Here is a 115,343-nt window from a genome sequence, read left to right as displayed (position 1 = left end):
TCGTGACTTGGCGACGCAATCGGCGGCGGGGGCTAACCAGACCAGCGCGGCGAGTCATGAGCTGTCGCGTTTGGCGGTGGACTTGAGCGGGATGGTGTCGAGATTTGTGATTTAACCCTTGTAGGAGCGGGCTTGCCCGCGATGGCGCAGTGACTGACTGACTCACCGCGCCAAGCCGATCGCGGGCAAGCCCGCTCCTACAGTGTGTGTTACCTGGCAGCCCACGCCTTGGGATTCACCAGATTCACCGGCCGCTCACCGGCCAACGCGCTGATCAGGTTCTCCACCGCACAGCGTGCCATGGCTTCGCGGGTTTCATGGGTCGCCGAGCCGATATGCGGCGTTGCCACGACGTTGCTCAGTTGCAACAGCGGCGAGTCATGATTCAACGGCTCGCGCTCGAACACATCCAGCCCCGCGCCGCGAATCTGTCCCTGTTGCAGCGCGCTGATCAATGCCGCCTCATCCACCACCTTGCCCCGCGAGATGTTGATCAAGATGCTCTGCGGGCGCATCAGCGCAAACTCACGGGCGCCGATCAAACCCTCGGTGTCGGCAGTCAGCGGCAACGTCAGGCAGATGAAATCGGCTTCCTGCAACAGCGCTTCGAGGCTGCGATAACCGGCATTGAAACGCGCTTCGACCGCCGGCTTGGGTGAGTGGCTGTGGTAAATCACCGGCATGCCGAAACCGAAATGCCCGCGCTGGGCCAATGCCTCGCCAATCCGTCCCATGCCGATAATGCCCAACGTCTTGCCATGGACGTCGCTGCCAAAATGCAGTGGACCGATGTTGCGTTTCCACTGGCCGGCGCGCACCAGATTCGCCAGTTCCACCACCCGCCGTGCCGTGGCAAGGATCAGCGCAAAGCCGGTATCGGCGGTGGTTTCGGTCAACACGTCCGGGGTATTACTGAGCAGGATCCCGCGCCGGTCCAGATAGTCCAGATCGTAGTTATCGATGCCCACCGAAACACTGGAAACAGCCTCCAGTTTTGGCGCCAAGTCCAGCAGCGCGGCATCGAGCTTGATGCTGGCTCCGAGCAGGCCATGGGCGTCGGGCAGCGCTGCACGCAGGCGGGCCAGGTCATCGCGCTTCGGTTCGTCGATCAAGGTGACGTCGGCATGCGCCTGCAAGCGGCTCATCAGCGTAGGCGACAGCTTTTTATACAGCACGACCTGTTTCTTCATTTTCTTCATTCCAAATCAAGGGTGCACGGCGGCGCGGCGCAGCGTGCGGCTGGAGGGCGCCGGCTTTGAGTCGTTGTGGGGATTGAGCAGCAGGGTCAGCACCACCGAAACCAGCAGCGCACCGCTCATCAACAGGTAAGACGCGCCGGGGTTTCCAGTGACCCCGTTCAGATAACCGACCAGGTACGAACCGGCGAACGAACCGAGGGCGCCCATGCTGTTGATCAAGGCCATGGCGCCACCCGCGACATTGGACGGCAGGATTTCCGGAACGATGGCAAAAAACGGTCCGTAAGGCGCGTACATACTGGCGCCGGCCAGCACCAGCAGCGAATACGACCACCAGAAATGCTCGCTGCCAAGCAGGTAGGAGCCGTAAAAAGCGAAGGCGGCGATCAGTAGCGGCGGCCAGACGAAGCGCTTGCGTCGCTGAATTCGGTCCGAAGCCCAGGACACCGCGAGCATGGCGATGATCGCGGCCAGGTACGGCAATGCCGACAGCCAGCCGGCCTGGATCATGTCCAGATGCGCGCCTTGCTTGAGAATCGACGGTAGCCACAGTACGAAACCGTAGACGCCGATGCTCCAGCAGAAAAACTGCAGCGCGAGAAGGATCACCTTCGGCGAGCGAAACGCTTCGGCGTAGTTTTTCACCGGTTTGATCCCGGCTTGCTCGGCGTCCAGTTTGCTTTGCAACTCTGCTTTTTCCGCCTCGCCCAACCAGGTGGCTTGAGCCGGTTTTTCATCGGCCAGACGCCACCAGATAAACGCCCAGATGATCGCTGGCAGGCCTTCAATGATGAACATCCAGCGCCAGCTGAAATGCGCCACCAGGTAGCCCGATACCACCGACATCCAAAGCATGGTCACCGGATTGCCGAGGATCAGCACGGTGTTGGCCCGCGAACGTTCGGCCTTGGTGAACCAATGGCACAGGTACACCAGCATCGCCGGCATCACCGCCGCCTCGACCACGCCGAGCATGAAACGAATGCCGACCAGCATATAAGCGTTGGACACGATGCCCGTCAGGGTCGCCAGACCGCCCCAGAGGATCAGGCTGACGAAGATCAGCTTCTTCACGCTGTTCTTTTGCGCGTAAATCGCGCCCGGCACCTGGAAGAAAAAGTAACCGAGGAAAAACAGCGCGCCGAGCAACGACGATAGGCCGGGGGTGATGTGCAGGTCTTCGGCCATGCCCGAGGCGGTGGCGAAGCCGTAGTTGGCGCGGTCGAGGTAGGCCAGACTGTAGGTGATGAACACAATGGGCATGATGTACAGCCAACGCCGGTTGATGCGCCGCTTGGCCATGTCGAGTATCTGTTGCATGTCGAGGCTCCTGAGCTTGTTGTTTTTGTTGCAGCAGGTCATTGAAGTAAAAACGCGGTCTGTGTAGGAGCAAGCTTGCTCGCGATCGGCTGCGCAGCAGTCGTAAATTCGGCTTGTCAGTTGTGCCTGACACTCCACATTGACTGGTTCTACTGCCGCTTTGCGGCAGATCGCGAGCAAGCTCACTCCTACAGGTATTAGGTCAAACCTGTAATTCTGTGCGCAACGGCAAGCCCTCCATGTCGCCGCGACTTTGTACCGCGCGGCTGCCGATCCAGTTGCCCCGCGCGACAGCGGCAGGAAAACCCTGATTCTCCAGCAAGGCGCTGATCACCCCGACGGCAAAGCCATCGCCGGCACCCACGGTGTCGATGACCTTGGCCACCGGCACGCCGGCGATAAAGCCTTGGTCTTGATGGGTGCGGAAATACGCGCCCTTGGCCCCCAGCTTGATCACCACGGCTTCGACGCCTCGATCCAGATAGAACCCGGCAATGTCATCCGGGTCTTCATGGCCGGTGAGCAAGGCACCTTCTGCCAGCCCTGGCATCACCCAGTGGGCAAGCACCGCCAGGCGATTGACCTCGGTGATCATCTGCGCTTGGCTGGACCACAGCGCCGGGCGCAAATTCGGGTCGAACGACACACTGCGACCGGCGTCATGCATGGTGCTCATCAGGTATCCGGACAACTCGCGGGCACTGGCCGACAGCGCGGCGGGAATCCCGGTGGCGTGCAGGTGACGGGCATTCAGCAGGTCGGCGCTGACGTCTGCCACCGACAGGCGACTGGCCGCCGAACCGCGGCGGAAATATTCGACCTTGGGATCATTGCCAGTCAGCTCGCGGGACTTGAGCTGAAATCCGGTCGGGTGCTCGGCATCGACGCTGACATGGCGGCAATCGACGCCTTCGCGTTGCAAGCTGTCGACCACGAAACGCCCCAGCGAATCAGCGCCGACCCGGCTCAGCCAGGACACCTTGAAACCCAGGCGCGACAAACCGATGGCGACATTGCTGTCAGCCCCGGCAATACGTTTTTCGAAATGCTCGACCCGGGCCAGATCGCCCGGTTGTTCGGCGACGAACATGGCCATGGTTTCGCCAAACGAAAGGATATCGATCTCAGGCATGACGCGCACACTCCTGTTCCAGTCCGAGGTGGGCGAGGGTGTTGATGTGCTGGCGGCTGAGCTCCAGCAGATCATCGCCTTGCAACGGGTACTCAATGGCGCGCGGCACACCGTAGGTAAACTGCTGCAACAGTTGCTCCCAAACCTGCAGATCGCTGGCCTGGGGCGGGATCGCAATCAATTTGCCCTGGGCATTGCGGGTCACCGCCTTGCAGTGCACGTACTCGACATAACGCCCCAATTGCTTGGCGGCGCTGGTCGCCGACTGCTCCTGCCATTGCCAGTTACCGATATCGAACGTCAGGCCCAGCGGCAGGTTCAATTCTTCGACGGCGGTCATGAAACGGCAAAAGGGTTCGATGCGCCCGCCCTGGACCGTTTGATCGTTCTCCACCAGCAGCCGTATGGTGTGGCGCGCGAGGCAGTCGGCCAGCGCGGTGAGATCGCTGCTGTCGCTGAAATGGCCGAGGGATACTTTCAGCCAGCGTGCGCCACAGGCTTTGGCGCGCAGCAAGGTGGCATCCAGTTCCGGGTTTGGCAGGTTGTGGCCTGTTAGCCATAGCTCCAGTGGCGACGAGTACAGGCACTCCAGACGGTGCGCGGCAATCGCCGGTGCCAATGCGGCGTGGTTGGCTTCGGTGAACAGTTCTTCGCGCAATTCGATACGCGTGGCGTCGGCCTCGGCCAACAGCGAAATAAAACTGGCCTGGCCAAGCTCACGGACGCAATCGGCGCCGTAGCTGGAAAGACTGATGGAGACGGGGTGCAGGCTCATTGTTGTGGTCCTTTGAAACCGGTTTCAATTCGGAGCAAAAATAACGGCCGTGAAGGCCGTGGTAAAGCCGAGGGGCAGCGGGTCAGGGTCGCTTTCGGGTGGAGCCGCGCACGATCAACTGTGCCGGGAAATCGTACAGCCGAGGTGGTTGTTGTTCGCCACGCAGGCGATCGAGCAGGCACTCGAAGGCGGTCACGCCGATCTGTTCAGTGGGCTGGGCCAGAGAGGTGATGCCGGTGCCGACCAGTGGATACCAATCCAGCTCGTCGAGGGCGATCAGGCCGAGGTCGTCGAACAACGGGCAACCCAATTCGCGCAACAGCCGAGTGCAGGTCAGGGTGGCGACGCCGTTGCCAGTGAACAGGGCTTTCGGACCCGGGCCGGGGGCATTGAGGAAGGCTTGCAGCTGCGCGGCCAACTGATCGCTGGTTTCCAGTACTTGCCCGCGCAGGTTGCCGCGCTCGGCGATCAGTTGGTTGAACGCCGCGACGCGCTCCAATCGGGAGCTGGTGCCGTCCTGCTGCTCGCTGACCAGCAGGATGTCGCGATAGCCTTGTTGTTCCAGGTGGTCGATGGCCTGGCGCACGGCGTCGGCGTTATTCAAGCCGACCAGATCGCTGGGCAATTGCTCGACCTTGCGATCGATCAGCACCATGGGCAGTTCTTCGTGCACCTGGCGCAGCTCATCGACGTGATGCCCGAGGGTGTTCACGATCAGGCCCTCGACGTTGTAGGAGCGCCAGCGCCGCCAGATGCAGGCGTTCCTGCTCATCATCGCGAGCGGTGTTACACACCACCAAGCTGTAGCCATGCCGCCGGCACGCGGTTTCAACACCGTGCATCACGGCTACGGAATAGGGATTGCGAATATCGGCGACCAGCATGCCGATCAGGCGGGTACGGCCGCGTTTGAGGCCACGGGCCATTTGGTTGGGGCGATAACCGAGGGTGTCGATGGCCTGTTCGATGCGCAACGCGATGGCGTCAGAGAGCAATTGCCGGTCTTCGCCGATAAAGCGCGAGACGCTGGCTTTGGACACGCCAGCCAGTTCGGCGACGTCATTCATCGTCACGCGCGGACGGCCGGGAGCAGAGAGACTATTCACACATCGGACCCTGATTGTATTTATTGGGCTCTGAAAACGGTTTCAGGAAACACCAAAGTGAGAAGGGCGTCAACTCCCTTTGGTGTGAGTGGTACATATTTTTACTGCTGTAACGGACTTGTAGGCGCTGCCGAAGGCTGCGATAAGGCCAGTACGGCCTGAGATCGTTATTTTTAATGGGTTATTAACCTGATGGGGGCTGCCGAAATGCATAAACCTGATTTTGTCGGTGCTAGATGATATGCGCCTGATGCAACTCGGTCAGCGCCTCGATCTTCAAGCGTGCCAACTGCGGATCACGCCGGTCTCGTGGGTGGTCGAGTTCAACCTGCAAGGTCTGGCGAATGCTGCTCGGGCGGTTGTCCATCACCAGCACCCGATCACTGAGGTACAGCGCTTCGTCCACGTCGTGGGTCACCAACAACAGTGCAATCGCGTGATGCTCGGCCAGTTGCAGCAGTAAGTCCTGCAGCTTCATACGGGTGAACGCATCGACGGCACTGAAGGGTTCGTCCAGCAGCAGGGTTTGTGGCCGCGAATACAGTCCCCGGGCGATGGCCACCCGTTGCGCCATGCCACCGGACAGGGCTTTAGGCAAGGCCTGGGCAAAACCGCTGAGGCCGACTTCGTCGATCAACTGCGCCACCCAGGCTTTGTCGTAATGGCGGTCATCGCTGAAGCCGATGTTTTGTTCGACCGTCAGCCACGGCATCAAGCGCGGCTCCTGAAACACGAAGGCGACATCCCCGGCCGCTCGGTGCAGGGTGCCTTCGAAATCTTTTTCAAGACCAGCGACGATGCGCAACAGCGTGCTTTTACCGCAGCCGCTGGGGCCGAGCAGGCTGACCACTTCGCGTGGGTGCAACTGCAAATGGACGTTTTGCAGCACCGTGGTGTCGCCGAAGGTTTTGCGCTCGAGGTGAATCTCCAGCAGCGGTTCAGCCATGTGTCATTGCTCCCGGCCTTGGCCGTTGAAGGTGTCGCGCCAGGCGAGGAAGCGTTTCTCCAGCGCCGCCAGCACGCCGTCGCTGAGTTTGCCCAAGGTGGCCAGCACGATAATCGCGGCGAACACAATGTCCGGGCGCGAGGTTTCCCGGCCGTCGCTGAGCAGATACCCGAGGCCTTTGGTGGCGGCGATCAACTCGGCGGCCACCAAAAACATCCAGGCCAGGCTCATGCCGCTGCGCAAGCCGGTGAACAACCCCGGCAGGGCCGCGGGCAACAAAATGCGCAGCACCAGACGCCGCCGGCTAAAGCCGTACATCTGTCCGACTTCCACCAGCTTGCGGTCGATATCACGGATCGCCGCGACGCCGTTGAGGTACACCGGAAAGAACGCGCCAATCGCGATCAGGACGATTTTCGAGGTTTCGTCGATGCCCAGCCACAGCAGCAACAGCGGCACCCAGGCCAGGCTAGGAATCGAGCGCAAGGCGGCGAAGGTCGGTTCCAGATAGGCCTCGGCTTCACGGCTCAGCCCGACCCAGGCAGCAAACAGCAACGCCAGACTGCTGCCGATAGCAAAGCCCAGCAGCACCCGCAGCAGGCTGGCGCTGATGTGTTTCCACAACGCGCCCTCGGCCAGATCCCGCAGGGTCAGGACAATCTCGCTCGGTGCCGGCATTTGATAGGCCGGCACCCATCCCAGACGCACCACGATCTCCAGTACAGCGATGATCAGTAGCGGTAAGGCGAAACCCTTGAGCGACTGACGGCTCACTGCTTGGCGATCACGACGTGACTGAAGCTCGGGTCGATCAGTTGATCTACCACCGCATTCACGTCCACGCCCTTACGCACCAGGTCTTCGGAGACCAGGATCGGCGCGGCGGCTTTCAACGCTGCGATGTGTTCAGCGCCCGGCTGTGAGTTGCTGAAGTCGGTGCGGGACAGTTGCAGCTTGGCGACTTCCAGCGGCAGGCCGGATTCGGTGGACAGCAGTTGTGCCAGTTCCTCGGGGTTATGGCGGGCCCAGTCGCGGGCTTTTTCATAGGCGCCGAGTACCGTCTCGATCGCCTGCGGGTGCTGTTTGGCGTACTGCTCGGTAACGTTGATCACCCCGTAACTGTTGAACTCGACATTGCGGTAGAGCAGGCGCGAACCGGCCTGGATCTGACTGGCCGCGAGATGCGGATCAAGCCCGGCCCAGGCGTCGACATCACCTTTTTCCAGGGCGATGCGACCATCCGCGTGCTGCAAATGCACCAACTCCACATCGTCCTTGGTCAAGCCGGCCTGTTGCAGGCTGCGCAGGGTAAACAGGTACGGGTCGGTGCCTTTGGTGGCGGCGATTTTCTTGCCCTTGAGGTCGGCCACGGTCTTGATCGGTGAATCCTTGCGCACCGCCAGTGCGGTCCATTCCGGGCGGCTGGCGATGTACACGGTCTTGATCGGACTGCCATTGGCCCGACTTAACACCGCCGCCAAACCGGCGGTGGAGGCGAAATCAATACTGCCGGCGTTGAGGTATTCCAGCGAACGGTTGCTGCCTTGGCTTTGCACCCAGGTGACTTTGGTCTGCGGCAAGGCTTTTTCCAGCCAGCCGAAGTGGCGCAGCACCAGGCTGGTCGGTGAGTAGTAGGCGTAGTCCAGATGCAGCTCGGTCGGCGGGGTTTCAGCGGCCTGAGCCGAGGGTTGCACGCTGAAGGCGAGGGCGCAGGCGCTGGCAAACAGCGTGAAGGCGCGGTGCAGTGAGGTTTTCATCGGCAGCTTTCCAAGAGGGATTTGGAAAGGCAGGATTGCAGGCTTTGTGCCAGCGGCTTGACGCGGTCCCTGTAGGAGCTGCCGAAGGTTTGGGCTGCACTCGGACGATCCAGTGCGCAGCGCTGGTAAATGGTGGAAATTCAACATTCATGAAGGCCGTACCGGCCTTATCGCAGCCTGCGGCAGCGCCTACGAGAATTGTGTGGCAGCCCACACATTGCTGATTCACTGTTGCGCCACCAACAGCCGCCACAATGATTTTTCGGGAAAAAGTTGTCAGCAGATGTGTCTGCCCTGCATGCTGCACCGCCTTTTTATGTATTGGGATTTTGCCAGTCATGTCTGCCGACGCGTCACGCACTGCCGATGTATCCTCCCGCCGCGCCGCGATTGTGTTGGCGCTGTGTTTGCCTTGCGACGCGCTGTTGTATTTGTTGCTGCCCATGCAGGCACAGGCGTTCGGTGTCACCCTGGCCCAGGCCGGCATCCTGCTGGCCGCCAACCGAATCGTGCGAATCTTCGGCTATAGCTACGTGATGCGCTTCTACGCGCGCCACGGTGACCGGCCAACGCTGATGCTGGCGGCTGGCACGGCGGCGGTGTGTGGCGTGGGCAACGCGCTGGTGTCCGGGTTTTGGTGGCTGCTGATTCTGCGCTTCGGCTGGGGCCTGTGTTACGGCGCGATGAACCTGTCGACGCAAGTGCTGGCCACCTCGGAAGCTGGCGGTGCTGCACATCGAGCCGGGCGCTCGCGCGCTTATATTGCCGCCGGGCCGATGATCGCGCTGCCACTGGGCGCCTTGGCAAGCCTGTATTTCGGACCACGGCTGATCTTCCTGCTGACCGTCGTCAGCGCACTGGTCGGGCTGTGGGTCGCTCGCGGTCTGCCGAGCGCCGCGCATGCGTTGTCGGCACCGACCGGTCGGCGTTTCAAATTGCCGGACGGCGTCGCGATCTGGTCATTCGTCGAGGGCGTTGCCCTGGATGGCTTGTTCATTTTTGGCCTGTCGTTGCAGGCCCAGGCCATGCTCGGCGGTAATGCGGTGATCATTGCCGGGGTGTTGCTGGCGCTGCGTTACGTCTCGGAAATGCTGCTGGCGCCGCTGGGTGGTCGGGCTGCAGCCAACTTCGGCGCGTTGCGCATGTTGGTGGTGTTCTCGACCCTGAGCGCCCTGGCGCTCAGTGCATTTGGCAGCCACTGGCTGATCGCCGGCGCTGCTGCCGTGTTGATCTTGCGTGCGCTGCAGCTACCCTTGGTGGTCACCATTATTGCGCAACGCAACCCCAATGAAGGCCGGGTCCAGGCCATCGCCGCCAACGCTGTGTGGCGTGACATCGGTGCCGGTGTCGGTCCGTTGCTGGCCGGGGTGTTGTTGCCGGTGGCGTCGGCGCCCTGGGTGTATTCGTTGGCCGGGTTGGCCATCGTCCTCAGCGCTGTCGGCTGTGCCTGGAAAAAATAATCGTAACAGACAGCTAGCTGACAAGTTTTCTTACAAACAAGCGGTCGAAAGTTCAACGGTGATTCTGCACCCTGCGCAACCTTTCGCAGTCGTTTGAGCCAGAAGGCTCCCCAACGCGTGTTAAACGCCAAGAGACACATGAATACATTTATTCGTTATGCCGGCTTGAAGCGTTTTCGCCCGTTGCTGCTGTCCGCGCTAGTGGTCAGCGCCGTGGTGCTGGGGTTTTCCCTGAGCACGCAGGCTGAAACGGCAGACGGAACGCAAACCCTGGTGTTCATGCGTCACGCGGAAAAACCCGAGGACGGTCTGGGGCAGCTCAATTGTCAGGGCCTTAATCGATCCATTGCCTTGTCTGGCTTGCTCCCCAAGCTGTTTGGCGACGCCAACTACATCTTCGCCGCCAATCCGACACGCCATGTCGAGGAGGGGCCCAACGACGCTTCGTTCGCCTATCTGCGGCCGTTGCTGACCATTTCTCCCAGCGCGATCAAGCTCGGGCTGCCGGTCAACATCGATTTCTCAGCCAACGACGTCAGTGACCTGGCCAGTGAGCTGTTGCGCGACAAATACCACAGCGCCATCGTCTATACCGCCTGGTCCAACGGCTACCTACCGAAGTTGATCAACGAAGTGGTCAGCGATGCGACGGGGAAGAAGCACAAAATCGTCGATGACTGGGCCTCGGATGACTTCGACTCGCTGGTGGTGGTGTCCCTGGTCTGGCACGACGGCAAGGCCACGGTCACCCACAAAGTGGTCCCGCAGCAGTTGAACGGTGGTTCGCTGGTGTGCCCAGGCATGATGCCGACACCGCTCTAAGCGTATTCCCAAGCGGTACGCGGATCATGTGCAACTGATCGACCACGCACAGCTACGACGCCACTGCCCGTGCTCGCAATGCCAGGCGTTTCGACTGCAAAGCTTGAACCCGGTGGTGTCGCCGACCATTCGGTTGCTGGAGATCAATCCGCAGGGATATGGCCTGCAACTGATGCTCAGCGACGGCCATGAGCGAGGGATTTACCCGCGGACGTATTTGGCGGGGATCAGTGTCGACTGTAGGAGCTGCCGAAGGCTGCGATAAATTGACATCGCGAAGGTCGTTCCGACCTTATCGCAGCCTTCGGCAGCTCCTACAGATTGAGACCAACCTCAAGTTTGTATCCGGCCACAAATCCCTGTAGGAGCCAACTAGTTGGCGAATGGCTTGACGCGGTGTTTCAGGAGATCACGCGAGCGGGTTTACTTGAAAGCTTTGTCGAACGATGTATCGATCACGGTGCTGGTATCAAACGCCTTCGGCAACGCCCCGGTCTGCACCAGGAAGTCTGCGGTGCCCTGGTAATCCTTCGCCGCACCCGTGTCCACAGGGCCAACGGTCATGTCAGCCTGGCCAATCCAGTGACGCGACACGGTTTGATCGAGGCCGGATTTCTTGGCCCAGATATCGGCGTAGGCATCCTTGTTCGCTTGCACCCAGGCCCGGGCTTTTTGCAGGCGGCCGAGGAAGTCGGCGATAGCGGCGCGTTTGGGTTCGATGGCGTTGGCATTGGCGGCGATGCTCGACAGGCCGGGCATCAAATCGCGGGCAGTCAGGATCGCACGGGCGCCGGAAAACACTTCCTGCTGCGAGATGTAGGGTTCCCACACCGGAAAGGCGTCGATGCTGCCTTGGGGCAGGGCGGCCGCAGCATCAAGCGGCATCAGTTTGACGAACTCGACGTAATCTTTCGGCAGGCCGGCTTTCTCCAGCGCACGCAAGGTCAATTGCTGGCTCCAGGCGCCCGGCCAGTAGGCGACCTTTTTGCCTTTAAGATCCTGGATAGTTTTGGCGGGCGAGTCTTTCGGCACCAGCAATGCGATGGTGTCGGGGTTCTGCCGCGAGACACCAATCAACTTCACTGACGCGCCTTTTGCGGCGAGAAAGATAAACCCGGAATCGCCAAGAAAGCCCAGGTCCAGTGCCCCGGCTTCCAGACCTTCTGCCACCGGCGCCGCAGACTGGAAGTGCTTCCAGTCGACGGTGTACGGCGCGCCTTGCAACACGCCAGAAGCTTCGACCGAGGCCTGCACGTTGTAGTAATTCTGATCGCCGACCACCAGGGTCAGTGGCTCGGCGGCCTGGGTCAGCGGTGTCGCCAGTACCAGGGTGGCAAGGCTGTTGCGAATGAAGCGGGAGAGGGTCATTGCGGTTTCTCGAAAGGAGGTTCGAGAAGCGAAATTGCACGGCGCATGCCAACTGGAAATTAACCCAATGCTGCTACTTCTCGCGGGTTTTTGTGCTGGTTGGTGTGGCCTGTCGGGCAAAGTGTTCAGGCAGTGTTGCTCAGTCAACACATATCCGTAGCAGCCCGGCTTGCCGGCGACGGCGATTTTGGGTAGGCCGATGCCGGCAAGCCGGACTGTTACGGGCCATATCCAGTTGAAACAAAAAAGCCCCGCCACCTCTATATAAGGTGGCGGGGCTCAGTCAACGCTTAGCGACTCAGGCCTGTGGCTGCCAGCCACCACCCAAGGCTTTGTAGATCGCCACGATCCCGCGGTACATGTCGATCTCGGCCTGGGCCTGGGAGTCCTCTGCCGCCAGACGCTCACGTTCGGCATCAAGCAACACCAGGAAGTCGACGGTGCCTTCGCGGTACTGGATCGAGGCCAGGTCGGCGGCCTTGCGGCTCGCTTCACTTTGACGAATCAGCGAGACCAGGCGTTCCTGACGCTTGCTGTAGTCACTGAAAGCGTTTTCCGACTCTTCCAGCGCCAGCAACACGTGCTGTTCGTAGTTGGCGAGTGCGCCTTCTGCGTCGGCGTTGGCGCCACGAATCCGCGCTCTTACGCTGGCCAGGTCAAAGGCGGCCCAAGTAATGCTTGGGCCCAGGGACCAGGCTTTTGCCGCTTGCGAACCGATCTGCGAACCACGACCCGCGGTGAAACCCAGGAAGCCGCTGAGGCTGACCCGTGGGAACAGGTCGGCGGTTTCTACGCCGATGTCGGCGGTGGCCGAGGCCAGTTGGCGTTCGGCAGCGCGTACATCGGGACGGTGTTCCAGCAGCTCGGTCGGATCACCGATTGGCAAGGCCTTGGCGATCGCCGGCAGCTTCGCCGGACTCAAGTCCACGCTCAGGTTTTCCGGACGCTCACCCAGCAAGGTCGCAATGCGGTTGCGCTGACGCACTTGCTCGGCTTGCAGTTGAGGCACGGTGGCCTCGACGGCTGCCAAACGGGCATCGGCACGCACCACGTCCAGTTCGTTACCGACACCGGCTTCACGCAGGTTGACGGTGACGGTCCGCGAGTCCTGCTGGTTTTTCAGGTTGTCCCGAGCAATGCCTTCACGCAGTTGCGCGCCGCGCAGTTGACCGTAAGCATCCACCAGCTCGGCGGTCATGGTGACCTGGAGCTGGAACAGGTTGGCTTCGGCAACGTCCTGATCGGCGGTGCTGGCTTCCACTTGGCGCTGGATGCGACCAAACAGGTCGACTTCCCAGGCCATGTCCAGGCCCACATCGTAGCGCTCGGTGTTGACGCGCTTGGTGGTCTGGCCAGGGATTTGACCCTTGCCCAGATCGGCCGTGGCGCTGCTGGTGATAACCGGCATCTGTGCGATGGACACTTCATCACGCACGGCACGGGCGGCTTTCAGACGGGCGAAGGACACGCGCAAATCGCGGTTGTCCTGCAAAGCCTTGGTCACCAGTTGATTAAGGATCGGGTCGTCGAACTGCCCCCACCAGACGGTTTCAACGTGGCTGCGGTCATAGTTGCCTTGAACCGACGACTGGACCTTGGCCGGAGCCTGCACCGGCTTCTTGTAGTCAGGGCCGACGGTGCAAGCCGCCAGCGCGATGACCAACAGGCTCGGCAGGAAAAATTTCACACTCATTGTTGCGTCTCCAGCTTCAGGGCTTTGTCGGCTTTGCGAGCTTGCTTGCGTCCCACATAGTTACGGATCAGCACATAGAACACGGGGGTCAGCAACAGACCGAAGAAGGTCACACCCAACATCCCGGAGAACACGGCAACACCCATGGCGTGACGCATTTCAGCACCGGCACCGCTGGACAGAACCAGAGGAACAACACCCATGATGAAGGCGAACGAGGTCATCAGAATCGGACGCAGACGCAGACGGCAGGCTTCCAGAACCGCTTCCAGCGGCGTCTTGCCTTTCTCTTGTTCGTCTTTGGCGAACTCGACGATGAGGATCGCGTTCTTACACGCCAGGCCCACCAGTACGATCAAACCGATCTGGGTGAAGATGTTGTTGTCACTGTGGGCAATGATCACACCGGCGATGGCCGACAGCAGGGTCATCGGTACGATCAGGATCACTGCCAGTGGCAGGCTCCAGCTTTCATACAAGGCAGCCAGTACCAGGAATGCCAGCAGTACGCAGAGCGGGAACACCAACAGGGCGGTGTTGCCGGACAGGATTTGCTGATACGTCAGGTCGGTCCACTCGTAGGTCATGCCGTTTGGCAGTTCATCTTTGAGCAGTTTTTCAATGGCAACCTGAGCTTGACCCGAGCTGTAGCCCGGAGCGGCTGCGCCGTTGATTTCAGCAGTGATGAAGCCGTTGTAGTGCGAAACGCGATCCGGCCCCGAGGTGTCGCTGACCTTGATGAAGGTCGCCAGCGGGATCATCTCGCCCAGGTTATTGCGCACTTTCAACTGGCCGATCTGCTCGGACTCCAGACGGAACTGTTGTTCAGCCTGCACGTTGACCTGATAGGTCCGGCCAAAGCGGTTGAAATCGTTGGCATACAGCGAACCCAGGTAAATCTGCAGGGTGTCGAAAATGTCCGAAATCGCCACGCCGTGAGTCTTGGCTTTTTCCCGGTCGATAGCGGCATCGACCTGCGGCACATTCACGGTGTAGCTGGTGAACAAACCGGCCAGACCTGGGGTGGTACGGCTCTTGGTGATGATGTTCTGGGTTTCTTTATACAGCGCGTCGTAGCCCAGGTTGCCACGGTCTTCGATTTGCAGGCGGAAACCACCGATCGTGCCCAGGCCCTGTACCGGCGGCGGTGGGAAGATCGCCATGTAGGCTTCCTGGATTGCACCAAACTTGCCGTTCAACGCACCGGCAATCGCACCGGCGGACTCGCTTGGGTCTTTGCGCTCTTCGAAAGGCTTCAGCGTTACGAACACAATGCCAGCGTTAGGACTGTTGGTGAACCCGTTGATCGACAGACCCGGGAAGGCCACCGAGCTTTCCACGCCGGGCTGTTTCAGCGCGATCTCGGACATGCGCTTGATCACGTCTTCGGTACGGTCCAGGCTCGCCGCGTCAGGCAATTGGGCGAAGGCCACCAGGTATTGTTTGTCCTGGGTCGGTACGAAACCGGTCGGCGTGGTGGTAAAGCCCATCCAGGTCAACACGATCAAACCGGCGTATAGGAACAGCGCTATACCACTGCTGCGAATCACCCGGCCAACCGTTCCGACATAGCCATGGCTGGCCTTTTCGAAGAAGCGGTTGAACGGACGGAACAGCCAGCCACCCAACAGTTTGTCGAGGAACTTGGAGAAACCGTCTTTCGGGGCATCGTGACCTTTAAGCAGTACCGCCGACAGGGCCGGTGACAAGGTCAGCGAGTTGAACGCCGAGATCACCGTGGAGATCGCAATGGTCAAGGCAAACTGTTTGTAGAACTGACCCGTCAGGCCGGAGATGAAGGCCGCCGGTACGAACACCGCACACAGCACCAACGCCGTCGCGATAATCGGGCCGGTCACCTCTTTCATGGCCTTTTTGGTGGCTTCGATCGGGGTCAATCCAAGCTCGATGTTCCGCTCGACGTTCTCCACCACCACGATGGCGTCGTCCACCACGATACCGATCGCCAACACCAGGCCGAACAACGACAGGGCGTTAAGCGAGAAGCCAAACAGGTGCATAACGGCGAAGGTACCGATCAACGACACCGGTACAGCGACCAGCGGGATGATCGAGGCACGCCAGGTTTGCAGGAACAGGATAACTACCAATACCACCAGAATCAGTGCTTCGAACAGCGTATGGATCACCGCTTCGATGGAACCACGCACGAAAATGGTCGGGTCGTAAACGATCGAGTAGTCCATGCCTTGCGGGAAGTTCTGCTTCAGCTCGGCCATTTTGGCGCGAACTTCGTTAGAAATTTCGATGGCGTTGGAACCAGGGCGCTGGAAGATCGGGATCGCCACCGCAGGTTGGTTGTTCAGCAACGAGCGCAAAGCGTACTGACTGGAGCCGAGTTCAATCCGAGCGATGTCTTTGAGGCGAGTGATTTCACCATTGGCGCCGGAGCGGACGATGATGTTTTCGAACTCTTCCTCACTGACCAGACGGCCTTGGGTGTTGATCGACATCTGGAAACTGGTGGCATTGGGTGCCGGCGGTGAACCCAACTGGCCGGCGGCCACTTGACGGTTTTGCTCGCGAATGGCGTTGACCACGTCAGTGGCGGTCAGGTTGCGCTCTGCGACTTTATTTGGATCGAGCCACACACGCAGCGAGTAGTCACCCATGCCGAACAGTTGCACGTCACCCACGCCACCGAGTCGAGCCAGCTCATCCTTGATGTTGAGGATGGCGTAGTTCGACAGGTAGAGCATGTCGTAGCGTTTGTCCGGCGAGGTCAAGTGCACCACCATGGTCAGGTCCGGAGAGGCCTTGTCCACGGTGATGCCGATGCGCGTCACTTCTTCTGGAAGTTTCGGCTCGGTCCGGGTCACGCGGTTCTGCACCTGCACCTGGGCGTTGTCCAGGTCAGTGCCCAGCGCGAAGGTGATGGTCAGTGTCAGCTTGCCGTCCGCGGTAGATTGCGAGGACATATACAGCATGTTCTCGACACCGGTGATGGCTTGTTCCAATGGCGCGGCGACGGTTTCACCGATGACTTTGGGGTTGGCGCCCGGGAAGTTGGCACGCACCACCACGGTGGGTGGCACGACTTCCGGGTATTCACTGATCGGTAGCTGGAACAGTGAGATCGCGCCGGCGATCAGGATCATCAGCGATAGCACCGCTGCGAAGATCGGCCGCGAAATAAAGAATTGAGAAAAATTCATTCGGAGTTATTCCTTAACCGCGTGGTGTAGCGTTGCTTGCCAGTTTAGGTGCTGCCGTTTGTTGCACGTTGCTGGCCTCCAGCGCCTCGCGTTGCTTAGCCAGGGCGGCGATGGTTTCCGGGCTGGCCATCTGGGTGACTTCCGGATCGACAGGCGAACCCGGACGAACCCGTTGCAGACCCTTGACCACGATGGTGTCGTCTTTGGTCAGACCGCTACGCACGATGCGCAGGCCTTCCAGTTTCGGACCCAGCTCGACGCTGCGATATTCAGGCTTGTTGTCTTTGCCCATGACCAGCACGAATTTCTTGCCCAGATCGGTACCGACCGCTTCGTCGTTGATCAACACGGCGGAGTAGGTGCCGCTGCCGACCAGCTTCAGTCGTGCATAAAGGCCTGGGGTGAATTCGCCTTTGCTGTTGTCGAACACGGCGCGACCACGGATGGTGCCGGTTTTCGGGTTGACCTGGTTGTCGACGAAGTTCATCTGACCCTGGTGCGGGTTGTCACTTTCATTGGACAGCCCAAGGAACACAGGGGTGGTCTGACCACGTTTGCCTTTGCGCGCCAGGTCGCCGTACTTAAGGAATACGCGTTCATCCGCATCGAAGTAGGCGTAGACCTTGTCGGTGGAGACAACGCTGGTCAGCGGGGTGACGTCGGCGGTGACGATGTTGCCGGCGGTGATTTCCGCACGGCTGACGCGGCCACTGATAGGCGAAGTAACGTGGGTGAAGCTCAGGTTCAGTCGGGCCAGGTCCAGTTGCGCCTGAATCGCGTCAACGCCGGCTTTGGCCTCTTCGGCGGAGGTGGTGCGGTTGTCGGCCAGTTCTGCGGAGATCGCGTTGCTGCTCAACAGGCGCTGACCACGGCCGGCTTCGTTACTGCTGCGTACCGCAGTGGCCTTGGATTGTTGCAGTTGAGCTTCGAGGCGGTGGACTTCAGCCTGGTAAGGGCGTGGGTCGATCTGGAACAGCAGGTCGCCTTTCTTGACCAGCGCGCCTTCGGTGAACGCTACCTGATCGATCTGGCCGGAAACCCGTGGGCGGATTTCAACGGTTTCCGGAGCTTCCAGGCGGCCGGTAACTTCGTCCCATTCGTTGACCGGTTGCTCCAGCACCTTGGCAACCGTGACTTTTGCGGCGGCTGGCGCGGCCGTCGCTGCGGGCCCGCTCTGGCCACAAGCGCTGATGACGATCAGGGCCAGTGCCGTAAGGGGGTAGCGCAAATGATTGAATGACTGTGCCATGAAAAATCCGCCAAATATTATTGAGTTAACGGATTCTGGTCTCGCGAGGTTGTATTGCACGAATCGAATAAACCGAAGATGAATATCATTCGGAATGATAGGTGGCCTTCGGGAAGGCTCTAGAGTGCGGTTCCCGAAGTTTGTTCGATTTTTGACCAGCGCTTAGTTCAGGCTATCAGGATCGCCGAAGAACATTTGAATGCGGGAGCGCAACCAGCGTTCGCCCGGATCGTTGTCCTGCGACCCGCGCCAGGCCATGTGCAGCTCGAAGGTGCGGGTTTCAATCGGCACTTCTTCCGAGCGTACGCCGCCTGCGGCCGTCAGCACTGCCGCCGCGTAATCAGGCACCGAAGCAATGATGTCGGTACCGGCCAGTAGCGTCGCCAAGCCATTGAATTGCGGCACCGCCAATACGACATGGCGTTTACGGCCGATCTGCTCCAGGTATTCGTCGACAAAGCCGCTCAAGTCACCGGCGAACGAGACCAGTGCGTGGGGCCGCGAACAGAAGTCGTCGATGCTGAGCTTGCCGGGCATGGTGTCGGCGCGCAACAACACGGCCTTACTGCGGCGCAATACCTTGCGCTTGGCGTTGGCGGGCAAGTCGGTGGTGTAGCTGACGCCGATGGAGATTTCGCCGGAGGCCAGCAACGCCGGCATCAGGATGTAATTCACCCGCCGCACCACCAGCACGATGCCGGGGGCTTCGGAGCGCAGGCGCTTGAGCAACGACGGCAGCAAGGCGAATTCGACGTCGTCGGACAGGCCGATGCGGAACACGGCGGTGCTGGTGGCCGGGTCGAACTCCGAAGCGCGGCTGACCGCCGTGGAGATCGAGTCCAGGGCCGGCGACAGCAGGGCGAAGATTTCCACGGCGCGCGCGGTCGGCTCCATGCTGCGGCCGGTGCGCACAAACAACGGGTCGTCGAACAGGCCGCGCAGGCGTGAAAGCGCCGCACTGATGGCGGGTTGACCGAGAAAAAGCTTCTCGGCGGCGCGCGTCACGCTACGCTCATGCATCAGGGTTTCGAAGACGATTAGCAGGTTGAGGTCGACGCGACGAAGGTCGTTACGATTCATAGACGGATGATCTCGGGCCGTTTGTCGATGCGATGGTCCATGCCAGCACGGGGCGTGCGATCAATCGACTCAGGCACACATCGCCTCGAATGAGAAATCGCCGTGGTGATAGTACGAGGAATCAGGGGTAGTGCGCATCGATAAATTCAACGTTGGACGTCGAATTATCACCGTTGATGATGATTGCAGAAAAAAAACAGCACCGCCCGCGCGCGCCAATGGAACGACGGCCGCCGGGCATGACCCAACCAGAAAGGGATCCAGACGAGCGACTTGCTTCGATGGGTTGCAATATCGCGGCGACATGCTATTCAATGGCGGCCCTGAATAGCCAAAAATCCGGCGGTTTTCTCCGACAGGGTTTGGTCCAATAAAAACCGCAGAATCAATGACAGGCATGTCGACTATTAATAGCCACTGATAGTGTTCGAGCAAAAGCCCGGATAGAGTTCATGGTATTAAGGTTCAATAGGCGAGGTTCGAAATGTCCCGCACGATCCGTTTTCATCAGTTTGGTCCAGCCGAGGTCCTCAAGGTCGAGGAATTTACAGCTGCGCAACCGGCCCCCGGTGAGGTGCAGGTGCGCGTCGAAGCGATCGGCATCAGCTGGTATGACGTTCTCTGGCGGCAGAATCTTGCGTCGTCGCAGGCTCGCTTGCCGGCCGGCCTCGGTTCCGAAATAGCCGGCGTGGTGTCTGCCGTCGGTGAAGGCGTGCACGACCTGGCTGTCGGCGACAAAGTCGCCAGCTTCCCGGCGGCCTCGCCAAACGAGCACCCGGCCTACGGCGAAGTGGTGGTGTTGCCACGCATCGCGTTGACCCGTTATCCGGACATCCTGACCCCAATCGAAGCCGCGGTGCATTACACGCCGTTATTGATCGCGTATTTCGCCTATGTCGACCTGGCGCGCATCAAGCCTGGCCAGACCGCATTGGTCACCGACGCCAGCCATTGTGCCGGCCCGGCGTTCCTGCAATTGGGTAAAGCCTTGGGCGTGAAAGTGATAGCCGCGACCAAGAGCCCCGAAGAGCGTGAAAAATTGTTGGCCCTGGGTGCCGACAAGGTGATCGTTACCGAAGAGCAAGACCTGCTGATGTCAGTCAACAAATACACCGATAATCGCGGCGTCGACGTGGTTTTCGATGGTTTGGGTGGCCCGCAGATGTCGATTCTCGGTGATGTACTGGCGCCACGCGGCAGCCTGGTGCTCTACGGTCTGCAAGGCGGGAACCAGACGCCGTTCCCGGCCTGTGCAGCGTTCCAGAAAAACATTCAATTCTACGTGCACTGCATCGGTAACTTCACCGGCAAGCCAGAACTGGGCATTACCCCGGACGAAGTGGCGCTGCAACGTGCGCTGCGCGACATTAATCAGCTGACGGCTGATCGAGTGCTGGCGCCGCAAAACACCAAAGTTTTCGCCTTTGACGATGTGGTTCAGGCTCACCGCTATATGGACGGTTGCCCTACGGGTGGTCGTGCCGTGCTGGAAGTCACCCCGGCATAAGTTTTAATCTTTTCTTCGGCGCCATCGTCACGGCGCCCGCGCAATACCTTCCTCTCTCGCTAAAGTCTTCCGGTTGTTCAGGAGGGCTTTTTGCTGCACGTCTGTTTTTCGATTCTGCAAACAGCGCATTCAACATCAGCGGTGTATTCCCTGTTTGATACGGCGATATGTTTAGTTGCTGAATGATCATTGTTTAAATGTTAATAGTGAAACGCGCCCTTATGTGTTTGTATCACCCCGCGCCATGAAGGCTTTGCCTTGCTGTCAACGGTGTCGCGACCCTTCAAGTGCGCGGCTTTCAGGCTGACGTTCGCAATAAACATTTATGAATCATTCCATAACGTGTTGTTTATTGTCTGATGTCTGTCGTGCTGCTGAACTGCTTTTTGCAGACTATCTGTATCTTGTAATTAATTCTCTGGCACTAATAATGCCCCCGATAATTATTGCTCAAGGAACGAGTCATGATCCAGCAACCGTATGTCATTCCTGTTTTATCCTTTCCGCCGCTCACTGTGTCAGGCCCCATAGGTGCTGTCCTATGAGTTCTATCCATGAGCAGGCGATGAATTATGTGTACCAACAAGTACTGCAACGGTTGTTGAGTTATTTCAGCCGTGCTGAACGAACCGCGTTGCAATTGCTGATCCAGCGCCTGATCGTCGCCGCCGGCGGCATCGAGCGCATTGGCAGCTACAAGGTGATGGTGGCGTTCAGTGGTGGCAAGGACAGTGCCTACACCGTGGCCTTCTTGCGTGCAGCGCAGTTGAGCATCGCCGGCCGCTCACCGGCCACGTTCAACCTGCGGATTGCCAACCTGCGTCACGCCGGCATGACGTCGGCGGTGATGGGTAATATCCACCGCACCTATTCGGCGTTGTTCCTATACGACGACCCTCGGGTCGAAGTATTGATGCTCGATCAGCAACAGGTCAGGCCGTTTCGGGTCGACTTGCCGTTCTCGGTGGCAGGGCGCGAGCGCAATCGTTCGGACATGCTGTTGGCCGGGCACCTGACGGCGGGTGATGGCCGCGCGACGTTCTGCAACAGTTGTTACCTGGGGCTGGCCGATTTCTTTGGTCGTGCCGCCTGCTGGGGCACCGGGATCGATGCGGTAGTCAGTGGTGATTCGCGCAAGGAACAGAAGCAATACGCCGCGTGGATGATGCGTCTGGCGCAGGATCAGGACGTGCCGGAGTCCGTGTGGCGCAATCAGAGTTTCAATGGCGTGCTCAAGACCCTGAGCGGAGTGGGGCGCAGCTATTACCGTGAACTGTACGAGGAGGGTATTGAACCCACGTTTCGGTCATCGGCGTATCCGAACAAAGCCATCGTGCCGGCGTTTATCACCGTTTTCGATCTGGTGAGTTGCAAGGCCGATGATCACTGGACGTTGCTGACTGAGTTTCTCGGCTTTGAGTTCAGCGATTTGTCGTTCAATTTCAGCGAATCCGACTGCGCCAACCCGTTGTTGATGGCGCATATGCGTGGCCTGCAGGCGCAATTCGTGCGCGGGCGCAGTTACGAGGAAGGCATTGCCGAATACCTGGAACTGGCCCAGGCGCTGATGCGTAACAAACAGATGCCGGAGCGTCTGGTTGACCAGGCCATGGCCGCCTATGACAACCCGCTGAAAATCGAAGAGCGTCGCGCGTTGGCCAGCGCTTATGCCCACGAGGCCTTTAGTTTGACCGACGCGCAATTGGTCTGCTTGTTGTTTAGCCCGTTCGTGGATGCGGGGCAAGGTCTTGAAGACTTCTTACGTCGCTGTCACCCCGGCATGCTGGTGGCACTCCCGGATTTGCACAAGGCGCTGATGGGGTTGCAGGTGCCGGAGCAGATTATTCAATGGCTGATCGATACCAGCGGCTTGAGCAAGGTCGGGCTGCAGAATCTGTATGGCAAAAACAAGGTCGACTTCAACGACCAGACTTCGCTGATCGCCAGGGTTCGTGCCGGCGATCCGGACAAACGTCGGGTCATGAGCGTCGACCCGGTCACCGGCGACGCCAAGGCAGAAATGGTGTCCGGGCGCTAAGTCCGGTTCGAACGCCAGGGTGACTGAAGGCCAGGGACGGCAAGGGCCCTGAGGTGCAGGTGTTTTCTTGGTCTGGCGGAACAGTAAATGAAAGACAACACGCATTTCGCGTATCAGGCGGTGTACAGCTATCTCAGCCGTTTGATCGATGAAGTACAGACCGGTGCCGACACCCGACTGCCCTCGCTGCGTCACTTGTCCCGGCGCCTGAAAGTGTCGATCTCCACCGTGCAGTACGCGTATTGCTTGCTGGAGAAAGAAGGGCGGATTTGCTCGATACCCAAATCCGGCTATTTTGCCCTGCCCACGGTGCACGGGCAGGTGACCTGCGACAGCGCGGACCTGCTGCAAACGCTGTTCGTCAATGCGCGTCGTCCCGGGATGTTCGTGCTCAGCCATGATGACCCGACGCTACTCCTGTCGCTGGAAAATCCGCTGTTGATGCTGGAGCGGGAGCTGCTACGCCACTATCCGCGGCAGCCTAATTCGCCTTTTCAACCTTTTGGTGACATGGAACTGCGCAAGGTGCTGGCCGCTCGTTACACCCGCAGTGCCGAACAGCATTGGCATCCTGGCAATGTCTATATCGGTGCCGATTTGCATGGGGTGTTGCGCATCATCCTCGAAGCGCTCGGGCTGCGGGGCGGCACGGTGCTGGTCGAGTCGCCATGTTCCTGGACGATATTGCGCTTGCTGCAGTCCTTCGATATTCGCGTGATCGAGATGCCACTGGACCGTCATGGCTATGTCGACCTGGAGTGGCTCGAACGAACCCTTGGCGAACAGCGCATTGGCCTGGCGGTGTTGCCGTCGATTTTGAGTACCGCCCACGGCAGCCTGAAACCCCCGGATAATCTTCGCGGGCTGGCGGAGCGCTTGAATCAACAGGGGATCTGGGTATTGGAAAACGACCGGCACGGCGAGTTGTGTTTTGAGCCCGCTGGCTATCACCTGCGTGACTGGATCAATCCGGAACGCTTGCTGGTATTTTCCGCATTCGACAAGGTCATCGGCCCGGAAGCGCCGTATGGCTATCTGTTGTGCAAGCACTTTGTCAGTGAATTGCAGCGGCACTTTCTGACGCGCTCCTTTTGTTTGCCGCCGATCCGGCAGAAAGCCATCGCCCGGCTCTACAGTTCGGGGCGCATCGACCAACACATCGGCGGCCTGCGACGTTTACTGGAGGAGCGCATGGTGCAGCTGTCCGGCTTACTCCACGAACACACGGCGCACAGCCTGCAATTCAAACGGCCGGCCGGTGGCACGGCGATTTGGGTTGAATGCCTGCGGCCGGTGGACATGCGGCGGGTGTTCGAGCGGTTGATCAAGCAGCAGATATTCATCGTGCCTGGCGAGATGTTCAGCCTGCAGGGACTGCATCGGCAGAACCTGCGGATCAGCTTCACCCTGGACTGGAACCGTGACATTGGCCAGGCGCTAGTGGCGCTGGATGACGCGTTGCGCCAGGAGCGGTTGTAGGAGGTGTCACAAACCTGTAGGAGCTGCCGCAGGCTGCGAACAATCGCCATCGCGAAGGTCGTTCCGACCTTATCGCAGCCTTCGGCAGCTCCTACAAAATGGGGGGCAACCGTAAGTTTTTGTCCAACCACAAATCCCTGTGCGAGCCAACCTGTTGGCGAAGGTGGCAAGCCTGCTAAAACTCAACCCGCCAAAAATCGCCACGCTCGACACACTGCTTTTATCGGGGGCTAATCTGACAATGGCGGGGCACATGCATTGGCTGCAAGCCAGTGGCGCGGTGGATGTGTCAATTCAGGCGATGGCCGCCGAGGCCGCGATGGAAGAGCGCACCTTCCTGCGCCGTTTGCGCGCCGCCACCGGGCTGTCGCCCCAGCGATTATCGCAACCGCTATGGGCTTGGCGTGGTGGCATGTAATCAACCCGAAGTGCCAACACTCACGGTGTTGTACTCGAGGACGTGTTGCACACCCTGGGAGTCCCTATAAGTCAGCTGTACCGGAGTGATGCCATTCACGTCCTGGGATTCGGTTTGACTGACCACTTGGGCGATGTCCAGTTTCATGCCGTATTGATAGTGAGTGAGGGCTTCGGTTTTTACCGAGTCATCCGCTTGTGCGGTGAAAGCTGCGAAAGACAATGCGCCAATCAGGAGAAATTTAAACATGATGGAATCCTCTAGTTTCGTATGTGGCAACCAGGTGGGCTGCTGTGGGACCCATGATGAGTGTCTGTAGCTATAACGTCCAAGACCGGTTAATAATGTTATCTATTGGTATTAATTATAGTTTATCTGGTCGTCCCCGCTGAACCCCGCGCATAACTGAAAGCGCAGATGTCGCCCGCGTATACTGCCGTTCCGCACCCGCCCGCCCAGGAATCCCGCGTGGATCGACTTCAGGAAATGAGTATTTTCGCCGCCGTCGCCGAGGACGTGAGCTTTGCTGCGGTAGCGCGGCGTCTGGGCTTGTCGAGCGCGACGGTGACCCGTGCTGTGGCGCAGCTGGAGAACCGGCTGGGCACTTTGCTGGTGGTGCGCACCACCCGACAACTGCGCCTGACTGAAGCCGGGCTGCGCTTTGCCGAGGACTGTCGGCGGCTGTTGCAGGAGCTTCAGGACGCCGAGGATTCGGCGGCCGGTATTCACGCCAGTCCCAGTGGTTCGTTGACCATCACCGCACCGCAGGTGTTCGGCGACCTGCATGTGACCCCGATTTTAATGGAGTACCTGCATCGCCATCCGCAGGTGGACATCCGGGCACTGTTGGTGGACCGCATGGTGCCGCTGCTGGAGGAGGGTATTGATGTGGCGATCCGCATTGGTCCGTTGCCCGACTCATCGCTGACGGCGATTGCTGTCGGCCAGGTGCGGCGGATGGTCTGCGCGTCCCCGGCGTATCTGGCCGCTCATGGTTACCCCGCGCACCCTGAGGAGTTGCTGCGACGCTCGACCATTTCTGCGGTCTTCGCCGAAGGTACGACGGACTGGCGGTTTCAAGTGGCGGGGGAAGTCCTCAGCCTTAAACCGCCGTCACGGTTGTCGGTGACCTCGTTTCCTGCCGCCATCCATGCTGCGCTGGATGGGTGGGGGCTGACTCAGGTGGCGTCCTATCAGGTGCGCGCACATCTCGCCGCCGGGCGTTTGTGCAGTGTACTGGACGCCTTCGAAATGCCGCCGCTGACCGTGCAGGTGGTGTATGTGGAAGGGCGGCGCGGCTCGAGTAAAGTGCGATCGTTTGTCGATTTCTGCGTCGAACGATTGCGAGAGGATTTCGCGCATAGCTGAAAACGGTCGCAGCATTGCAGAACCTGCAATGCTGCATTGAGCCGGCTGGTTGTTTTTTGCTCGGTCGGAATGGAGGATCATCAGCCGATCAATCCTCTGCCAGGACCACGCCATGTCTCGCCAACCGATCAAACTGTACCGCCACCTCCTGTCCGGCCACTGCCACCGCGTGCAGTTGTTGCTCAACATGCTGGGGCTTGAGCACGAAATGGTCGAAGTCGATCTCGGCGCCGGCGAACACAAGCAAGCGCCGTTCATTAAACTCAATACCTTCAGCCAAGTGCCGGTGATGGACGATAACGGCGTGGTCATTGCTGACTCCAACGCGATCCTGGTCTATCTGGCCAAGCGCTACGGCGGCCAGCAGTGGTTGCCGGAAGACCCGGAAGCGGGCGCACAGGTGCAGCGCTGGTTGTCTGCGGCGGCCGGGCCGGTGGCCTACGGTCTGTGTCGCGCACGCTTGGTCACGGTATTTGGTGCCCCGTTTACGCCGGAAGAAGTGATCGAGCACAGCCATGTGTTCCTCAAGGTGCTTGAACAGGAACTGGCGCATCGTCCGTTTCTCGTGGGCCAGACCGCGACCCTCGCCGACCTGGCCAACTACGCCTACGTCGCACACTCGCCGGAAGGCAATGTGTCGCTGGAGGCCTACCCGAATGTACGGGCGTGGCTGAAACGCATTGAGGCATTACCGGGTTTTGTGGCCATGCCGCAATCGGCTTTTGGATTGTTGAGCGGGCAGTAACCACAGACCGCGGCGTGTCAGTTCTCCTACAGAGTTCAGGCAACACACAATCCCTGCAGGCGCTGCCGCAGGCTGCGAACAATAGCTATCGCCAGGGTCGTTCCGACCTTATCGCAGCCTGCGGCAGCTCCTACAAAATGGGGGCCAACCGTAAAGTTTGTCCAACCACAAATCCCTGTGAGCCAACGTGTGGCGAAGACTGACAGGCACTGCACATTCATCTCGGTGTAGGGTACGCAGGGCGCTTTTTGCGCCATGAAGTATTTCGTTATTCAACTGCGGACATGCCCGATGAACGATCAGTGGAAAAACCGATTGGCCGAATTGTCACTGCAACTCCCTGAGCCGCTGGCGGCGCTGGGTTCGTACAGTGTGGTGACTATCGACGACGACAGGGTGTATGTCTCGGGGCTTGGGCCTTTCGAGAACGGCAAGCCCGTGCAAGGTGTCGTTGGCGGCAATTTATCGGTGGAGCAAGGCCAGCACGCGGCCCGGTTGACGATGTTGATGATCCTCAGTTGCCTCGATCAGGCCTGCGGTCTGGAGAACATTGAGCGTTGTCTGCGGATGACGGTGTATGTGCGTGCCGGGGCGGATTTTCAACAGCACCCCAAAGTTGCCGATGGCGCCAGCGAGCTGATCAAGGCGCTGTTCGGTTCGGACAAGATGCCCGCCCGCAGTGCGCTGGGCGTGCACAGTTTGCCGATGGGCATTGCGGTTGAGATCGATACGATCTTCAAATTGCGTCGCTGATAGTCGTCAGAGGCTGCGCTCAGCGTTTCTGCACGCGCAGTTCAAACACCAGCACCTCGGCATCGATTCCGCTGCCGAGGGTCAACACGTTTTCGCCACGCACTTTCAGGCCATCACCCTCGTTCAGGCGTTGACCATTGACGCTGAGCTTGCCTCGCGCCACATGCACATAAACACAGCGGTTGCCGGCCAGCGGCAGGGTGGCGTTTTCCGAGCCCTGAAACAGCCCTGAGTAAATCCGTGTGTCCTGTTGGATCTGCAGCGAACCGTCCTGTGCGTTCGGCGAGGCGATCAGGCACAGGCGGCCGCGCTTGTCCGCCGGTGCGAAGCGTTTTTGCTGATAGCGTGGTTTGCCGCGCGTGACTTTCGGGCTGATCCACACTTGCAGCAAATGCAGCGGCTGGCTACGGGAGTGATTGAACTCACTGTGGGCGACGCCGCTGCCAGCGCTCATCAACTGCACGTCGCCAGGCTGGATCAACGAGCCATTGCCCAAGGTGTCCTTGTGCGTCAGGGCACCCTGCAGCACATAAGTCAGAATTTCCATGTCCCGATGCGGATGCTGGCCAAATCCCCGACCACCGGCGATGCGGTCGTCGTTGATCACCTTAAGGTCTGAGAAGTCGCGTTCGTCAGGGTCTTGATAGGTGTCGAAAGAAAAGCTGTGGCGGGATTTCAACCAGCCCAGGGAGGTGGTTCCTCGCTGGCCGGCCTTGCGTATTTCCAGCATGGGTTCTTCAGTAATGAGGGCATTGATAGGTGTCAATAATTGTTCATCAAGATCGATTATAAAAGCGCAAATAATAGTGAGTTGTTATCTAGTAATTTGATTTAACGGGATGTTTTTTTTGCTACTAATCTATTTTATAGATGCGTTTGTCCCGATTTTTGGTTTCTCAATTGTTCTCGTTCGATAGATTATAGGTGCCATCGGAGGGTGCTTGATCGCCACCTCGAACCTGAACAGCGGAGTATCGAAACGTGGGATGGATCAGCAACCTGATCGCACAGATGACTGGCAAGCCAACTGCAACAATCACAGCTCAAGAGGAATTAAAAATGGTTAAGGTGCTCGTTCTTTATCATTCGATGTATGGCCATATCGAAACCATGGCTCAGAGCGTTGCCGAAGGCGCACGCAGCGTCGCCGGGGTTGAAGTGACCATCAAACGCGTGCCGGAAACCATGGACGCTGCGGCATTCAAGGCGGCTTACGGTAAAGAAGGGCAAGTCGCTGACGTCGCCACTCCCGCTGAACTGGCCGACTACGACGCCATCATCGTCGGCACCCCGACCCGCTTCGGCAACATGTCGGGCCAGATGCGTAACTTCCTCGATCAGACCGGTGGGCTGTGGGCCAAAGGCGCGCTGGTAGGCAAAGTCGCCAGCGTCTTCACCTCGACCGGTACCGGTGGCGGCCAGGAAATGACTATTGCGTCGACCTGGACCACCCTGGCGCACCACGGCATGATCATCGTGCCAATCGGCTACAGCACCGGCGCTCTGTTCGACATCTCGAATGTCGGCGGCGGCACTCCTTACGGCGCTTCCACCATTGCCGGTGGCGATGGTTCGCGTCAGCCTGACGAGCGTGAACTGGGCATCGCCCGCCACCAGGGCGAACACGTGGCCAAGATCGCGGCGAAACTGGTTCGCTAAGATCCGGTAGTGTTCAGATGAAAAAGACGGCGCCCTTTCGGTTCGAAAGGGCGCCTTTTTTTTGCCGCAAGATCGGGTGCCGGACAGTCTGTCTTCGTCAACAGGTTGCTCCTGGGCTTGTGCCACGCACAAATCCACTGGAGCTGCCGCAGGCTGCGATCACTCTAAATTGCCAAGGTCGTTCCGATCTTATCGCAGCCTGCGGCAGCTCCTGCAAAACCGAGGTCAACCTCAGGCTTTTATCTGGCCACAAATCGTTGTAAAGCATGCGCGGTAAGGCCTGCAGCAGGTCGGCATGTACCAGAACGCATACACAATCGCTACACGATATCGCTCAATGTCATCCATAAAACGCCGATGAGAAGTTCACCACTTCTCTATCTGGATGGAACGCAATGATCAGTATCAGCAACGCCACGCTCAGCATCGCCACCACCGCTAAAACCTCGACCACCGACAGCAGCACGACCACCGACGCCAGCACCACGGCAACCGCCGCCAACGGAACCAGCGCCACCACCAGCACCCAGGCGGGCGGTGCCGGTGGTGCAGGTGGCGCCGGCGGTGGCAGCAGCAGTGATAGCAGCAGCACCGATTCGGACACCGTCAAAGAGCTGAAAAAAGAAGTAGAGCAACTGCAGAAGCAATTGCAGGAGCAAGAGAAGGAGCTGGCTGCCGCGCAGAAAGCCAACCAAAGCGCTGACGCCAAGGCCGCGGCCGTGGCTCAGGCACAATCCCAGGTCAGCAGCATCACCGGGCAGCTGTCGTCGGCGACCGCAGCGCTGACCCAGGCATTGCAGGATGAAAGCAGCAGCACGTCGGGTTCGATGATCAGTACGACCGCGTAAATCGGTGCAACAACGGGCCAATGCGTGGAGACCACGCATTGGCCCCCGCGTTTTACCACCAGGGTCAGGATCTCGTAGCTGGCGTTCTATCGTCGTTTTGGTGGCTTACAGGAAGGCTGATCGCGCTTGCGGTCAGTCGATACCATTGGAATGGCAACCATCACCGATGACCGAGTACTCCAGATCATGGTGCAAGCCTTTCGAGTCCTGATAAATCATGTGCGTACGAATCGGACCGCAGATCTTCGGGATCACTGAGGTATGCAGGACTTTGGCAATGTCGAGTTTCTTGCCATATTCGTAGTGCTCGACCGGCAACGTCTCGTCCGAACGGGGTTCTGATGCCGCCTCCGTTGCGTAGCTGGTGCCAGCGTAAAGCGACACCAGCGACAGTCCGATAACCAGTAATTTTTTCACGACACGACTACCCGACGTTCTGCAGGAGTTGCCCGTAGAGCTGCTCCTTGCGCGAGATTTCATCGGACGTCAGCGAGGTTTGCAGCGGGTTGATCAGCAGGCGCTGCATACCAATCGGCAAGCCACTGTCGCGGCAGAAGCCATAGGTGCCGTTGTCGATGCTGCCCAGAGCGCTTTTCACGCTGGCCAAATAGTCTGTTTCACGTTGAATCAGTCGGGTCATCCACACCTGTTGCAGTGCGCGCTCTTCACGATTGCGAATACTCGCCAACGCACCCAGTTGACGGCGATAAACCTCAAGGCGCACACCAGCCTGCTCGTGCTTGGAGAGCAACAAACTTCTGAAAAAAATCAGTTGGACGGCATTCATGCGCTTTCCTCAAACCTGGCGTTCAGTGCATCGGTGCAGCGGGGTGTGTGCTGGCCGATGTGCGTTGGTGCAACGTGAGGCACATCGTAGGGGAGGGGGCTGCACAGTAGAAATGAACTTCCTCAATTGCAGCTATCACTTAAATTGTTGATTGGCGGGGGGGTGTCTGGAAGATATCTGACCTGCACAACCGCCGTGGCGCAATCGAGCCTAAAGTTGTCATTTCCCGCAATAGAGGACTTGCGCCCCTGGTCCCATACTTCTCCTCGCCGCCAGACCCCTGGCAACCCTTATCCAGCGAAGAGAGACCTCTTTATGAACGTCATTGAAAGCTTGACCCAACGTAACGACGCATTCGCCAATAGCAGCGACTTTAATGCTGACATCAAGATCCTGCCGTCGATGAAGACCATGATCATCGGCTGCATCGACCCCCGTGTTGACCCGGTCGATGTCTTTGGTCTCAAACCCGGTGAAGCGGCGGTGATTCGCAACGTCGGCGGGCGCATCGATCCGGCCACCCTGCAAACCATGGCTATTTTGCGTGGCGTGGCCAAGGCCAACGGCAAAGAAGTCGGCCCCGGCTGGAACCTGATCGTGCTGCACCATACCGACTGCGGCGTCACCCCGTGCCTGCACCACGCGCCGGAGTTGCTGGCCAAGCATTTCGCCCCGGTAGCCCTGGACGACATGGCCATCACCGACCCGTATGCCGCCGTAGCCCTGGACGTGGCTGCCCTGAAAGCCAATCCGAAACTGCCGGGTGGTTTCCTGGTCACGGGCATGGTTTACGACGTCGCCACCGGCAAGGTTGAGACCGTGGTTCCAACTGCGTTGTTGCGCGAAGAACCGACGACCTGAAAAGTGGTGCATATGGCCTGCTCTCGCAGCATGATAGTCGACATACTAATGGCGTAAGTGACTGCTGCCACGACGGGGTTGTGTGCTGCTTTTTTGATCCGTGCTCCCGACACAACCGGGAGCCTTACCGAGGAACGTACCGTGACTGAACAGACCAAAGCCGTGCTCCAGCACTATGAAGGCGAGGCCCGCGAGCATGACCTGTTGGCGCAGGTCACACTGATTCTCGACGGCATGCAGGGCGAACCGATTACCGCCAAGCGGCTGGCCGGTCTAGATCAGTTTCATGTTCGCGGCTTGCAAGCTACCGCTGATTTCGCCGCATTGTTGGGTATTGAGCCAGGAATGCAAGTGCTGGATGCCGGTTCAGGTCTGGGTGGGCCGTCGCGTTATGTGGCGGAGAACTTCGATTGCCAGGTCACTGGCGTCGACCTCACTCGCGCCTTCGTCACGGTGGCGCAGCTGTTGGCCGACCGTGCCGGGATGAGCGAGCAGGTCAGCTACCAGCCGGGCAATCTGTTGGCGCTGGACTTTCCCGATGAGCATTTCGACGTGGTCTACACCCAGCATGTGGTGATGAATATTCATGACCGGGAGCAGGTGTATCGGGAGATCCGTCGTGTGCTGAAGCCGGACGGCCGTTTTGGTTTTTATGATGTGCTCGCCGCCGACGGCAAGCCCGCGCCACTGTACCCTTTGATGTGGGCTGAACACAGCGAACACAGTGTGCTGCTGACCGAAGCCGAAACCCGTGCCGCGCTGCAACAGGCTGGCCTGGTGCCGGAGATCTGGAATGACGTCACCGAACTGACCGTCGATTGGCTGGCCGATCAGCCTTCGCCGCCCTTGCCGCAAGGCCCGAATCTGATGTTGGTCATGGGCCCGCGCTTCGCCCAAATGAGCGCGAACTTCGCGCGTAACCTGCGGGAAAACAAGCTGCGTCTGGTGATGGCCGTGAGCGTGCGCAATCATGAATGAGTCGATCGAACTGTACGGCGCCATGACTGGCAACAGCCTGCGGGTGGCCATCGCGTTGGAAGAGGCGGCGCTGGCCTACCGGGTCAAGGTGGTGGACATGCGTCACGGCGAGCATCTGCAACCCGAGTTCTTGCGGTTGAACCCGTTGGGCAAGGTGCCGGTGATCATCGAGCGGACCGAGTCCGGCGCCGAATGTGTCCTGACGCAGTCCAACGCGATTATTTTTTACCTCGCCGATAAAGCGCCCGGAACACTGCTGCCAATACATGACTTGCGCCTGCGCGCGGTCGCGCTGGAACGGTTCTTCTACTTCCTGACCGATGTCATCGCACCCAGTCACAGTGGTTTTTTCCTGCGCAAGCAGGGCGAGGAGGCGGGCGCCGCTGCGTTGAACCAGCAAGCGTTGTTGATGCTGGTCAGTGCCGAGCGTTTTCTCACGGCATCGACCTTTATCGCCGGGGACACCTTTACCGTGGCCGACATTGCCGCGTTCACCATCGCCTTGTCCTATGAACGGCAGATCGACTGGTCGGCATTGCCCTTGCTCAAGGCCTGGTACGAGCGTGTGCGCACTCGACCCGCCGTGATCCGCGGGATTGTTTCGCTGGAGGCCTAGGCCTCCGGTTCCACCTGCCGAAACGCTCCTCCTTCAGTTACCGCAACGATGTCCTAAAAGGAGGGAGCTATGGCATGGCGGCCAAATATTATGTGCGTAATATAAATCCTGTTGAACAGCTGAATGTTCAGACGCTGCGGGCCATTGGCCCAACGCACACCCTCATTTTTTGAATTGGAGAATCAACATGCCACGTATCAATGCTCTGACCCACGAACAAGCCCCTGAAGGTTCCCGCCCATGGCTCGACGGCGTGAAGCAAGCTTTCGGCGTGGTGTTGAATGTGTTCAAGGTGCTGGCCCATTCGCCCGCCGTGATCACCGGTTACGTACAGTTCTATCAGGCCATGGAAACCAGCTCATTGACCGCGCTGGAGCGTGAAGCCATCGCCCTGGCAACTGCCGAAGTCAACGGTTGCGGATACTGCCTGTCGGTCCATGAAATGCTCGGCAGCAAATATGGCTTGTCCGCCGAGGCTATCCGTAGCGCCCGTGATGGTGAACTGAACGCCTACACCGTGCTGGCCAAGCGCATCACCGAAACCCGTGGTCATGTCTTGGATGAAGACCTGGCAGTTGCCCGTGCCGCGGGTATCACCGACGCCAAAATCGTCGAGGTGATTGCCCAGGTCACGCTGCTGACCTTCACCAACCTGCTGAACAACGTGGCCCAGACCGACGTGGAGTTGCCGCGCGCCAAGGTCTGATCACTCAGCACTCTCCTGATCGACACCTTGAGTCGACAACCCTTTAACGACCTGATCGTGATGATCAGGGGAGGTACTTATGATTTCTGTGGTGTATGCATGGCTGGCCATTTTGACGGTGGCCTGCGTTTTGGTAATGAACGGTTGGCTGGCGTTGACCCTGCAACGGTTGTCCGTGCCAGCCGATAAAACCCGGCGCATGGTTGCCACGTCGGTGCTCGGTCTTTTCGGCTGGTTGTTGATCAGTGGCGCGCTGGCGTACAGCGGTTTTCTTGCGCAATGGGATGCGCGGCCACCGCACCTGGCGGTTATTCCGTTGGTGGCGTTGATCGCGGTGGTACTGATTCATCGGGCGTCGGGGTTTCGCCGCTTGATCGAGATCACTCCACGGCATTGGCCGGTGGCGATGGAGTCCTTTCGGATCGGGGTCGAACTGGCGTTCTGGGGTTTGTTCCTGGCCGGAGGCGCGCCGACGCAAGTGACCTTCGAAGGGCGTAACTTTGATGTACTGGTTGGCCTGTCCGCACCGCTGATTGCCTTGGCGATAATGCGCTTCAAGCTCAGCCCGCGCTGGGTCATTGTGTGGAACGTGGCGGGGCTGGGCATTCTGTTCAACACCATTATCACCACCTTTACCTCGACGCCGGGGCCGCTGCACCTGAACTGGCCAGGCGAACCCTTTACCGCCTTTGCGACCTGGCCCTTCGTCTGGATTCCGGGATTGCTTGCACCGTTGGCGATCTTCCTGCACCTCTTTTCAATCCGGCAAAACGCAGCGCTGATTCGCCAGAACAAAGCGCCTGAAGGCCTCCACACGAAACCTTGATCATTTGCAGTTTAGGTACCTCGACCCGCTCAACCACTGCGGGTCGGGGTAGTAGGCCAGCACCAGCTGGCCGTCTTTCAGGGCGTCGATCAACGGCCTGGCGATTTCCGGGCGCACGGCGGGGCACCCCCAACTGCGACCGATCCGGCCATTGCTGCGCGCCAGATCGGCACTCACATACGGTGCGCCGTGAATGACGATGTCGCGGGCGAGGGCGTTGTCATTGAAGCCGGGTTCCAGGCCTTGCATACGCAGGGAATAACCGTTGTGACCGTCGTAGGCGGCCTGGGTCCGGTACAGGCCGAGGCTGGTGGATTTGCTGTCATCGTCGTTGGAAAAACTGGTTGCCAGGTTCTCGCCGCTGCTGCGGCCATGGGCGACCAACTCCTGGAACAGCAACGTGCGCCGGGCAAGGTCGAAGACCCAGAGTCGTTGTTCGGTGGAAGGTCGCGAATAGTCGATCACCGCCAGGCGTTGCGCCGGTGCGGGATCGTTGAGTGCCTTGCATTGCGAGGCATGGACCGCCAGGGCAATCACCTTGGGATTGGCGCTGGGCGCAGCCTTGGCCAGCGCGGCTTCCAGTGACTCGGCGAGGGCGGAGTTCATGCAGCCGACTAGTAGCAGGGACGTCAGTAATGCAGTGCAGTGTCGGGTCATGGCAGTGTTGTCTCCTGTCAGTTCGCCATTGCAGCGGTGCGACGATCCGACAAGCCTCCCACAGCCCCTGTGCCAGCCACAAATCCCCGTGGAAGCAGGCTTGCGAAAGCGGTCCCAAGCGATTCCTTAACCACGTAAAACGATACTCACCGGCGATTCCTGGTAATCCAGCAATGCCAGGCGTCGTCGCACTGCAGCTTCGATTCCGTCCGCGTCGAGTCCACATTCGGCGAGCATTTCCGCAGGTTTAGCCGGTTCGACATAACGATCCGGCAAGCCCAGGTTGAGCAGCGGTTTGAGCAGGTTTTGCTCGGCGAGAAACACCGCTACGGCACTGCCGGCACCACCCATGACGCTGTTTTCCTCGATGGTCACTAGCAGCTCGTGACGCTCAGCCAAGTCGCGGATCAACGCCGCGTCCAGCGGTTTGACGAAGCGCATGTCGGCCAGCGTCGCGTCTAGCGCTTCGGCGACTTTCAGCGCTTGCGCCACCTGTGGGCCGAACACCAGTAAGGCGACTTCCTTGCCCCGACGGCGAATGATCCCTTTGCCGATTTCCAGCGGTTCCAGACCGGGTTCGATGTTGGCGTTCGGCCCGTTGCCACGGGGGTAACGCACCGCCGCCGGCCCCCGGTGGTGGAAGCCGGTGCACAGCAGGCGGCGCAGCTCGTTTTCATCGCTAGGGGTCATGATGATCATGCCGGGAATGCAGCGCAGGTAGGCGAGGTCAAAGCTGCCGGCGTGGGTCGGGCCGTCTTCGCCCACCAGCCCGGCACGGTCGATGGCGAACAGCACGTCGAGATTCTGCACCGCGACATCGTGGATCAGTTGATCGTAGGCCCGTTGCAGAAAGGTCGAATAAATCGCCACCACCGGCTTTAATCCGGCGCAGGCCATACCAGCGGCGAGGGTGACCGCGTGTTGTTCGGCAATCGCCACGTCGAAATAGCGTTGCGGGTAGCGCTGGCTGAACTCAATCAGGTCCGAGCCTTCCTTCATGGCCGGTGTGATTCCGGTCAGGCGCGGGTCGGCGGCGGCCATGTCGCACAACCACTGGCCGAAGACATTGGCGTACTTCGGCCCACTGACCTTCTTTGCTTGAACCACCGGCTGCACCGGTTCCTGTCGGGTGATGGCGTGGTAGCCAATGGGATCGGCCTCGGCCGGGGAGAAGCCCTTGCCCTTTTTAGTGACCACATGCAGAAATTGCAGGCCATCGAGACAACTGACTCGCCGCAGGGTTTCTATCAGGGTCGGCAAGTCGTGGCCGTCGATGGGGCCGCTGTAGTTCCAGCCCAATTCTTCGAACAAGGTTCCGGGCACCAACAGGCCCTTGGCATATTCCTCGGTGCGGCGCGCCAACTGCCAGGCGCCCGGCAGGTGCGAGAGGATGTGTTTACTGCTTCCGCGCACGCTGGAATAGGTGCGACTGGAGAGAATGCGCGTCAGGTAGTTGGACAGGCCGCCGACGTTGTTGGAGATCGACATCTCGTTGTCGTTGAGAATCACCAGCATGTTGGCCTGGACATCGGCGGCATGGTTCAGCGCTTCGAAGGCCATGCCGGCGGTCATCGCGCCGTCGCCGATCACCGCGACGGTTTTACGCTGTTCGCCCTTGAGGCGCGCGGCAATGGCCATGCCCAGCGCGGCGCTGATCGAGGTGCTGGAGTGGCCGACGCCAAAGGTGTCGTATTGGCTTTCCGTGCGACGGGGGAAGGCCGCGATGCCGTTTTTTTGTCGCATTGAAAGCATGTGTTCGCGGCGGCCGGTGAGGATCTTGTGCGGGTAGGCCTGGTGCCCAACGTCCCACACCAGCAGATCGGCCGGCGTGTCGAACACGTAATGCAGCGCGAGGGTGAGTTCGATCACCCCCAGCCCGGCACCAAAATGACCACCGGTTTGACCGACCAGATACAACAGTTCCTGACGGAGCTCATCGGCCAGGGGTACCAACTCTTCCTCGCTGAGTTGACGCAATCTGTTCGGTGTCGCCGCCCGGTCCAGCAGTGGCGTGGCGGGGCGCACGCGGGGAATTTCATGGTACGTCGTGGGCATCGGAACATCCTTCAACGGACTTTGCCAATGATCGCCAGTGACCCTATTACAGACAGTGTGAAATCTATGTGTTCGGGTCAGGTTTTCCGCTGTCGATCAGTGTCGTCGTTCGACGATAAAACGGGCGAGGGCGCGCAAAGGTTCGGCGCCTTGATCAAATCCGTGTAACGCGGACAGCGCCTGATCATGCAGGACCCGCGCGTAATGCTTGGCCGCCTCCAGACCGATCAGGGACGGGTAGGTCGGTTTGTCATGGGCAATGTCGGCGCCCTGGCGCTTGCCAAGGGTCGCGGTGTCACTCTCCACATCGAGGATGTCGTCCTGCACCTGGAACGCCAGGCCGACGGCGCGCGCATATTCACGCAGGGCGCGCAACGAGCTGTCTTGGGCATTGCCACTGGCCAGGGCGCCGAGTTGCACGCTGGCCTCGATCAAGGCGCCGGTCTTGTGCCGGTGCATCACTTCCAGGGCGCTCTGGTCCAACTGATGACCCACGGCCTCAAGGTCGATGGCCTGACCGCCGACCAGCCCGGCGGGGCCGACGGCGCGCGCCAGGACGGCAAACATCTGCAGCCGCAGTTCGGCCTGGCTGGGGTTAAAGCGATTATCGGACAGGGCTTCGAATGCCAGCGCCTGCAAACCGTCGCCGACCAGGATCGCGCAGGCTTCGTCAAAGGCTATGTGGGTGGTCGGTCGACCGCGCCGCAGGTCGTCATCGTCCATCGCCGGCAGGTCATCGTGAACCAGCGAATAGGCGTGAATCAGTTCCACTGCGCAGGCAGCGCCCTGGGCGCGTTCGGTTTCACCATCGAGGGCTTCGCAGGCGGCGTAGACCAGCATCGGTCGTACTCGCTTGCCGCCGTTAACGACGCTGTAGTGCATCGCTTGATACAGCCGCTGCAATTCACTGCGTGGCGTTTGCAGAAAAAGCTCAAGGGCGGCATCCACGCGCACCTGGCATTGCTTCTGATAGGTCGAGAAATCAACCGGTGCTTTGTTGTAGGTCATGAGCGGAGACCATTGTCGGCAGCAGTTCTGAAAACGGCTCTGCATTGACACTAGCAGAGGGTTTGCACAGCAGCAAAGTACACACAGTAATAAAGCGGGTATTGCCGCAACCCTTGCCGGCGTTATCTTTCAGCGCATCGGTGGGTTACAGCTCACCTGACAACCTCCGCGCTTCACCAGCCATTCATCTGGGTGTGTAGACGCGTCCTTTCCAGCGTGAACGCACCCCTCGCCAATAGCGAATCGCCGAGCTCCAGGTCATGCCCAGGTAGAACGCGGCACTCAGGGGCAACAGCAACGCCCAGGCCAGCGGCATGCGGTAGTAGCGCAATATCGGCAGGTAGCACAGGGTCATGGCCAGCCAGGCGGCCAACGCCCAGGGTCTGGAATCGGCTGAATTCAGCAACACGAAAGGGCCGGCGTACGCCAGCAAAAACAGCAAGGTCACCGCCAGCAGCAGGCCGGTGGAATAGCGCAGTTGGGTGAACGCCGAGCGCGCGACCATCTCGTGAATCGACCCCAGCGAGCCATACGGGCGCAAGCTGATGACGTCACGACTCAAGCCCAGCCAGGTTCGATAGCCCGCGTTTTTCACTTGGCGGGCCAGCGCGCAATCATCGATAAGGGCTTCGCGCAGGCAGCCGAACGCGCCGATACGCCGCAATACCTCGGTGTCCAGCAACACACAGCCACCGGCGGCGGCCGCCACGTAACGATGACGGGAATTGGACAGGGCGAAGGGGTACAGCAGTTTGAAGTAGTAAACGAAGGCCGGCAGTAACAGGCAATCCCAGAAACTGCGACGGCGCAGGTCGGCCATCAGCGAGACAAAGGGCGTGCCTTCGCGCTGCTTGAAGCGCAACAACGCTGCGAGCAAACCCGGCTGCAACTGGATGTCGGCGTCCAGCAGCAGGGTCATCGAGGTTCGCACCTGAGACTGACCTTGTTCCAGCGCCCAGAGTTTTCCCGCCCAGCCGGGTGGCAACGGCTGGCCGTGGATCACTCGGGTGTGGGCAAAGCTCGCTGCAATCTGCGCAGTGGCATCGCTGGACTGATCGTCGATGAGCAACACCTGCAAGCCGTTGCCCTGTTGTCGCAAGGCGTGGAGGGTGGTGCCAATCACCTCGGCTTCGTTGCGCGCCGGAATCAAAACAGTGATGTCGCTCAGGTCGACCCCCTCAATCGAAGGGGACTCAACGTCGAGCCGTTCGCGGGTGCTCCAGGGTCGCCAGGGCGCCAGCAGTACCGCGCCCCACATCAGCAAGGGCAGGTAGGAGAAGGGCGTCGGCATTCGCTCAGCGCTCGCCCAGGTCCTGAGCCTGCGACTGCAGGGTGTGCACGGCGATACGTTGTGGGTCGGTGCGCGGTGGGTACAGCACCGGCAACTCGGGGGCCATCGCGCCGTCGGTGCGCGGACCGAACAAGGCCACGCCCATGGCTTTCAGCGGATGCGCGAAAGTGTCATTAACTGCACTGCCTTCAAACCCACAGTGGGCCATGCAGTTATCGCATTTCGGGTTGACCCCGACGCCGTAGTTGTCCCACGCGGTTTCTTCCATCAGCGCCTTGTAGGTCGGCGCGTAACCTTCGTCCACCAGCAGGTAGCAGGGCTTCTGCCAGCCGAAAATGTTGTAGGTCGGGTTGGACCACGGCGTGCATTGGTAGCGCTGGTTGCCGGCAAGGAAGTCGAGGAACATTGACGACTGATTGAACACCCATTTGCTGTGGCGTTGCTTGCCGCGTTTGAACACCTCGCGAAACAGCGTCTTGCTTTCGGTACGGCCGAGAAACACGTCCTGACGCGGTGCATGCTGGTAGCTGTAGCCGGGGGAAACGGTGATGCCTTCGATGCCCAGCGCGGTGGCGTAGTCAAAAAAATCGGCGACTTCGTCGGGCGGCTCCTGGTTGAACAGGGTGCAATTGATGGTCACCCGATAACCGCGCGACAACGCCAGTTTGATCGCCTCGACGGCTTTGTCGAAGATGCCTTCCATGCACACCGACTCATCATGGCGCTTTTGCAAGCCATCCAGATGAATGGACCAGGTGAAGTAGGGCGACGGCTGGTATTCGTCGATGTGCTTGGGCAGCAGAATGGCATTGGTGCACAAGTAGACGAATTTCTTGCGGGCGATGATGCCTTGCACGATTTGCGGCAGCTCTTTATGGATCAGCGGCTCGCCACCGGGAATCGACACCACGGGCGCGTCGCATTCGTCCACGGCGCGCAACGCCGCTTCGACACTCATGCGGGTTTTGAGGATGTGTTTCGGGTGATCGATCTTGCCGCAGCCGGCACAGGCCAGATTGCACTGGAACAACGGCTCGAGCATCATCGCCAGCGGGTAACGATGCTCACCTTTCAGCTTCTTGCCGATGATATAGCTAGCAATCTTTGCTTGCTGAATAAGAGGAACGCCCAAGGGGTTCTCCACACTATCAGTTCATCAATTCAGAAGCTTAAGGGGAGCCGAATAACTCGGCATGATCCCGGCGCAGACGTTCCCACTCGATCTTGAACCATGGCGTGAACTGCTGCGGGTGCTCGACCAGCTCCAGATCCAGCGCCACTGGAGAAATGTAGCGCAATGCCGAGACTTCGTTAAGGTTAAGCGTCGGCACGTCGTCGCTGCGCCCGGCGTAGACCCAGCACAATTCGTGCTCGGCGCCTTCTGCGTCGAATTGCGCCTGGTATTCGAATTTGAACAGAAACTGCGTAGTGCAACGCATGCCCAGTTCTTCAGCGAGGCGCCGTTCGATGGCGACATCCAGGGTTTCGCCACGGCGTGGGTGGCTGCAGCAGGTGTTGGACCAGAAGCCCGGCCACAGGCGCTTGCCTTCGGCCCGTTGCTGCAACAGCAGTTCGCCCCGGCTGTTGAACACCAGCAAGGAAAACGCCCGGTGCAACAGACCCTGGCCCTGATGCGCGGATTGCTTGTCGAGAAAGCCGATCTCGCGATCCTGTTGATCGACCAGAACCAGTGGCTCGTCGTTGAAGGAAACCACGTCTCTCGATTGGCGCCACACATGATCCTGGTTAGCCAAAATCAACCTCCTTAGCCGAGCCATTTTTGCAGTGTAGCGCAGTAGCATAGCGCACAAAATGTCAGCCGCAGGATTTCTCCTGCGGCGGTGGCAACGCCTCCACGCTGACTATACTGCTGTGCCCATGTGGACCGATATTTTCTTCGACAGCTGCGCTTTTTGGCTGGGCAGCGCGCTGGTGTGCGCGGCGCTCGGCTATGCCGTGGTGGCCTTGGGCGCAGCGGGTAAAAGCCTTGGTGCAACCCCGCCGGTGACTGGCGCTGGCGCGCAGTCGTGTGCGATCAGCGTGCTCAAACCCTTGTACGGCACCGAACCGCGGCTGTATGAAAACCTGCGCGGGTTCTGCCTGCAAAACGCTGTGCAGTACCAATTGGTGTGCGGCGTGCGCGAAGCCGATGACCCGGCGATTGCGCTGGTGCAGAGGCTGCGCGATGAGTTTCCGCAACTTGATATCGAGCTGGTGGTGGATCCAACCGTGCACGGCGCCAACCTGAAAGTCAGCAACCTGTTGAACATGCTGCCACGCGCACGTCACCCGTGGCTGGTGCTGGCCGACAGCGACATCAGCGTGCCGGCGGATTATCTGGCGCGCGTCACGGCGCCGCTGGCGGATCTCCAAGTGGGCATCGTCACCTGCCTTTATTTCGGTGTTCCGTACCACGGGTTCTGGTCGCGCCTGGGTTGCTTGTTCATCGATGACTGGTTCGCGCCCTCGGTGCGGCTGGCCCATGCCTTTGGTTCACGTCGGTTTGCCTTCGGTTCGACGATTGCCTTGCGCCGGGAAACCTTGCAGGCGATTGGCGGGTTCGACATTCTGAGTGATACCTTGGCCGATGATTTCTGGCTCGGTGAACTGACTCGGCAGGCCGGTTTGCGTACGGTGCTGTCGACGTTAATGGTCGGTACCGATGTCAGCGAAACCCGCCTGGCGGCGTTGTGGGCCCACGAGCTGCGCTGGTTGCGCACCATTCGTGCGGTGGCGCCGGGCGGTTTTGCCTTGAGTTTCGTCTGCTTCACCTGGCCGGTGGTGTTGCTGGGGCTCGCCCTGGCGCCGACGACCCTCAATCTGTGCCTGGCGCTGGTTGCGGGTATGTCGCGGGTGGTGCGGTTTTTCCTCGCTCGCAACGGCCGATCGACGCCGTGGTTCGACGTATTATTAACCCCGTTGCGCGATGGCCTGTTACTGCTGGAGTGGGCGGTGGCGTTGACCGGCTGGCGGGTGAATTGGCGCGGTCGGGTGATGCATGCACGCAAGGGCGGATCGATACGCTATCCTTGATGGGCGTGTGCGTTGGCTGAGTATGGTTCAGGTGATCCTGGGAGCTGAAAATTCCTATGAAGACGCTTTTTCTGCAAGCCCCGTCGTTCGACGGTTTCGATGGCGGTGCCGGTTCGCGGTATCAGGCCAAACGCGAGATCAAGAGTTTCTGGTACCCGACCTGGCTGGCCCAGCCCGCGGCGCTGGTCCCCGGTTCACGGCTGCTGGACGCCCCGGTGGAAGAACTCAGCGTCGAACAATCGCTGGATATCGCCGCCGACTACGAGTTGGTGATCATTCACACCAGCACCCCCTCATTTCCCACCGACGCCAAGTTCGCCGAGCTACTGAAAGCGCGTCGTCCGCAGATCATGATTGGCATGATTGGCGCCAAGGTCGCGGTGGATCCCAGCGGATCGCTGAGCGCATCGACAGCCATTGATTTTGTCGCGCGGGAGGAGTTCGACTTTACCTGCAAGGAAATCGCCGAAGGCCGACCGTTGAGTGAGGTCAACGGCATCAGCTACACACTCGCTGACGGCAAGGTGCAGCACAACCCGGCGCGGGCGACGATCGAAGACATGGACGAGCTGCCGTTCGTGGCTCCGGTCTATCAGCGCGATTTAAAGATCGAGCGCTATTTCATCGGCTACCTCAAACACCCGTATGTCTCGATCTACACCGGTCGCGGTTGCCGTTCCAAGTGCACCTTCTGCCTGTGGCCGCAAACCGTCGGTGGCCATCGTTATCGGGTGCGCTCGGCGGCCAACGTGATTGCCGAGGCAAAGTGGATCAAGGACAACATGCCCGAAGTGAAGGAGTTGATGTTCGATGACGACACCTTCACCGACAGCTCGCAAATGGAGCGCGTGCATGACATCGCCCGAGGCCTGCACGCCCTGGGCTGGACCTGGAGCTGCAACGCCAAGGCCAACGTACCGTTCGAGTCGCTGAAAATCATGAAGGACAACGGCCTGCGCCTGTTGTTGGTGGGTTACGAATCCGGCGACGACCAGATCCTGCACAACATCAAAAAAGGCCTGCGCACCGACATTGCCCGCACGTTCACCGAGCATTGCCGCAAGTTGGGCATTCAGGTCCACGGCACCTTCATCCTCGGGCTGCCCGGCGAGACCAAGGAAACCATCGCCAAGACCATCGCCTTCGCCAAGGAAATCAACCCGCACACGGTTCAGGTGTCGTTGGCCGCGCCGTACCCCGGCACTCGCATGTATAAAGAAGCGGTGGAAAACGGTTGGCTGGAGCCGAACCGCGACGTCAATCTGGTCAACGACAAAGGCGTGCAACTGGCGTTGATTACCTACCCGCACTTGTCGCGGGAAGACATTTTTCATGGTGTCGAGACCTTCTACCGCAGTTTCTATTTCCGCCCCTCGAAGATCTGGGAGATCGTCCGGGAGATGCTCGGCAGTTGGGAGATGACCAAGCGCCGCCTGCGTGAAGGCGTGGAGTTCATGCGCTTTCTGCGCGCCCACGAGGCGTGAGTGGAGCGGGTGGATCAGGCTCGTCCGCGGCTGATCGTCACCGCTGACGACTTCGGCTTGCACCCGGCGGTCAATCAGGCGGTGGAGCAGGCGTACCGCGAAGGCGTGTTGCGCGCCGCCAGCTTGATGGTGGCCGCGCCGGCCGCTCTCGACGCGATTGCTCGCGCTCGACGCCTGCCCGGGTTGGCGGTTGGCTTGCACCTGGTATTGGCCGACGGCAACGCCATGCTGCCGGCACAACAGATTCCCGATCTTGTGGACGAGCGAGGCGAGTTCAACAGCGCTATGGTGCGCAATGGCTTTCGTTTTTTTTTCCTGCCTCGGGTCCGCCGGCAACTGGCGGCCGAGATTCGCGCCCAATTTGAAGCCTTCGCCGCCAGCGGGTTATCCCTCGATCACGTCAACGCCCACAAGCATTTCCACCTGCACCCAACGGTACTCTCACTGGTGTTGTCCATCGGCCGAGAGTTCGGCGTGCGCGCCGTGCGGTTACCTGCGGAACCGGGCATGGGACCGTGGTTGCGGCCGTGGCTGGCGCTGATGCGCTGGCGCCTCGACCGCGCGGGGGTTGTCTATAACGATCATGTGTTTGGTCTGCAACACAGCGGCGGTATGGACGAGGCGGCGGTATTGAGCCTGCTGCAACGCTTGCCCAATGGCCTGTCCGAGTTGTACTTGCACCCGGCGACTCACGGCGGCTTGACCCCCGGCATGGCCGATTACCGACATGTCGATGAGTTGGCGGCGTTGCTCTCGCCGCGGGTGCGCAGCGCAATTGTCGGGCGCTATCAGCTGTGCAACGGTTTTGCCGATTCGGCGGTGATGCCATGAAAGTCGTCAGCTACCTGGCCGGGGTGCTCGGGCTGATCGCGGTGGTGGTGCTGGTGCTGCATGAGGACACCTCGGCGATCCTCGGCGCCCTCGACCATGCGGGCTGGGCGTTGTTGTGGCTGCTGCCGTTTCACGCATTGCCGTTGCTGCTGGACGTGTTGGGCTGGCGGATGTTGTTGGCGCCCCGCGACCCGCAGCGCAACGCCGGGGTGGTCTATCTGTTCTGGGTCGCCGCCGTGCGTGAAGCCTGCAATCGGTTGTTGCCGGTGGCCAATATCGGTGGCGAGATCGTCGGCATTCGTCTGGTCAAATGGCGCGGCATCGAGGGCGCGGCGGCCACCGCCAGCGTGATTATCGAAGTGCTGTTGACCCTGCTCAATCAATACCTGTTCACCGCACTGGGCATCGTCCTGTTGATTGCCCTGAGTCAGCACGTGGGGGTTTTTGATTCGCTGCTGGTGGCGTTGATTGCCAGCCTACCGTTGCCGTTGGGTTTATTCATGCTGCTGCGTTACGGCCAGGTGTTTTCGCGTCTGGAAGGCGTGGCCGAGAAAATGCTCGGCGGGCGCACGCGTTTGAGTGAGTTGATCGATGGCAATCACCTGGATCACTCCATTCGCGCGTTGTGCGCCTATCCATGGCGATTGGTCGGTGCTGGCGCCTGGCAGTTGGCGGGGTTTGTGCTGGGCAGCTTCGAATGCTGGCTGGCGCTGCACATGCTCGGCTACCCGATCAGCCTGTGGGAGGCCATCGCCATCGAAGCGGTGACCCAGGCGTTGCGTCATCTGATTTTTATCGTACCGGCCGGGCTCGGCGTACAGGAGGGCGGGCTGGTGCTGTTCGGCGGCATGATCGGTGTGCCGCCGGATATCAGCATCGCCTTGTCGCTGGTCAAACGCCTGCGTGAGGTCGGCTTCGGTGTTCCGGCGCTGATCTCCTGGCAGTGGATGGAAATACGTCGCTTGCAAGCTCGCCATGCCGTGCGCTGAATACTGGTAACAAACTCAGGCTGAACAGGAGAATCCGTGATGAGCAGTGATATAGCGGCCGCCGACCATGCCATGCGCCACTGGAACAGCGAAGAGCCCGGACGCATCAAGATTGGCTCCGACGCCCATAAACGGCTGTTTTGCCGCATGCTGCTGGACACCCATAACCCTTACAAACCGGCAGTGATGGAATGGCCGCAGCTGAGTCCCGAGGTGTTGCAGCGGATCACCTCGTTGCCGATCTGGGACATCGCCGTGCAGACCGAGGGCCGCGCGCAGCTGCGGGTGCAGACCTATTCCGAACGCATCAGCGATCCCTTGTTGCGGGAGGCGCTGATCATGGACGGCGGAGAAGAGGCGCGGCACAAGGTGGTGTTGAGCAAGCTGGTGCAAGCCTATGGCATCGAGCTGGAACCGGAGCCCGCGTACCTGGTGCCCAAGGACCCGGAGTGGGGGTGGCTGGTCACCGGCTACAGCGAATGCATCGACAGTTTTTTTGCCTTTGGCCTGTTCGCCTCGGCCAAGCAGGCCGGCTTTTTTCCGGAAGAACTGGTGGACACCTTCGAGCCGGTGATTCAGGAAGAAGCGCGGCACATTCTGTTTTTCGCCAACTGGGTCGGCTGGTACCGTCGCCAGTTGTCCTGGTGGCAGCGCGTGGCGTTTGAGTTCAAGGTCACCCGGGTGTGGCTGTTTTTGATCTGGGAGCGCATCGGCATTGCTCGAGGTCTGGACAGCAACGAGGGAATGCAGGACGCCAACTTCACCCTCACCGGGCATCAACAGATCGGTCTCGACCTGAAACTGCCCGCGCTGTTGGACCTGTGTCTGGCCGAGGATCAACGACGCATGGCCGGCTACGATCAGCGTCTGCTGCGCCCGAGTTTCATCCCCCGGTTGGCACGTCTGGCGCGGCGTTTCCTGCGCTGAGTCAACCCTGTTGGCGAAACCAGCGCACCGCATCTTCCAGTGCCTGACGCGCGGGGCCGGGGGCATAGCCCAATTCGCGTTCGGCCTTGGCACTGGAGAAATACATCAATTTCTTCGACATCCGCACCTCCTCGACGGTGGCAATCGGCTGGGTCCCGGTCAGCCGCGCCCAGCCTTCGGCGACATGGGCGATCGGCATGACTACCGAATGCGGCAGGCGCCAGCGCGGTGGCGAACGTCCGGCAATCTCGGCGATTTCGATGAGTAATTGGCGCAGGCTGAGGTTATGCCCGCCGAGGATATACCGCTCGCCGGGCAGGCCGTGCTGGAACGCCAGCCAATGACCCTCGGCCACGTCGTCGACATGCACCACGTTAAGACCGGTATCGACGTAGGCGGGCAGGTGCCCGGCGATCGCATCACGGACGATACGCCCGGTGGGCGTCGGCTTGATATCGCGTGGTCCGATCGGCGTTGATGGGTTGACGATCACCACCGGCAGGCCTTTGGCGGCCAGCTCCCTGACCAGTTCTTCGGCGAGAAATTTGGAGCGTTTGTAATGGCCGATCATGTCCTCCAGCGACACAGGCGTGAGTTCGTCGCCCGAGCTGCCATCCCTGGGAATACCGAGGGTGGCGACGCTGCTGGTGTAGACGATACGCGACACGCCAGCCTGGCGGGCGGCCTCGAACAGCGCACGGGTGCCTTCGACGTTGGTGTGATACAACTCCTCGGGTCGCGGCGCCCACAAGCGATAATCGGCGGCCACGTGGAACAGCGCCTCGCAGCCGTCGCAGGCCCGTTGCAACGAGGCCGGGCGGGTCAGATCGGCTTCGATGACCTGCACGTCCAGGCCTTGCACATTGCGTCGGTCCGAACCCGGGCGCGCCAGGACGATCAGTTGATGACCTTCACGCAGCACGCGTCGCGCCACGGCCGAACCGACAAACCCGGTGGCACCGGTGACAAGTATTTTCACGAAAATTTCACCTTGAGATGATCCTTTGGCGACGCCGGTAATGTTGATATCCCCGAGCCCAAGGTTATCCAGCATGGACTACATTTTTCTACTACATTAGTGCCAGAGGAACATTTGAAAGGATCTCTGCCCAGCAGCATTTTCAGACTATCTCGACTCGGTGAAGAGGAGGGCGATGCATGACCCTATTCAATCCCCCGCCGGCAACTGAGGCGGCTGAGAGCATTGCCGATGCTTATCAAGACGTAACCCTGCCGAAAGTCTCCAGAACCTTTGCCCTGACCATTCCTCAATTGCCGCCCCCCCTGCGCCGTGCCGTGACCAACGCCTATTTGCTGTGCCGCGTGGCGGACACCATCGAAGACGAACCGGTTTTTTCCGCCGAGGATAAACGCCGCTACGAAGTCGGTTTCATCGACGCCGTCACCGGGCGCATCGATGCCCATCTGTTCGCCGCCGAAGTGGCGCCGTTGTTTTCCCAGGAAACCTCACCCGCCGAACGCGAGCTGGTGCATCAATTACCCCTGGTGTTGCAGGTCACGCGAAGCCTGGAACCCTCGCAACGTCAGGCGATCGTCAATTGCCTGCAGACCATGTCCCAAGGCATGCACGATTTTCAACGTAACGTCGGCGTGCAAGGCCTGGACACCCTGCGTGACATGGACCGCTATTGCTACTGCGTTGCCGGGGTGGTGGGCGAAATGCTCACCGAATTGCTCCTCGATTTCGATCCGGCACTGACCGATCAGCGCCAGACCCTGATGCGTCAAGCGGTGTCGTTCGGCCAGGGTCTGCAAATGACCAATATTCTCAAGGACCAGTGGGAAGACTACCGACATGGCGTGTGCTGGTTGCCGCAGGATGTCTTTACGCGCTATGGGGTGCGCCTCGATGGGCTTGAAGCCTGTCGTCTGGAGGCCAGCTACGCGGGCGCGATGAACGAACTGATCGGTGTCGCCCACGCCCACCTGCGCAATGCACTGGATTACACGCTGATGATTCCAATGAGGCATGGGGGGTTCCGGCGTTTCTGCCTGTGGAGCATTGGCATGGCCGTGTTGACGTTACGCAAGCTGCATAAACACCTGGATTTCTCCGCGGGCGAACAGGTCAAGATCTCCCACGGCGCCGTGGCATCGACCATTTTCCTCACCCGTTTGAGTGGACAGAGCAATACCGGTTTGCGTTGGCTGTTTGCCGCTGCCGCCGCCCGGCTCCCGTTGACACCGCTGTCTGCGGAATGGCGCGCATCGGCGCATCCGCATCTGGTTTAGCTATCGCCCGCCTGGCCAACTGGCCAGGTACACCGCTAACGACTGACGTGATGCGCCGCCATGATGGAACGATCTTCCCTTGTCGCCCCAGGCATTGCCGATAATCTTGCTCGATCGCCCGCCAGCGGGCTTTTTGCAGTCTGCCATCGCGCGGGCGCGGACCGCGTTGCTGGCGCGTCAAGCGGCCGATGGTCACTGGTGTTTCGAGTTGGAGTCCGATTGCACGATCACCGCCGAATACATCTTGATGATGCATTTCACCGACGAGATCGATGAGGTGTTGCAGGAAAAAATGGCGCGTTATCTGCGCAGCACCCAGGTGCTGGACGGTCACGGTGGCTGGGCGCAATACGTCGGTGGTGCGATCGACCTCAGTTGTACGGTCAAGGCCTATTACGCGCTGAAGGCGGCGGGTGATACCGCCGAAGCCCCGCACATGCGTCGCGCTCGCGAGGCGGTGCTGGCCCTGGGCGGCGCCGCGAGAACCAATGTGTTCACGCGGATTCTGTTGGCAATGTTCGAGCAAGTGCCCTGGCGCGCTGTGCCTTACTTGCCGGTGGAAATCATCCTGTTTCCACGTTGGGCGCCGATCCACATCGAGAAGATGTCGTATTGGGCACGCACCACCACCGTGCCGCTGACCATCCTCTGCACCCTGAAAGCCAAGGCGATCAACCCGAAAGGCATCGACATCCGCGAGCTGTTCACTGTGGCGCCGGAGCAGGAGCATCACTATTTCCGCACGGGCGGTTTGCTGAATCGAGTGTTTCTTGGCGTCGATCAATTGGGGCGCGCGCTCGACCGCTGGATGCCCGGGTCGCTGCGTCGCCGGGCGCTGCGCAAGGCGCAGAACTGGTTTCTGCCGCGCATGAACGGCGAAGATGGCCTCGGCGCGATTTTTCCGCCGATGGTCAACAGCTACGAAGCGATGCTGCTGCTCGGTTACCCCAAGGATCACCCGGCGCGACAGACTTGCTTGCGTTCGATCCAGAAACTGGTGGTGCACCGTCAGGATGGATCGGCCTACTGCCAGCCCTGTGTGTCACCGATCTGGGACACCGGCTGGAGCGCCATGGCCTTGCTGCACAGCGGTGATGATTCGACCACCGAGGACGGCATCACGCGCGCCTGCGACTGGCTGGTGGCGCAACAGGAACTGGAATGCAAGGGTGACTGGGCCGTGCATGCCCCCGAAGCGACACCGGGCGGCTGGGCCTTTCAGTATGCCAACGGCTACTACCCGGACATCGATGACACAGCGTTGGTCGCAGCGTTGTTGCACGTAGTGGATCGCCGTCGCGGGCGTCCCGGCGAGCACCGTTTCAACATCGAGCGGGCCACGGACTGGATGCTGGCCCTGCAATCGAAAAACGGCGGGTTTGCCGCGTTCGATGCCGACAACACCCACTACTACCTGAACGCCATTCCCTTTGCCGATCACGGCGCGCTGCTCGATCCGCCCACCGAGGACGTGTCCGGTCGCGTCGCCGCCTGCCTCGGGATCTTGGCGCGATCCGGAGATCACGCGGCCTTGCGCCGTTGCGTCGATTATTTGCGTGGCAGCCAGCGCAGCGATGGCAGTTGGTGGGGGCGGTGGGGCGGTAACTATATCTACGGCACCTGGAGCGCGGTATCTGGTCTGGTGCTGGCCGGCGAAGATCCGCGTCAGGCCTATTTGCGCACAGCGATCCACTGGCTGCGGGGGCGGCAACACGCCGATGGCGGCTGGGGCGAGAGCAACGACAGTTACCTCGACCCCGCGTTGGCCGGCACCAACAACGGTGTCAGCACCCCGCATTCGACCGCCTGGGCGGTGTTGGCGCAACTGGCGCTGGGCGAGCTGGAGTCCGATTCGGTGCGGCGCGGCATCGAATGCCTGCTGGCGTGTCAGCAGCCCGACGGGCTGTGGTCGCATCCATCGCACAACGCTCCCGGTTTTCCACGGGTGTATTACCTGAAATACCATGGTTACGCCGCGTATTTTCCATTGTACGCGCTGGCGCGTTATCGCCACTTGCTAGCGCAGGCGAGGGCGCAAGGGTGAGGTTGTACTCGGTGGGCATCGTGGTCGCCTTGCACAGCGAGGCGTCGGCGTTGACCTCGGCGTTGGTGCCTCGGGAAACACTGGTGTCACTGGCCGATGGCTGTGGGCTGTGGCTCAGCGGCATGGGCCCGGACGCCGCGCAACGGGCGGCACTGGCACTGGCCGATGCCGGGGCGTTGGCGCTGGCGACCTTTGGCGTGGCCGGGGCATTGGACGCCGGTTTGCGCAGCGGCACCTTGATCTGCCCGCAGCGCGTGCTGGACGACAAGGGCCACGTCTACGTCACCGACCGCGACTGGCGTGACCGGCTCTATCAACGGCTGTTCAGCACCTCATTGGCGTCGGCGTTCGACCTCGATCTGTTGAGTGTTTCCAGGCCGGTGTTCAGCGTGGCCGAGAAAATAGCCGTGCGCGAGCGTTATCAAGCGGCGGCCGTGGACATGGAAAGCGCGGCGGTGGCCCAGGTGGCTGCCGAGCGCAGATTGCCGTTCATTGCGCTGCGGGCGATTGTCGACGAACGCGATGACGCGATTCCCGAAGCATTGCAGCTTGCCGTCGATCCGTGGGGCCGGCCGCGTATCCCGGCGATGGTTGCTGCCTTGTGTCGGCACCCGCCGTTATTGCTGCGCTTGCCAGGATTGGCGTTGCGCATGGACAAAGCCCTTCGCGCGCTGGCGGCTGCTGCCAGCGCGGCGCCCGGCCTGCAACCCGCGCCGACCGCCCATGCCGTGGTTCGCCTGTCATGAGCGGCATTGTCCAGCGCTGCCTGGTCGGGCTGGTGGACGCCAGCGGCCGACAGCCATTCGCGGTCTTGTTGCTGGCGTTGGCACTGGCCGCAGCCAGTCTGTTCGGGGCTGACCGCTGGCTGAGTATCGATACGGATTCCGATCACTTGTTTTCCCCGGACCTGGCATGGCGTCAACAGAGCCAGGCATTTGCCGGACAGTTTCCGCAGTTCAGCGACACCTTGACCGCAGTGGTTCGCGCGCCGACGCCTGAGGAAGCGCGGGAAAGTGCCCTGATCCTGGCCCGAGCACTGGCGGCCGATAGCCAACACTTCCGTTCAGTGTCGACGCCGGGCATCAGCGCTTTTTTCGATCGCCAGGGCCTGTTGCTGCTGCCGTCCACCGAGCTGTTCGGGGTCATCGACAGTATGTTGCAGAACAGCCAGTTGCTCGATCCGCTGGTGGTCGACCCCTCGGCGCGTGGCGTGTTCAAAGCACTGGGGCGCCTGGTAGAGGTGGTGCAATTTGGTGCGACCGATTACCTGACGGGGTTTAATGCGCCGCTGACCAGCATTGGCAAAATCCTAGATGACAGCCTGGCCGGGCAGAGTGCGCCGTTGTCCTGGCAAACCTTGCTGATCCCTCAAGCTGCCAGCCCCGACGGTGGCATGGAGTTGCTGCTGATCCATCCGTTGCTTGACCACGACGCCCTCGAACCAGGCGGGGCCGCGACCCAGGCCATGCTGGCTATCGTCGCCGAGTTGCCCGACGTCAAGGCTGGACGGGTGCAGGTGCATTACACCGGGTCGGTGCCGTTGTCCGACGAAGAGTTTCGTTCGCTGACCGATCGCGCCGCGCCAATTGCGCTTGGCGCCGCGACGTTGGTGATTGTGTTTCTGGTGTTGGCCTTGCGCTCATGGCGGCTGGTACTGCCGGTGGTCCTGACGGTGTTGTTCGGGCTGATCTATACCTTGGGTTTCGCGGCGTTGGCGGTAGGTCGGTTGAATCTGGTGTCGGTGGCCTTTGCCGTGCTGTTCGTTGGCCTCGCGGTGGATTTCGGTATCCAGTTCGGTGTGCGCCTGCAGGCGTTGCAACGCCTGGATCACGGTTTCGCCGAGACGCTGCACCGCACTGCCGCGCAAGTAGCCGGGCAGATTGGTCTGGCCGCCCTGGCCACCGCCTGCGGGTTCCTGGCCTTCGCGCCGACCTCGTTCAGCGGCATGGCGGAATTGGGCATTATCGCCGGCGTCGGCATGCTGCTGGCGTTGCTCTGTACCTTGACCGTATTGCCGGCGCTGTTGCGGCTATTGCTTAAGGGCAACAGCCTTGTAGAGGTGACCTTGCCCGGCGGCGTAGCGGCGGATAGTTGGCTGGCCAGACGCCGCAATCGGGTGCTGGCGGTGTTTGTGCTGCTGGCTGCGGCTGGCGTGTGGAGCGCGATCAGTTTGCCGTTCGACGCCAACCCATTGCACACCAAGCGCGCAGACACCGAGGCGATGCAGACCTTGAGTGCGTTGATGAACGATCCCAACACCAACCCCTTCACCCTGAACGTGCTGGTGCCCGATCTGGCGACCGCGCGCAGCTTGAGCGCACGCCTGGCGGCATTGCCGGAGGTCGAGCAAGTGGTGTCCGCCGCTGATTTTGTGCCGGACGATCAGGCCGACAAACTGGAGCAGATCAAGCAGGCGCTGGACCTGATGTATTCGGTGGTCGCGCCGCATGAGGCGAAGCCGATGCCCACGGCGGACGAATTGCGCGAGGTAGCGCGCACCACCAGCAAAGCGATTGCCAGCGTCGCCAGTGGCTTGCCAGTCAACTCGCCGCTGCGTCATCTCGGCGAGTCGCTGGGTCGCCTGGCGCAGGCACCGGACAGCAGCCTGATCGCGGCCAACCACGCGCTATCGCGCTTCCTGCCCGAGACCTTCAAACGCTTGGGCGACTCGCTGTCCGCGCAACGCATCACCGTGCAGAACCTGCCGGACGACCTGCGTCGCGACTGGTTCACCCATGACGGTCAGGTGCGGATTCAGGTAACACCCGGCGATCAGGCGCAAAACACCGCCGGTCTGCGCCGTTTTGTCTACGCTGTGCAGGCGTTGGCGCCTCATGCAGTGGGATCGGCGCTTGATACGATCAAGTCGGCCGATACCATTTTGCAGGCCTTCGAACAGGCGGCGCTTTATGCGACGCTGGCCATCGCCGTGGTGTTGATACTGGTGCTGAGGCGGATTCGTGACACGCTGCTGGTACTGCTAACGTTATTGATGTCGGCTTTGCTGACCGCGCTGCTGGCGAGGGTGCTGGGCATTGCCATCAACTTCGCCAACATCATCGCCTTACCGTTGCTGCTGGGGGTTGGCGTGTCGTTCAACGTGTATTTCGTGATGAACTGGCGCAGCGGTGTGCGTCAGTTTCTCGGCTCGCCGACCGCCCATGCGATCCTGTTTTCCGCGCTGACCACCGGCACGGCGTTCGGCAGCCTGGCCATCGCTCGGCATCCCGGCACGGCAAGCATGGGATTGCTATTGTTGTTGAGTTTGTGTGCTGTGTTGTTGTCGACGTTTGTGTTCCTGCCGGCCTTGTTGTACCGCCTGTCCCGGCGCGAATTGATCGGCGAAGTCGCCTGTCAGCCTGCTGCGTAATTAGGAAACCGCTTCATACTGGCCAGCGCCCCCCCTTCTGGGCATAGCCTTTTCCATGACTCAGGAGTTCTGCTATGTCCGTGACCCGTGCAGGTTTCAGTTGTCGTTTGGCCCAGCTGTGTATTGTCGCCGGAGCCCTGGCTCCTATGGCCGCGCAAGCGGCAGACGATGATCCGTGGGAAGGCGTCAATCGCGCGATCTACCGTTTTAACGACGTGTTGGACACCTACACACTGAAACCCTTGGCGAAAGGTTACCAGTTCATCACCCCGCAATTTCTGCAAGACGGCATCCACCACATGTACAACAACATCGGCGACGTGGGGAACTTCGCCAATGATGTTCTACAAGGCAAGGCCCACGCCGCCGGAGTGGATACCGCGCGGTTGCTGTTGAACACCACGTTGGGTGTCGGTGGTTTCTTCGACGTCGGGACCAAGATGGGGCTGCCACGCAACGATGAAGACTTTGGTTTAACCCTGGGACATTGGGGTGTACCGACCGGGCCGTACGTGATGTTGCCGTTCTTCGGGCCGAGTACGGTGCGTGATGGTTTTGCCTTATACCCTGATTCTTATGCGCAACCCTATCGCTACATGAACGATATCTCTGCGCGTAATACGATTTATGGCGTTGGCATTGTTGACACTCGTGCCAGCCTGTTGTCAGCGGAGAAAGTGATTACCGGCGACAAGTACACCTTTATCCGTAACGCCTACTTGCAAAGCCGGGAATACAAGGTCAAGAACGGTAAGGTCGAGGACGATTTCTAAGTCGCGTCGCAACCACCTGTGGCAGTCCGGCTTGCCAAATCGCCATCGCCGGCGAACCGGACTGCTACGCAATGAGTGTTTGGCTCGACATCTGGACGTGCCCCCGATTCTGCACAGGCTGCATAAAAATACGTTCCCAGCGGTCTTCTCACCTCCCATAACTAATCATCAAAAGCACAGGCGTAGCCGCTGATTCAGGGTTTTGCGCACGTCTCATTCTGGATATTGCATCCTTACTGAACAATTGTTTAGTATTGGGGTGTGGACCATCCCTAAAACAATAAGACGAGGGTTTTGCATGTCATCCCAATCGCCATTGATCAATCAGGTTGAAGCGGGCGTCGCTTGGGTCACGTTGAATCGGCCTGCGCAGCGCAATGCGTTGGATATTCCAGCCCTGGAGGCGCTCAAGGTTTTGCTCGATGAGCATGAGCGGGATCCGGCAGTGCGGGTGTTGGTGTTGACGGGCACGGGGCGCAGTTTTTGTGCCGGTGCTGACCTGGATGAGTGGGCGGATGCGGACCGTCGGGGAATCCTTGAAACCTACGGTTGGACCGAAGCCGCGCACCGGTTGATGAGTCGGCTGCACAGTTTTTCCAAACCTTCGATTGCTGCGATCAACGGCACGGCGGTCGGCGCGGGGATGGATCTCACGCTGTGTTGCGATTTTCGCATCGCGGCGCAATCCGCCTGCTTCAAAGCTGGTTACACCGGCATGGCGTATTCGCCGGACGCCGGTGCCAGCTGGCATTTGCCGCGTTTGATCGGCGCCGAACAGGCCAAGCGCTTTCTGTTTCTCGACGAATTGTGGGGCGCCGAGCAGGCACTGGCGGTGGGCATGGTCGGCCAACTGTGTACCGACGATCAATTGCTCAGCGAAGCACAGACCCTGGCCGCGCGCCTGGCGTGCGGGCCGACGTTCGCCTTTGCCCACACCAAGACCCTGATCCGCGACGGTGAACGGCGTTCGCTGGTCGAGCAACTGAGCGCTGAACAAGCCGCTGGCCTGCTCTGTGGTCGCAGCGCCGACGGGGTGGAAGCCTTGCGCGCGGCCATGGAAAAACGCGTTCCGCACTTCATCGGCAAATAACTGAACGGCAGGTAGTGAGATGAATTTTCAACTGACTCAAGAACAAAACATGTTGGTCGCTTCGGTGCGCAGTTTTGTCGAAAAAGAACTGCTGCCGTATGAGGATGAAGTGGACCTTGCCGATGCGGTCTCGCCCGAGTTGGCCGCGCAGATTCGCGACAAGGCCCTGACGGCCGGTTTTTATGCGTTCAACATGCCGGAAGAGGTCGGTGGTGGCGGGCTGGATTATCTGTCGCAGGCGCTGATCGAACGTGAACTGGCCAAGTGTTCCTGGGCGCTGCACGTATTTGTCGCGCGGCCGTCGAAGATCCTCATGGCCTGCCGCGATCAGCAAATCGACGACTATCTGCTGCCCTGCGTGCGGGGCGAGAAGGTTGATTGCTTCGCCTTGACTGAACCGGGCGCCGGTTCTGATGCCAATGCCATCACCACCCGCGCGGTACGTGATGGCAACGATTTTGTGATCAATGGCAGCAAGCATTTCATCAGCCATGCCGGGCATGCCGATTTTGCGATTGTGTTCGCGGTCACCGATACCTATGAACACAACGGCCGCAAACGCAATGCGGTGACGTCGTTTCTGGTGGATCGCGATACGCCGGGCATGTCGATCCGCCGTGGCCCGCGCTGCGTGAGCAACCGTGGTTATCACACCAGCGAAATCTTCTTTGATGACTGCCGTGTGCCGGCGTCCAAGGTGTTGGGCGAGGTGGGTAAAGGCTGGGAAGTGGCCAATGCCTGGCTGACAGCGGGGCGGGTGATGGTGGCCGCCAACTGCGTCGGTCAAGCACAGCGGGCACTGGATGTCGCCTTGCAGTGGGCGGCGGATCGCAAGCAGTTCGGTCAGGCCATCGGCAATTATCAGGGTATCTCGTTCAAGCTCGCGGACATGGCCACGGAGATTCGTGCTGCTGAGTTATTGACCCTGAACACCGCGTGGAACATGGACCAAGGCACGATGACTGATGGCGAGGCCGGCATGGCCAAGCTGTTCGCCAGCGAAGTGCTGGGCCGCGCCGCCGATGACGCGGTGCAGATTTTCGGTGGCATGGGGTTGATGGAGGAGGGGCCGGTGGCGCGGATCTGGCGCAATGCGCGGATCGAACGGATCTGGGAAGGCACTTCGGAAATCCAGCGTCACATCATTTCCCGTGAACTGCTTCGCCCGTTGTCTCGCTGACAGGAGCCTCACTATGTCCCAGGACGCTGCACTGATCAGAGACAACCTTAAACGACTGCTCGCACCGCGCCATCTGGCGTTTATCGGTGGGCGCAGCATGGCTCGGGCTTACAAGCGCTGCGTCGAAGACGGGTTTGACGGCCAGTTGTGGCTGGTCAATCCGCAGCATGACAGCCTCGACGGCATCCCTTGCGTAGCTTCAGTCGCCGATCTGCCTTGCGGGCCGGACGCAGTGTTTATCGCCACCAACCGCGAGCTGACATTGACCTGCGTCGCCCTACTGTCCGCCAAAGGCGCAGGCGGCGCGGTCTGTTATGCCTCCGGCTTCGCGGAAACCGATGAGCAGGGCCAAGCGCTGCAAGTGCAGTTGCTGCAAGCGGCCGGCGACATGGCGTTGCTCGGCCCCAATTGCTACGGCGTGCTCGACTACCTGCACAGCGTCGCCCTGTGGCCGGTGGCCCACGGCGGTCAGCGAGTGGAGAAGGGCGTTGCGGTGCTGACCCAGAGCGGCAATTTCGCCTACAACCTGTCGATGAGTGATCGCTCGCTGCCGTTGGCCTACATGGTTTCGGTGGGCAACCAGGCGCAGTTGGGGGTCGCGGAGTTGATGGACGTGCTGCTCGATGAGCCAAGGGTCACCGCCATCGGCTTGCACCTCGAGGGTCTGAAGAACGTGCCCGGGTTTGCCCGCGCCGCGCAGAAGGCGCTGGAAAAGGGCGTTCCAATCATCGCGCTGAAGACCGGCGTATCGCAGATCGGCGCCGAGCTGGCCTTGAGTCACACCAGTTCACTGGCCGGTTCCGACGCGCTGTACGACAGCCTGTTCGCCCGCCTGGGGATCATTCGCGTCACGGGCCCGGTGAGTTTCGTCGAAACCTTGAAAGCCGCCGCGTGCGGCAACTTGCCCGCGGGGCCGCGCCTGATCGCGCTGGCCTGTTCCGGAGGCGATGCGGGGCTGATTGCCGACTATGCCGAGCGCAATGGTCTGAGCTTGCCGGCGCTGGATCAGAGCCAGCGGCAGGAACTGGCGCAGGTGTTGCCCAGCTACGCCAACCTGGTCAATCCCTTGGATTTCACCACCGCGATCTGGGGCGCGCGGGACGCCTTGAACAGTATGCTCGACACCGCGCTGCGCACCGACGCGGATGCGGCGTTGCTGGTGCTGGATTATCCATCGGAGTCTACCGGCGAGCGTAAGGAGTGCGATTTGCTGCTGGAGTTGTACTGCGATGCGCTGGCGCGCCACGGCAAGGTCGGTTTAGTCACCTCGGCGTTTCCCGAGCTGCTGCCGGCGTCGGCCCGCGAGCGGCTGCATGCGCGCGGCGTGGCAGCTTTGCAAGGCGTGGAAGATGGGTTGACGGCGTGGGGCAACATCGCTCACTACCATCATCGGCGTGAGGTGCTGCTGGCCAGGCACGAGTTGCTACCGATTGCTCCGCAGGCAATCGACGGCGTCGGTTATTGGTTGGATGAGTGGCACTCCAAACAGGCATTGCGCGCCTTTGGTCTGAGCGTTCCCGAAGCGCAACGCTGTCATCCACACGGGGCGGTGCTCGCCGCGCGCGAGCTGGGCTATCCGCTGGTACTCAAAGTGCTCAGCGCCGACCTGCCGCACAAGACTGAAGCCGGTGGCGTGGCGTTGAATCTAAAGGATGAGGCCGCGTTGAGCGCAGCGCTGGAGACCATGCGTGCTGATCTGAAACGCCACGCACCGGCGTTGCCCTTCGATCAGGTCCTGCTGGAACGCATGGCCACGGCGCCGCTGGCCGAGCTGATAATCGGAGTCAAGCGTGAGGCCGGTTTTGCCCTGGCGTTGGTGATCGGCGCGGGCGGGATTCTGGTGGAATTGCTCAAGGACAGCCGCAGCCTGCTGTTGCCCGCTAGCGACGAGGCGATTCGCGAGGCGTTGTTGAGCCTGCGCTGCGCGCCGTTGCTGACCGGTTTTCGTGGACGCCAGGCGGTGGACCTGGCGGCGTTGGTCCGGGCGATTCGCGCTGTGGCCGACTATGCCTGTGAGAACGCCGAGCGACTGCTGGAACTGGACGTCAATCCGTTGCTGGTCGGTGCCGAAGGCGCGGTGGCGGTGGATGCCTTGATTCGATTAAGTGGCGATTCAAAGCAGGTGCCTATGCCATCCGCAGACGTGACGTTGTAAAGTCGCCTGCGATCACCCGCCCTTGATGATGGAAGGAACAACACGATGGCCGAGGAAACCCGTTTCCTGCGCATGGACCCTGAACTACGCAAAGCCAATCTGGTGGAAGCGACGCTGCGCTGTCTTAAAAAATATGGCTTCGTCGGCACCTCGATTCGCAAGATCTGTGCAGAGGCCAAGGTCTCGGTGGGCTTGATCAGTCATCACTACGCTGGCAAGGACGAGTTGGTGGCTGATGCCTACCTGCACGTCACCGGGCAAGTGATGAGCTTGTTGCGCCATGCCGTGGCGAACTCGGGCGAGGGTGCCAGGGTGCACCTGTCGGCGTTTTTCGAGGCGTCGTTTTCGCCGGGCATGCTCGATCCTGAGTTGCTGGAAGCCTGGCTGGCGTTCTGGGGCGCGGTAAAAACCGCTGAAGCGATCAACAAGGCCCACGATCATTCTTACGGCGAGTACCGCACCATCCTCGGCCACGCCCTGGAAGAACTGGCACTCGAACAGGGGTGGCAAAGCTTCGACTGGGGCCTGGCCGCCATTGGCCTGAGCGCGCTGCTCGATGGCTTGTGGCTGGAATGCGGGCTCAACCCCAACACCTTTACCCCCGCGCAGGGCATACAGATTTGCGAGGCGTGGGTGGATGGCTTGCAGGCGGGCGGGTATAAGCGGTTTTTGCGTGGTTGATCGATGCTCAATAGTCGCTAGAGTGAGCAGCGCAACCTTGTAGGAGCTGCCGAAGGCTGCGAACCCAACGGCCGGAAGGCCGTTCCGACCTTATCGCAGCCTTCGGCAGCTCCTACAGTGGATCTCGGCAAGACCCATCAAACCTGTGAGAGCAGCGATGCGGCGATCCGACTTGCCTGCGAAAGGGCCACAACATCACACCCATTTGGAGTATGGCGATTGTCGGCCAACGGCTAAATAGTAAGCCCTCATTGTGAAGCATCACTTCTGCAATAAGGGAACGTTTTATGCCGACTTTAACCCCCGCATTTTTTTCGCAGTTTGAACCGGCCGATCTGGTCAGGGCTGACAAAGCGCATTACATGCACGGTTATCACGTGTTCGATGACCACCGAGAGCAAGGCGCCTTGAACATTGCGGCCGGTGAAGGTGCTTATATCTACGATATCGCAGGCAACCGTTTCCTCGATGCAGTGGGCGGCATGTGGTGCACCAACATCGGCCTTGGGCGCGAAGAAATGGCCGAGGCGATTGCCGATCAGGTGCGGCAACTGGCGTACTCCAACCCGTTCTCGGACATGGCCAACACCGTGGCGATCCGCCTGTGCGAAAAGCTCGCCAGCCTGGCGCCCGGCGACCTTGATCACGTGTTTCTCACCACCGGCGGTTCCACTGCGGTCGACACCGCCTACCGGCTGATTCAGTTCTATCAGAACAGCCGTGGCAAGCCGGAGAAAAAGCACGTCATCGCGCGACACAGCGCCTATCACGGCTCGACTCACCTGACGATGTCGATCGGCAACAAGCCCGCCGACCGTGTGCCTGAATTCGACTACGCCAACGACAAGATCCACCACGTCTCCAGCCCCAACCCATACCGCGCGCCGGGCGGCATGGACGAGGCGCAATTCCTCGAGTTTCTGGTCAATGAGTTCGAAGACAAGATCCTGACCCTGGGCGCCGACAAGGTTGCCGCGTTTTTCGCCGAGCCGATCATGGGCTCCGGCGGGGTGATCATTCCGCCAGAAGGCTATCTGTTGCGCATGTGGCAGGTGTGTCAACGTTACGACATCTTGTTCGTCGCCGATGAAGTCGTCACCTCGTTTGGCCGCTTGGGCAAGTTCTTCTCGTCCTGGGATGTGTTCGGCGTGCAACCCGACATCATCACCACCGCCAAGGGCCTGACCTCGGCGTACTTGCCGCTGGGTGCGTGCATCTTTTCCCAGCGGATCTGGGACGTCATCAGCGAGCCGGGCAAGGGCCGTTGCTTCACCCATGGCTTCACCTACAGCGGCCACCCGGTGTGCTGCACGGCGGCGCTGAAGAACATCGAGATTATCGAGCGCGAGAACTTGCTGGCCCATGTCGATGACGTTGGCGAATACCTCGAGCAGCGTTTGAACACCCTGGTCGGCCTGCCTTTGGTGGGCGATGTGCGCTGCAAGAAACTCATGGCCTGCGTCGAATTCGTGGCCGATAAAGCCAGCAAGACGCTATTCCCGGAAGCCTTGAACATTGGAGAGAAAATTCACCTCAAGGCGCAAGAACGGGGCTTGCTGGTACGGCCCATCGTGCACCTCAATGTGATGTCACCCCCACTGACCATCAGTCGCGCACAGGTCGATGAAATTGTCGAAACCCTGCGCATCTGCATCCTCGAAGTGGCTGACGAACTGCAGCGAAGCGGGCAATACGCCGGTCGATGAGTGCCACCATGCAGCCTTTGCGCGCCAGTAGCCCAGTCGCTAGACTGGCGCGCATGAATTCAACAGACCCCAGCGTTCCCCTCCAGGCTCTGCATGATTGGCATGTAGGCATGGCCAGCGCGCTCGCGCACATCGAGCAGCCGGATGCCCTCGGTCTTCTGGCGCAAGCATTGGGCACGTTGGCACCGATTGATTCGGTAATGATCAGCCTGGAGCGCAAGGACCGGCCGCCGCAGTTGCTGTATCAACACGGCATTCCCGAGGCTTACCAAGACGCGGTGCTTAACCGCTATTTCACCGTGGGTTACTTACTCGACCCGTTCTGCCTCGCGGTTGAAAGTGGCCTGGCGGAAGGCTTTTACACACTGGCCGACATCGCCCCCGACAACTTCTTCGACAGCGACTATTACAAGACCTACTACTTGAAAGTCGGCTGCAGCGAAGACAGTTATTACATCGTCAACCTGGACGACTACAGCAAAATCTCCGTCAGCCTTTTTCAGGGTATGGGCGCCGACAGCTTGTGCAGCGAACAATTAAGCGTGCTGCGCGCCGTAGAGCCGTTAGTGCGGCTGTTCGTCAGTCAATTCGGACGCATTGAACTGCAACGCCAACCGGCCCTCACCGAGCCCGAAACCTTCGCGGAAAACACCACCACCGACGTCAATCAACGAATCCAGGCCGCGTTTGCCCAATTCGGCTGCGACGTGCTGACAGAACGCGAGCGCGAAGTCGCGCACATGGTCCTGCGCGGGCACTCGATAAAGTCCACGGCGCGAGAAATGGGCATCTCCCCGGAAACCGTGCGCATGCACCGGAAGAATCTGTATGTGAAGCGTGGTATTAACTCGCAGTCAGAGTTGTTTGCGCAGTTTATTGAGTGGTTGCAGCAGGGGTAGGGCGCGACGTTTTTTACCTTGAAAGCGCACCCACCCATTTGGAGTATGGTGTCGGTATCCGATTGGCTAAATAGTGAGGCAGACGCCACGTCAGATAAACCCGCCCAGAGGTGAACTCAACATGCGCAATGCGTTAGCCATCGTTTCCGGTCTCATACTTCTCCCGTTTGCGGCACTGACCCACGCGGCGGTCGACGCCGATGACAGTCATACGCTGAGGATCTACAACTGGGCGGACTACATCGGCGAGCACACGCTGGCGGACTTCGAGAAGGCCACCGGGATCAAAGTGGTCTACGACACCTTTGACGGTTATGAAGCGGTGCAGGCCAAGTTGCTCACCGGGCACTCCGGTTATGACCTGGTAATGCTTAATGCCTCGCTGGTGCCACCGTTGATTCAGGCCAAGGTGTTCCAGCCACTGGACAAGAAACAACTGCCGAGCTGGAAAAACCTTGACCCGGAAATTCTGCAAAAACTGCAGGCCTACGATCCGGGTATCGTCTATTCGGCGCCCTATACCTGGGGCAGTAACGGCGTGACTTATAACGTCGATCAGATCAAGGCGCGGATGCCCGATGCGCCGCTGGGTTCGCTGGCGATGGTATTCGATCCGAAGGTGGTTTCGCGGTTTGCCGACTGTGGCGTGACCCTGGTGGATGCGCCGACCGAGGTCATTCCGTTGGCCCTGAAGTACCTCGGTCGTGACCCGCGCAGTGCGGCGCCGGAGGACCTCAAGGCGGCGGAGAATCTGTTGCTGTCGGTCAGGCCTTACATCAAGAAGTTCGACTCGGTGAACTACCTCAACAGCTTGCCCAATGGCGATACCTGCATGGCCATGACCTGGTCCGGCGACGCCGCCACTGCTCAGGCGCGAGCCGAAGAGGCCGGGCTGAAGACCAAACTTTCGTACTTCATTCCCAAGGAAGGTTCGCTGATTTGGTTCGATGACATGTACATCCCCAGCGATGCACCGCACGCAGCCAACGCGCACAAGTTCATCGAATACATGCTGCAACCGCAGCAGATGGCCAACGTCACCAACTTCATCCATTACGCCAACAGCAACAAATCGTCGACGGCGCTGATCAATGCCGATGTATTGGCCAATCAGGGGATTTATCCCGACGATGCGACCCGTAGCCGATTGTTTGCGCAGAAGACCCACGACGCCAAGGATATGCGGGCGATTACGCGGGTGTGGAATACGGTTAAAACCGGGATGTGATTCCACGTTATCCAGACGCCGCGCTGTTGCGTTTCAAAAAACGTTGGTGATGGCGTTGTATGGACAACCGATGCTGTTACGCGAAGCTTGGATTGGTGTGTATATCCGTTTTTTGCGTTTAGCTGGCGTTATGGTTCCGCCCTGACGGCGGGTCACTTTTGGCAAAATCGCCCCAAAAGTAACCAAAAACGCTTTGCCCCGCCATACGGGTCCTCGCTTAGGCTCGGACTGCCCTCACTCCGGTCCTGTTCCTGGGGCACGCCGCGACCCGCCATCCCTGGCGGGGGTCGCGGCTTGCTCGACATCCATGTCGAGCATCCCCCGGAACAGGACCTGCGTTCGGCCTGCTGGGAACGGGGCGATAGTGGGTTTCGTCAGGGGGATCGCCAAGATCAAGATCAGGATCAGGATCAGGATCAGGATCAGGATCAGGATCAGGATCAGGATCAGGATCAGGATCAGGATCAGGATCAGGATCAGGATCAGGATCAGGATCAGGATCAGGATCAAAATCAAGAGCGCGGCCCCCCATAGCAGTCCGGCTTGCCGGTGATGGCGATCTCAAAGGTGTCATCGCCGACAAGTCGGACTGCTATGGAATCAGCCTTTGCCCGCTAAGGCTTTCAGTCCCAAATCGTGACCGATCCAGCGGTAGTTCAAGCTCGCAGCGCCCTGTGCGATTTTGTCGCACCTCGCCGCAACCCAGTGTGGACGCACCTTGTAGGACTTATCGTCCTTTAGTCCAATACATCGGCAGATGTCCTACGCAGCGCAACGATGTTAAATTCCGCGCATGAAATCCCCTCGAATTTTCCGCACGCTCACGGCCTGGACGCTGTACCACAGGACCGCCGCGCATGAATAGCTTACTCACACGCCGCCAAATGATCGCAGGCATGGGGCTGCTGAGCCTCGGCCTGCTCGCGGGTTGCGATGATTCCAAGACTTTGTCGTACAAATATGGCAAGGACCTGAGCAACCAGATCCTCGGGCGAACCTTCAAGCTGAAAGACACTCAGGGTCACGAACGCTTCCTCTCGAGCTTTCGCGGCAAGATGCCGATGGTGTTCTTCGGCTTCACCCAATGCCCGGCCGTGTGCCCGACAGCATTGGCCCGCGCGGTGAAAATCAAAAAACTGCTGGGCGCGGACGGCGATATCTTCCAGCCGGTGTTCATCACCCTGGACCCGGAGCGCGATACGCCTGAAGTGCTCGACGCTTATGTCAAAGCCTTCGACCCGAGTTTCATCGCGCTATACGGCTCGCTGGAAGACACCGCGAAAACCGCCAAGGAATTTGGCGTGTTCTACGAAAAAATACCCAGCGGCGACACCTATACCTTGTCCCATTCGGCCACCAGCTTTGTGTTCGACACCAGTGGCCGTCTGCGCCTTGGTTTGTCGCCGTCTCTGTCCGCCAAGCAATGTGCCGAAGACCTGGCCACTGTGATGGAGGTCTGCTAATGAACCTGCGAATCGGTAAATCCATGACCTTGCAATCGGTTAAGCGCTCTGTGTTGTTGCTGTCTCTTCTGGGCTTGAGCCTGCAGGCCTCGGCGCAAACCCTGGTGGAGGATGCCTGGGTTCGCGCTACTGTGCCGGGGCAGCCTTCGACGGGCGCGTTTATGCGCATTACCGCGAGCAGCGACAGCATGCTGGTGGATGCCACGTCCACTGCGGCCAAGACCGTACAAATCCATCAGTCGACCATGAAAAACGACATCATGAGCATGACGCCCGTGGCCTCGGTGCCATTGCCGGCCGGCAAGGTGGTTGCCATCCAGCCCAGCGGCTACCACGTGATGTTGATCGACCTGAAGAAGCAAGTGAAAGCGGGCGACGAGGTGCCGATTACCCTGACCGTGGAAAATGCCCAGGGTGAGCAGGAGACCATCGATGTGGTTGCCAAGGGCCGGGCGCTGAACGCCGGGGATGACGACGGGATGTAATCAAAGGGCAGGGCGCAGGTCATTCGACGATGACCTGCGCTTGAACGCAGGGAAGGGGCTTTCTCTGTCTTCAATCGCCGCTGAACACCACCGGTTTCATTGCGGCGGTGTTGACGCTGAGCGTGAACACTTCCGGTCGCGAGTAATGCCCGGTCACGTCGAAGTCCAGGTTGCCGGCGCGCGCCACGGCAAGATCGATGTCGGCGTACAGGATGGTTTCCATGTCGAACACCGGGCCTGCGAGGACTTGCCCTGTCGGGCTGACGATCATGCTGCCGCCACGCATGATGTAATCGCTCTCCTGCGCATCAAGTCCGAAGTCTTCGCGGTATTGCGGCGGGTACTCTGACAGGGTGATGGCCTGGCATGCCGATAACACAAAGACGCGACCTTCCAACGCAATGTGGACCATCGACGACGCCCAGGTCGGGCGATCGTCTGCGGTCGGCGTGCAGTAAATTTCGGTGCCTTGCGCGTACATCGCCTGGCGCAGCGCCGGCATGTAGTTTTCCCAGCAGATGACACTGCCCACTCGCCCGAAAGGGGTGTCGACCGGTGCGATCGTCGACCCGTCACCAAAGCCCCAGATAATCCGTTCCTGCCCGGTTGGCATCAGTTTGCGGTGATACCCGGCAATGCCTTGGCCAGGTGCCAGCGTCACGGAGGTGCAGTACAGGGTCCGGCCCAACAACTCGATGATGCCAATCACCACGTAGACGCCGGTTTCGTTGACCACCTCACTCAAGTAGGCCAGTTCCGGCCCCTGCAACGTTACGGCGCCGTCCATATAGCGTTGAAAGTGCGTCCGACCGGTGGTGTTGCGGCTACCCACAACAGTGCCGAAGGCCGCGCCTTTGGGGTAGCCCCCCAGGAATGCTTCGGGGAATACCGCCAGTTGGGCGCCTTGCGTTGCTGCGGTGCGGATCAGGCCAGCGGCCTTTTCCGCGCTGAGTTGTGGTTCAAAAGGAATTGACGATGCCTGAATAACAGCTGCTTTGGTCATGTTGATGCTCTTGTAGGCGTTGACAGACGATTGGCTTAACCGTGAGTGATATCCCGATCTTTGGTTTCAGGAAGCATGAACCAGAGAACGATGAGGCAAATCAGCGAGACGCCCGACAGATACCAGGCGGGAATGTTTGGGTTATGGGTGGCCTGGATCAGTGCTGCAGCGATAAACGGCCCCGGACCGGCCAGCAATGCCAAGGCCACGTTGTGCCCAATAGCGGCACCGGTTGAGCGGATCGAGGCTGGAAACACCTCGACCAGCAGGACCACGTCCATCACGGCGGTGACGGCAACCAACGCCGCCATGATGATTAACCCCAGCACGATGGCCACGTAGTTGCCGGTGTTCAGCAACACGAATATCGGATAAGCCAGAACCGTCAATGCCAGCGCCGAGGCCAGTACGAATTTACGTCGTCCGAAACGGTCGCTGAGGCGTCCGACGATGGGATGGAAAATCGTGTAGAACACCAACGCAATGCTGCACAGCCACAACGCGGTGGGTTTACTCAAGCCGACGGTTTGCACCAGATGGTTGTTTGCGTAGGTAATGAAGTAATACAGCGAGACGCCGAACAACGCCGAGAACGCGAAGGAAATGACAAACGCGCGGAATTTTTCCCGTGCCGAAACGGGGGCAAGGCTATGGGTTGCGCGCTTGCGCTCCAGTTCGGTGTAGACCGGGGTATCCCCCAGTTTGCGGCGGATGTACATGGCGACCCCAGCCATGACGATCGACGCCAGAAACGGCAAGCGCCAGCCCCAACTTGCGACCGCATCCTCGGGCAGTAACACGGAAATGATGGCGGCAGTGGCTGTGCCACAGAGAAACGCGGCGCCTGCGGTGCCGGTTATGACGCTGGCGGCCGTAGCCCGGCGGTTGGCCGGCGCGCTTTCCACAATATAGATGCCGGCGCTGGACCACTCGCCACCCACCATCATCCCTTGCAGAAAGCGCAGTATCACCAGCAGGATGGGCGCAGCGATACCGATGGTGGCGTAATCGGGCAGCAGACCAATCAAGGTGGTCGCCAGACCCATACCGAACACGGTAATGATCAGCACCGCACGTCTGCCCAGCTTGTCACCGATGGGTCCGAGGATCATCGCGCCGACTGGCCGGGCCAGAAAGCCCACTGCGAATACGGCCAGTGATGACAGCAGCGAAGTGCCGGGCGCGGCGGAGGGGAAGAACGCATGGCCAATAATGGCCGCGAAGTAGCCATAGATGGCAAAATCAAACCATTCCATAAAGTTGCCAATGCCCACAGCAAAGGCACGCTTTCGCAGGTCCGCGTGGCGAGTGGGTAGTGCGGTGTCAGTGTGTGTTGCACTCAGCGAACGTTGCATCCGAAGCTCTCCGTTGTTCTTGTTCAGTGAACCGAGAGTAGGGATTTCTCGCCATATCAATCAAACGAATAGTAGAGATGGCCATGATTAGCATTGCTAATATCAGTCGCTTGGACCTCAACCTGTTGGTCACTTTCCAGTGCCTGATGAGTGAGCGCAGCGTGACCCGGGCAGCGGCCGTATTGCATGTCACTCAAGGCGCGGTGAGCTCTTCGCTCAAGCGCTTGCGCGAGCATTTCAATGACGAGCTTTTCTTGCGTAGCAGCGCTGGAATGGTACCTACACGACGTGCGCTGGAACTGGCGCCGAAGGTGATGGAGGCATTGACTGCAGTGTCTGCCATTGTGACCCGGGGGCCACACTTTTCCGTTGAGACCTCTACTCGGGTGTTTAATATTGCGCTGTCCGACGATATCGAGAGTTACCTGTCGGCACGTCTGGTCAACGAAGCGAAAGTTCGAGGGTTGTCGGTAAAGTTCGCGTTTCACCAAACCAACAGCTTATTGTGGAAAGCGGCACTGGCAGACCCGGACATGGACTTGGTCCTGTGTTCGGAACCCAAGGAATTCAGTTCGCATTACTCTTCACAGGTGTTGTTTTCATCATCTTACTCGTGTCTGTACGACGGTCCTCGACTGAACATCAGCAGTCCGATTACCCGGGACGAATACCTCTTGCATGATCATGTACGCGTTTCCTTCGATGGCCGTCGTGGATTCGTCGATGACTTACTGGAAAAAGAAGGCATCGTGCGTCGCGTCTCGGCTTCCTTCACGCATTTTGCCGGGGCCCTGGCGACGTTGGTACACGGTGATGTCATTGCAACCTGGCCCACGTTCGCGGCGCTGTCCTTTGCCCGTATCGCGAGGCTGACGGTGAGCCCGGTGCCCATCTGCGTCCCGGCATTTCGGGTGTTCCTGATTTGGGAGGTAGAGCGCAATGCGGATGAGCAAAACCAGTGGTTGCGTAACTTCATTATCGACGTCACCCAGGCGTTACAGCATGGGTCAATGACGCCGCCTTAGTCTGGGCATTCAAGTTCCCACTACTTCAGCCGTTACTTAACTAACTATTGCCTTTAACTCGGGATTCAGAGCACGTCATGACAGGGATATTGCCCGTAAGCTCAACCTCTTCGGCCGTCATGACGACTGCGTCGAACGTGGCCTCCAACCAAACTAACAGTGACTCGGTGAGTTCCGCCGCATCGCCGGCTTCGGTGGTCACGTTGGGCCAGGACACTTCTGTGGTAAACGCAGAGGTGTATACGCCACGCGGCACCTTGCCCGATGCAGCGACGCCCGCCTGGGAGTATGTGCAGCAGGATAAAGTGACGTTAGCCATGATGGGTAACTTCAACTCGCATTCTGTTGCTGGCCGATTCCAGGGGTTGGGCGCGACGCTAATGTCGCAATTGACTTCGGGCGGCACCAATATCTCGCAGTCGGTCATCCGTCCCTCGGCTGCCGGCAAGATGAACGCCACGCAGTTGACCGCCGCGCAGGATAAGTTGCATACCAAGGCTGACAACTCGGTCACCCTGACCATCAAGACCGCCAGCGGTAAAACCATTCAGCTCAGCCTGTCGAGCAACGAAGACGGGTTGGCGGTTCAGGCACAGGTGAGCGGCGGCGAACTCAGCGATGACGAACGCACGGCGCTGGCCGGCATGGCCGATGCTTTTCAGTCGGCCATCGATGGCTTCAGCGCCACGCCGCCGAAACTCAATCTGGACAAGCTGGCGCAGTTCAACTCGACGGTATTTTCCTCGGTTGACCTCAGCGGCAAGCTCAAGCTGGGTGAAAATCGGAGCCAAACCCTGAGTTTCCATGCCGACGCTCAGCAGCGCAGCGTGCAAATGAGTGGGCCGGCCGGGGATGTAAAACTGGCGGTCAATGTGAAGAACGGCAACACCCTGGGCAGCGCCGATCAGCAAGCCAAGGCGCTGGCGAGTTACCTGAAGCAATTTGAGTCGGCGAAGCAGCGGGGCAGCGGCGATCCGGCGCTGATGAGCCTGTTTGAAGATGCGTTTTCGGCATTGCAGAGCAACAAGAGTTTGAGCCAGGCCGCTGCTGCACCCACCACGGCCAACTCGGTGGCCTTGAGCGATGAGGATCATGGGATGTTGACCGGGCTGGCCGATTTCTCCGGCTCGGTGACCCAGGCCACTAAGGCGATCAACCCGATGCGTCCGAGTGAACTGGACACATTTGCCTATCAGGTCTCGCAATCCACTCAGACCAAAGGCAGCACGTTGGATCGCTCTATCGATCAAAACCAGCAATCGCAGTTGACCGCCAGTTACCACAAGAGCTCGATCCCGGGATCGCCTCTGGACTTGCGCAATACTGCGGCCTCGCAGAACTACGATTTTTATCAGGTCGACGACAGCGCCAGCAGTTCAGCCCATTTGGGGTATGACAAGGGCAACCTGGTCAGTGCGACGCTGACGCAGTCGGCCTCGCAACACACCACGGTGTCCAAGTATTTGCTGGGCCACCTGCAAAGCACCACCGTCACCCCGCAACAGGCCACTAAAACCCGGAACCTGTTGGGGCTGTTGCAAAAGGCAATGCAGGATGACGACAAGGCCAAGGCGTATGGCGGGATTTCGACGCTGAAGGATACGTTGTCGGGGTTGCAGGACAGCGTGATGTTGCAGACTAATCCAGCGAAGCTGAGTTGATTTTGCTTCTGCCGAAGGTGTAGGAGATTCTACGCCCTCAGACAACACACTTGACCCAGTAGGAGCTGCCGAAGGCTGCGATAAGGCCGGAACGGCCTTCGCGATATCAATTGATCGCAGCCGTCGGCAGCTCCTACGCCCTTCGGGCAGAGTCTTTTGGCATTTACGGCCTCAGGACTCCAATTGCCGGCCACGGGTCTCCGGCAGGCTCAGCGCCGCCAGTATCACCACTCCATACGCGCCGGCGGCAAACACCCCGATACCGGTGCCGATGGGCAGCGTTTCGCTCAGTGCGCCGATCAGGAACGGGAACAGTGCAGCGATGGAGCGTCCGGCGTTGTAGCAAAAACCCTGGCCCGACCCACGCATGCGGGTGGGAAACAGCTCGGTGAGAAATGCGCCCATCCCGGCGAAGATCCCCGAAGCAAAGAAGCCTAGCGGGAAACCGAGCCAGAGCATCCAGGTGTTGCTGATCGGCAGTTGGGTGTAGGCCAGCACAATGGTCATTGAGCCGATGGCAAACAGGATGAAGTTCTTTTTGCGGCCGATGGCATCGGTAAGCAACGCGCTGCTGACGTAGCCGACGTATGACCCCAGAATCACCATCGCCAAGTAGCCGCCGGTGCCTAGCACACTCAGGCCACGCTCGGTTTTCAGAAAGGTCGGCAGCCAGGTGGTGATCGCGTAGTAGCCGCCCAGGGCTCCGGTGGTCAGTAACGAAGCGCGCAGTGTCGTGCTGAGCATGCGTGGGGCAAAGATCTCGAAGAACGCAAAGCGGGTCTCTGAGCTGGGTTTGGCTTTGCGCTCACGTTGAGACTGCTCGAAGGTGTCCGATTCTTTGACCACGCGGCGGATCACCAGCACGAACAACGCCGGTATCAGGCCGATCATGAACATCGCTCGCCAGGCCTGTTCCGGTGGCAGGATGCTGAACAGCCCGGCATAGAGCAATGCTGTCAGCCCCCAGCCCAACGCCCAGCCAGACTGCACCATGCCCACCGCTTTGCCGCGATCCTGAGCGCGGATCACCTCGCCAATCAATACTGCGCCAGCGGTCCACTCGCCACCGAAGCCAAAGCCCATCAGGGTCCGTGCTGCCAGCAATTGCTCGTAGTTCTGCGCCAGTCCGCAAAGAAAGGTGAAGAAAGCGAACCACAGCACCGTCAGTTGCAGGGTGCGTACGCGGCCGATGCGGTCGGAGAGTATCCCGGCGATCCAGCCGCCGGCTGCCGAGGCCAGCAGGGTGCAGGTGCCAATCAGCCCAGCGTCGCCTTTGGACACGCCCCAGGTAGCGATCAGCGTCGGGATCACAAAGCTCAGCATCTGGGTGTCCATGCCGTCCAATGCATAACCGACCTTGCAGCTCCAGAAGGTGCGTTTTTCATTTTTCGACAAGGGGCCGTACCACTTGAACGGGTTGGCGCGACCCGTGCTTTCAGGCACGTGATCAGTCATGGTCTTTTCCATGGGATGTTCCTGCGGCAGCAAACGAAGATGACGGACACGCCTCATTGTTTTTGGTTAAGGCGTTGTCGTGGGGATTGGGCGCAGCGAGCTGTACCCTGGTATCGATTCTTCGCGGTGGGGTGCAGCAGCGTCAAACGGGAAAAAGAGCAGGTAATACATAAGAAAACTTGATGCCTCGCTCGCAGGGCCGAGGGGCTGGGTACTGACTGGTTTCATGCATAACTTTTAGTTGTTGTGGGTCGCACATTTTCTTGTTGGACAGCGCCGTCATGGTTTCCTAAAAAGAACGATTGTCGCTGTCCCGACCCCGTGGAGATGTCCTGATGACCCCGCTAATGTCCTTCGAGCAACTGCTGCCCTGCGATCCGCCGACCCTGCGCCAACACATCGCCGCCGGGCAATACCAGGGGCACACCAGCGGTCTCGGTCAGGGGCGAGTGCAAGCCAATATCGTGATGCTGCCCCAGGATTGGGCCAATGAGTTTCTGCGATTTTGCACGCTCAATCGCCAGGCCTGTCCGCTGCTCGACGTCACTGAACCGGGCGACCCGTTTTTTCGCCACTTGGGCAGCGCCATCGATATTCGCCATGACGTGCCGCGCTACAAGGTTTATCGCGATGGCGAACTGTGCGAAGAGCCACAGGACATCGCGCACCTGTGGCAGGACGACATGGTCGCCTTCGCCATTGGCTGCTCGTTCTCGTTTGAACAGCCACTGCTGGACGCCGGCATCAGGCTGCGGCATATCGAGCAGGGGCTGAATGTCGCGATGTACCAGACCAACATCGACACCCGACCTACTGCACGCCTGCGGGGCAAGCTGGTGGTGAGCATGCGGCCGATGAAAGCGGCGGCGGCCATTCAGGCGATTCAGATCACCGCACGCATGCCGAACGTGCACGGCGCGCCGGTGCACATCGGTGATCCGGCATTGATTGGGATTGCCTCGCTGAACGCCCCGGATTATGGCGACGCGGTCAGCATCGAAGCGGATGAAATTCCAGTGTTCTGGGCCTGCGGCGTGACCCCGCAATCCGTAGTGCAAGCCTCTCGGCCACCGCTGTGCATCACCCACGCGCCGGGTTGCATGCTGGTGACGGATGTGTACAACCGTGATTTGTAAGTCCGTAACAGTCGGTAATGATGCTTCCCTGTAGGAGCCGCCGAAGGCTGCGATTGGCCCGTATTGGCAAAGCAGGTCCTGCGGACCTATCGCAGCCTGTGGCAGCTCCTACAGGTTGAAAGCGTGCCTGTCACTCAACCCGCCAGGGCAAGCCTTGCCACGTCGGGGCTGGCCCATTGTTGCAACAGGCGCAGGTGGCTTTCACGAGCAGTGCATTCAACCGTGGCCCTTAACCTCAGCGTATCCCCCGGCAAACATTGCGCCAGCCGCGCGAGGCTGGCGGGGGTCAACGCACCGAGGCGTGGATAACCACCGATGGTTTGCCGGTCGTTGCCTAGTACAATCGGCTGTCCATCCGGGGGCACTTGGATGCCACCCAGCGGAATGCCTTCGGAAATCATCGCCGGGCCTTGGTATTCCAGCACCGGACCGAGCAGGCGGATGCCCATGCGGTCGGCTCGGGCGTCAACGGTCCAGTCGCTGTTGAAGGCATCAAACAGGCTACGCCCGGCAAAATCTGCCATCTGTGCACCGATGACGACGTCCAGCGGTTGCCGAGAAAACAGATCGGGGATTTGCGTCGGGCTCATGCGCCTGCTGGAGAGCGGCTGGCTTGAGCGGCCATCGCGTGCGGACAGTACGTCACCCATCGCCAAGGGCAAGCCCAATCCGTTCAAGCCACCCAGGCAATCGCGTAATACGGTCGAGCAACTGCCCAGTACCGCCTTGGCGTCGAAACCGCCGGGGGCAGCGAGGTAGGTGCGGGCGCCAACGCTGGAGCCGGAAAATTGCAGACGCTCGCCCTGACGCAGCACAAAGCTTTGCCAAGGCTCGATCAGACGCCCGTCGATGTGCGCGCCAAGGTTTGCCCCGGCCAGCGCCAGCAGGCAATCGCTCTGGGCGCGGACACTGAAACCGCCGAGGGTGATTTCGACCACGGCGGCGTCCAGTTCATTGCCCAACAGCCAATTGGCCCAAGACATCGACAGCCAGTCCGCTGCGCCGCCCTGGGTCACGCCGAGATGGCGGACGCCGAAGCGCCCGGCGTCCTGCAGCAGGCACAGGGGCGAGCTTTGTTCGATCAATAGACGGTTCATGGCTGTGCTTCCAGCGGCGTGTCGTCGCCACCCAGGTGGATGAATTCGCTGTGGCTGATGGCGCTGAACTGCACGCTGTCGCCAGGGCGCAACAGGCTGAAGCCGTCCTGGGTGGTGTCGAACAGCCGGCTGGGTGTGCGGCCAATCAGGTTCCAGCCGCCCGGTGATACCGATGGGTAGGCCGCGGTCTGGCGTTCGGCGATGCCGACACTGCCGGCGGCGACCCGCTTACGCGGTGTTCTCAGGCGCGGGGCAGCCAGGGTTTCCTCGACCAGGCCCATGAAGGCAAAGCCGGGGGTGAAGCCAAGGGCAAACACCTGATACGGCTTTTCGCAGTGGCGACGAATGACGTCTTTGGTCGACAACCCGCTGCGCCGAGCGAGGCTGCCTAGCTCCGGGCCGACGCGCGGGTCGTACCACACCGGCAGTACATGCGCGCGGCCAGCCGCGCTCAAGGTCGGGGTCAGGTCGCGCAGCGCCTCGGCGACCAGCGCCCGCGCCTGACGGTTGTCCAGGTGCAGCAAATCGTAGTGCACCAGCAAGGTGGTGTAGGAGGGCACCAGGTCGATTAACTGCTCGCCGAACAGACTGCGCAGGCGCGCTCCGGCGGCCAGCAACCAGGGCACATTGTCTTCATGGATGACCTTGAACAGGTTGATCATCAGGCTGTCGATGCCGACGGTGTGGACCGTGGCTGTTGTTGTGATTTCGCTCGTGCTCATGCCGCAATCAGCTCCAGTGCCTGACGGATGTGTTTGACCGCCGCGATGGAGCCAGCATTGTCGCCGTGTACGCACAGGGTGTCGGTCTTCAGCAGCAGCGGGCTGCCATCGTTGGCTGTCAGCGGACGCTGGTCGGCGAGGGTTTGCGCCTGAGCGACGATGGTGTTGAGTTCGTGGTGGACCGCCCCCGGTTGCTTGCGGGAAACCAGGCGCCCGGCGTTGTCATAGGCACGGTCGGCAAAGGTCTCGAACCACAGTGGCAGGCCGACCCGGCGAGCCATGGCCGTTGCTTCTCTGTTGTCCAGCGTCGACATCAGCATCAGCGGCAATGTCGGGTCAAAACGGGCCACGGCAGTGATCACGGCGAGCAACACACGCGGGCTGCTCATCATGTCGTTGTACAACGCGCCGTGGGGTTTGACGTACTCGACCCGGCCGCCCTGTGCCTGGCAGATGCCTTGCAGCGCGCCGATCTGGTAGTGCATCAGGTCCGCGATCTCGGCGCTGGAGCACTCCATCGAACGGCGACCAAAACCCACCAGGTCCGGATAGCCCGGGTGCGCGCCAATGCGCACCTCGTGCTCCAGGGCGAGGGCCACTGTCTTGCGCATGCTGCCAGGGTCACCGGCATGGAAACCACAGGCGATGTTGGCGCAATCGATCAGCGGCATGACCTCGGCATCGAGGCCCAGGGTCCAGGCGCCGAAGCTTTCTCCGATATCGCAATTCAATAAAATTCGGCTCATGTGTGCTCCTCGGAACGAACCCCTTGAGGGGTGGCAGCGGCTATGGGCGGAAGTTTTCGCCGAATGGCGGGGAGGGTCAATGAACAAAAAAGCAGGGGGGACGATAAGAAAATATTGTGTCGTTCAGCGGCAACGGAGGCCGCCTCCGGCGCCACGGTCATTCTGCTTGAGCAGGGGCCTTGTAGCAGCTGCCGAAGGCTGCGATAGCGCCAGAGCAATCACCGTGATTGAAGGCCATTCGCAGCCTTCGGCAGCGCCTACAACATGCACATGTGTTGCTCGACCAAGTGGCAATCAGATTGCCGGCGGAAACTCGCCCTGGCTGGAATAGGTTTGCGTTACCTCTTGGGCCATGGCGATGACCTCTTCAACCAGTTCGATGCCCGAACCGGTGCGCCAGCTGGCGACAATGTCCATGGGCGGAGGGTTGGGCACGCCCTGGAGAATGGTCAGGGTGCCGTTGGCAATCTCACTGCGCACCAGGGTCGGCGGCATCGCGCCGATGCCAAAGCCGTCGCGCACCAGGCGGGTAATCGCCGATGCCGAGTTGACGCAGTTGATCCGGGTGGCCAGCACATCCGCGCTGTGCAGCATGTTGAGCAGGTCCTGATGCGGGCGCGAATTGCGTGAAAAGGTCACGATGCGCTCTTGGGCCAGTTCGTTCAGCGACTCGTATTTGCGGTCGAACACCGAGCCGCGCGCCACCACCCATTGAATCGGGTAACGGTCCAGCAGAAGGTTGCGCACGGTGTCGAGGCGGGTCATGTCGGTTTGGAACACGATGTCCTGATAGCCCTTTTCCAACTGGTCAGAAAGATTTCTCGCGGTATCGGCGTTGATCTCGATCTCCAGTTGCGGATAGCTGGCGGTCAGGCGTGTTACCAGAGCACTCAGCCAGGTGTGTATCACGGTATCCATGGCACCGATGCGGATGCGCCCACGGGTCTGCCGTGGGTCCTTGATCGCTGACTTGAGGTTTTGCAGGGTGTCGATCATGTGTTCGGCGTACTCGAGCACCCGCTGCCCTTCGGGTGTCAGGGCCACGCCCTTGGAGTCGCGCACGAACAGCCGAGCGCCCAGTTCATCCTCGAGCGCGGCAACCCTGCTGGAGATGGACGCTTGAGTGGTGAACAGCTTTTCGGCGGTCAACCGAAAGCTTTTCAAGCGGGCGATCCAGACGAAAGTTTCAAGGAATTTAATGTTCATTCAGGTGTTTCCTACCGATTGAAAAGTGACCGCTGAACGTCAACTGCACTGTATCACTGCGCCAACGAAGCGGCGGGAAAGTGCAGTTTGTATGCCACCACCCTTCAAAAAAAATTGATCGCACTGCGCGATATTTTCTCGTTGGACGCCAGCCCGAGCGCATCCAAACAATGCCGCCGAAGCAGAAAGGTCGCTGCCCGTGGATCACCTCACAGGCAGCTCAAGCCTTCAGGCCGCCTGCGTGGCCATAAAAAAAATAATCGCGCACTGCCAACTGTCGACCCCGGTCGACGGGCGCTCTAACGGGACGTGTACATGAACATTTGCAAAAAAATCGGATGGGTGTTTGTTGGTGGAACAACGCTGGCTGCGGCCACGGGAGCCCAGGCTGATTTCTTCGCCGACAGCAGCGGCAACCTTGACCTGCGCAATTTTTACTTCGGCCGGGATTTCCGCCAAAGCAACTCCAGAGACAGCGCTGACGAGTGGGCCCAGGGCTTTATTTTGCGCCTGCAGTCGGGCTACACCGCCGGGCCGGTGGGCTTTGGCGTGGATGCGTTGGGCATGGTCGGCTACAAACTCGATTCTGGCGGCGGCAGTGGCGGCACCGGTCTGTTGCCGGCGGACCTGACGTCCAAGGGTTCCCAGGATGAATACGGCAAGCTGGGCCTGACCGCCAAGGCGAAGATCTCCAAGACTGAGTTGAAGGCCGGCACCTTGTTCTTCCGCGACCCGGTGGTGTCGTCCAACGATACCCGCCTGTTGCCGCAGAACTTTCGCGGTGAGCTGCTGAACTCCGCGGACTTGAATAACTTCAAGTTGATCGGCGGTCACATTGATCAGATCAAGGCCAACAACTCGACGGACTTCGAGGACATGAGCGCCAACCGGTTTGGTGGGGTGAGCAATTCCTTCAACTTCGGCGGTGGCGACTATCAAGTGACACCACAGCTGAGCTTGAGCGCCCGTTATGCGGTGCTGGAAGATGTCTACCAACAGTATTACGGCGGCTTGAACCACACCTTCGATCTGGGTGGCGGACACAGTATCAAGAGCGACCTGCGGTTTTCCAGCAGCAAGGAAGATGGCAGCTTTCGCTCAATTGATAACCGCGCCCTGGGCGGCATGTTCACCTACAAAATAGGCGCCAGTTCGTTCGGTGCTGCGTTGCAACGCATGAACGGCCGTGACCCGTTCCCGTATATCACCGGCAGCGACCCCTACCTGGTCAACTTCGTGCAGATCAACGACTTCGCCAACATCCATGAACACTCCTGGCAAGTCCGTTACGACTATGACTTCGCGGCGCTGGGCGTACCGGGCCTGACCTTCATGACCCGTTACGTGAACGGCGACAACGTCGAACGCGCTGGCGGTGGCGAGGGCAAGGAGTGGGAGCGCAACATGGACATCGGCTACGTGATCCAGAGTGGTGCGCTGAAGAACGTCGGGCTGAAATGGCGCAACGCTACGGTGCGCTCCAACTTCGGCAACGACCTGGATGAGAACCGGGTGATCCTCAGCTACACGGTCGGGCTGTGGTAGGTCGAACAGACTGACACAGCACATTCCCTGTAGAAGATTCCCCGTCGTCCGGACGCCGCGCTGTCGCGCGCAGCAAACGCGGTCCCTGTAGGAGCCAGCTTGCTCGTGATCGGCTGCGCAGCAGTCGTAAAGTCAGGTTGTCGGGTTTAACTGACACTCCGCGTGCTCAGGTTTTACTGCCGCTTCGCACCAGATCGCGAGCAAGCTGGCTCCTACGCCTTTGGCAGAAGCAGATTGCGGAGTCTTTGAAATCAACCGGTTATCTTTGGTTGAGGAGAGATGCCGAAGGCTGCGAAACGGTTTCCATGACACACCGCTATCGCAGCCTTCGGCAGCTCCTACAGGGTGGAACCTTTACCCCGTCAGCCCCGCAAGCATCAGATTCAGATTCTGCACCGCCGCGCCGGCCGCGCCTTTGCCCAGGTTGTCGAACACCGCCGCCAACAACACCTGACCCTCACCCTCGAACACCATCAATTGCATGTCGTCCGTGCCGTTGAGTTGCTGCGGATCAAGGTGCGTCAGGGCCTGCGCCGACTGCAGTGGCATGACCTGCACAGACTCCATCTCGGCGTAATGCCGCTCCAGGCACGCCTGCAAGGTGGCAGCGTCGGTACCGGGCGCCAATAAGCGAGTTTGCAGCGGGATGGTCAGCACAATCCCTTGGCGAAACGCGCCGTAGGCCGGCACAAACAGTGGCCGCTCAGATAGACCGCTGTGTTGTTGAATCTCTGGAACATGCTTGTGCTTCAGCCCCAGCCCGTAAACCTGAAACGGTGAAGCCTGGGCGGCGTGCTTACCCTCATAGGCCTCGACGGCGGCGCGTCCTCCTCCGGAATAGCCCGACACCGCATGGACGCTGATCGGGTAGTCGGAGGGCAGCAAGCCGGCGTTCAGCAGCGGACGCAACAAGCCAATCGCGCCAGTGGGATAGCAACCGGGATTGCTCACCCGATGCGCGCTGGCAATGCGTTGCGCTTGCTCCGGGCTCATTTGCGCAAAACCGTAGGTCCAGTCGCGGTGGGTACGGTACGCCGAACTGGCATCAATCACCCGCACCGCCGGGTTGTGGATACTGGCCACCGCTTCGCGCGCGGCGTCGTCGGGCAGGCACAGCACGGCGATGTCGCAGCTGTTGATCGCCTCGGCGCGACGCTGCGGGTCCTTGCGCTGCTCGGCGGGCAGGGTCAGCAGTTGCAGATCGTTGCGCCCGCGCAAGCGTTGATGGATTTGCAACCCGGTGGTGCCCTGGTCGCCGTCGATGAATACAAGGGGAGTGCGCATGGCGTGGTCTCGAAGGAGGGATTCAACAGGTCTGATCTTCAACGCCGAGGTAAGATAGTGAAAGTTGAATTTGGTAATGATTGAGTTCAGATTTTCTGAATGAGGAATAACCCATGCGTGAAATCAGCCTCGACCGCTTGCGTACCCTGGTGGCGATCGCCGACCTTGGCTCGTTTGCCGAAGCGGCCCGGGTCCTGAACCTGGCGCCACCGACGGTGAGCTTGCACATTGCCGATCTGGAAGCGCGCATTGGCGGCAGTCTGCTGTCGCGCACTCGGGGCCGGGTTCAGCCGTCGGCAATTGGCGAAACCCTGGTGGCGCGGGCGCGGAAATTGTTGGCCGACGCCGAACAGGCGCTGGAGGATGTACAGCGCCAGGTGCAGGGCCTGGCCGGGCGCGTGCGGTTGGGGGCATCCACCGGCGCGATTGCGCAACTGCTGCCCCAGGCGCTGGAAACCCTGGCGCAGCACCATCCCTCGATCGACGTGCAGGTGGCCGTGCTGACCTCGCAGGATACGTTGCGCAAGCTCACCGAGGGCGCGTTGGACATCGGTTTGGTGGCGTTGCCGCAATCACCGGTCAAAAGTCTGCGCATCGATGCCTGGCGACGCGACCCGGTGATGGCCTTCTTGCCGGCGCGCTGGGAATGTCCGCTGGTGGTGACCCCCGGCTGGCTGGCCGCGCAACCACTGATCCTGAATGACAACAGCACCCGGCTGTCGCGCCTGACGTCCGACTGGTTTGCCAGCGCCGGGCCACAGCCGGCGCCACGCATTCAGCTCAATTACAACGACGCGATCAAGAGTCTGGTGGCAGCCGGTTATGGCGCGACGCTGCTGCCCCATGAAGCGTCGACGCCCCTGACCGATCCGCGGATCGTCATGCGCCCATTGCAGCCATTGTTGTGGCGGCAACTGGGCATCGCTCATCGTGCCGGTGAGGTGGAAATGCCGACGCAACATGTGCTGGATGTGTTGTGGGACTTGAGCGCGAATTAAGTGGATTTTCTCTGCAAAGCAGGCGATTTGCTGGCCCCTGAAGTTTCATGACGTAGGCAAAATCACTTTTCTATCAGGGAATTAAGTGATTAACCTCATGCGAATTGTCTTTTGTACGCTGGCTTCACTGGTGCTGTTCGGTGCGGCGTTTTCGGCGCAGGCGAGGAATCTGACGGAAGGCGAGCTGTACATGTGCAGTTGGGGTTCCGGCATCGCCGGCGGTGCCCAGGCCTCCAAGCTCTCAGGCATCACGCGCTACAGCGCTCGCACACGACTGCAGGCGCACAAGTTTCCCAAGCAGTGGATGAGAGTCATGGCCCTGAGAATTTCGGAGCAGACCTACGACAGTGAATCGCGACTCAAGCCTGAAGGGGTCAAGCAGGTTTACTACGACGGTTGCATCAAGCACGAACTGGCGCGTCGCTAAAATTCGTCAACTGTCCGGAGATTTCCCCGTCAGCAATGAGGTGCCAGAGGCGAGGGCGTCTGCTGGCGGGTGTTGGCGGGCAGGTTCGGATCGCGGCTCACGCTGCTGCTTGTTGCGCCAGATCCGGTAGGTGCGAATGCCTCCCCGCACTGACGCGAACAAGCGTTCCTTGCCTATCTCCCGGGCCAGGCCGGAGCGCACCAGCATCCGCAGAAAGCTGCCGTGCGGCCGTGCGATACCGAACACAATCCCGCGGGCGGTCAGGGTTTCGCGCACTTCCCTGAGGGAAGCAATGCCACTGACATCAATCGAGGTGATCGCCTCGGCAACCAGCAACACGGCGCGAGTGCTGGGCTCACGCTCGACGATCTCCAGCAGGCGGCTTTTGAAGTAGTCGGCATTGAAAAACAGGATCGCATCGTCGAAGCGATAGACCACCAGCCCCGGCAGCGTGCGGGCTTGCGGGTATCGGCTGATGTCGACCTGGCCGTCGACCCCGCGCATCCAGCCGAGCACGGCATCGGTAGGTTGATAGATACTTCTGAGCAGGCGCAGGATCGCCAGCGTGACCGCGATAATGATCCCCGGCAGCACCCCGACGCTCAGCACGCCGACGGTGGTCAATATGCACAGCCAGAACTCGAACCGGCTGAGCGTGCGGATATCGCGCATACCGCGAATGTCGATCAGGCCCCAACCGGCCATCAACAGCACCGCGCCCAGCGCTGGCTGGGGAATCCAGGCCATGGGCGCGGTGAAGAACATCAGGATCAAGGCAATCACCACCGCGGCGACCACGCCGACCAACTGGCTTTTGCCGCCGACCATGTCGTTGACCGCAGTCCGCGAGTCGGCGCCGCTGATGGCGAAGCCTTGAGAGACCCCCGCGGCGATATTCGACACGCCCAAGGCAATGAACTCGTGGTTGGCGTTGACGGTGTAGCCGTTTCGCGCGGCAAAACTGCGCGCGGTCAGCATGGCACTGCAAAAGCTCACCGTGGCAATCCCCAACGCATCGCGCAGCAGGCTTTTCATTTCCGGCAGATTGGTCTGCGGCCAGGCCAGGCGGGGGATGCCGGAGGGCACCGGGCCCAGTATCGAAATCCCGTAGCGGTCGAGACTGAACACCCCGACCACCAGCGTGGCGATGGCCACCGCGACCAGGGAGGCGGGTAACCTGGCGAAGCGCCGTGGCAGCCAGATCAACAGCGCCAGGGCGCACACCCCTATCGCCAGGGTCGGTAAATGCGTTTCGCCGAGGCGTTGCAGCATGTTCAGCAGGCTGGGGATGAAACCATCGCCGTGGATGCTGTAGCCCAACACCTTGCCTAGTTGCCCGACCAGCAGGCTCAAGCCAATCCCGTTCAGGTAGCCGACCAGAATCGGCCGCGAGAAAAAGCTCGCGATAAACCCCAACCGCGCGACGCCGGCAACGATCAGCAGCAAGCCGACCAATACCGTGATAATCACCGCCAGTTGCGCCAGGTGTTCGGGATCACCCAGCGCCAGAGGGGCAATTGCGCCGCCAACCATGGCGCAGGTGGCGGCATCCGGTCCGACCATCAACTGCCGCGAACTGCCCACCAGTGCGTAAATCAGCATCGGCAGAATGCAGGCGTACAAACCGTATTGCGGCGGCAGTCCGACGATTTGCGCATAGGCAATGGCGATCGGGATCTGAATGGCTGCCACCGACAGCCCGGCCAGCAGGTCGGGGGTGAACCATTCGCGGCGGTACCGCAAAAGGTTGGCCAGGCCTGGCAGCCAGCGCGTCAGCGACATAGTGGTTTACTCAAAGTCTTTGATGTCGATCGGATCTCCGGATTTGATCGCGAGTTTCTCGCGGATGTCTTCGAACACCTTGTCGTAGATTTTATTGTTGGCGTGGATCTGGATCTGCTGTTCCTTGGGTACGCCATGCTTGGCAAACACCTTGGACAGGTCTCGGGCGAAATTGAAGGCCTCCTCCTTGGGCAGAAAAAACTCTTCCAGCGCCTCTTTGCCTTGAATTTGCCCTTTGACGGTGAAGCGCACACCTTTGCCGAGCGACGGGTCCTGATCGACCTTGTATTCAATGATCAGGTCATAGCTGTGGTCGCTTTTTTGCAGCGCGGTACGTTCTACATGCAGATGTCCGGGAGTGAACTGGGCCATGTCATTTCTCCTTGGTAGCGATCAATAAATCGGGCGCCGGGGTTAACACGTTGCGTCAATAGCGCTCGGTCACCATCTTGAACGGATAGTCTTTGGACTTATAAACGCCGATTTTTCCGCGTTTGGGCAGCTTGATCTTGGTTTCTCCGGTCAGGTCCTCGTAGGGGATCTGCTTGAGCAGGTGGCTGATGATGTTGAGTCGCACCCGTCGCTTGTCTTCGGAACGCGCCATGAACCACGGCGCCCAGGACGTATCGGTGGCGGCGAACATATCGTCACGGGCCTTGGTGTAGGCGTCCCAGCGGCTGAAAGACTTCAGGTCCATGGGTGACAACTTCCACAGTTTACGCCCGTCCTGCGCCAGCGATCCTCCAGTCGGCGCTCCTGTTCTTGCGGGCTGACTTCCAGCCAGTACTTGATCACAATGATGCCCGATTCGATCATCAACTTTTCGAACAGCGGCGCCACCTTGAGAAAACCATTGGTCTGCTCTTCGGTGCAAAAGCCCATCACCCGCTCGACGCCGGCGCGGTTGTACCAACTGCGGTCAAACAGGGCGATTTCACCGGCCGCGGGCATGTGGATGAGGTAGCGTTGCGCGTACATCTGGGTTTTTTCGCGCTCAGTGGGCGCGGGCAGGGCGACCACGCGAAACACGCGCGGGCTGACTCGCTCGGTGATGGCTTTGATGGTCCCGCCCTTGCCGGCACCGTCGCGCCCCTCAAAGATGATGCACACCTTCAAGCTTTGTTTGACGACCCACTCTTGCAGTTTGACCAATTCGATATGCAGCAGCCGGAGTTCTTTCTCGTAGGTTTTCTTGTCCAACCGCTCGCTGCTTTGCGCTGTTACCGGTTTTTCGGGCTTTTTCGAATGTTTAGCCATTGTTTTTTTCCTGGTTGAAAGCACCTGTTGGAAACGCCAACGCGGGTCGACGCGTTTGTCTCAGTTCCAGCGTAGTTGCCTCTGGAGAAGGCAGGTCAGAACTTCGATGAGACGCAACAGGCTTTGTACGATATTGCGGTTGGCGAGCATCTGTCCGGCGGTGCCCGCAGCGACTATCAGGTCATCAGGCGCGCAGCCGAGGCTGACACCCTCTTATCGAACAAAAGATAAGCCGATGCGGCTCGACAGGGCGGCGTCTGGACGACTGTATCTCCCATTATTCAAGCGCTCCACGAGCCGTCTGGCGTCCATGCCTGACCGCGTGTCATGAAATGAAAAGCCATTGTCGTCTGATGAGAAGCGGCTCAGCAGCCTGCGGCCTACAGTCCAATCAACGAATATAAATACAGCACGCCAACAATGCAGATTGGAGAATAAAAGGCATGGCCAAAGCCATACGCTTCTACGAAACCGGTGGTCCCGAAGTCCTTCGCTATGAAGAGGTGGAGGTCGGCGATCCCGGCCCTGGCCAGGTGCGCTTGCGCCATGTGGCGGTCGGCCTGAACTATGCCGACACCTACTTTCGCAATGGCACGTACCCGATCCCGATGCCGAACGGCATGGGTGTCGAAGCCTCCGGCGTGGTGCAGGCGGTGGGCGAGGGCGTGACCAACGTCGCGGTCGGTGATCGCGTCACCTACACCGGCTTTCTCAACACCCTGGGCGCCTACAGCACCGAACGTCTGATCTCGGCAGCGCCGCTGATCAAGCTGCCGGAAACCATCAGTTTCGAGACCGCCGCGGCCATGACCATGCGCGGCTTGACGTCATCGTATCTGATGCGTCGAATTTACAATTTCAAGGCCGGCGACAGCATTCTGTTGCATGCCGCCGCGGGTGGTGTTGGCCTGATCGTCTCGCAGTGGGCCAAGCTGCTCGGCCTGACGGTGATTGGCACCGTGTCCACCGAGGCCAAAGGCGCCATCGCGTTGGCCCATGGCTGCGATCACGTCATCAACTACAGCCACGAGGATGTCGCCAAGCGCGTTCGCGAAATGACCGATGGTGTCGGGGTCAATGTGGTGTTCGACAGTGTCGGCAAAAACACCTTCGCCGGTTCGTTGGATTCGCTCAAGCGCCGAGGCCTGATGGTCTGCGTGGGCACTGCATCAGGGCCGATTCCACCGTTCGACCCGGTATTGCTGGCGATGAAAGGCTCGCTGTACCTGACCCGTCCAGCGTTGGCGGATTACATCGCCGACCCTGCGGAGAAAGCCGCCCTGGCCGGCGAGTTGTTCGATCACGTCGGTAACGGCCGGATCAAGATCGAGATCAACCAGCACTACGCATTGGAAGATGCCGTGCAGGCCCATCGTGACCTGGAGTCACGCAAGACCACCGGCTCGTCGATTTTCGTCATTTAAGGGGAGTTGCCTGCCGTGAAAGTCGAACAATTGACCTGCCACATCGGCGCCGAACTGATCGGCGTCAATCTGGCGGATGCCATTCATGATGATGGCCTGTTTGCTGAGATTCGTGCCCAGTTGCTGACGCACCGGGTGGTGTTCCTGCGTGATCAGGACATCAGCCGTGCCGAGCACGTGGCCTTCGCCCGCCGATTCGGCGAGCTGGAAGATCACCCGGTGGCCGGCAGTGATCCGGATCATCCGGGGCTGGTGCAGATTTACAAGAATCCGAGCCAGCCGATGGACCGCTACGAGAATGCATGGCACTCCGATACCTCGTGGCGTGAAAACCCTTCGATGGGTGCTGTGTTGCGTTGCGTGGAGTGCCCGCCAGTGGGTGGCGACACCATGTGGGTCAACATGGTCGAGGCCTACGCGAATTTGCCCGATGAGGTGAAGCTGAAGATCGCCAACCTGCGCGCCCGTCACAGCATCGAGGCCAGCTTCGGCGCGGCCATGCCGATCGAAAAGCGTTTGGCACTCAAGGCCATGTACCCGGACGCCGAGCACCCGGTGGTTCGCACGCACCCGGAAACCGGTGAAAAGGTGCTGTTCGTCAATGCCTTCACCACCCACTTCAGTAATTTCCATACACCAGAGCGGGTGCGCTTCGGTCAGGACGCCAACCCGGGTGCCGGGGAGCTGCTGCGCTATCTGATCAGCCAGGCGTACATCCCCGAGTACCAGGTGCGCTGGCGCTGGAAGCCCAACAGCATCGCCATTTGGGACAACCGCAGTACCCAGCATTACGCGGTGATGGATTACCCGGCCTGCCATCGCAAGATGGAACGCGCAGGGATCGTTGGCGACAAGACCTACTAGTCAACTGCTTTTGCACCCGCCTAAGTCCGTCCCCATCGTCCGGGGGACGGCTGACAAAAATAAAAGGTGTCATTGATGCAATTTTTCGACGATTCGCTGCACCCGGAAAACATGGAAAAGGTGGTGATCACCGTCGCTCCGTACGGCCCTGAATGGATGCCGGAAGACTTCCCGGAAGACATCCCGCACCGCAAGGCTGGTCAGAAAGGCGTTCCACAACGCGGTTGATCGGTCGCGGGGTGGGCAACACGCTCGCCCCTGCATCGAACAGCGCACAGACACCCGACAACAATAATAAGTAGCAACTCAGCTCCGAGGAGGCAACATGGCCTTTCACCCCAGCGCACTAAACGATGACGAGCCAGGCTCAGTCGGTATTGCGCGCAAATACGCCTGGATCGTCTTCGCGCTGACATTCGGCCTGTTGATTTCCGATTACATGTCGCGGCAGGTACTTAATGCCGTATTCCCGCTGCTCAAGAGTGAGTGGGCATTGAGCGATGGCCAGCTTGGCCTGCTCAGTGGCGTCGTCGCCTTGATGGTGGGCCTTTTGACGTTCCCCCTGTCACTGATGGCTGACCGCTTCGGCCGGGTCAAAAGCCTGGCGCTGATGGCGTTGATGTGGAGCCTGGCGACCCTGGGTTGCGCACTGGCCCAGGACTATCAGCAAATGTTCATTGCCCGCTTTATGGTGGGCGTCGGCGAGGCCGCTTATGGCAGCGTCGGCATTGCGGTGGTGATCTCGGTATTTCCCAAGCACATGCGGGCCACGCTTTCCAGCGCCTTCATGGCCGGCGGCATGTTTGGTTCAGTATTGGGCATGGCCTTCGGCGGACTGATCGCGACCAAGTTGGGCTGGCGTTGGTCCTTCGCCGGCATGGCGTTGTTCGGCATGCTGCTGGCGCTGCTTTACCCGATCATCGTCAAGGAAGCACGCATTGCGCCACAGCGCGCCACGGCGGCGTTGAACAAGGCCGAAGCTGCGGTCAAGCGTCCATTGCGCACCCTGTTTTCCAGCCGTTCGGTGATCGGTGCCTACATTGGCAGCGGCTTGCAGCTGTTTGTCGGTGGCACGGTGATCGTGTGGATGCCGAGCTATCTCAATCGTTACTACGACATGGGCGCGGACAAAGCCGGTGGCGTGGCGGCGATTATCGTCCTGTGCAGCGGCGCGGGGATGATTCTGTGCGGCATGCTCAGCGATCGCCTGTGCCGAAATTCGCCGGAGCGCAAAATCGCCTTAGCCATCGCCTACTGCCTGGGCAGTTGCCTGTTGTTATCACTGGCGTTCGCCGTGCCACCGGGGCTGGCGCAACTGGCATTGATTTGCCTGGGAATGTTGATTGCCGCCGGCACCACCGGGCCTGCGGGGGCGATGGTTGCCAACCTGACGCATTACTCGGTTCACGGTACGGCGTTCGCCACCCTGACCCTGGCCAACAATATGCTGGGGCTGGCCCCGGTCCATTCATCACCGGCAAGGTCTCTGATTTGATTGGGCTGCATGCCGCCTTTCAGTTGGTGCCGCTGGTGAGTATTGCCGCCGCCGCGGTGTTCTTTTATGCCAAGTGCCATTACCACAACGACATTGCGCGGCTTAAGGGCGAGCGTGTCGAGGGTCGGCAGGGCAACGATGTGATGTTAGAGGTGAAGTCGTGAGTCGTAGTGTGCGTGTCGATGTGTATTTCGACTTTATCTGCCCATGGTGTCTGATTGGCAAGCATCAACTGGAGCAAGCGTTGAGCCTGTTTCACGCGATCCATCCGCAGGTTGCGGTGGACGTGATCTGGCAGGGTGCGCAGTTGCTGCCGCACTTGCCGGCGGAGGGCAAGCCGTTCAAAGAGTTCTATCTGAATCGTCTGGGCAGCGTGGAGGCAATGCGCATGCGTCAGGCGCAGGTGCAGCAGGCCGCCGCCGCCGTCGGCCTGAACATCGACTTGATGCTGATCGACAACATGCCCAATACCGCCGATGCCCATCGGTTGCTGGAGCGCGCGGCGCTGCTGGGCAGTCAGGAACAGTACGACCGTTTGCTCAATCGGCTGTTCGCTGCTTATTTCCATCTCGGCGAGGACCTCGGTTGCCGTGCCACCTTGCTGCACATCGCCGAGTCGTGTGGCTTCAACCGCGTTGCCATCGCTGACTGCCTGCAGGGCGACGGCACGCCTTATGTAGGCTTCGCCATGGCGGCCAACAGCGTGCCCTGTTTTCGCTTCGGCCAGGGCTTGACGATTGCGGGGGCACAGCCTGCCGAGGTGCTGTTCGAGGCCCTCAGTGAAGCACTGCGCCAGAGTGATTTCGAGCATCAGCCGTCATGAGCCTGCGCATACCCGTGCCTGCCGGCAAGTTCCCGCAGGCGGGTGGCCGTGCATTGTTCGAATTCGATGGCAAAAGCCTGGCGTTGTTCAACGTCGAAGGGCAGCTGTATGCCATCGACGACAGTTGCCCGCATCAGGGCGCCTCATTGTGTGGCGGGCAGCTTGAAGGGCGAGTGATTCAGTGCCGTGCCCACGGCTTGCGCTTCGATCTGAGCAGCGGCTACTTGCTCAATACCACCCAACTCAAGGTCGCGACTTACCCGGTTGAGGTAATCGACGGCCACGCCTTTATCGTTATTGTTTCCGAGGAGTCTGCGCTATGAGCGCCATTGCTCTCACCAGCATCAACACGCGAGTGCGCGAACTGGCGCCGGGTTTTGTCGTCAGCCTGACCGTTGCCGCGGCTGCGACCTTTCTTTCAGAGCACTACCATGCGCCGGTCATGTTGTTCGCCTTGCTGCTTGGCCTGGCGCTGAACTTTCTCGCTGGCGCAGGCCCTTGCAAGGCCGGCATCGAGTTCACCGCGCGCACGGTGCTGCGCATCGGTGTGGCCCTATTGGGCATGCGCATTACGCTCGAACAGATCGCGGCGCTGGGCTGGAAGCCTTTTGCGCTGGTGGTGATCCTGGTTGTGGTGACGATCAGTCTCTCGGTGGTGGCGGCCAAGGCGCTGGGCTTCTCGCGCTTGTTTGGCATGCTCACCGGGGGCGCAACCGCTATCTGTGGTGCCTCTGCGGCACTGGCGTTGGCGGCGGCGCTGCCTAGCCACCCGCAAAAAGAGCGGGCCACGCTGTTTACCGTGATTGGCGTCTCGGCGTTGTCGACCACGGCAATGATTCTCTATCCGATGATTGCCAACTGGTTGTCGTTGTCACCCCAGGTCTCAGGTGTGTTCCTTGGCGCCTCCATCCATGATGTCGCCCAGGTGGTCGGTGCCGGTTACGGCATGTCGCCTGAAACTGGCGATATCGCCACAGTGGTCAAGTTGATGCGCGTCGCCATGCTGCTGCCGGTGATCGTCACTGCGGCAATGATCACGCGGATGCAGGGTGCCGACCCGACGGGCAAGCGACCGCCGTTATTGCCCTGGTTTGCCGTCGGTTTTCTGATGCTTGCCTGCATCAACAGTACCGGGTGGGTTGTTCCGGCCGTGCAGGGTTTCGTCAACCAGCTGGCGAGCTGGAGTCTGGTGGTTTCCATCAGTGCCTTGGGCATGAAAACTCAGCTCAGGGAGCTGGCCGCAGTCGGTATCAAGCCCATCTTGCTGATGGTAGGGGAGACGGTGTTCCTCGCGGTGTTGGTGTTGTTGTTGCTGCACTGGGGGCTCTAAGTCCGGCTACACCTCTAACGCCTTTACGCGAATAGCCTCGCATTGTGTTTCCTGTGCGCAATGCGACACTCGACCGGAGTCCCAAGCGACGGTCACTTTACGGCGACTGTAGACAGCAGTCGCCGTTTTTTTTCGTTGAATTTCCCTCCCCATTTCCGAGGAGCACGGCAGTGCAACGACGACGGCGTCCGGCAGGATTATTCGCGGTCGGGAAGGGGTGTTGTCGGCGCAACAGCCATCGACGGCGCGTTTTTCTGCCCGCTGCGCCACGATGCCGGCGGCATGCCAAATTGCTTGATGAACCAGCGGGTGAAGGAACTGGCCATGGAGTAGCCGAGCATGTCGGCGATACGTCCCAGCGAGTAGTTCGGGTTGTCCAGGTAGCGCAGCACCAGATCGCGGCGGACGTCGTTGATCAGGTCGTTGAAGGCGCAGTCCTCCTCTTTCAGGCGACGCTGCAAGGTGCGTACGTTCATGCCCTGGGTCTGGGCAATCTGTTCGATGGTGGCGCGTCCCATGGGCAGCAGCACGTAGATCGCCTTGCGCACCTCGAACAGTATCGACGGCCCTTCCTCATTCAGCAGTGAGTCAAGGTAGCTCTGGGCGTAACGGGCCATGGCCGGGTCGGCATGTGGGTTGGTCACGTTCAGGTTGGCGTCGGGGCAAACAATGCCATTGAATTCGCTGCCGAATTCCAGCTTGCAGCCGAACAGACGGCGATGCAGTTGCAGGTTGTCCGGGGCCTGGTGGGTGAAGTTGACACTGTAGGGCTGCCAGTGCGCGCCGAGCAGCGCCGCGCACAAACGGAACATCACACCGATGGCCAATTCATTGGCCTGTCGACAAGGCATTGGAGACTCGGTGACCACTTCCTCACGAATGATCACCATTTTGCCGGCCTCCTCAATGAAGATTGCCAGCGAATCGTTCATCAAGTGGCGGTAATGCACGAGCACCTGTAGCGCATCGCGCAGCGTCCTTTGGTGAGTGAGCAGCAGGCTGACAACGCCGAAGTCCGAGAGCTGGCGCGACTCGGCCATGCTCAGGCCGAAGCTTTGGCATCCGCTGGCGATGGCTGACTCCTCCAGCAGACGCACCGCCGCATCGATCGGAATGCGGTGCTCTGGCGTCAACAGGATGGTTTTTGTCAGACCCACACGCGCCAACAAGTCTTGCGGATTGAGCCTGAGGTATTGGCTCACCTCGATGTAGTTGGTCAAAACAGCCGCTCGAACAAGCTTGGTCATGCAGAGGTCCTTTCCTGACGGGGTCCCGAGGGACATGAGCGCGTTTGACTATATCCGCGCTGTCATGAAATGAAAAGTTTTTGACGCGAACTGCAAGGCTCACTCCTTTCAATCTCCAGTAATTTCAGCGGCCTTGACCCCTGTTGGTCAGGCGCCGCGCAAGCATCAACGGTGTACAGGGCGAACAACAAAATAAAAATAAGGGGCGTGCATGCCAGTCAATACCTCTATCAACGATAGCGAACGTGTCTTTCCCGCCGAACAGCGACTGATCTCAGCCACCGACACGCAGGGTCGCATTACTTACTGCAACGACGAATTCGTCGCCGTCAGTGGGTTCACCCGCGAGCAGTTGATGGGCGCTGCGCACAATATCGTCCGCCATCCCGACATGCCTGCGGCGATCTACGAGCACATGTGGAGTCACCTCAAAGCCGGCAAGCCGTGGATGGGCATCATCAAGAACCGCTGCAGCAATGGCGACTTCTGCTGGGTCAGCACCTACGTCACGGCGATTCGACAGGAGGGGCAGGTGATTGGCTACGAATCGGTACGGGTCAAGCCCGATGCCGAGCAGATAAATCGTGCGATCGCATTGTATGCCCGCCTTCGCCAGGGGCGCTCGGCGACCAGCCTGGGGCGACGTTTGGGGATATTCTCCCGATTCCTCCTGGTGCCGGTGTTGGGTGGGCTGCTGGGGACGTTCCTGTTCATGCAGGGGATGCCGCAAGGGGCGCTTGCGGCTGTGATCACTTTGTCGTTCGTGCAGACCGGGATATCACTGGCGTTCGTGCGCCGCGCGCTGACGAAGATCCAGGAGGCTGCGCCACAGGCGTTCGACAGTGAGCTGGTAGCGCTCACCTACAGCAGCGAATCGGGCGCTGTCGCACGCCTGCAAATGGCCTTGATCAGCGAGGGTGCGCGCATTCGCACCGCGCTCAGTCGTCTGGGTGATTACGCCGACCAGACGGCCAGCCTGGCGACCCGCAACGGTCAGTTGGTCAATCAGTCTGAAGCAGCGCTGAAAGTGCAGTGTGTCGAAGCGGACATGGCGGCGGCCGCGATGCATGAGATGGCGGCCTCGATCACGCAGGTGTCGGCGCATGTGCACCAGACGGCGCAGAGCGCGCTTGAGGTAAATCAGTTGTCCACCGGCGGTGCGCAGCAAGTCGTGCAGACGCGCCGGGTGATCGAAAAACTCGCCGATACGGTCGATGACATCAGCCATTCGGTCGACAGCCTGGCCAAGCAAACGGAATCGATCCAGCAGGCCGCCAGCATGATTCAAGCCATCGCCGAGCAGACCAATTTGCTGGCACTGAACGCCGCGATTGAAGCCGCGCGTGCAGGCGATCAGGGGCGTGGCTTTGCCGTGGTCGCTGACGAGGTGCGGGCACTGGCTTCTAAAACCCGCGACTCGACAAAGTTTATCCAACAGATCATCGGCACCTTGCAGGGCGAGGCCCAGCAGGCGGTGGACATTGCCAGTAAAGGCAGTGAGGAAGCGCGCGCCGGGGTCAGGCATGTGGTCGATACCGAGCGTGCGCTGGATGGCATTACGCTCGCGGTCAGCGGTATCCATCAGCGGGTCGAGCAGATGGCCACGGCGACTGAACAGCAGAGCCAGGTCGCGGGCAGCATTTCTCGGCAGATCACCATTATTTCTCAGGCTGCGCAGAACAACTCCGAACTCACCGGCCGCTCCCTGTTGCTCGGTCGCGATCTGGAAGCCACGGCGCATTCATTACACCTGTTGGTTGAACGTTTCAATGCATAAGCGAATCAGCGACAAAATGTAACTTGTCACCGAAAGAAAAGTGGCTGACGCCAAATGAAAAGCATACAGGTCGGCCGCTGTTTAATGTCAGCACTACAAAAGCTTCTGGCCATCGAGCCAGGCGAGTTATCGAGAGCGAAGGTGTTCAAGTGGACAAACTACAAACTGCGGCAACTGTTCTGATTGTGCCTGGCCTGCGTGAGCATGTAACCGAGCATTGGCAAACTTTGCTCGAGGCCAGGTTAAACAAAGTTCGTAGTGTGCCACCGCTGGAAACCGACAAGCTCGACTGTGCCGCTCGGGTGCGCGCCATTCAGCAGCAGTTGGAGCAGATCGAAGGTCCGGTGATTCTGGTGGCGCACAGTGCCGGCGTGCTGATGGTGGCGCACTGGGCTGCGCGCCACAGTCGTCCGATCAAGGGCGCTCTGCTGGCTGCACCACCGGATCTCAATGCTGACTGGCCGCAAGGCTATCCGCATCCCGACACCCTGCGTGCCAATGGCTGGGACCCTCTGCCCACAGGCGCGTTACCGTTTCGCAGCATAGTCGCCGCCAGCACCAACGACTATCTCGCCAGCCTGGACGCCAGCACTCGCCTGGCCGAAGGCTGGGGCAGCGAATTGCTCAATCTGGGTGAAGTCGGCCACCTCAATCCTGCTGCGGGTTACGGCCCATGGCAGCAGGCTGAAGCGCTCATTTTGGAGCTTGATCGTTAATTAAACAGGAGCCGGTCGGTCACAAGCCACCGGCCATTGCCCTCACTCCTGGAGGCACTGACTTTTCACCGATAGTCAGTGCGAGGGCCACTACGCTTTAAATAAATACAAAAAGGGCGGAGCCAACTTAATGCATAACAATAAGAGTCACTGTCACACCCCGTTGCGTCTAAGTCTGTTGACCTCGGCTATCCTGGCCGCTTCGATGCCGACGGCCCACGCCTTCGAGCTGGACACCGGTAATCCCGATTGGTCTGTGCGTTTCGATAACACCATTAAGTACAACTATGGCGTGCGGACCGAAAACGCTGACAAGCGCATGTTGGGGACGCCGAATAATAACGACGGCGACTACAACTTCCGCCGGGCCGGTACCAATATCACCAATCGCGTTGACCTGTTGACCGAGCTGGATGTGGTTAACCAGGGCAAACAGGGGTTTCGTATCAGTACCGCCAGTTGGTACGACCAGGCCTATGACGATATCGGCAACAGCTCCAATCCCTTCATCAATGGTAATAAGGGCACCTCGGGGCTGGTCGCCAATGACACACGCCTTGGTTTTGCTGGCGTCACCAACGATAACGTCGGCAATGGCAGCGCCCACCTGAGCAACTATGCCCAGCGCTACTACAGTGGCCCGTCCGGTGAAGTTCTGGATGCCTTTGTGTTCTGGAACCATGAAGTGGGCGATCAGTCGCAGATCAGCGTAAAGGCTGGTCAGCACAACGTGTTCTGGGGTGAGACCATCCTGAACCCGGTGCATTCGATCAGTTACGGTCAATCAGGTCTGGATCTTGCCAAGCTGGCAGCTTCGCCCGGTACCGAGGCCAAAGAGCTGTTCGTTCCGCGCAATCAAGTCTCGATGTCCTTCACCGTTAATCCCGAGCTGACCGTGGGTGCGCAGTACTTCCTGCACTGGGATGCCGCCCGCCTGCCGGAGGCCGGTACCTACTATGGCGGCTCCGATCTGGTGGGTTTCGGCGCACAGTCTTTCCTGCTGGGCAACACCAATACGCCGTCTGGCAATCCGGCACTGGGTTGTGGTCTGGCGCCGTGCAACGGTCTGACCAACGTGCGTCGTGGTCATGATCTCACGCCGGATAACAGCGGGGATTGGGGCGTGATGGCCAAATGGTCGCCGGCCTGGCTGGACGGGACATTGGGCGTCTACTACCGCCAGACTTCGGATATTTTGCCTCAGGCGTGGTTGAACGCCACCGGTATCAGTTCGGCCAACGCCAACGGGACCAGACCCGCATCCCTTGGGGGAGCAGTGGTCAATACGCTTAACTCGCTCAATACCGCCACGTACCAAATGGCCTATGCCGACAATATCCATATCTTCGGTTTGAGTCTGTCGAAGGATGTCGGCGGTGTGAGCGTTGGTTCGGACCTGAACATCCGAGACAACATGCCACTGGCCAGTATCCCGGCCATCGTGAGCTCCACCAGCCCGTTAGGTCTGGGGCAGGGTCTGGGTCTGTTGCCAGCTCGCACGGCTGAAACCGGCATCGTCTATGACACCCCGAGCAAGGGCGACAGCATGAGCGCCACCGGTGAGACGTTGCACTGGACGCTCAACGGCCTGATGACCTTGCCCAAAACGGCTGTGTTCGATCAGGCAACCCTGCTCGCCGAACTGTATTACAGCAACTTGCTTCACCTCGATAGCAAGAATGCAGCGCTGTACAAGGGCAACGGCAGCTACCAGGGTATCGACGCTCCAACTCGCGACAACTGGGGTATTGCCGTCAACTTCACGCCGACCTGGTACCAGGTATTCCCAGGTGTCGACATGAACCTGCCAATGTCCGTCAACGCGGGCCTTGCTGGTGTGTCACCAGTGAGCGGTGGCGGTGCGAAAGACACCGGCAACTACGCGTTTGGCGTCGGCGCGATCATTTACAACAAATACTTTGTCGATCTGAAGTATGTGGACTCCTTCGGCAAGACCGACAAGTGCAATGTCAGTGGCGTGAGTACCGGTTCCACAGGTGGCGACGGCTCTACGCCGAACGCTTTCAGCGGCAACCAAAACTATGCGTGTTATGCCGGTGGCTACTCGGCCTTCTCCGGCGGCGGCGCGACCACAGCAGACCGTGGCGCCGTTTACCTGACCATGAAAACCACCTTCTGATTCACGAATCGCTTACTCGGTAAGCAGGAGAATAACAAGATGAAATTCGTGCACACGTTGCTGGCTGCGTCTCTGGCCATGGCGTTCGCCGCGCATGCGCAGGCAGCGGTATCGACTCAGGAAGCGGCTAAACTCGGCACCAGCCTGACCCTGGTAGGGGCCGAAAAGGCCGCTAATGCCGACGGTTCGATTCCGGCGTATACCGGTGGTTTGACCACCGCTCCGGCCAACTTCAAGTCGGGCGACAGTATGCGTCCGGACCCTTTTGCCAGTGAAAAACCGTTGCTGGTGATTGATGGCAAGAATGTCGATCAGTACAAAGGCTTGCTGACAGCCACCACTGCGGAGCTGGCCAAGCGCTTTCCTACCTACCACATTGACGTGTACCCGACCCACCGTACTGCGGCGCTGCCTCAAGCGGTGCTGGACAACGGCGTGAAAAATGCCACGGGTGCCAAGTCACTTGAGGGCGGGTTGGCCATCGACAACGTCCTGCCCGGCGTGCCATTCCCGATCCCGCAATCGGGTGCCGAGGCGATGTGGAACTTCCTGCTGCGCTACCAGGGCGTCAGCATCAACTCCAAATATGACTCCTGGAACGTCGACTCGGCTGGCGTCCCGAGCCTGTCGATCACCGGCAACGCGTTCATCGCTTATCCGATTTACGAAGACCTGGCGAAGCCCATCAGTAGCGCCGACACCTACTACCAGATGAAGCTGTACTACACCGGTCCCGCGCGCCGGGCCGGCGAGTCGATCATGCTTAAAGACGCCGCCAACCCGCTGCAGCAGCCGCGCCGCGCCTGGCAGTACTTGCCTGGCCAACGTCGAGTAAAACTGGCACCGGACCTGGCCTATGACACGCCTAACCCAGGTACTTCAGGCGCGGGCACCTATGACGATGTCTTCGTGTTCAACGGTGCACTGGATCGCTACGACTGGAAGCTGGTCGGCAAGCAAGAAATGATCGTGCCTTACAACACCTATAAGCTGACGTACGCCCCTGATCCGAAGTCGCTGACCACCGCCAATCACGTTGCATCCGACTTCGTGCGTTGGGAAAAACACCGCGTATGGGTCGTAGAGGGCACGCTCAAGGCGGGTGCTCGGCACGTCTACCAGAAGCGTCGCATCTACCTGGATGAAGACTCCTGGACCGCTCTGGCCTCCGACGAGTACGACGCCCGTGGTCAGCTCTACCGTGGCTCTTTTGCTTTCCTCAGCCAGAGCTATGACAAGAAAATCCCGGACGCCACGCCCTTCATGATCTACGACCTGATCGGTGGCTCCTACAACATCAACGGTGTGGTAGGCCCGTACGGTGGCATCAAGTACATCGATCCTCTGTCTAAGGCGCAATGGTCGCCGGAGTCCTTGGCGGGCGCGGGTATTCGCTAAGCACAGCGTGAGCCTGTTCGGTCCACTGCCTCCCCGGCCGTGGGTCCGGACAACTTTCGGTGTAGAGCCGAGGGTTCAGGGTGCCTGATTTCAGCGCTGGGCTGCACGTGCGTGCCCCCAGCGCAGTTCCCACAAGAGGACGCCGTATGTGTTCGTACAAAAAGTGCGTGTTGCTGGCGCTGGGCGCCACGCTGGCACTGTTGCAGGGAGTCGCTCAGGCGACCGGCTATGTCGATGTGTTGGATCTGCCGGCCAAGACCAGTGCCTTGGCCGTGCGCAGCCCGTTGCTGGATGTGGCCCGCGCAGGAACGCGCCTGGTGGCTGTCGGGCAGCGTGGTCATATTCTCTATTCCGATGATGCGGGCAACCGCTGGCAGCAGGCGGCTGTACCGGTCAGCTCCGATCTGACAGCAGTGAATTTTCCGTCCGCAACGCAGGGTTGGGCGGTCGGCAATGACGGTGTGGTCCTGCACAGCAGCGATGCCGGCGCGACCTGGAGCAAACAGCTCGATGGCCGTCAAATTGGCGACTTGCTGGTCAAGCATTACGGTGAATTGGCCAGTGCCGATCCGGCCAACGAACAATGGGCGCAGCTTGTCAGTGACGGCCAGCGCCTGGTGGAAGAGGGCGCCGACAAGCCACTGTTGGGCGTCTGGTTCGCCAACGACAAGCTGGGGTATGTGGTCGGTGTGTTCAACCTGATCCTGCGTACCGAAGACGGTGGTCAGCACTGGACACCATTCGAGGACCGCACAGAAAACCCGCAGGGCTTGCACCTGGAAGCCATCGCTTCCACCGGTGACGCGCTGTATATCGCCGGAGAACAGGGCCTGCTGCTTAAGTGGGATGAGTCCAGCCAGCATTTCATGGCTGTGCAGACGCCTTATCAAGGCACCTTTTTCGGGATCATCGGCAAGCCTGGCGAAGTGCTGGCTTACGGCCTGCGCGGGCATGTGTTCCGCAGCGTCGATGGCGGCAAGAACTGGAGCGCGTTGAACGCCGGGCTGCCGGTCAGTATCACCGCCGCCACGCTGGACGCGAAGGGCAACTACCGCTTGTTCACGCAGGCCGGTCATATGTTGCTTGAGCAGGAAGGCAGTACACAGTTGCAGTTGGTGCCGCAGCAAGGCCAATCGCCCGTGGCAGCTGCCGCGCTGGCCGCCGATGGCTCGCTGGTGTTGGTGGGTAGCCGTGGTGCGCGTGCACTTCGCGTCGAATAAGAACTGGATCAATTAGAGCGAGTACCCTGACATGGGCAACATCAAGCAAGACACCATGCCGGTGATCCGCCACTTGCGTGACTTCGATCGACTGTCCGGCAACCGCCTGGAACGCTGGGTGTTCAACTACCGTCCGTTGTTCATGCTGTTCATGGTGATATTCACCCTGTTGCTGGGTTACATGGCGGTGACGCGCCTGGAGCTGCGTCCCAGCTTCGAGAAGATGATCCCGCAGAGCCAGCCTTACATCAAAAATTACCTGGAGAACCGCAAATCGCTGCGGGGGCTGGGTAACTCGGTGCGGGTGGTGGTAGAAAATACCCAGGGCGACATTTTCGACCCTGAGTACCTGAGTGTGCTTAAACAGGTCAACGATGAGTTGTTCCTCACCGAAGGCGTCGATCGCGCCTGGATGAAGTCGCTGTGGAGCCCGTCGGTACGCTGGACTGAAGTCACCGAGCAAGGTTTTCAGGGTGGCCCGGTAATGCCCAATGACTACAAGGGCTCGCCGTCGGACATTGAGCAACTGCGCCAGAATATCAACCGCGCAGGTCTCGTCGGCAGTTTGGTTGCCAGCGACTTTAAGTCGAGCATGTTGGTCGTGCCGCTGCTGGACACCGCCTCGGCCACCGGCAAAAGCATCAACTACTACCAATTCGCCCAGACCCTCGAGCAGCAGCTGCGCGACAAAATTGAGTTCGCCGGTGATAGCGCCGCGCGCAAGGCCGGGAAAGAAGGCACCGGTAAGTACAAGGTGCATGTGATTGGTTTCGCCAAGTTGATCGGCGATCTGATCGACGGCCTGATTCAAGTGATGATGTTCTTCGGCCTGGCCGTGGCCACCTCGTTTGTGATCATTTATCTGTACACCCGTTGCCTGCGCAGCACCGTGCTGGTGATCTTCTGTTCACTGACCGCAGTGGTCTGGCAACTGGGCATCGTCGCCTGGCTGGGTTATGCCATCGATCCTTACTCCATCCTGGTGCCTTTCCTGATCTTCGCCATCGGGGTCTCCCACGCGGCGCAGAAGATGAACGGCATCATGCAGGACATCGCCCGCGGCACGCATAAATTGGTGGCGGCGCGCTACACCTTCCGCCGCTTGTTTATCGCCGGTGTCACCGCGCTGCTGGCCGATGCGGTCGGTTTTGCGGTATTGATGCTGATCGATATCCCGGTGATCCAGGACCTGGCCATTACCGCCAGTATTGGCGTGGCCGTGCTGATCTTTACCTCGCTGTTGATGATGCCGGTGACACTGTCCTATATCGGCGTCGGCGCCAAGGCCGCCGAGCGCGCACTGAAGATCGACACACGGGCCGAGCAGAATCGGGGCTTCGGCAAGTTATGGAGCATGCTCGACCGCTTCACCACGCCCAAGTGGGCCATTGGCACCGTACTGGTCGCGGTGTTGCTGGGTATCGGCGGCTTCGTGGTCAGCCAACAGTTGAAGATCGGCGATCTCGACAGTGGCGCCCCGGAGCTTCGCGCGGACTCGCGTTACAACCGTGACAACGGCTACATCACCAGCCACTACGCGCTGTCCAGCGACCTGTTCGCGGTGATGATCAAGACCGCACCCGAAGGCTGCCTGAACTACAAGACCCTGGTCCTGGCCGACCGTCTGGCCTGGGAGCTGCAGCAAAACCCGGGCGTGCAAGCGACGTCATCGCTGGTCAACGCGGTGCGCCAGATCACCGTCGGTTCCTACGAGGGCAACCCCAAGCTGAACAGCATCCAGCGCAACCAGAACGTGCTGAACTACGCCGCGCAGCAGGCCTCGGTCAATGCGCCGGAGTTGTTCAATACCGACTGTTCGGTGATGCCGGTAATCGCCTACCTCAAGGACCACAAGGCGGAAACGCTGGATGCGGTGGTGGCCATCGCCGACAAGTTCGCCAAGGAAAACAGCTCTGACGATCGTCAGTTCCTGTTGGCCGCCGGCACTGCCGGCATCGAGGCCGCGACCAATATCGTGGTGCGCGACGCTAACCACACCATGCTGCTTTACGTGTATGCAGCGGTGACGTTGTTCTGCCTGATCACCTTCCGCAGCTGGCGCGCGACGCTGGTGGCGCTGCTGCCGCTGGTGCTCACCTCAATCCTCTGCGAGGCGTTGATGGTGGTCATGGGCATCGGCGTGAAAGTGGCGACCTTGCCGGTGATCGCTCTGGGCGTGGGGATTGGTGTGGACTACGCGCTCTACCTGCTCAGCGTCCAGCTGCACTACCAGCGCCAGGGCATGCCGCTGTCCGAGGCCTATCGCAATGCGGTGGCGTTTACCGGACGCGTGGTGGGCCTGGTCGGCATCACCCTGGCGGCCGGCGTGGTGTGTTGGGCCTGGTCGCCGATCAAGTTCCAGGCCGACATGGGCATCCTCCTGACCTTCATGTTCATCTGGAACATGCTCGGCGCATTGATCCTGATCCCGGCGCTGTCGCACTTCCTGCTGCGCAACGTCGGCACCGAGTCAATCAAGAAGCACTCATTAGAGAAAGCCCACGCCTGACACCTGTCGACTTTTACGCGCACCCGAGAGGGTGCCATTTTTACTGACCAGGGCATGTTCAATGCCCTGACATTGCCTGAGTATTTCAATCATGTCTGATTACAAAGCCCCCCTGCGTGACATTCGTTTCGTACTCAACGAAGTGTTCGAAGTCTCCAAACTGTGGGCGTCGATGCCGGCCCTCGCCGAGGTGGTGGATGAAGAGACTGCCAATGCCGTCCTCGAGGAGGCCGGCAAGATCGCCGCAGAGCTCATCGCACCGCTCAATCGCAGTGGCGACGAGCAGGGCTGTTCCTGGACTGACGGCGTGGTGAGTACCCCGGCCGGCTTCCCGGAGGCCTACCGGGCGTTTGCCGAAGGTGGCTGGGGCGGCGTTGGCGGAGATTCGGCGTATGGGGGCATGGGCATGCCCAAGGTGATCGGTGCCCAGGTCGAGGAAATGGTCAACGGGGCCAACCTGTCTTTCGGCCTGTACCCGATGTTGACCGCCGGTGCTTGCCTGGCGATCAACGCTCACGCCAGCGAAGCGTTGAAATCCGCGTACCTGCCAAACATGTATGCCGGCGTCTGGACCGGCTCCATGTGCTTGACCGAACCGCATGCCGGTACCGATCTTGGCATCATTCGGACCAAGGCCGAGCCGCAGGCTGACGGCTCTTACACAGTCAGCGGTACCAAGATTTTCATCACCGGCGGCGAGCAAGACCTGACCGAGAACATCATTCACCTGGTACTGGCCAGACTGCCCGATGCACCGGCAGGCCCGAAAGGCATTTCGCTGTTCCTGGTACCGAAAGTCATGGTCAACGCCGATGGCAGTCTGGGCGAGAAGAACGCAGTGTCCTGCGGTTCAATCGAGCACAAGATGGGCATCAAGGGATCGGCCACCTGCGTGATGAACTTCGACGGTGCCACCGGCTGGATCGTCGATGCGCCGAACCGCGGCCTGGCGGCGATGTTCACGATGATGAACTACGAGCGTCTGGGCGTCGGCATTCAGGGCCTGGGCTGCGCCGAGCGCTCCTATCAAAGCGCCGTCGAGTACGCCCGCGATCGTCTGCAAAGCCGCTCACCCAGCGGCCCGCAAGCCACCGACAAGGTCGCTGATCCGATCATCGTCCACCCGGACGTGCGTCGTATGTTGCTGACGATGAAAGCCACCAATGAAGGCGGGCGGGCGTTTTCCACCTACGTGGCCATGCAGCTCGACATCGCCAAATTTGCTGAAGACGCTGCTACGCGCAAACGCGCCGAAGCACTGGTGTCGTTGTTAACTCCGGTGGCCAAGGCGTTCCTCACCGATCTGGGTCTGGAGTCCACCGTGCATGGCCAGCAAGTGCTGGGCGGCCACGGCTATATTCGCGAGTGGGGCCAGGAACAACTGGTGCGTGATGTGCGGATCACTCAGATCTACGAAGGCACCAACGGCATTCAGGCACTGGACCTGGTCGGGCGCAAGGTAGTCGGTTCAGGCGGCGCGTTGTACACGCTGTTCGCCGACGAGATCCGCCATTTCATCGCGACCGCCGGTGCCGATCTGGCCGAGTTCAGCAAACCGCTGAGCAGTGCGCTGGACAACCTCGACGAACTCACCGTTTGGGTACTGGATCGGGCGAGCAACAACCCCAATGAAATTGGCGCGGCGTCGGTCGAGTACCTGCATGCCTTCGGTTACACCGCCTATGCCTACATGTGGGCGTTGATGGCCAAGGCCGCTATGGGCAAGCAGGCGCAGGACGACTTCTACGCCAGCAAGCTGGGCACCGCACGCTTCTATTTCGCCCGCCTGCTGCCGCGTATCCATTCGTTGGCGGCGTCGGTCAAGGCCGGTAGCGAATCGCTGTACCTGCTCGACGCAGCGCAGTTCTGATCCGTCGAACCGGCGATGATTTCCACACCACAGACTCAGGAAGTACCCCAGGTGACAATAAAAATTATTCCGCCCGCAGAGGGCGCGTACACCTATCCCTTGTTGATCAAAAGCTTGTTGCTCTCTGGCGTGCGCTACGCACCCGAGCAGGAAATCGTCTATGCGGACAAGCTGCGCTACAGCTACCAAACGTTGAACCAGCGCATCAAACAGTTGGCAAACGCGTTGACCAAAGCCGGGATCAAAGCCGGAGACACCGTGGCGCTGCTGGATTGGGACAGCCATCGCTATCTGGAGTGCTTCTTTGCCGTACCCATGATTGGTGCGGTGTTGCATACCGTGAATATCCGACTCTCTCCGGAGCAGATTCTGTACACCATGAACCACGCCGAAGATCATTTGGTGTTGGTGCACGATGACTTCCTGCCCTTGATCGAGCCGATTCGGGATCAACTGACCACGGTCAAAGGCTATATCCAGCTCAGTGATGTCGGCGCGGCTGCGACCGAGCTGCCGGTGCTGGGGGAGTATGAAAGTCTGCTGGAACAGGCGGACCATCACTTCAGCTTTCCGGACTTCGACGAGAACGCAGTCGCGACGGTGTTCTACACCACCGGCACCACTGGCAATCCCAAGGGCGTTTACTTCAGCCATCGCCAGTTGGTGCTGCACACGCTGAATGCGGTGGGCACGCTGGGCGTGTATCAGGGCGTGCCGTTGTTACGCTCGGACGATGTGTACATGCCCATCACCCCGATGTTTCATGTGCATGCCTGGGGCGTGCCGTATGTCGCGACCATGATGGGCATCAAGCAGGTGTACCCGGGGCGCTACGAAGCCAATAGCCTGGTCAGGTTGTATCGCGAAGAGAAGGTCAGCTTTTCCCATTGCGTGCCGACCATTTTGCAGATGCTCCTGAGTTGTGAAGAAGCCACCCGGACTGACTTCAGCGGCTGGAAGATGCTGTTGGGTGGCAGTGCATTGACCCATGGCATCGCTTCCCAGGCGACGGCACGGGGTATGCGCATCCATAGCGGCTATGGGATGTCCGAGACGTGTCCGTTGATCTGTCTGACCCACCTGAGTGACGCCGAACTTGAACTGCCGGCGGATGAGCAAGTGGCTGCGCGGATCAAGACCGGCATCGCGGTGCCGATGGTGGATTTTCGCATCATCGACGCCAACGGCAACGATGTGCCGCACGATGGTGTGGCGCAGGGCGAGCTCGTGTTGCGAGCACCCTGGTTGACCCAGGGTTACCTGAACGAACCGGAGCAGGGCGCGCAGCTGTGGGCGCAGGGCTGGATGCACACCGGTGACATTGCGTCCGTCGACGCTTCGGGCGTGGTGGAGATCAAGGATCGGATCAAGGACGTGATCAAAACCGGCGGCGAGTGGGTCAGTTCGCTGGAACTGGAGAGCCTGATCAGCGAACACCCGGCGGTCGCCTCGGTGGCGGTGGTGGGCATTCCCGATCCGCAGTGGGGCGAGCGGCCGGTGGCGCTGGTGGTGTGCGTACCCGGGGAAAAGATTGATTCCAAAGTGCTTGAGGTTCATCTACACCAGTATGTTGAAAGCGGTCGAATCAATAAGTGGGCAATTCCCAAACAGTTCCGATTCGTTGCCGATATTCCGAAAACCAGTGTTGGCAAGATCAACAAAAAGCTGATTCGGGAGAATGAATTGGCTCGGTAAGCGTTAGCCGTCCAGCGTTTCAAGCAAAAGGCCCTGCTATTAAGCGGGGCCTTTTCATTTGCGTGTGTTTTTGCCGGGAACAGGGCCGTTTGGTCGGAGAAGGGCACCGCCAACCCGCATAGAGTCGACATTGTCACCAATAGCGAAACGACTGTCGTCAAATGAAAGGCGTACGCGCTGTGAGGGCTTTACTGTCAGTACTGCCTACAAAGCGGGAAAATAACAAAAATGAAATTCGTGAAAAGTCTACTGATGGCTTCGCTGACGATGGCCCTGGCTATCAATGTCCAAGCGTCTGTGTCGAACCAGGAAGCCGCCAAATTGGGCACCAGCCTGACCCTGGTGGGTGCTGAAAAAGCCGGTAATGCCGACGGCTCCATCCCGGCCTATACCGGTGGTCTGACGACCGCTCCGGCCGGCTTCAAGACCGGCGACAGCATGCGCCCGGACCCCTATGCGGGGGATAAACCGCTGCTGGTGATCACCGGCAAGAACGTCGATCAGTACAAAGACATGCTCACTGCCACCACGGTGGCGCTGGCCAAGCGGTATCCGGGCTTTCGCATCGACGTTTATCCAACGCACCGCAGCGCGGCATTGCCCCCGGCGGTGCTGAGCAACGGGGTGAAAAACGCTACGGGTGCCAGGGCACTGCAGGGCGGGATGGCCCTCGACAACGTGCTGCCCGGTGTACCGTTCCCGATCCCGCAGTCGGGCGTCGAGGCGATGTGGAACTTCCTGTTGCGCTACCAGGGCGTCAACATCAACGCCAAGTACGATTCCTGGAGCGTTGACTCGGCTGGTGTGGCAAGCCTGGCGGTGACTGGCGAGGCGTTTGTCTCTTTCCCGATTTATCAGGATTTGTCCAAGCCTTTCACCAATGCCGACATCTACTATCAGATGAAATTGTCGTACACCGGCCCGGCACGTCGCGCCGGCGAGTCGATCATGCTCAAAGACGCCGCCAACCCGCTGGCGCAGCCGGGGCGTGCCTGGCAGTACCTGCCTGCTCAGCGCCGGGTCAAACAGGTCTCGATCCTCGCTTACGACACGCCCAACCCCGGTACGGCGCGTGCCCTGGAGCTTTACGACTGGACGCTGATCGGCAAGCAGGAAATGATCGTGCCCTACAACACCTACAAGCTGACCTACGCCCATGACCCCAAGTCGCTGACCGCCGCCAACCACTTGGCCCCGGACTTCGTGCGTTGGGAAAAACACCGGGTGTGGGTGGTGGAGGGCAACCTCAAGCCCGGCGCCAAGCACATCTACCAGAAACGTCGCTTCTACCTGGATGAAGACAGCTGGGCGGCGTTGGCCTCCGATCAATACGACACCAGCGGCCGGCTGTATCGTGGCTCCTTCGCCTTCCTCAGCCAGAGCTATGACCAGCAGGTGCCGGATGCCACGCCCTTCATGACGTACGACCTGTCGCGCGGCACCTACAACATCAATGGCGTGGTCGGTCCTCACGGTGGCATCAAGTACACCGAAGCGCTGTCGAAAGCGCAGTGGTGTCCTGAGACGATGGCGGGTGCTGGCATTCGTTAAGGTCGCCACACCTTTACCTACTGCTGTAAAAACGCCCATCATGCGCCGCAAACTGTTGCTTCGAGGGCGTCATGCGAATCCACGTTACCTTCCACGACCGTGTCGGCATCACCCAGGAAGTCCTGGCGTTGCTCGGTGCGCGTAACCTCAACCTGGACGCGGTGGAGATGATTCCACCGAACGTGTACATCGACGCGCCGGACCTCAGTCAGGCGGTGCTGGATGAGTTGAACTACGCGCTGCTGCGGGTCGAAGGGGTCAAGGCGGTGGAGCTGGTGGACATGCTGCCCGGTCAGCGCCGTCGCATGCAGTTGGATGCGTTGCTGGCTGCCATGAGTGATCCAGTGTTGGCCGTCGACCCCAGCGGCTATGTGCTGTTGGCCAACCCCAAACTGGTGGAACTCTGCGGCCGCGAGCCTGCGGGTGAGCCGCTGTCGAGCCTGTTCGCCGAGCCGGGCCTGGCGCGAACACTGGTGGAGAAGGGCTTCCGTGTGCCGATGTGCGAGGTGAATTTCAACGGCAAGGACTTGCTACTGGACGCCACGCCGATCACCGGCGGCGCGGAGCCTGCGCGCTTTTTCGCCGGTGGCTTGCTGACCCTGTATCCACCGAGTCGTATGGGTGAGCGGCTGGCGTCGCTGCACCATGATCATGCCGAAGGCTTGCACGCATTGCTTGGCAAGTCGCCGGCACTGGAACTGCTGAAAGCCCGTGTGCACAAGGTCGCCGGGCTGGATGCTCCGTTGCTGATTCAGGGCGAAACCGGCACGGGCAAGGAGTTGGTGGCGCGCGCCTGCCATGCCATGAGCGCGCGGCGAGATGCGCCGTTTCTGGCGCTGAACTGTGCGGCACTGCCGGAGAGCCTGGCCGAGAGTGAGTTGTTCGGCTATTCGGCCGGGGCGTTTACCGGCGCGCAACGCGGGGGCAAGCCGGGGCTGCTGGAGCTGTCGGATCGCGGCACGGTGTTCCTCGATGAGGTCGGCGAGATGTCGCCCTATCTGCAAGCCAAGTTGCTGCGTTTCCTCAGTGATGGTTGCTTCCGCCGGGTGGGTGGCGACCGCGAGGTGCATGTCAATGTGCGGGTGCTGTGCGCGACCCACCGCAACCTGGAACGGATGGTGGTGGACGGCGGCTTCCGCGAGGACCTTTACTATCGGCTCAATGTCCTCAACCTGATGGTGCCGGCGCTGCGCGAGCGCGGGCACGACATCATCCTGCTGGCCGAACACTTTCTGCGCCAGGCCTGCACACAGATCCAGCGCCCACTGTGCCGCCTGGCCCCGGCGACGCATCCATTGCTGCTGGGCAATCGCTGGTCGGGCAACGTGCGCCAATTGCAGAACGTGATTTTCCGCGCGGCGGCGATCAGCGAAGGCGATGTGATCGATTGCGATGGCCTGGAGTTGGCCGGTACGGCGTTGGTCAATCAACAAGCCGATAGCGTGGAAGTGACCAGCCTGGAGGCGGCGATGCAGGAGTATGAGCGGTCGCTGCTGGAGCGGTTCTATGCTGATTATCCGTCGACCCGGCAGATGGCCCAGCGCCTGCAAACTTCGCACACGGCCATCGGTCAGCGGCTGCGCAAGTACGGAATTTCTTCGCGGTCTGAGGGGTAGCGCGCGAATGTGGTTCGATTGCGTTCCAGTGGAGTGATATCGCTCCACTTGCGTGTGAGCCATGTAGTTCGATGCTTTCAGCGTACTGTGCCCGGTCAGTGGGCCTTGGTATGTGGAGTGATATCGCTCCATAAAATCATGTTATTTATTCAATAAATCTAGTAAGTAATTGATTAATATAAATATATATTGATTGGCATCGCCTTTGCTCTTGTTCACTCAGCTGAACCGTTTCTACGGTCGCACTGACTGAATAACAAGAGAGGAAGGGTCCATGAGCACGCTGCGTTTTACGTCTGAGCATGAATGGTTGCGCCTGGAAACCTCCGGCGAGCTGACCGTGGGCATCACCACGTTCGCGCAGGAAGCGCTGGGCGATGTGGTGTTTGTGCAATTGCCGGAGCTGGGTTCGTTTGCCGCGGGCAGCGAAGTGGCGGTGCTGGAGTCGGTCAAGGCCGCCAGCAACATCAGCATGCCGCTGACCGGTGAGGTGGTGGCAGCCAACCAGGCACTCGCCGACGATCCCGAGTTGGTCAACGCGTCACCGATGGACGCGGGCTGGTTCTTTCGGATTCGCATCGCCAATCTCGAGGTGTTCCACAACCTGTTGGATCAGGACGGTTACGACCGTTTCCTGGCCGACAACGCCTGAGCGGGGTGTCGAGATGAGCAACGCAGCCTTTTCGCCCAGCACCCATAACGACCGCAACCTGATCTGCACCTGCCCGTCTATCGAGAGCTAACAGGACGCTTGATCAGGCTACTCCCAACTTTGTAGGCGCTGCCGCAGGCTGCGATAAGGTCGGAACGACCTTCAAGCGCTGGCGCTTCGCACCAGATTCGCAGCCTTCGGCAGCTCCTACAGAACGGGTGCAATTACAGATTTCTGTCTAACCACAAACCCATTGTTCGAACCAAAGGAATCCCCCGCATGTTCCATAAAAGCCTGACCCTGTCCGATTTCGACCCTGCTCTCGCCGAAGCCATCCACCGTGAAACGCAACGCCAGGAAGACCATATCGAGCTGATCGCCTCGGAGAACTACACCAGCCCGCAGGTGATGCAGGCGCAGGGCACCGAACTGACCAACAAGTACGCCGAAGGCTACCCGGGCAAGCGCTATTACGGGGGCTGTGAGCACGTCGATGTGGTCGAGCAGTTGGCTATCGACCGCGCCAAACAGTTGTTCGGCGCCGGTTATGCCAACGTCCAGCCGCACTCCGGGTCACAGGCCAACGCAGCGGTTTACCTGGCGTTGCTGCAGGCCGGCGATACCTTGCTCGGCATGAGCCTGGCCCACGGCGGTCACCTGACCCACGGGGCCAAGGTCAGCTCTTCGGGCAAGCTGTACAACGCGGTGCAGTACGGTATTGATGGCAACGGGCTGATCGACTATGACGAGGTGGAGCGCCTTGCACTCGAGCACAAGCCGAAGATGATCGTGGCTGGCTTCTCTGCCTATTCGAAGACCCTGGATTTCCCGCGTTTCCGCGCCATTGCCGACAAGGTCGGTGCGTACCTGTTCGTCGACATGGCCCATGTCGCCGGGCTGGTTGCGGCAGGCCTGTACCCGAACCCGCTGCCGTACGCTGATGTGGTGACGACCACCACCCACAAAACCCTGCGCGGCCCGCGTGGCGGCCTGATTCTGGCCAAGGCCGATCCGGAGCTGGAAAAGAAACTCAACTCAGCGGTGTTTCCGGGTGGGCAGGGCGGGCCGCTGATGCACGTGATCGCAGCCAAGGCGGTGTGCTTCAAAGAGGCGCTGGAGCCGGGCTTCAAGGAGTACCAGTTCCAGGTGATCAAGAATGCCCAGGCCATGGCGCACGTGTTCATTCAGCGCGGTTACGACGTGGTCTCGGGCGGTACCGACAACCACCTGTTCCTGGTCAGCCTGATCCGTCAGGGCATCACTGGCAAGGACGCCGACGCCGCGCTGGGCCGTGCCCACATCACCGTCAACAAGAACGCGGTGCCCAACGATCCGCAGTCGCCGTTTGTGACTTCAGGCCTGCGCATCGGCACCCCGGCGGTGACCACCCGTGGTTTCCAGGTGCCTGAGTGCCGTGCGCTGGCAGGCTGGATCTGCGACATCCTCGACCACCTCGGCGATGCCGATGTCGAGGCTCGAGTGGCCAAACAAGTGGCCGCGATCTGCGCGCTGTTCCCGGTCTACACGGCCTGATCTCCGTGGTTTAACACGAGCGCGGTCCAGAGCGGACCGCGACTTTCTGGAGCAAAGCCATGACTGAAAGCCAGCTGAGTGCGTCCCGGCCACCGCCGTTGCAGCCGGGAGTAAAACTGCGCGGCGCCGAGAAGGTGGCGCGGATTCCGGTAAAGATCATTCCCACCGACGAGTTGCCGCGTAAACCCGACTGGATCCGCGTCGGCATCCCCGCATCGCCGGAGGTGGCGCGCATCAAGCAGCTGCTGCGCAAACACAAGTTGCACAGCGTCTGCGAAGAAGCGTCCTGCCCGAACCTGAGCGAGTGTTTCTCTGGCGGCACTGCAACCTTCATGATCATGGGTGACATCTGCACCCGGCGCTGCCCGTTCTGCGATGTCGGCCATGGCCGGCCGAAACCGCTGGACACCGATGAGCCGCGCAACCTCGCCGTTGCCATTGCCGAGCTGCGCCTGAAGTACGTGGTGATCACCTCGGTAGATCGTGACGATTTGCGTGATGGCGGCGCCCAGCATTTTGTCGACTGCCTGCGCGAAATCCGCCGGCTGTCACCGGGTATCCAGCTGGAAACCCTGGTGCCGGATTATCGCGGGCGAATGGACGTGGCGCTGGCGATCACCGAGCAAGAACCGCCGGATGTGTTCAATCACAATCTGGAGACAGTGCCGCGCCTGTACAAAGCCGCGCGGCCGGGCTCGGATTTCGAGTGGTCGCTGGACCTGTTGCAACGCTTCAAACAGCGGGTGCCGCAGGTGCCGACCAAGTCCGGGTTGATGCTCGGCTTGGGCGAAACCGACGACGAGGTGATCGAGGTCATGCAGCGCATGCGCGAGCATCAGGTCGACATGTTGACCCTCGGCCAGTATTTGCAGCCGTCGCGCAGCCATCTGCCAGTGCAGCGCTTCGTGCACCCGGACACCTTTGCCAGGTTGGCCGAGGAGGCGCGCAAGCTGGGTTTCAGCAACGTCGCTTCCGGGCCGTTGGTGCGCTCCTCGTACCATGCAGATCAGCAGTTACAGGGTACGAAGAACGTCTGATTCAAGCCCGCAACGGATTACGCGAGCAAGCCGCCAGATCTTCCAGGAACGTCTGCAAGATCGGCGGCGGGGCGCTGCTGCGGCGGGTGATCACGTCGAACGGCGACGTCAGCCGCATGCTCACCGGCGCCAATTGCTGCATCTCGCCGAGGGTGACCCACTGCGACGCAAAGTGCATCGGTAGAAAGCCCAGGTAAGCCCCGGAAATAATCAAGATCGCCAACGCCTCGATGTTGTCGACGGTGGCTGCCGCTTTGCTGACGCCGAGGTTATCCAGGTCGTATTGCTGCATGTAGCCACGGGCGACCACCCGGTAATTGCCAATGGTTTCCAGTAGTTCGGGCCGCTCGACCTTGCTGCCGAACAGCGGGTGGCGACGACCGCAGTACAACCCCAGTGCCTCCTGATACAGCGGCGTATGCAGCAGCCCTGGCACCCGAATCGGGAAGTGCCCGATGGCCAGGTGCAAACGACCGTCGAGCACGCGCTCTTCCAGCTCCGCCGGACTGCCGACATACACGTTGAGATGCACATCGTGCCCGCGCGAGACGAAGCGCTGGGTGGTGCGCGGGATCGGCGAGTCCGGGTCGGTGATGGTGGTGTCGATGATGCCCAGGTTGAGCTGGCCGCTGATGTGCTGCTTGAGCACGTCGGCATCGAGGCAAAAATGCTCGACCGCCGACAGCAGGCGTTGGGTTGCCTCATGGATGGCGATGCCTTGTTCGGTCAGGCGAAAGCCACTGCGACCGCGCACGCAGAGCTTGACCCCGAGACGGGTTTCCAGATGGGTCATCTGCTCGCTGATGGTCGACTGACCAACGTTCAAGGCCGCCTGGGCCGCAGAAAAACCACCGCATTTCACAATGGAGGCAAACACCCTGAGCAATTTCAGGTCGACGTCATGCAGTTGAATCACAGCCACTCTCCCGCGGGTTATTACATCGCCAAGGCCGATATGAATATCTGATATTTAGCATTTTCTCCATGAATACCTGCGGCCATAGTCACTGCAACGGCGGTTGATTCCCGGTTGACCGCTCACTGAAAACAATAATCGGAGTTGCACTAGCATGTCGAAGCACGGTTATGAATCCGGTCGTTTGAACCTCCCGTTCGTGGGCCACTGCACGTTCGCCAAATCCCCGATCTGCACCGATTGGGACACGCTCAAGGCCGACGTGGCGGTGCTTGGCGCGCCGAATGACATGGGCACCCAATGGCGCTCCGGCGCACGCTTCGGGCCGCGCGGTATCCGTGAGGCATCGACCTTGTTCTCCTTCGGTCATGCTGGCGCGTACGACCATGAAGACGACGTGATGTACCTGACGACGGACGACGTCAGCATGGTCGATGTGGGTGATGCCGATATCGTTCACACCGACATGAATGCCAGCAACGACAACATCGAATTCGCCGTGCGCAAGATCCTCGAAGCGGGTGCCATGCCGGTGGTGCTCGGCGGCGATCACTCGGTGCATGCGCCGGTGATCAAGGCGTTTGAGGGCAAGGGCCCGATTCACATCATCCACTTCGACGCGCACCTGGATTTCGTCGATGAACGCCATGGCGTGCGTTATGGCCACGGCAACCCGCTGCGCCGCGCGTCAGAGATGAATCACATTGTTGGCATGACCCAAATGGGCATCCGCAACGTCTCGTCCTCCAACCGCGACGACTACGAAGCAGCGCATGCCGCCGGCTCGAAAATTCTCTCGGTGCGCGATGTTCGCCGCCTGGGCACAGACGGCGTGCTGGAGTTGATTCCGCGCGGCGTGAAGTACTACATCACCATCGACATCGATGGCTTCGACCCGTCCATTGCGCCCGGCACCGGCACCCCCAGCCACGGTGGCTTCCTGTACTACGAGGTGTTGGAAATCATCCAGGCACTGGTCAAACGCTGCCATGGCGACATTGTCGGCATCGACCTGGTGGAAGTGGCGCCAGTCTACGACCCGTCCGGCTCGACCTCGATCCTGGCCGCCCAGCTGTTGCTCAATAGCATCGGTTTCATTTTTCACGAGCGCGCTCAGGCACGTTTGCGCTAACGACCCGTCGCCCGGAGATAATGAAAATGGACATGATTGTTAAGCAGTATCTGCAGAAATTCGGCGTCTCGGAGGCCACCCAGCGCTTCCTTTCGAAAACCCAGACGATGTTTATCGGTGGCCAATGGGTCGAGGCCAGCGATGGCCAGACGTCGGACGTGATCGAGCCGTCGACCGAAGGCTTCATTACCCGTATCCCGATGGGCACCACCGACGATCTGGATCGTGCGGTACAGGCCGCTCGAGCCCAGTTCGATGGCGGCGCCTGGCGTCAGCTGAAACCCCTCGAACGCGAGCGCTTGCTGCATCGCCTGGCCGATTTGATCGAGGCCAACGCCGTGGAACTGGCTGAGATCGAATCCATCGACATGGGCAAATCCGTGGCCTGTGCGCGGGATGTCGATATTCAGGGCACGGTCGATACCTTCCGTTATTTTGCCGGTTGGGCCACCAAGATTCACGGGCGCACGGTTGAGCCTTCGTTGCCGGGCAACTACCTGGCGTATACCCGCAAGGAACCGGTGGGTGTGGTCGGCGCCATCGTGCCGTGGAATTTCCCGCTGCAAACCATGGCCTGGAAGTTGGGCGCAGCCTTGGCCACCGGGTGCACCGTGGTGGTCAAACCAGCCGAGTTGACCTCACTGTCAGCGCTGCGTTTTGCCGAACTGGTGCAGGAAGCCGGAATTCCGGACGGGGTGATCAACATCGTCACCGGTCGCGGCAGTGTGGTTGGTGCGGCGATGGCCACCCACCCAGGTATCGACAAGCTGACCTTCACCGGTTCCACGCCGGTCGGGCGCACGGTCGGCAAAGCTGCCGTGGATGAAATGAAACGCCTGACCCTTGAGCTGGGCGGCAAATCGCCGGTCATCGTGTTTGCCGACGCTGACCTGCCGGCGGCGGCCAGAGCGGTGGCCAACGGCGTGTTCTTCAACTCGGGCCAGGTGTGTGATGCCGGTACGCGGGCGTATATCCACCGCAGCATCTACGACGAATTCCTCCGTGAGCTGGCGGCGTACACGCAAACACTGACAATCGCGCCCGGCATGGACCCCGACTGCTTCATCAGCCCGCTGGTGTCGGCGCTGCAGAAGAAGAGGGTGGAGGACTACATCGAGATCGGTAAGCGTGAAGGAGCCGAGGTTTATTATGGTGGCAAGCCCATCGAAGGGCCTGGCTACTTCGTCGAACCGACCATCTTCGCCCATTGCCGCAACGACATGCGCATCGTCCAGGAAGAGATCTTCGGCCCGGTACTCGTCACTGCACCGTTCGATAACGAAGAGGAAGCCCTGGCACTGGCCAACGATTCACCGTTCGGCCTGGCCGCAGCGCTCTATTCCAACGACCTGGGTCGCGTGCACAGCCTGATACCACGCCTGCGCGCCGGTTCGGTGTATGTCAACGCCCACAGCACCATCGACC

At 60.1% G+C, this 115,343-nt stretch carries 98 protein-coding genes and 6 pseudogenes (2 of these 104 cut by a window edge); 66 read left to right on the top strand and 38 right to left on the bottom strand.

Going from position 1 to position 115,343, the window contains the following annotated elements; translation table 11 throughout:
* Positions 1-115 carry the 3' end of a methyl-accepting chemotaxis protein gene (locus ACF0H7_RS16885; protein ID WP_397453921.1) on the top strand. It extends 749 nt beyond the left edge of the window, so the window shows 115 of its 864 coding nt (coding positions 750-864); its start codon lies beyond the left edge, outside the window; the stop codon is at positions 113-115.
* Positions 116-209: 94 nt separating this feature from the next.
* On the opposite strand, the gene ACF0H7_RS16880 is transcribed toward ACF0H7_RS16885, so the two are convergent.
* The 8 genes and pseudogenes from ACF0H7_RS16880 to ACF0H7_RS16845 all read right to left on the bottom strand — a co-directional run bounded on the left by ACF0H7_RS16880 (position 210) and on the right by ACF0H7_RS16845 (position 8,235).
* Complete coding sequence (locus ACF0H7_RS16880) at positions 210-1,190, bottom strand: 2-hydroxyacid dehydrogenase (RefSeq protein WP_397448054.1); 981 nt, start codon at positions 1,188-1,190, stop codon at positions 210-212.
* A 15-nt stretch (positions 1,191-1,205) separates the two neighbouring features.
* Positions 1,206-2,501, bottom strand: coding sequence for an MFS transporter (locus ACF0H7_RS16875; RefSeq protein WP_397453919.1), 1,296 nt, complete (start codon positions 2,499-2,501; stop codon positions 1,206-1,208).
* Between the two features lie 220 nt (positions 2,502-2,721).
* Positions 2,722-3,651 carry a sugar kinase gene (locus ACF0H7_RS16870; RefSeq protein ID WP_397448053.1) on the bottom strand — a complete coding sequence of 310 codons (930 nt, stop codon included), beginning with the start codon at positions 3,649-3,651 and terminating at the stop codon, positions 2,722-2,724.
* Positions 3,644-4,426 carry a sugar phosphate isomerase/epimerase family protein gene (locus ACF0H7_RS16865; RefSeq protein WP_397448052.1) on the bottom strand — a complete coding sequence of 261 codons (783 nt, stop codon included), beginning with the start codon at positions 4,424-4,426 and terminating at the stop codon, positions 3,644-3,646. Before ACF0H7_RS16865 ends, ACF0H7_RS16870 begins: the two co-directional genes overlap by 8 nt.
* 82 nt (positions 4,427-4,508) lie before the next feature.
* A pseudogene (locus ACF0H7_RS16860) lies at positions 4,509-5,532 on the bottom strand (LacI family DNA-binding transcriptional regulator).
* Positions 5,533-5,764: 232 nt separating this feature from the next.
* Complete coding sequence (locus ACF0H7_RS16855; protein WP_397448051.1) at positions 5,765-6,478, bottom strand: ABC transporter ATP-binding protein; 714 nt, start codon at positions 6,476-6,478, stop codon at positions 5,765-5,767.
* Between the two features lie 3 nt (positions 6,479-6,481).
* Positions 6,482-7,252 (bottom strand): ABC transporter permease, encoded by a 771-nt coding sequence (locus tag ACF0H7_RS16850; protein WP_397448050.1) that lies wholly within the window; start codon positions 7,250-7,252, stop codon positions 6,482-6,484.
* A complete protein-coding gene (locus ACF0H7_RS16845; protein WP_397448049.1) occupies positions 7,249-8,235 on the bottom strand; it encodes an aliphatic sulfonate ABC transporter substrate-binding protein in 987 nt (328 codons plus the stop codon). Before ACF0H7_RS16845 ends, ACF0H7_RS16850 begins: the two co-directional genes overlap by 4 nt.
* Positions 8,236-8,573: 338 nt before the next feature.
* On the opposite strand from ACF0H7_RS16845, the gene ACF0H7_RS16840 reads away from it, so the two are divergent.
* From ACF0H7_RS16840 to ACF0H7_RS16830, 3 genes and pseudogenes are all read left to right on the top strand, one after another.
* Positions 8,574-9,695, top strand: a complete 1,122-nt coding sequence (locus tag ACF0H7_RS16840; protein ID WP_397448048.1) for an MFS transporter — start codon at positions 8,574-8,576, stop codon at positions 9,693-9,695.
* A 138-nt stretch (positions 9,696-9,833) separates the two neighbouring features.
* On the top strand, positions 9,834-10,517 hold the full coding sequence (locus tag ACF0H7_RS16835) for a histidine phosphatase family protein (RefSeq protein ID WP_397448047.1): 684 nt from the start codon (positions 9,834-9,836) through the stop codon (positions 10,515-10,517).
* 31 nt (positions 10,518-10,548) lie between these two features.
* A pseudogene (locus ACF0H7_RS16830) lies at positions 10,549-10,782 on the top strand (gamma-butyrobetaine hydroxylase-like domain-containing protein); the annotation flags it as partial.
* Positions 10,783-10,940: 158 nt separating this feature from the next.
* Here the strand turns inward: ACF0H7_RS16830 and ACF0H7_RS16825 are convergent.
* From ACF0H7_RS16825 to ACF0H7_RS16805, 5 genes are all read right to left on the bottom strand, one after another.
* Positions 10,941-11,885: an ABC transporter substrate-binding protein gene (locus tag ACF0H7_RS16825; RefSeq protein ID WP_397448046.1), complete on the bottom strand. Its 945-nt coding sequence runs from the start codon at positions 11,883-11,885 to the stop codon at positions 10,941-10,943.
* A 298-nt stretch (positions 11,886-12,183) separates the two neighbouring features.
* Positions 12,184-13,578, bottom strand: a complete 1,395-nt coding sequence (locus tag ACF0H7_RS16820; RefSeq protein ID WP_397448045.1) for an efflux transporter outer membrane subunit — start codon at positions 13,576-13,578, stop codon at positions 12,184-12,186.
* The gene (locus ACF0H7_RS16815; RefSeq protein WP_397448044.1) at positions 13,575-16,754 is read right to left on the bottom strand and encodes an efflux RND transporter permease subunit; all 3,180 of its coding nucleotides are present in this window, start codon (positions 16,752-16,754) and stop codon (positions 13,575-13,577) included. Before ACF0H7_RS16815 ends, ACF0H7_RS16820 begins: the two co-directional genes overlap by 4 nt.
* Positions 16,755-16,767: 13 nt before the next feature.
* Positions 16,768-18,003 carry a multidrug efflux RND transporter periplasmic adaptor subunit MexE gene (gene mexE, locus ACF0H7_RS16810; protein ID WP_397448043.1) on the bottom strand — a complete coding sequence of 412 codons (1,236 nt, stop codon included), beginning with the start codon at positions 18,001-18,003 and terminating at the stop codon, positions 16,768-16,770.
* Positions 18,004-18,165: 162 nt separating this feature from the next.
* The gene (locus ACF0H7_RS16805) at positions 18,166-19,083 is read right to left on the bottom strand and encodes a LysR family transcriptional regulator (protein ID WP_397448042.1); all 918 of its coding nucleotides are present in this window, start codon (positions 19,081-19,083) and stop codon (positions 18,166-18,168) included.
* A gap of 130 nt (positions 19,084-19,213) precedes the next feature.
* Here ACF0H7_RS16805 and ACF0H7_RS16800 point away from each other — a divergent pair, with 130 nt between their 5' ends.
* The 5 genes and pseudogenes from ACF0H7_RS16800 to ACF0H7_RS16780 all read left to right on the top strand — a co-directional run.
* Entirely contained in the window at positions 19,214-19,414 is a 201-nt protein-coding gene (locus tag ACF0H7_RS16800; RefSeq protein ID WP_397448041.1) for a hypothetical protein, read from the top strand.
* Between the two features lie 153 nt (positions 19,415-19,567).
* Positions 19,568-20,590 carry a zinc-dependent alcohol dehydrogenase family protein gene (locus tag ACF0H7_RS16795; protein ID WP_397448040.1) on the top strand — a complete coding sequence of 341 codons (1,023 nt, stop codon included), beginning with the start codon at positions 19,568-19,570 and terminating at the stop codon, positions 20,588-20,590.
* Between the two features lie 541 nt (positions 20,591-21,131).
* Entirely contained in the window at positions 21,132-22,628 is a 1,497-nt protein-coding gene (locus ACF0H7_RS16790; RefSeq protein WP_397448039.1) for a hypothetical protein, read from the top strand.
* An 87-nt stretch (positions 22,629-22,715) separates the two neighbouring features.
* On the top strand, positions 22,716-24,107 hold the full coding sequence (locus tag ACF0H7_RS16785) for a PLP-dependent aminotransferase family protein (protein ID WP_397448038.1): 1,392 nt from the start codon (positions 22,716-22,718) through the stop codon (positions 24,105-24,107).
* 256 nt (positions 24,108-24,363) lie between these two features.
* A pseudogene (locus ACF0H7_RS16780) lies at positions 24,364-24,501 on the top strand (GlxA family transcriptional regulator); the annotation flags it as partial.
* Between the two features lie 24 nt (positions 24,502-24,525).
* Here ACF0H7_RS16780 and ACF0H7_RS16775 read toward each other — a convergent pair.
* Positions 24,526-24,774: a DUF2790 domain-containing protein gene (locus ACF0H7_RS16775; protein WP_397448037.1), complete on the bottom strand. Its 249-nt coding sequence runs from the start codon at positions 24,772-24,774 to the stop codon at positions 24,526-24,528.
* A 219-nt stretch (positions 24,775-24,993) separates the two neighbouring features.
* Between ACF0H7_RS16775 and ACF0H7_RS16770 the strand changes: the two genes are divergently transcribed.
* The 3 genes from ACF0H7_RS16770 (at position 24,994) to ACF0H7_RS16760 (ending at position 27,391) form a co-directional block, all read left to right on the top strand.
* Positions 24,994-25,893 carry a LysR family transcriptional regulator gene (locus ACF0H7_RS16770; protein ID WP_397448036.1) on the top strand — a complete coding sequence of 300 codons (900 nt, stop codon included), beginning with the start codon at positions 24,994-24,996 and terminating at the stop codon, positions 25,891-25,893.
* Between the two features lie 112 nt (positions 25,894-26,005).
* The gene (locus ACF0H7_RS16765; protein WP_397448035.1) at positions 26,006-26,638 is read left to right on the top strand and encodes a glutathione S-transferase family protein; all 633 of its coding nucleotides are present in this window, start codon (positions 26,006-26,008) and stop codon (positions 26,636-26,638) included.
* A gap of 291 nt (positions 26,639-26,929) precedes the next feature.
* Positions 26,930-27,391 (top strand): RidA family protein, encoded by a 462-nt coding sequence (locus ACF0H7_RS16760; RefSeq protein ID WP_397448034.1) that lies wholly within the window; start codon positions 26,930-26,932, stop codon positions 27,389-27,391.
* A gap of 19 nt (positions 27,392-27,410) precedes the next feature.
* On the opposite strand, the gene ACF0H7_RS16755 is transcribed toward ACF0H7_RS16760, so the two are convergent.
* Complete coding sequence (locus tag ACF0H7_RS16755; protein ID WP_397448033.1) at positions 27,411-28,121, bottom strand: pirin family protein; 711 nt, start codon at positions 28,119-28,121, stop codon at positions 27,411-27,413.
* A gap of 329 nt (positions 28,122-28,450) precedes the next feature.
* Between ACF0H7_RS16755 and wrbA the strand changes: the two genes are divergently transcribed.
* Positions 28,451-29,050 carry an NAD(P)H:quinone oxidoreductase gene (wrbA, locus tag ACF0H7_RS16750; RefSeq protein ID WP_397448032.1) on the top strand — a complete coding sequence of 200 codons (600 nt, stop codon included), beginning with the start codon at positions 28,451-28,453 and terminating at the stop codon, positions 29,048-29,050.
* Between the two features lie 395 nt (positions 29,051-29,445).
* Entirely contained in the window at positions 29,446-29,898 is a 453-nt protein-coding gene (locus ACF0H7_RS16745; RefSeq protein WP_397448031.1) for a hypothetical protein, read from the top strand.
* Positions 29,899-30,030: 132 nt separating this feature from the next.
* On the opposite strand, the gene ACF0H7_RS16740 is transcribed toward ACF0H7_RS16745, so the two are convergent.
* A complete protein-coding gene (locus ACF0H7_RS16740; RefSeq protein ID WP_397448030.1) occupies positions 30,031-30,315 on the bottom strand; it encodes a DUF2790 domain-containing protein in 285 nt (94 codons plus the stop codon).
* A 7-nt stretch (positions 30,316-30,322) separates the two neighbouring features.
* Entirely contained in the window at positions 30,323-30,685 is a 363-nt protein-coding gene (locus ACF0H7_RS16735; protein WP_397448029.1) for a TraR/DksA family transcriptional regulator, read from the bottom strand.
* Positions 30,686-31,000: 315 nt separating this feature from the next.
* Between ACF0H7_RS16735 and ACF0H7_RS16730 the strand changes: the two genes are divergently transcribed.
* The 5 genes from ACF0H7_RS16730 to ACF0H7_RS16710 all read left to right on the top strand — a co-directional run bounded on the left by ACF0H7_RS16730 (position 31,001) and on the right by ACF0H7_RS16710 (position 34,672).
* A complete protein-coding gene (locus ACF0H7_RS16730) occupies positions 31,001-31,546 on the top strand; it encodes a carbonic anhydrase (protein WP_397448028.1) in 546 nt (181 codons plus the stop codon).
* Positions 31,547-31,687: 141 nt separating this feature from the next.
* The gene (locus ACF0H7_RS16725; protein WP_397448027.1) at positions 31,688-32,524 is read left to right on the top strand and encodes a class I SAM-dependent methyltransferase; all 837 of its coding nucleotides are present in this window, start codon (positions 31,688-31,690) and stop codon (positions 32,522-32,524) included.
* Positions 32,517-33,140 (top strand): glutathione S-transferase family protein, encoded by a 624-nt coding sequence (locus tag ACF0H7_RS16720; protein WP_397448026.1) that lies wholly within the window; start codon positions 32,517-32,519, stop codon positions 33,138-33,140. Before ACF0H7_RS16725 ends, ACF0H7_RS16720 begins: the two co-directional genes overlap by 8 nt.
* Before the next feature lie 187 nt (positions 33,141-33,327).
* The gene (locus ACF0H7_RS16715; RefSeq protein ID WP_397448025.1) at positions 33,328-33,846 is read left to right on the top strand and encodes a carboxymuconolactone decarboxylase family protein; all 519 of its coding nucleotides are present in this window, start codon (positions 33,328-33,330) and stop codon (positions 33,844-33,846) included.
* Between the two features lie 79 nt (positions 33,847-33,925).
* Positions 33,926-34,672: a hypothetical protein gene (locus tag ACF0H7_RS16710; protein ID WP_397448024.1), complete on the top strand. Its 747-nt coding sequence runs from the start codon at positions 33,926-33,928 to the stop codon at positions 34,670-34,672.
* Here the strand turns inward: ACF0H7_RS16710 and ACF0H7_RS16705 are convergent, their stop codons facing one another.
* The 6 genes from ACF0H7_RS16705 to idi all read right to left on the bottom strand — a co-directional run bounded on the left by ACF0H7_RS16705 (position 34,673) and on the right by idi (position 41,437).
* Positions 34,673-35,329 carry a murein L,D-transpeptidase catalytic domain family protein gene (locus ACF0H7_RS16705; RefSeq protein ID WP_397448023.1) on the bottom strand — a complete coding sequence of 219 codons (657 nt, stop codon included), beginning with the start codon at positions 35,327-35,329 and terminating at the stop codon, positions 34,673-34,675.
* Between the two features lie 126 nt (positions 35,330-35,455).
* Positions 35,456-37,384 carry a 1-deoxy-D-xylulose-5-phosphate synthase gene (gene dxs / locus ACF0H7_RS16700; protein WP_397448022.1) on the bottom strand — a complete coding sequence of 643 codons (1,929 nt, stop codon included), beginning with the start codon at positions 37,382-37,384 and terminating at the stop codon, positions 35,456-35,458.
* Positions 37,385-37,480: 96 nt separating this feature from the next.
* The gene (gene ispA / locus ACF0H7_RS16695) at positions 37,481-38,392 is read right to left on the bottom strand and encodes a (2E,6E)-farnesyl diphosphate synthase (protein WP_397448021.1); all 912 of its coding nucleotides are present in this window, start codon (positions 38,390-38,392) and stop codon (positions 37,481-37,483) included.
* Positions 38,393-38,576: 184 nt separating this feature from the next.
* Positions 38,577-39,683, bottom strand: coding sequence for a glycosyltransferase (locus ACF0H7_RS16690; protein ID WP_397448020.1), 1,107 nt, complete (start codon positions 39,681-39,683; stop codon positions 38,577-38,579).
* A gap of 4 nt (positions 39,684-39,687) precedes the next feature.
* Entirely contained in the window at positions 39,688-40,815 is a 1,128-nt protein-coding gene (gene hpnH / locus ACF0H7_RS16685) for an adenosyl-hopene transferase HpnH (protein ID WP_397448019.1), read from the bottom strand.
* Positions 40,816-40,852: 37 nt separating this feature from the next.
* Positions 40,853-41,437 carry an isopentenyl-diphosphate Delta-isomerase gene (gene idi, locus ACF0H7_RS16680; RefSeq protein WP_397448018.1) on the bottom strand — a complete coding sequence of 195 codons (585 nt, stop codon included), beginning with the start codon at positions 41,435-41,437 and terminating at the stop codon, positions 40,853-40,855.
* Between the two features lie 124 nt (positions 41,438-41,561).
* Here idi and hpnI point away from each other — a divergent pair, with 124 nt between their 5' ends.
* From hpnI to ACF0H7_RS16655, 5 genes are read left to right on the top strand one after another with little or no spacing between them, the layout of a single operon-like run.
* A complete protein-coding gene (gene hpnI, locus ACF0H7_RS16675) occupies positions 41,562-42,716 on the top strand; it encodes a bacteriohopanetetrol glucosamine biosynthesis glycosyltransferase HpnI (RefSeq protein ID WP_397448017.1) in 1,155 nt (384 codons plus the stop codon).
* Positions 42,717-42,772: 56 nt separating this feature from the next.
* Positions 42,773-44,200, top strand: a complete 1,428-nt coding sequence (gene hpnJ / locus ACF0H7_RS16670; RefSeq protein ID WP_397448016.1) for a hopanoid biosynthesis associated radical SAM protein HpnJ — start codon at positions 42,773-42,775, stop codon at positions 44,198-44,200.
* A gap of 9 nt (positions 44,201-44,209) precedes the next feature.
* A complete protein-coding gene (gene hpnK, locus ACF0H7_RS16665; protein WP_397448015.1) occupies positions 44,210-45,031 on the top strand; it encodes a hopanoid biosynthesis-associated protein HpnK in 822 nt (273 codons plus the stop codon).
* Positions 45,028-46,020, top strand: a complete 993-nt coding sequence (locus ACF0H7_RS16660; RefSeq protein WP_397448014.1) for a flippase-like domain-containing protein — start codon at positions 45,028-45,030, stop codon at positions 46,018-46,020. Before hpnK ends, ACF0H7_RS16660 begins: the two co-directional genes overlap by 4 nt.
* Positions 46,021-46,059: 39 nt before the next feature.
* Positions 46,060-46,947 (top strand): ferritin-like domain-containing protein, encoded by an 888-nt coding sequence (locus ACF0H7_RS16655; protein ID WP_397448013.1) that lies wholly within the window; start codon positions 46,060-46,062, stop codon positions 46,945-46,947.
* A gap of 1 nt (position 46,948) precedes the next feature.
* Here ACF0H7_RS16655 and hpnA read toward each other — a convergent pair whose 3' ends face one another.
* Positions 46,949-47,926: a hopanoid-associated sugar epimerase gene (hpnA, locus tag ACF0H7_RS16650; RefSeq protein ID WP_397448012.1), complete on the bottom strand. Its 978-nt coding sequence runs from the start codon at positions 47,924-47,926 to the stop codon at positions 46,949-46,951.
* Between the two features lie 179 nt (positions 47,927-48,105).
* Here hpnA and ACF0H7_RS16645 point away from each other — a divergent pair, with 179 nt between their 5' ends.
* The 12 genes from ACF0H7_RS16645 to ACF0H7_RS16590 all read left to right on the top strand — a co-directional run bounded on the left by ACF0H7_RS16645 (position 48,106) and on the right by ACF0H7_RS16590 (position 64,326).
* The gene (locus tag ACF0H7_RS16645; protein WP_397448011.1) at positions 48,106-49,200 is read left to right on the top strand and encodes a phytoene/squalene synthase family protein; all 1,095 of its coding nucleotides are present in this window, start codon (positions 48,106-48,108) and stop codon (positions 49,198-49,200) included.
* A 79-nt stretch (positions 49,201-49,279) separates the two neighbouring features.
* On the top strand, positions 49,280-51,244 hold the full coding sequence (gene shc, locus ACF0H7_RS16640; protein ID WP_397448010.1) for a squalene--hopene cyclase: 1,965 nt from the start codon (positions 49,280-49,282) through the stop codon (positions 51,242-51,244).
* Positions 51,245-51,255: 11 nt separating this feature from the next.
* Positions 51,256-51,990, top strand: a complete 735-nt coding sequence (locus tag ACF0H7_RS16635) for a purine and other phosphorylase-like protein, family 1 (RefSeq protein ID WP_397448009.1) — start codon at positions 51,256-51,258, stop codon at positions 51,988-51,990.
* Entirely contained in the window at positions 51,987-54,614 is a 2,628-nt protein-coding gene (locus tag ACF0H7_RS16630; RefSeq protein ID WP_397448008.1) for an MMPL family transporter, read from the top strand. The genes ACF0H7_RS16635 and ACF0H7_RS16630 overlap by 4 nt, the downstream gene beginning before the upstream one ends.
* A gap of 74 nt (positions 54,615-54,688) precedes the next feature.
* Positions 54,689-55,387, top strand: a complete 699-nt coding sequence (locus tag ACF0H7_RS16625; RefSeq protein ID WP_397448007.1) for a VacJ family lipoprotein — start codon at positions 54,689-54,691, stop codon at positions 55,385-55,387.
* Positions 55,388-55,685: 298 nt separating this feature from the next.
* The gene (locus tag ACF0H7_RS16620; protein ID WP_397448006.1) at positions 55,686-56,477 is read left to right on the top strand and encodes an enoyl-CoA hydratase/isomerase family protein; all 792 of its coding nucleotides are present in this window, start codon (positions 55,686-55,688) and stop codon (positions 56,475-56,477) included.
* 19 nt (positions 56,478-56,496) lie between these two features.
* The gene (locus ACF0H7_RS16615; RefSeq protein WP_397448005.1) at positions 56,497-57,657 is read left to right on the top strand and encodes an acyl-CoA dehydrogenase family protein; all 1,161 of its coding nucleotides are present in this window, start codon (positions 56,497-56,499) and stop codon (positions 57,655-57,657) included.
* 31 nt (positions 57,658-57,688) lie between these two features.
* Entirely contained in the window at positions 57,689-59,812 is a 2,124-nt protein-coding gene (locus tag ACF0H7_RS16610) for an acetate--CoA ligase family protein (protein ID WP_397453918.1), read from the top strand.
* A 45-nt stretch (positions 59,813-59,857) separates the two neighbouring features.
* A complete protein-coding gene (locus ACF0H7_RS16605; protein WP_397448004.1) occupies positions 59,858-60,493 on the top strand; it encodes a TetR family transcriptional regulator C-terminal domain-containing protein in 636 nt (211 codons plus the stop codon).
* A 287-nt stretch (positions 60,494-60,780) separates the two neighbouring features.
* Positions 60,781-62,199, top strand: coding sequence for an aminotransferase (locus ACF0H7_RS16600; protein WP_397448003.1), 1,419 nt, complete (start codon positions 60,781-60,783; stop codon positions 62,197-62,199).
* On the top strand, positions 62,196-63,098 hold the full coding sequence (locus ACF0H7_RS16595) for a helix-turn-helix transcriptional regulator (protein WP_397448002.1): 903 nt from the start codon (positions 62,196-62,198) through the stop codon (positions 63,096-63,098). The genes ACF0H7_RS16600 and ACF0H7_RS16595 overlap by 4 nt, the downstream gene beginning before the upstream one ends.
* A 121-nt stretch (positions 63,099-63,219) precedes the next feature.
* Entirely contained in the window at positions 63,220-64,326 is a 1,107-nt protein-coding gene (locus ACF0H7_RS16590; protein WP_397448001.1) for a polyamine ABC transporter substrate-binding protein, read from the top strand.
* Positions 64,327-64,560: 234 nt separating this feature from the next.
* On the opposite strand, the gene ACF0H7_RS16585 is transcribed toward ACF0H7_RS16590, so the two are convergent.
* Positions 64,561-64,842, bottom strand: coding sequence for a hypothetical protein (locus ACF0H7_RS16585; protein ID WP_397448000.1), 282 nt, complete (start codon positions 64,840-64,842; stop codon positions 64,561-64,563).
* A 341-nt stretch (positions 64,843-65,183) separates the two neighbouring features.
* Here ACF0H7_RS16585 and ACF0H7_RS16580 point away from each other — a divergent pair, with 341 nt between their 5' ends.
* Both ACF0H7_RS16580 and ACF0H7_RS16575 read left to right on the top strand, forming a co-directional pair.
* Positions 65,184-65,789 carry an SCO family protein gene (locus ACF0H7_RS16580; protein WP_397447999.1) on the top strand — a complete coding sequence of 202 codons (606 nt, stop codon included), beginning with the start codon at positions 65,184-65,186 and terminating at the stop codon, positions 65,787-65,789.
* Positions 65,789-66,274, top strand: a complete 486-nt coding sequence (locus ACF0H7_RS16575) for a copper chaperone PCu(A)C (RefSeq protein WP_397447998.1) — start codon at positions 65,789-65,791, stop codon at positions 66,272-66,274. The genes ACF0H7_RS16580 and ACF0H7_RS16575 overlap by 1 nt, the downstream gene beginning before the upstream one ends.
* Positions 66,275-66,344: 70 nt before the next feature.
* Here the strand turns inward: ACF0H7_RS16575 and ACF0H7_RS16570 are convergent, their stop codons facing one another.
* Positions 66,345-67,277 carry a carbon-nitrogen hydrolase family protein gene (locus tag ACF0H7_RS16570; protein ID WP_397447997.1) on the bottom strand — a complete coding sequence of 311 codons (933 nt, stop codon included), beginning with the start codon at positions 67,275-67,277 and terminating at the stop codon, positions 66,345-66,347.
* Between the two features lie 35 nt (positions 67,278-67,312).
* Positions 67,313-68,632, bottom strand: a complete 1,320-nt coding sequence (locus ACF0H7_RS16565; RefSeq protein WP_397447996.1) for an MFS transporter — start codon at positions 68,630-68,632, stop codon at positions 67,313-67,315.
* A gap of 83 nt (positions 68,633-68,715) precedes the next feature.
* On the opposite strand from ACF0H7_RS16565, the gene ACF0H7_RS16560 reads away from it, so the two are divergent.
* Both ACF0H7_RS16560 and ACF0H7_RS16555 read left to right on the top strand, forming a co-directional pair.
* On the top strand, positions 68,716-69,657 hold the full coding sequence (locus ACF0H7_RS16560; RefSeq protein WP_397447995.1) for a LysR family transcriptional regulator: 942 nt from the start codon (positions 68,716-68,718) through the stop codon (positions 69,655-69,657).
* 167 nt (positions 69,658-69,824) lie between these two features.
* Positions 69,825-71,318 carry a lactate dehydrogenase gene (locus tag ACF0H7_RS16555; RefSeq protein WP_397447994.1) on the top strand — a complete coding sequence of 498 codons (1,494 nt, stop codon included), beginning with the start codon at positions 69,825-69,827 and terminating at the stop codon, positions 71,316-71,318.
* A gap of 171 nt (positions 71,319-71,489) precedes the next feature.
* Here the strand turns inward: ACF0H7_RS16555 and ACF0H7_RS16550 are convergent, their stop codons facing one another.
* Positions 71,490-72,773, bottom strand: a complete 1,284-nt coding sequence (locus ACF0H7_RS16550; RefSeq protein WP_397453916.1) for an MFS transporter — start codon at positions 72,771-72,773, stop codon at positions 71,490-71,492.
* Positions 72,774-73,108: 335 nt separating this feature from the next.
* Between ACF0H7_RS16550 and ACF0H7_RS16545 the strand changes: the two genes are divergently transcribed.
* Positions 73,109-73,909 carry a putative hydro-lyase gene (locus ACF0H7_RS16545; protein WP_397447993.1) on the top strand — a complete coding sequence of 267 codons (801 nt, stop codon included), beginning with the start codon at positions 73,109-73,111 and terminating at the stop codon, positions 73,907-73,909.
* A gap of 134 nt (positions 73,910-74,043) precedes the next feature.
* On the opposite strand, the gene ACF0H7_RS16540 is transcribed toward ACF0H7_RS16545, so the two are convergent.
* The 4 genes from ACF0H7_RS16540 to ACF0H7_RS16525 all read right to left on the bottom strand — a co-directional run bounded on the left by ACF0H7_RS16540 (position 74,044) and on the right by ACF0H7_RS16525 (position 77,680).
* Positions 74,044-75,006 carry a biotin-dependent carboxyltransferase family protein gene (locus tag ACF0H7_RS16540; RefSeq protein ID WP_397447992.1) on the bottom strand — a complete coding sequence of 321 codons (963 nt, stop codon included), beginning with the start codon at positions 75,004-75,006 and terminating at the stop codon, positions 74,044-74,046.
* Positions 75,003-75,728, bottom strand: coding sequence for an allophanate hydrolase subunit 1 (locus tag ACF0H7_RS16535; protein ID WP_397447991.1), 726 nt, complete (start codon positions 75,726-75,728; stop codon positions 75,003-75,005). The genes ACF0H7_RS16540 and ACF0H7_RS16535 overlap by 4 nt, the downstream gene beginning before the upstream one ends.
* Positions 75,725-76,474, bottom strand: a complete 750-nt coding sequence (locus ACF0H7_RS16530) for a 5-oxoprolinase subunit PxpA (RefSeq protein WP_397447990.1) — start codon at positions 76,472-76,474, stop codon at positions 75,725-75,727. Before ACF0H7_RS16530 ends, ACF0H7_RS16535 begins: the two co-directional genes overlap by 4 nt.
* A 294-nt stretch (positions 76,475-76,768) precedes the next feature.
* Positions 76,769-77,680 (bottom strand): LysR family transcriptional regulator, encoded by a 912-nt coding sequence (locus ACF0H7_RS16525; RefSeq protein ID WP_397447989.1) that lies wholly within the window; start codon positions 77,678-77,680, stop codon positions 76,769-76,771.
* Between the two features lie 315 nt (positions 77,681-77,995).
* Between ACF0H7_RS16525 and ACF0H7_RS16520 the strand changes: the two genes are divergently transcribed.
* Positions 77,996-79,225, top strand: coding sequence for an OprD family porin (locus ACF0H7_RS16520; RefSeq protein ID WP_397447988.1), 1,230 nt, complete (start codon positions 77,996-77,998; stop codon positions 79,223-79,225).
* A 354-nt stretch (positions 79,226-79,579) separates the two neighbouring features.
* Here ACF0H7_RS16520 and argC read toward each other — a convergent pair whose 3' ends face one another.
* Positions 79,580-80,509 carry an N-acetyl-gamma-glutamyl-phosphate reductase gene (gene argC / locus ACF0H7_RS16515; protein ID WP_397447987.1) on the bottom strand — a complete coding sequence of 310 codons (930 nt, stop codon included), beginning with the start codon at positions 80,507-80,509 and terminating at the stop codon, positions 79,580-79,582.
* 113 nt (positions 80,510-80,622) lie between these two features.
* Between argC and ACF0H7_RS16510 the strand changes: the two genes are divergently transcribed.
* Together ACF0H7_RS16510 and ACF0H7_RS16505 are read left to right on the top strand one after the other, a co-directional pair.
* Complete coding sequence (locus ACF0H7_RS16510; protein ID WP_397447986.1) at positions 80,623-81,507, top strand: LysR family transcriptional regulator; 885 nt, start codon at positions 80,623-80,625, stop codon at positions 81,505-81,507.
* Between the two features lie 97 nt (positions 81,508-81,604).
* Complete coding sequence (locus ACF0H7_RS16505) at positions 81,605-81,934, top strand: hypothetical protein (protein WP_397447985.1); 330 nt, start codon at positions 81,605-81,607, stop codon at positions 81,932-81,934.
* 6 nt (positions 81,935-81,940) lie between these two features.
* Here the strand turns inward: ACF0H7_RS16505 and ACF0H7_RS16500 are convergent, their stop codons facing one another.
* The 3 genes and pseudogenes from ACF0H7_RS16500 to ppk2 all read right to left on the bottom strand — a co-directional run bounded on the left by ACF0H7_RS16500 (position 81,941) and on the right by ppk2 (position 84,973).
* Positions 81,941-83,716 carry a SulP family inorganic anion transporter gene (locus ACF0H7_RS16500; RefSeq protein WP_397447984.1) on the bottom strand — a complete coding sequence of 592 codons (1,776 nt, stop codon included), beginning with the start codon at positions 83,714-83,716 and terminating at the stop codon, positions 81,941-81,943.
* Positions 83,717-83,722: 6 nt separating this feature from the next.
* Complete coding sequence (locus tag ACF0H7_RS16495; RefSeq protein WP_397447983.1) at positions 83,723-84,088, bottom strand: DUF5064 family protein; 366 nt, start codon at positions 84,086-84,088, stop codon at positions 83,723-83,725.
* A gap of 55 nt (positions 84,089-84,143) precedes the next feature.
* Positions 84,144-84,973 (bottom strand): annotated as a pseudogene (gene ppk2 / locus ACF0H7_RS16490) (polyphosphate kinase 2).
* 443 nt (positions 84,974-85,416) lie between these two features.
* On the opposite strand from ppk2, the gene ACF0H7_RS16485 reads away from it, so the two are divergent.
* The 7 genes and pseudogenes from ACF0H7_RS16485 (at position 85,417) to ACF0H7_RS16455 (ending at position 90,909) form a co-directional block, all read left to right on the top strand.
* Positions 85,417-86,397: a quinone oxidoreductase family protein gene (locus ACF0H7_RS16485; protein WP_397447982.1), complete on the top strand. Its 981-nt coding sequence runs from the start codon at positions 85,417-85,419 to the stop codon at positions 86,395-86,397.
* 15 nt (positions 86,398-86,412) lie between these two features.
* Positions 86,413-87,261: a TauD/TfdA dioxygenase family protein gene (locus tag ACF0H7_RS16480; protein ID WP_397447981.1), complete on the top strand. Its 849-nt coding sequence runs from the start codon at positions 86,413-86,415 to the stop codon at positions 87,259-87,261.
* Positions 87,262-87,336: 75 nt separating this feature from the next.
* Positions 87,337-87,447, top strand: a pseudogene (locus tag ACF0H7_RS16475) (3-keto-5-aminohexanoate cleavage protein); the annotation flags it as partial.
* 139 nt (positions 87,448-87,586) lie between these two features.
* Positions 87,587-88,920, top strand: a pseudogene (locus ACF0H7_RS16470) (MFS transporter).
* A complete protein-coding gene (locus ACF0H7_RS16465) occupies positions 88,917-89,579 on the top strand; it encodes a DsbA family oxidoreductase (RefSeq protein WP_397447980.1) in 663 nt (220 codons plus the stop codon). Before ACF0H7_RS16470 ends, ACF0H7_RS16465 begins: the two are co-directional and overlap by 4 nt.
* Entirely contained in the window at positions 89,576-89,902 is a 327-nt protein-coding gene (locus ACF0H7_RS16460) for a Rieske (2Fe-2S) protein (protein ID WP_397447979.1), read from the top strand. The genes ACF0H7_RS16465 and ACF0H7_RS16460 overlap by 4 nt, the downstream gene beginning before the upstream one ends.
* Positions 89,899-90,909: a YeiH family protein gene (locus ACF0H7_RS16455; RefSeq protein WP_397447978.1), complete on the top strand. Its 1,011-nt coding sequence runs from the start codon at positions 89,899-89,901 to the stop codon at positions 90,907-90,909. The genes ACF0H7_RS16460 and ACF0H7_RS16455 overlap by 4 nt, the downstream gene beginning before the upstream one ends.
* Before the next feature lie 197 nt (positions 90,910-91,106).
* Here the strand turns inward: ACF0H7_RS16455 and ACF0H7_RS16450 are convergent, their stop codons facing one another.
* Positions 91,107-92,156: an AraC family transcriptional regulator gene (locus ACF0H7_RS16450; protein ID WP_397447977.1), complete on the bottom strand. Its 1,050-nt coding sequence runs from the start codon at positions 92,154-92,156 to the stop codon at positions 91,107-91,109.
* Positions 92,157-92,367: 211 nt separating this feature from the next.
* Between ACF0H7_RS16450 and ACF0H7_RS16445 the strand changes: the two genes are divergently transcribed.
* From ACF0H7_RS16445 to lipA, 13 genes are all read left to right on the top strand, one after another.
* On the top strand, positions 92,368-93,933 hold the full coding sequence (locus tag ACF0H7_RS16445) for a methyl-accepting chemotaxis protein (RefSeq protein WP_397447976.1): 1,566 nt from the start codon (positions 92,368-92,370) through the stop codon (positions 93,931-93,933).
* 149 nt (positions 93,934-94,082) lie between these two features.
* Entirely contained in the window at positions 94,083-94,649 is a 567-nt protein-coding gene (locus tag ACF0H7_RS16440) for an RBBP9/YdeN family alpha/beta hydrolase (RefSeq protein ID WP_397447975.1), read from the top strand.
* A 130-nt stretch (positions 94,650-94,779) separates the two neighbouring features.
* Positions 94,780-96,789, top strand: coding sequence for a DUF1302 domain-containing protein (locus ACF0H7_RS16435; RefSeq protein WP_397447974.1), 2,010 nt, complete (start codon positions 94,780-94,782; stop codon positions 96,787-96,789).
* Positions 96,790-96,828: 39 nt separating this feature from the next.
* Entirely contained in the window at positions 96,829-98,187 is a 1,359-nt protein-coding gene (locus tag ACF0H7_RS16430) for a DUF1329 domain-containing protein (protein ID WP_397447973.1), read from the top strand.
* Positions 98,188-98,333: 146 nt separating this feature from the next.
* The gene (locus ACF0H7_RS16425) at positions 98,334-99,407 is read left to right on the top strand and encodes a WD40/YVTN/BNR-like repeat-containing protein (protein ID WP_397447972.1); all 1,074 of its coding nucleotides are present in this window, start codon (positions 98,334-98,336) and stop codon (positions 99,405-99,407) included.
* Between the two features lie 31 nt (positions 99,408-99,438).
* The gene (locus ACF0H7_RS16420; RefSeq protein WP_397447971.1) at positions 99,439-101,916 is read left to right on the top strand and encodes an RND family transporter; all 2,478 of its coding nucleotides are present in this window, start codon (positions 99,439-99,441) and stop codon (positions 101,914-101,916) included.
* Positions 101,917-102,007: 91 nt separating this feature from the next.
* On the top strand, positions 102,008-103,786 hold the full coding sequence (locus ACF0H7_RS16415; RefSeq protein WP_397447970.1) for an acyl-CoA dehydrogenase C-terminal domain-containing protein: 1,779 nt from the start codon (positions 102,008-102,010) through the stop codon (positions 103,784-103,786).
* A gap of 51 nt (positions 103,787-103,837) precedes the next feature.
* Complete coding sequence (locus ACF0H7_RS16410; protein WP_397447969.1) at positions 103,838-105,481, top strand: fatty acid--CoA ligase; 1,644 nt, start codon at positions 103,838-103,840, stop codon at positions 105,479-105,481.
* Positions 105,482-105,709: 228 nt separating this feature from the next.
* Positions 105,710-107,032 (top strand): DUF1329 domain-containing protein, encoded by a 1,323-nt coding sequence (locus ACF0H7_RS16405; RefSeq protein WP_397447968.1) that lies wholly within the window; start codon positions 105,710-105,712, stop codon positions 107,030-107,032.
* 71 nt (positions 107,033-107,103) lie between these two features.
* The gene (locus ACF0H7_RS16400; RefSeq protein WP_397447967.1) at positions 107,104-108,648 is read left to right on the top strand and encodes a sigma-54-dependent transcriptional regulator; all 1,545 of its coding nucleotides are present in this window, start codon (positions 107,104-107,106) and stop codon (positions 108,646-108,648) included.
* A gap of 274 nt (positions 108,649-108,922) precedes the next feature.
* Positions 108,923-109,300 carry a glycine cleavage system protein GcvH gene (gcvH, locus tag ACF0H7_RS16395; protein WP_397447966.1) on the top strand — a complete coding sequence of 126 codons (378 nt, stop codon included), beginning with the start codon at positions 108,923-108,925 and terminating at the stop codon, positions 109,298-109,300.
* A gap of 279 nt (positions 109,301-109,579) precedes the next feature.
* The gene (glyA, locus tag ACF0H7_RS16390) at positions 109,580-110,833 is read left to right on the top strand and encodes a serine hydroxymethyltransferase (protein ID WP_397447965.1); all 1,254 of its coding nucleotides are present in this window, start codon (positions 109,580-109,582) and stop codon (positions 110,831-110,833) included.
* Positions 110,834-110,892: 59 nt separating this feature from the next.
* Positions 110,893-111,870, top strand: a complete 978-nt coding sequence (gene lipA, locus ACF0H7_RS16385; protein ID WP_397447964.1) for a lipoyl synthase — start codon at positions 110,893-110,895, stop codon at positions 111,868-111,870.
* A 1-nt stretch (position 111,871) separates the two neighbouring features.
* Here lipA and ACF0H7_RS16380 read toward each other — a convergent pair whose 3' ends face one another.
* Positions 111,872-112,786: a LysR family transcriptional regulator gene (locus ACF0H7_RS16380; RefSeq protein WP_397447963.1), complete on the bottom strand. Its 915-nt coding sequence runs from the start codon at positions 112,784-112,786 to the stop codon at positions 111,872-111,874.
* Positions 112,787-112,940: 154 nt separating this feature from the next.
* On the opposite strand from ACF0H7_RS16380, the gene speB reads away from it, so the two are divergent.
* Together speB and ACF0H7_RS16370 are read left to right on the top strand one after the other, a co-directional pair.
* A complete protein-coding gene (speB, locus tag ACF0H7_RS16375; protein WP_397447962.1) occupies positions 112,941-113,918 on the top strand; it encodes an agmatinase in 978 nt (325 codons plus the stop codon).
* A 26-nt stretch (positions 113,919-113,944) separates the two neighbouring features.
* On the top strand, positions 113,945-115,343 hold the 5' portion of the coding sequence (locus ACF0H7_RS16370) for an aldehyde dehydrogenase family protein (protein WP_397447961.1). The gene runs 110 nt beyond the window's last position; 1,399 of the gene's 1,509 nt are visible here — the first part of the coding sequence; its start codon is at positions 113,945-113,947; its stop codon lies beyond the right edge, outside the window.

It is taken from the genome of Pseudomonas sp. NA-150 (assembly GCF_044336365.1).
Lineage (GTDB): Bacteria > Pseudomonadota > Gammaproteobacteria > Pseudomonadales > Pseudomonadaceae > Aquipseudomonas.
The sequence above is the reverse complement of the archived record's forward strand: the minus strand, read 5'-3'. Positions and strand labels throughout refer to the sequence as shown.

Bases quoted from the DNA above. Each gene is read 5' to 3' on its own strand.
- ACF0H7_RS16880 (WP_397448054.1), bottom strand. From the start codon at position 1,190: ATGAAGAAACAGGTCGTGCTGTATAAAAAGCTGTCGCCTACGCTGATG.
- ACF0H7_RS16875 (WP_397453919.1), bottom strand. From the start codon at position 2,501: ATGGCCAAGCGGCGCATCAACCGGCGTTGGCTGTACATCATGCCCATT.
- ACF0H7_RS16870 (WP_397448053.1), bottom strand. From the start codon at position 3,651: ATGCCTGAGATCGATATCCTTTCGTTTGGCGAAACCATGGCCATGTTC.
- ACF0H7_RS16865 (WP_397448052.1), bottom strand. From the start codon at position 4,426: ATGAGCCTGCACCCCGTCTCCATCAGTCTTTCCAGCTACGGCGCCGAT.
- ACF0H7_RS16855 (WP_397448051.1), bottom strand. From the start codon at position 6,478: ATGGCTGAACCGCTGCTGGAGATTCACCTCGAGCGCAAAACCTTCGGC.
- ACF0H7_RS16845 (WP_397448049.1), bottom strand. From the start codon at position 8,235: ATGAAAACCTCACTGCACCGCGCCTTCACGCTGTTTGCCAGCGCCTGC.
- ACF0H7_RS16840 (WP_397448048.1), top strand. From the start codon at position 8,574: ATGTCTGCCGACGCGTCACGCACTGCCGATGTATCCTCCCGCCGCGCC.
- ACF0H7_RS16835 (WP_397448047.1), top strand. From the start codon at position 9,834: ATGAATACATTTATTCGTTATGCCGGCTTGAAGCGTTTTCGCCCGTTG.
- ACF0H7_RS16825 (WP_397448046.1), bottom strand. From the start codon at position 11,885: ATGACCCTCTCCCGCTTCATTCGCAACAGCCTTGCCACCCTGGTACTG.
- ACF0H7_RS16820 (WP_397448045.1), bottom strand. From the start codon at position 13,578: ATGAGTGTGAAATTTTTCCTGCCGAGCCTGTTGGTCATCGCGCTGGCG.
- ACF0H7_RS16815 (WP_397448044.1), bottom strand. From the start codon at position 16,754: ATGAATTTTTCTCAATTCTTTATTTCGCGGCCGATCTTCGCAGCGGTG.
- mexE (WP_397448043.1), bottom strand. From the start codon at position 18,003: ATGGCACAGTCATTCAATCATTTGCGCTACCCCCTTACGGCACTGGCC.
- ACF0H7_RS16805 (WP_397448042.1), bottom strand. From the start codon at position 19,083: ATGAATCGTAACGACCTTCGTCGCGTCGACCTCAACCTGCTAATCGTC.
- ACF0H7_RS16795 (WP_397448040.1), top strand. From the start codon at position 19,568: ATGTCCCGCACGATCCGTTTTCATCAGTTTGGTCCAGCCGAGGTCCTC.
- ACF0H7_RS16790 (WP_397448039.1), top strand. From the start codon at position 21,132: ATGAGTTCTATCCATGAGCAGGCGATGAATTATGTGTACCAACAAGTA.
- ACF0H7_RS16785 (WP_397448038.1), top strand. From the start codon at position 22,716: ATGAAAGACAACACGCATTTCGCGTATCAGGCGGTGTACAGCTATCTC.
- ACF0H7_RS16775 (WP_397448037.1), bottom strand. From the start codon at position 24,774: ATGTTTAAATTTCTCCTGATTGGCGCATTGTCTTTCGCAGCTTTCACC.
- ACF0H7_RS16765 (WP_397448035.1), top strand. From the start codon at position 26,006: ATGTCTCGCCAACCGATCAAACTGTACCGCCACCTCCTGTCCGGCCAC.
- ACF0H7_RS16760 (WP_397448034.1), top strand. From the start codon at position 26,930: ATGAACGATCAGTGGAAAAACCGATTGGCCGAATTGTCACTGCAACTC.
- ACF0H7_RS16755 (WP_397448033.1), bottom strand. From the start codon at position 28,121: ATGCTGGAAATACGCAAGGCCGGCCAGCGAGGAACCACCTCCCTGGGC.
- wrbA (WP_397448032.1), top strand. From the start codon at position 28,451: ATGGTTAAGGTGCTCGTTCTTTATCATTCGATGTATGGCCATATCGAA.
- ACF0H7_RS16745 (WP_397448031.1), top strand. From the start codon at position 29,446: ATGATCAGTATCAGCAACGCCACGCTCAGCATCGCCACCACCGCTAAA.
- ACF0H7_RS16735 (WP_397448029.1), bottom strand. From the start codon at position 30,685: ATGAATGCCGTCCAACTGATTTTTTTCAGAAGTTTGTTGCTCTCCAAG.
- ACF0H7_RS16730 (WP_397448028.1), top strand. From the start codon at position 31,001: ATGAACGTCATTGAAAGCTTGACCCAACGTAACGACGCATTCGCCAAT.
- ACF0H7_RS16720 (WP_397448026.1), top strand. From the start codon at position 32,517: ATGAATGAGTCGATCGAACTGTACGGCGCCATGACTGGCAACAGCCTG.
- ACF0H7_RS16715 (WP_397448025.1), top strand. From the start codon at position 33,328: ATGCCACGTATCAATGCTCTGACCCACGAACAAGCCCCTGAAGGTTCC.
- ACF0H7_RS16710 (WP_397448024.1), top strand. From the start codon at position 33,926: ATGATTTCTGTGGTGTATGCATGGCTGGCCATTTTGACGGTGGCCTGC.
- ACF0H7_RS16705 (WP_397448023.1), bottom strand. From the start codon at position 35,329: ATGACCCGACACTGCACTGCATTACTGACGTCCCTGCTACTAGTCGGC.
- dxs (WP_397448022.1), bottom strand. From the start codon at position 37,384: ATGCCCACGACGTACCATGAAATTCCCCGCGTGCGCCCCGCCACGCCA.
- ispA (WP_397448021.1), bottom strand. From the start codon at position 38,392: ATGACCTACAACAAAGCACCGGTTGATTTCTCGACCTATCAGAAGCAA.
- ACF0H7_RS16690 (WP_397448020.1), bottom strand. From the start codon at position 39,683: ATGCCGACGCCCTTCTCCTACCTGCCCTTGCTGATGTGGGGCGCGGTA.
- hpnI (WP_397448017.1), top strand. From the start codon at position 41,562: ATGTGGACCGATATTTTCTTCGACAGCTGCGCTTTTTGGCTGGGCAGC.
- hpnJ (WP_397448016.1), top strand. From the start codon at position 42,773: ATGAAGACGCTTTTTCTGCAAGCCCCGTCGTTCGACGGTTTCGATGGC.
- ACF0H7_RS16660 (WP_397448014.1), top strand. From the start codon at position 45,028: ATGAAAGTCGTCAGCTACCTGGCCGGGGTGCTCGGGCTGATCGCGGTG.
- ACF0H7_RS16655 (WP_397448013.1), top strand. From the start codon at position 46,060: ATGAGCAGTGATATAGCGGCCGCCGACCATGCCATGCGCCACTGGAAC.
- ACF0H7_RS16645 (WP_397448011.1), top strand. From the start codon at position 48,106: ATGACCCTATTCAATCCCCCGCCGGCAACTGAGGCGGCTGAGAGCATT.
- ACF0H7_RS16630 (WP_397448008.1), top strand. From the start codon at position 51,987: ATGAGCGGCATTGTCCAGCGCTGCCTGGTCGGGCTGGTGGACGCCAGC.
- ACF0H7_RS16625 (WP_397448007.1), top strand. From the start codon at position 54,689: ATGTCCGTGACCCGTGCAGGTTTCAGTTGTCGTTTGGCCCAGCTGTGT.
- ACF0H7_RS16620 (WP_397448006.1), top strand. From the start codon at position 55,686: ATGTCATCCCAATCGCCATTGATCAATCAGGTTGAAGCGGGCGTCGCT.
- ACF0H7_RS16615 (WP_397448005.1), top strand. From the start codon at position 56,497: ATGAATTTTCAACTGACTCAAGAACAAAACATGTTGGTCGCTTCGGTG.
- ACF0H7_RS16605 (WP_397448004.1), top strand. From the start codon at position 59,858: ATGGCCGAGGAAACCCGTTTCCTGCGCATGGACCCTGAACTACGCAAA.
- ACF0H7_RS16600 (WP_397448003.1), top strand. From the start codon at position 60,781: ATGCCGACTTTAACCCCCGCATTTTTTTCGCAGTTTGAACCGGCCGAT.
- ACF0H7_RS16595 (WP_397448002.1), top strand. From the start codon at position 62,196: ATGAGTGCCACCATGCAGCCTTTGCGCGCCAGTAGCCCAGTCGCTAGA.
- ACF0H7_RS16590 (WP_397448001.1), top strand. From the start codon at position 63,220: ATGCGCAATGCGTTAGCCATCGTTTCCGGTCTCATACTTCTCCCGTTT.
- ACF0H7_RS16580 (WP_397447999.1), top strand. From the start codon at position 65,184: ATGAATAGCTTACTCACACGCCGCCAAATGATCGCAGGCATGGGGCTG.
- ACF0H7_RS16575 (WP_397447998.1), top strand. From the start codon at position 65,789: ATGAACCTGCGAATCGGTAAATCCATGACCTTGCAATCGGTTAAGCGC.
- ACF0H7_RS16570 (WP_397447997.1), bottom strand. From the start codon at position 67,277: ATGACCAAAGCAGCTGTTATTCAGGCATCGTCAATTCCTTTTGAACCA.
- ACF0H7_RS16565 (WP_397447996.1), bottom strand. From the start codon at position 68,632: ATGCAACGTTCGCTGAGTGCAACACACACTGACACCGCACTACCCACT.
- ACF0H7_RS16560 (WP_397447995.1), top strand. From the start codon at position 68,716: ATGATTAGCATTGCTAATATCAGTCGCTTGGACCTCAACCTGTTGGTC.
- ACF0H7_RS16550 (WP_397453916.1), bottom strand. From the start codon at position 72,773: ATGACTGATCACGTGCCTGAAAGCACGGGTCGCGCCAACCCGTTCAAG.
- ACF0H7_RS16545 (WP_397447993.1), top strand. From the start codon at position 73,109: ATGACCCCGCTAATGTCCTTCGAGCAACTGCTGCCCTGCGATCCGCCG.
- ACF0H7_RS16540 (WP_397447992.1), bottom strand. From the start codon at position 75,006: ATGAACCGTCTATTGATCGAACAAAGCTCGCCCCTGTGCCTGCTGCAG.
- ACF0H7_RS16535 (WP_397447991.1), bottom strand. From the start codon at position 75,728: ATGAGCACGAGCGAAATCACAACAACAGCCACGGTCCACACCGTCGGC.
- ACF0H7_RS16530 (WP_397447990.1), bottom strand. From the start codon at position 76,474: ATGAGCCGAATTTTATTGAATTGCGATATCGGAGAAAGCTTCGGCGCC.
- ACF0H7_RS16525 (WP_397447989.1), bottom strand. From the start codon at position 77,680: ATGAACATTAAATTCCTTGAAACTTTCGTCTGGATCGCCCGCTTGAAA.
- ACF0H7_RS16520 (WP_397447988.1), top strand. From the start codon at position 77,996: ATGAACATTTGCAAAAAAATCGGATGGGTGTTTGTTGGTGGAACAACG.
- argC (WP_397447987.1), bottom strand. From the start codon at position 80,509: ATGCGCACTCCCCTTGTATTCATCGACGGCGACCAGGGCACCACCGGG.
- ACF0H7_RS16510 (WP_397447986.1), top strand. From the start codon at position 80,623: ATGCGTGAAATCAGCCTCGACCGCTTGCGTACCCTGGTGGCGATCGCC.
- ACF0H7_RS16505 (WP_397447985.1), top strand. From the start codon at position 81,605: ATGCGAATTGTCTTTTGTACGCTGGCTTCACTGGTGCTGTTCGGTGCG.
- ACF0H7_RS16500 (WP_397447984.1), bottom strand. From the start codon at position 83,716: ATGTCGCTGACGCGCTGGCTGCCAGGCCTGGCCAACCTTTTGCGGTAC.
- ACF0H7_RS16495 (WP_397447983.1), bottom strand. From the start codon at position 84,088: ATGGCCCAGTTCACTCCCGGACATCTGCATGTAGAACGTACCGCGCTG.
- ACF0H7_RS16485 (WP_397447982.1), top strand. From the start codon at position 85,417: ATGGCCAAAGCCATACGCTTCTACGAAACCGGTGGTCCCGAAGTCCTT.
- ACF0H7_RS16460 (WP_397447979.1), top strand. From the start codon at position 89,576: ATGAGCCTGCGCATACCCGTGCCTGCCGGCAAGTTCCCGCAGGCGGGT.
- ACF0H7_RS16455 (WP_397447978.1), top strand. From the start codon at position 89,899: ATGAGCGCCATTGCTCTCACCAGCATCAACACGCGAGTGCGCGAACTG.
- ACF0H7_RS16450 (WP_397447977.1), bottom strand. From the start codon at position 92,156: ATGACCAAGCTTGTTCGAGCGGCTGTTTTGACCAACTACATCGAGGTG.
- ACF0H7_RS16445 (WP_397447976.1), top strand. From the start codon at position 92,368: ATGCCAGTCAATACCTCTATCAACGATAGCGAACGTGTCTTTCCCGCC.
- ACF0H7_RS16435 (WP_397447974.1), top strand. From the start codon at position 94,780: ATGCATAACAATAAGAGTCACTGTCACACCCCGTTGCGTCTAAGTCTG.
- ACF0H7_RS16430 (WP_397447973.1), top strand. From the start codon at position 96,829: ATGAAATTCGTGCACACGTTGCTGGCTGCGTCTCTGGCCATGGCGTTC.
- ACF0H7_RS16425 (WP_397447972.1), top strand. From the start codon at position 98,334: ATGTGTTCGTACAAAAAGTGCGTGTTGCTGGCGCTGGGCGCCACGCTG.
- ACF0H7_RS16420 (WP_397447971.1), top strand. From the start codon at position 99,439: ATGGGCAACATCAAGCAAGACACCATGCCGGTGATCCGCCACTTGCGT.
- ACF0H7_RS16415 (WP_397447970.1), top strand. From the start codon at position 102,008: ATGTCTGATTACAAAGCCCCCCTGCGTGACATTCGTTTCGTACTCAAC.
- ACF0H7_RS16405 (WP_397447968.1), top strand. From the start codon at position 105,710: ATGAAATTCGTGAAAAGTCTACTGATGGCTTCGCTGACGATGGCCCTG.
- ACF0H7_RS16400 (WP_397447967.1), top strand. From the start codon at position 107,104: ATGCGAATCCACGTTACCTTCCACGACCGTGTCGGCATCACCCAGGAA.
- gcvH (WP_397447966.1), top strand. From the start codon at position 108,923: ATGAGCACGCTGCGTTTTACGTCTGAGCATGAATGGTTGCGCCTGGAA.
- glyA (WP_397447965.1), top strand. From the start codon at position 109,580: ATGTTCCATAAAAGCCTGACCCTGTCCGATTTCGACCCTGCTCTCGCC.
- lipA (WP_397447964.1), top strand. From the start codon at position 110,893: ATGACTGAAAGCCAGCTGAGTGCGTCCCGGCCACCGCCGTTGCAGCCG.
- speB (WP_397447962.1), top strand. From the start codon at position 112,941: ATGTCGAAGCACGGTTATGAATCCGGTCGTTTGAACCTCCCGTTCGTG.